Consider the following 112,912-nt stretch of genomic DNA (forward strand, 5'->3'; position numbering starts at 1 on the left):
CCGAGGTCGCACATCTGCGCCGAGGACGCACGTGCGCATGTGCGTCCTCGGTGCGGATGTGCGACCTCGCGGGCTGGGTCGGCGCGGCGCGGGGCCGGGCCGCGCCGGGGGCCCTGCCCGGGAGACGCGGGCGAGCTGGGGGCGAGAAGGGGGTGAGGGGGCGCGGTGAGGAGGCGGCGGCGAGAGGGCAGACGGCGGTCAGGGGTGGGTCATGGCGACGACGCGGGCGATGACCTGGTCGTCCTCCGCGGGGTCGAGGGAGCCGACCATGGCGTTGAGGTACAGGCCGTCCCCGACCAGCTGCACCAGGCGGGCGAGCACCGGGTCCGGGACGCACTCCTCGACGGCTGACCGGTACGCGGCCAGCACCCGCGCGACGGTCGCGGCGGCATCGACCTCGGGGGTCCCGATCAGGACCAGAGCACTGAGGAACGTGCGGGTGAAGTGGTCGTCCGTCACCGAGGAGACCCGCAAGAAGGTCTCGACCCCGTGGTCCGCCGAGGCACGCATGCGCTCGACCTCACCGGCCGTGGCCTCCTCGAGGCGGGCGAGGAACCCCGCGTACAGGGCCTCCTTGCTGCCGAAGTGGTAGAGCAGCCCACCCTTGGACACCTCCGCCCGGGCGGCCACCGCCTCGAGGGTCGCCCCGGCCGGGCCCACCTCGGGGAGAAGGGCCCCGAGGGCGTCGAGGATGCGGTCGCGCGTCTCAGCCATGACACCCACCCTAGCGATGCTGTACCGTCCAGCCGGTACAGTAGTCCGGTCGACGCAGCCCGGTCGGTCCGATCATCACCAGGAGAAGCACCATGCCCGCCCGCCGCGCCCCCGTCACCACCGCCCCGACCGCCCCGGCGCGCGCCGGTCGCCGGGAGTGGATGGCCCTGGGCGTCCTCATGCTCCCCGTGCTGCTCGTCAGCATCGACAACACGGTGCTCTCCTTCGCGATCCCGCAGATCGCCGCGGCCCTGAGCCCCACCGCCGCCCAGCAGCTCTGGTTCGTCGACATCTACACCCTGGTCCTGGCGAGCCTGCTGGTGACGATGGGCACCTTGGGCGACCGCGTCGGCCGCCGTCGCCTGCTCCTCCTCGGTGCCGCCGGGTTCGGCCTCGCGAGCCTCTTCGCCGCGTTCGCGTCGACCCCCGAGGAGCTCATCGCCGCCCGCGCCCTCAAGGGCCTGTTCGGCGCGACCCTGATGCCCTCGACCCTGTCCCTGCTGCGCAACGTCTTCCTCGACCACGGTCAGCGGCGGCTCGCCATCGCGATCTGGGCCTCGGCCTTCTCGGCCGGCACGGCGCTGGGCCCGATGGTCGGCGGGCTCATGCTCGAGCACTTCTGGTGGGGGTCGGTCTTCCTGCTGAACGTGCCGCTGCTCGCGGTGCTGCTCGTCGTCGGGCCCCGTCTGCTGCCCGAGTCACGGCGCGCAGGTGCCGGGCGCATCGACCTGCTGAGCGTCGTGCTGTCGGTCGGCGCGATGCTGCCCTTCGTCTACGGCATCAAGGGGCTCACCACGGGGGGCGTCTCGGTCGCGGCCGTGGGTGCCCTCGCGCTCGGGGCCGTCGTCGGCGCCGTGTTCGTGCACCGCCAGTTGCGCGCGACCGACCCGCTCCTCGACGTCCGCCTGTTCACGGTGCGGGTGTTCAGCGCCTCGGTGGTCGCCAACCTCATGAGCGTGTTCGCGCTGTCCGGGCTGCTGTTCCTCGTGTCGCAGCACCTGCAGCTCGTCGTCGGGCTCGACCCGATCGCCGCCGGGCTGCGCCTCATGCCGGGGGCCCTCGCCGCCGTCGTCATGGGGCTGATCGCCGTGGCCCTCGCCCGCGTCGCGCCGATCCGGCTGCTCATCCCCGCCGGCCTGGCCCTCTCGACGGCGGGCTACCTGGTGGGCACGACCCTCACCGCGAGCGACGGCGGGGGTGTGGTGGTCGCCGCCTTCGTCCTCGTCGGCGCCGGCGTGGGATTGGCCGAGACCCTGACGAACGACGCGATCCTCGCCTCGGTGCCCCCCGAGCGCGCCGGGGCCGCCTCGGGCATCTCCGAGACCGCCTACGAGCTCGGGGCCACGCTGGGGGTCGCGACCCTGGGCGGCGTGCTCTCCGGGGTGTACCGCGCCGGCGTCGACGTGCCGTCGCAGGTGCCCGACGCCGCCGCCGCGAGCGCCGGGGAGACCCTCGGTGGAGCGGTCGCCGCCGCCGCCGAGCTCCCCGCGCGGTACGCCGACCTGCTGCTCGAGTCCGCGCGCGAGGCCTTCACGACGGCGGCGGTCGGGACCGCGTGGATCGGCGCGACCGTGACCTTCGCGGCGGCCGTCGTCGTCGCGATCGCCCTGCGCTCGCACCGGGAGGAGCCCGACGACGGCGCTGCAGCTCAGACCGCTCCGGACCTGGTCACGGCCCCGCGGGCCTGAGCGATCCGCGGCCCCCACACGGCGTGCAGGGCCGCGAACCGCGCGTCCCAGGACACCCCCGCCGGCCGGTCGGGATCGACCGCCGAGGACGCCGCGACCGGCAGGTCGCGGTCCAGCTGCTCGAGGTAGGCCTGCCAGCCGGCGCCATACCCGGCGTCGGCGAGGTCGGTGTGCCGCAGGGTCAGCACGGCCCCCTCGGGGTGCTCGGTGACCGTCACCTCGACCGTGCTGGGGCTCTCGCCCGCGTACTCCCACGTGGTCGTGTAGCGGCGCGGAGGCTCGCACTCGGTGACCGTGCCGACGCAGTCCACGCCGCCGTCCTCGCCGGGCCACTGCCAGCGGCCGCCGAGCCGGAGGTCTCCGACGAACGGGGCCATCCAGCGGGCGAGCCGGTCGGGCTCGGTCACCGCGCTCCACACGTCCTCGACCGTGGTCGAGTAGACCCGCTCGAAGTCCAGGTCGAACCGGTCACCGCGGCGGGTGACCTCACCGAAGGTCGTCGTCATCTCGTTGCTCCTTGTGCTCGGCCGCGCGGCGGTCACGCGCGCCGCGGGCGATCTCGGTGTCGAGGGCGTCCAGGCGCTGGGCCCACAGCGAGCGGTACCGGTCGACGACGTGCTGCAGCTCGTCGATCACGGCACCGTCCAGCCCGTAGATGCGACGGGCACCCTCGGACCGCCGCGTCACCACCCCGGCCTCGCGCAGCACCCGCAGGTGACGGGCGACGGCAGGCTGGCTGATGCCGAACTCCTGCTCGACCGCGGCCGAGACCGCGCCGGCGGGCTTGTCTCCCGCGGCGAGGAGCTCGAGCACACGCCGACGGACCGGGTCTCCGAGGACGTCGAGTGCGCTCATGGAGCGAGCGTATAACCCTAACGTTATATGCGTCTAGGGCGCACGACATCCCACCGCCGACCCGGGACTGGGGAGCAGCTCAGGCCGGAGGCGCGACCTCGACGTCGTCGGCCGCGCCGACGATCTTGCGCAGGTAGGCGTAGGTGAGGTCGCCCGCGGTCTGGTCGTGCTGGTGGGTGTAGCCGTGCTTCTCGTAGAGGGCCACGTTGTGGACCGAGTCCCGGCCGGTGAAGACCCACAGCTCGGAGGTGTCCTCCGACAGGTGGGGCGGGACGGCGAGGAGCAGCTGGGTGCCGATGCCCTGGCCCTGGAGGTCGGGGGCGACGGCGAGCCGCCCGAGGGTCGCCTTGCCCGGCTCGAGGAGCACACGCACCGAGCCGACCAGGCGGTGGCCGGCCCAGGCGCCGAGCGTGACGACGCCCTCGGCGGCGATGTCCGCGCGGAGCTCGTCGAGGGTCTGGGTCAGCGGCGGGATGTTCGGGTCCCCGTACACCTGGGCCTCGCTCACGAAGGCCGCGCGTCGCAGCGTCAGGAGCTCGCCCGCGTCCTGCTCGGACACGCTGCGGATGGTCACCTCGAGGCTCATGGCCCCATCGTGTCACCCCCGCCCGCGCAGCCGCGACCGCGCCCCCACAGGTCGAGACGCCGTCCCGGGTCGGCCGGACGGGGGCGCACCCCCGGGCCACCCCGCGCCCCGGTGCGCGGACCGGCTAGCCTCGGGGCTCGTGAGCCACATCCGTACCGTCGCGACCCCCGGCACGAGCGCCGCCACCCGTGAGCACGGGGAGACGACCCACTGGGTGCTCAGCCTCTCCTGCCCCGACCGGCCGGGCATCGTCCACGCCGTGGCCGGCCTCCTGGCCGAGCTCGGCGGCAACATCACCGAGTCCCAGCAGTTCGGCGACCCGCTCAGCGGCCTGTTCTTCATGCGCGTGCAGGTCGAGGCGGCGACCTCGCGCGAGCTGCTCGACGAGGCCCTGGCCGTGCTGGCCGAGGAGTTCTCGATGACGTGGACCCTCGACGTCGCCGGCAGGCGCATGCGCACCGTGCTCATGGTCTCGACGGCCGCGCACTGCCTGCACGACCTCCTCTTCCGGCAGCAGTCCGAGGGCCTGCCGGTCGACATCGTCGCTGTCGTGTCCAACCACACCGCCCTCGCGGACGTCGCCGCCTTCTACGGGATCCCCTTCCACCACGTGCCCGTGACGCGGGACACCAAGGCGGAGGCCGAAGCCCGCCTGCTCGAGCTCGTCGAGGAGCTCGACGCCGAGCTCGTGGTGCTGGCCCGCTACATGCAGATCCTGTCGGACGACCTGTGCCGCACCCTGGCCGGGCGGATCATCAACATCCACCACTCGTTCCTGCCCAGCTTCAAGGGGGCCCGCCCGTACGCGCAGGCCCACGACCGCGGGGTCAAGCTGATCGGCGCCACCGCGCACTACGTGACCGGCGACCTCGACGAGGGCCCGATCATCGAGCAGGACGTCGAGCGGGTGGACCACTCCAAGAAGGTCGAGGACCTGGTCGCCCTCGGGCAGGACGTCGAACGTCGCGCCCTGGCCCGGGCCGTCCGCTGGCACGCCGAGCACCGGGTGCTGCTGGACGGCCACCGCACCATCGTCTTCCGCTGACGCCCTCGGCCCCTGACGCGCCGCCGGGGCGAGCCGTTCAGCGCTCGACGTCGGGCGCACCCACCTCGCCGGGCCGCGAGACCGCACCGCCGGCGGGCTCGAGGGCCCGCACGACGAACGCGGCCCCGATCAGGGCTGCCCCGATCGAGTAGGCGAGGGTCGTCGTCGTCGAGATCGCGTGCGCCACCTCGACGAGGATCGACTGCAGCCCGTCCGCCGCGACGCCGTTCGCGAGCCGCCACAGGATCCGGGTCGCGACGAAGGCCGCGAGCATCAGCCCGGCCCCCCACCAGAACAACGCGCGGGCACTGAGCCTGGGGGGCATGGCTTCTCCTCGGGACGACGGCGCGGCTCTCTGCCGAGCAGGGCCCTAGGCAACACGACTGTTACACCTCGACACAACCCGTTCACCGCTCCGCGCCGCTGCCGGAAACATGTACCCGGTTCTGTATACAGCCATGGGTACAACGACGGATGCAGCCCCGGACTCGGCTCCGGACCCTGGTGCTGCACGGCTCCCTCGCCGCGAGAAGGTGTACGAGGCGCTCCGCGAGGAGCTCATGGGTGGACGGTTCTCCCCGTGGGAACGCCTGGGCGAGGAGCGCCTGGCCGAGCACTTCGGCGTCTCCCGGACCCCGGTCCGCGAGGCCCTGGCCCGGCTGCACGCCGACGGGCTGCTCGAGAAGCGCGCCGGCGGGCTGTACCTGTACATGCCGACCTTCGAGGACCTGACCGACCTCTACGAGCTGCGGATCACCCTCGAGCTCCAGGGCATCCGCCGCGCGATCGACGACCCGACGGTCCACCACGACGCGGTCCGACTCACCACCGAGCTCGAGTCCTGGCAGCGCATGTCCGACGACGAGCCGGCCCCCAGCGCCGGGTTCGTCACCGTCGACGAGGGCTTCCACACCGCGCTCCTGGCCGCCTCGGGGAACCGTGCCCTGTCCGCCTCGCTGGCACAGGTGAACCAGCGCATCCGCGCCGTGCGGATGTACGACTACCTGACCGCCGACCGCATGCGGGCCACGATCGACGAGCACATCGAGATCGCCGAGCTCGTGCTCGGCGGCCGACTGCCCACGGCCCTCGAGGCCCTCGCCGACCACGTCGGGGCCTCCAAGGACGTCGTCGTCGAGCGAGCCGCCAACGCGCTGGCCATGGCCCGCGGCCAGGTCGGGGGCCAGCGATGACCACGACCGCACCCCGGCCCCTGACCAGCGAGCCCACCACCGTCGCGTCCCCGACCCCCACCCCGACCGAGCGCGTCCGCGCGGCCTACCGTCGCATCGCCGGGGTCGACCGCCCCGAGGTGTGGATCACCCTGCGTCCCGAGGCCGAGGCCCTGGCGGACGCCGCCCTCGTCGAGGCTCGCACCGCCCGGGGGGAGCAGCTGGCCCTGGCCGGCACGGTCCTGGCCGTCAAGGACAACGTCGACGTCGAGGGCCTGCCCACGACCGCCGCCCACCCCGCCTTCGCCACCGGCCCGGCCACCCGCACCGCGACGGCGGTCCAGCGGTTGCTCGACGCCGGGACGGTGCTGCTCGGCAAGACCAACCTCGACCAGCTCGCGACCGGCCTCACCGGGTCACGCACCCCGTACGGTCCGGTGCGCAGCGCGATCGACCCCGAGCGGGTGTCGGGCGGCTCGAGCGCAGGCTCGGGGGCCGCCGTCGGGCTGGGCATCGTCGACCTGGCGGTCGCGACCGACACCGCAGGATCGGGCCGGGTGCCCGCGGCCTTCAACGAGGTCGTCGGCATCAAGGCGACCGTCGGGCTGGTGCCCAAGGACGGCGTCGTCCCGGCCTGCGACTCGTGGGACTGCGTGACGGTCCTGGCCCCGACCCTCGAGCTCGCCACCCTCGGCACCAGGCTCATGGCAGGACCGAGCGCGCTGGACCCGATGTCCCGCACCTGGCCCGCGGACGTTCGCCTCGCCGCCCCCGCGGCCCCCCGGGTCGCCGTGCCCCGCACCGAGGACCTCACCCTGCTCGGCCCCGAGGCCCTCGCCCTGCTCACCCGAGCCCGCACCCGGCTCGAGGAGCGCGGCGCGACCACGACGGCGATCGACCTGCGGCCCTTCCTCGAGGCGGCCCGGCTGCTGTACGACGGCGCCCTGGTGGCCGAGAGGTACGCGGCCTACGGCGACTTCCTCGCGGCGCACCCCGAGGGGGCCGACCCCTCGGTCGCGCACATCGCCCGCGGGGCGGGCACGGTCACCGGACCCCAGCTCGCCCGGGACACCACCCGCCTGCGCGAGCTGCGGGCCGTCGCCCTGGCCTCCCTCGCGGGGGTGGACGCGCTGCTCCTGCCCACCGCCCCCGAGCACCCGACCCTCGCCGAGGTGGCCGCCGACCCCCTCGGCGTCAACGCGCGGCTCGGGACGTTCACGAACTTCGTCAACCTCTTCGACCTCGCAGCCGTCGCGGTGCCCGCGGGCCGCACCACGGCGGGGGCCTTCGGGGTGAGCCTCGTGACCCGGGCCTTCGAGGACCAGGTCGCGATCGACCTGGCCCGGCTCCTGGTCGAGGGCGGCCCGTGGGACGGGGCAGCCTCGGAGAACCCTGCGAGCGCCCATGCCCCCGCACCGCTCCCAGGGACGGGCATCCCGCTCGTCGTCGTCGGCGCGCACCTGCGCGGCGAGCCCCGCAGCGCCCAGCTCGAGGCCCTCGGTGCGCGCTTCCACCGCGAGGTCCGCACCGCCCCGGCGTACCGCATGCACCTGACTGCCGGCGGGGACCGTCCCGTGGTCACCCGCACCGGTCCGGCAGGGACCGAGGGGACCGCCGCCCCGGCCGGCGCGAGCCTCCCCGGCGAGGAGTGGCTGCTCTCCCCCGCCGCCCTGGGCGCCCTGCTCACCACGGTGGCCCCGCCCCTGGCCCTGGGGCAGGTCGAGCTCGAGGACGGCAGCAGCGTCCTGGGGTTCACCGGCTGGCTCACCGGCGCCGAGACCGACATCACCGACCACGGCGGGTGGCGCGCGTACCGCCGCTCGACCGGCTGACCCCGTCCACGGCCCGACCCGGGCCCCGACCCCCGACCGACCTGCCCGCCCGACCCCCGCCCCAGACGCACCGGATCCTGGAGACCCCCACATGAACCGTCACACCCGCACCGTCGGCGCCGCCGCAGCGGCCCTCGCCCTGACCGCCACCGTCGCCGGCTGCAGCACAGGGAGCGCCGGGGACGGCGACGGCGGCGAGACGACCACCGTCACCGTCGGCACCCTCAAGGGCCAGCCGCACCTCTTCCACCCGTTCTTCTACGAGGAGCTCGCGGCCGAGGGGGTCGAGTTCGACGTCATCCAGTTCGACACCTCCCCCGACATCAAGAACGCCGTGGTCAGCGGCAGCGTCGACTTCGGCGTCACCGGGGTGCCTGCGGCCCTGTCCGGTGTGGCGGTCGGCGAGGACGTCAAGGTCGTGGCCTCGGCCGCGGACGGTGGGACCGGCATCGTCGGCCTCCCGGAGATCGACGGGGTCGAGGACCTCGCCGGGCGGACCGTCGGCTACCCGCAGGGCGCCTCGCAGGAGATCCTGCTCCGCCTGACCCTCGAGGCCCACGGGATCGAGATCGACGACCTCGAGCTGGTGAACCTGCCCTTCTCCGACATGGCCAACGCGCTGGCCTCGGGTCAGATCGACGCGTTCTCGAGCGCGGAGCTCGGCCCCTCGATCGCCAAGCAGGACGGCGCGGTGGACGTCGTCGACCCGTACGAGACCCCCGTGGGCCGGGTCAACATCGGCCTGATCACCACCCAGCGCATGATCGACGAGGACCCCGAGACCGTGCAGGCCGTGGTCGACACCCACGTCGCCGCGACCGAGCACATGGTCGACAACCCCGAGGAGTGGGCCGACGGCGTGGTCGAGCAGTTCGGCCTCGACGCCGCCGTGGTCGAGACCGCGCTGGGCAACATCTGGCCGCGCTGGGAGCTGGACGCCGAGTACCGCGACCAGGTGACCGCCCTGACCGAGGAGATGCACGCCCTCGGCTACCTCGACGCCGCGCCGTCGGCCGAGGACGTCTTCGACACCACCTTCGTCGACGCGACCTCCTGACCCCCACGGTGCCCGGGTGGTCGCACCACCCGGGCACCGGCTCAGCGAAGGGACCCGCCATGAGCACCACGACCTCCGACACCCCGACCACCTCCGGCACGGGCACACCCCGCCGCCCCGAGGACGCCTCGACGGCCGGCCCGTCGACCCCGGGCGCCGTGCAGCCCCCCGCCGGGCGACGGCTGGCCACCGGCCTCCGTTCGCGCCTGCCCTCCGCCGCCGGCTGGCGTGGGACCGCGAGCACCCTGGCCCTGGCCCTGCCGGTGCCGGTCCTCGGCATCCTGCTCTGGCACGTCGGGGTCCAGCAGGGCTGGACCCTGCCCTTCGGCATCCAGATGGCCTTCCTGCCGACCCCCGCCGCGGTGCTGACCCGCATGATCGACATCAGCGTGGGTGGGCAGATCGACGACGCGTTCAGCGGCACCCTGATCGAGCACCTGACCGCCAGCACCGGCCGGGTGCTCACGGGCTTCGGCATCGCCGCGGCGACGGCCATCCCGCTCGGGGTGCTCATGGGCCGCTTCACGGTGGTGTTCCGGCTGCTCGACCCGGTGATCAACCTGGTCCGGCCCATCCCGGTGACCGCCTGGGCACCGCTCGCGCTGCTCATCATCGGGTTCGGTGACCGCTCGACGATCTTCCTGGTGTTCCTCGCGGCCTTCTTCCCGATCCTGCTCAACACGATCGCCGGCGTGCGCCGGGTGCCGGTCCGGCTGCTCGAGGCCGCCGCGATGCTCGGCACCAAGCAGGCCCAGGTGCTCTACAAGGTGGTGCTGCCCTCGGCGATGCACTCGATCGTCGGCGGCCTGAGGATCGCCCTCGGCCTGGCCTGGGTGATCCTCGTGGTCGGCGAGACCGTCGGCATCAGCACCGGGCTCGGCTCGATGATCACCCAGGCCCGGGACATGTCCAAGACCGACCTCATCGTCGCCGGGATGGTCGTCATCGGCCTCGCCGGGTTCCTCGCCGACCGCCTCCTCGTCCTCCTCGTCAAGGTCGCCACCCGCGGGCGCCCGACCCTCTCCTAGGAGCCCCCATGCCTCGCATCGGCAACGACCGCGCCCCTCAGCCCGCCACCATCCGCGCCGTGGACCTCGGCAAGCGCTACGGCTCCCCCGGGGCCGGCGGCGTCCAGGCCATGGCCGGCGTCGACCTCGACGTCGCCGCCGGGGAGTTCGTCACCGTGGTGGGGGCGAGCGGCTGCGGCAAGAGCACCCTGCTGCGGATCATCGCGGGCTTCGAGCCCGCGACCGACGGCACCATCACGGTGGCCGACGAGCAGATCACCGGGCCCGGACCGGACCGCGGCGTCGTGTTCCAGGACTACGGGCTGTTCCCCTGGCTCACCGTCTCGGAGAACATCGCCTACGGCCCACGGCAGAAGCGCTACCCCTCAGCCGTGGTCGGCGAGAAGACCACGCGCGTCCTCGAGGCCGTGGGCCTGACCCGCTTCGCACGCTCCTACCCGGGCCAGCTCAGCGGCGGGATGCAGCAGCGTGTCGCGATCGCCCGGGTGTTGGCCAACGACCCGGCCGTGATGCTCATGGACGAGCCCTTCGGCGCCCTGGACGCCCTGACCCGCAGCGCCATGCAGGCCGAGCTCTCCCGCATCCACCGCGAGACCGGCACCACGGTGCTCTTCGTGACCCACAGCATCGAGGAGGCCGTCGTCCTGGCCGACCGCGTGGTGGTCATGGCGGGCGGGGCCTCGCACGGCGTGCCCGGGCACATCCGCGAGATCGTCCCCGTGCCGCTGGCCCGCGAGCGCGACGCGACGAGCCCCGAGTTCAACGAGCTCAAGCGCCACATCGCGGCCCTGGTCCACGAGGGGGTCGAGGCTGCTGCCTGACCGCGGCGACCCGGGGGCGGCGTGCGAGACGCTCAGCGCCGGGTGCCGCCCCCCGCCTCGCTGCGGCGGCGCGAGACCGCGTCGATCGTGACGGCCAGGGCCAGCACCACCCCGGTCACGACGTACCGCACCGAGGAGTCGACGTTGAGCAGGGTGAGCCCGCTCGAGATCGCCTGGATGACGAGCACGCCGAGCACCGCGGACCACGCGCTGCCCCGCCCGCCGAAGAGGCTCGTGCCCCCGATGACCGCCGCGGCGATCGCGGTGAGGTTGAGGTCCGAACCGCCCGTCCCCTGGTTGGCGGCGGCGAGCCGTCCGGCCGAGAGCACCCCGCCCAGGGCCGCGAGCGCGGTGCAGGCCATGAAGCAGGTGACGTAGACCCGGCGCACGGCGATCCCGGCGCGGCGGGCGGAGTCGACGTTGGAGCCCACGGCCCGGACCGAGCGCCCCCACGCGGTGCGGCGCAGCAGCAGGTCCGCCACCGCGACGAGACCCACGAACAGCGCGACCATCGCGCCGACCCCGCGGTCGGTGTTGAGGTACCAGGTGGGCACCAGGAGCACCACGGCGAGGACCGCGGCGCGCCCCGCGACCGTCGCGAGGGAGGCGGCCGAGAGCTCGGCCTCGACCCGACGTCGACGCTCGAGCAGCCGCGACCCCACGTACGTGCCGAGCACCAGGGCGACCACCGCGTAGGAGGCCACCGGGTGCAGGAAGGTCTGCTGGGCGAAGCGCACCAGCCACGACTCGTAGGGCAGGTTGACCGACCCCGTCGAGCCCAGCACCCGCACCTGCATCCCGACCGCGACCAGGAGCCCCGCGAGGGTCACCACGAAGCTGGGCAGCCCGAGGCGGGTGGTCAGCAGCCCGTAGACCCCGCCGATCCCCGCCCCCAGCAGGACGGCGGCGAGCACCGCGACCCACAACGGCCAGCCCTGCTGCACGAACCCGACGGCCACGACCGCCGCGGCGAGTCCGCTCACGGCCCCGACCGAGAGGTCGATCTGCCCGACCAGGAGGACGAGCACCACCCCGAGGGTGATGATCCCCAGGCTGGCCGACTGCAGCGTCAGGTTGACGAGGTTGTCCGCCGAGAGGAAGTTGCCGTTGATCGCCTGGAACACCAGCGACAGGACCACCAGTGCGCCGATCACGGGCCACGGGCCCGGTTCGCCGCGCCACCGCCCCCACGGCGCACCCCCGTGACGCCAGGAGAGGTCCAGGGAGGTGCCGCTCATGCGTCCTCCCCCGGTGCCCGACGGCGGCGCGGAGGGCTGACCCCGGTGATCGCCGCGATGATGTCCTCGTAGCTGGCCCGCTCGGCGTCGAAGTCACCGTTGAGCCGGCCCCGCCGCAGCACCACCACGCGGTCCGCGACGGCCTGCACGTCGGCCATGTTGTGGCTGACCAGGACCACCCCGTGGCCGCTGTCCCGGACCCGTTCGATCGTGGTGAGCACCTCGGCGGTCTGGGTCACGCCCAGGGCTGCGGTGGGCTCGTCGAGCACGAGCACGCGGGGGACGCCGAGCAGGGCCCGCGCGATGGCCACGGTCTGGCGCTGGCCGCCCGAGAGGGTCGCGACCGGGGCACGGACCGAGGGCACCCGGGCACCGAGCCGGGACATCACCCGCCACGCCTCGCGCTCCATGGCGACCTCGTCGAGCACCCCGCCGCGCCGCAGCTCCTGGCCGAGGTAGAGGTTCTCGACCACGTCGAGGTCGTCGCACAGGGCGAGGTCCTGGAAGACGGTCGCGATGCCGAGCTGGCGGGCCAGCCCGGGCGAGGTGAGCCCGAGCTCCTGGCCGTCGACGACGAGCTCCCCGGCGTCGGGCACGATCGTCCCGGCCATGACCCCCACCAGGGTCGACTTGCCCGCGCCGTTGTCCCCGACCACGGCGACGACCTCGCGCGGGTGCACGTCGAGGTCGACGTCGACCAGGGCGCGGACCGCGCCGAAGCTGTGCGAGACGCCGCGCAACGACAGCACCGTGGTGCTGGGCGGGGACGACGGACCGAGGCCGTGATCGGTCTCCGCGGTCACCCGGCCTCCTCCCCGATCAGCTCGAGCCCGCGGCACGCGGCGGCGTACGCCTCGGTGCAGATCTGGTCCACGGTGAAGACCCCACCTCTCACGATCACACGATCGACGTTCTGCCTGGTCACGCCCACCGGGGCGAGCAGGACGGCCGGGACCCCCTCGACCTCGGCGGTCGCGGTCGGCTCCTCGCCGCGCAGCACCCGGACCGAGAGCTCGGCCGCGGTGCGGGCCTGCTGGCTGATGGCCTTGTAGACGGTCATGTGCTGGTCACCGGCGACGATCCGCTGGATCGCGGCCAGCTCGGCGTCCTGCCCCGTCACGGGCGGGACCGGGTCCAGACCGGCCGCGCGGAGGGCCGAGATCGCTCCCCCCGCGGTGCCGTCGTTGCCGGCGTAGACCCCCACGACGCGGCCCGCGTACTGGGTGAGCTGACCCTGCACCCACTCCTGGGCCTTGTCGGGGCTCCAGTCCGGGGTGTCGTACTCGGCGAGGACCTCGAGCCCTGAGTCCGCGAGGGCGCGCGCGAGCCCGGCCTTGTGCCCGGCCACGTTCGGGTCGGTCGGCGAGCCGTGCACCAGGAGCACGCCCTCGCCCTCCTCGGTCTCCCCGACGGCCTCGACCAGGGCCTGGCCCTGCACCTGGCCCACGCGGGCGGCGTCGTAGGCCACGAAGTAGTCGAGGGGGACGTCGGCCACGAACCTGTCGTAGGCGATGACCGCGACCCCGCGCTCGGCCGCCGTGGTCACGATGCTCTGCGCGGCGGCGGCGTCCACCGCCCCGAGCACGAGCACCTCGGCCCCCTGGGTCAGGGCGGACTCGGCCTGCTGCTGCTGCCGGGCGGCGTCCTGCTGGGCGTTGGCGTAGAGGACCGTGCACTCGGCGCAGCGCTGCGCCACGACCTGCTCGAAGACCGGCCTGTCGATCCCCTCGTACCGCGCGGTCTTGGACTCGGGGAGCAGCAGCGCGATCGTGCGCCCGTCCCCCTCGACGGCCCCCGGGTGCCCCGCCGGCGGGCCGGCCGGGTCATGGGTCACGCAGCCCGCGAGGGCAAGACCGAGCACGGCCGTCGCCACCACGGTGCGCAGCGCCACGGCGCGGTCACGGCCCGGGGAGCGCATGCTGACGGGCCCGCGCCTCACGTGCCGACCCCGACGGTCAGCGCCTGGCCCTGGTAGCTGTCCAGGGCCAGCGCCAGGGCGCCGCGCACCTCGGCCTGGTCACCGAGCAGCGAGGGCAGGACGGCGACCGGCCCGGCGGTGCTGGGCAGGGTGCGTCCTGCGATCGTGGTGCTCAGCGTCTCGAGGAACACGTCCCCCGCGCGCACGAGCTCGCCACCCACGACGACGACGTCGGGGTCGAGCAGGGTGCACACGGTCGCGATCGCGCGGCCCAGGTGGACGGCGGCCGCCGCGATCACCTCACGGCAGACCTCGTCCCCGTCGAGGGCCTTGCCGACGGCGTCGCGCAGAGCCAGGTGCCCGTGGGTGGGCTGCAGGCGTGCGAGCAGGGAGGCGGACCCGACGAGGGTCTCGAGGCAGCCCCGGTTCCCGCAGCGGCAGGGCGGGCCGTCGTCGTCGAGCACCAGGTGGCCGAGCTCGCCGGCACCGCCGCTGCGGCCGTGGTGCACGGCGCCACCGAGGACCAGCCCCAGGCCGACGCCGTGGGAGACCCGGAGATAGGCCACGTCCCGCAGCCCCTTGGCCGCTCCGAGCCGGGCCTCGGCCAGGGCCCCGAGGTTGGCGTCGTTGTCCACGTGCACCGGGACCCCGAGGCGACGCCCCAGCACGGCGGGCACGTCGGTACCGTCCCAGCCGCGCAGCAGCCCCTCGGCCGAGACCTCCCCCGCTCGCACGTCGACCGGGGCCGGGATGCCGACCCCCATCGCCAGCACCTCGCCGAGGGAGGCCCCCACCGAGTCGACCATCTCCTCGACCAGCATCGCGGCGCGGTCCAGGCCGTCGTCGGCGCGGTGCTCGGGGGGCAGGGGCAGGCGCTGCTCGGCGACGACGCGGTGGCTCACGTCCGCCAGGGCGACCCGCATCGACCGCTCCCCGAAGTGCACCCCGGCCACCAGGCCCAGGTTCCGGGCGAGGGAGACCTCCTGCGCGCGCCGACCGCTGCGGGAGGTGGGGGTGGTGGTCAGGACCCCCGCTCCGGTGAGCTCCTTGACGATGTTGGAGATGGTCGCGGCGGACAGCCCCGTGACGCCCGCGAGCTCGACCTGGGTGATCGAGCCGCGCTGCTGGACCACGCCGACGATGCGTGCCCGGTTGGCCTCGCGCAGGGAGGTCTGGGATCCAGGGGTCACCCGGTCCTTGGCCACGCTCGAAGGGTACCGGTCACCTGTTCGCCCATCACCCTTGACAGCGGCCAGGCTCCCCTCTTGGATGACGCGGTACCGCCGGGTGGGGCCTGCTGGCGCCCCCGTGCCATGCTCGTGCGCACACCGACGGAGGCCACGGATGCCCGCAAGGACGCGCTGCGCACCTCGCGCACCCCGTCGTCGTGCCCGCGGGCAGCACGGCCGTCCTGCTCGCCGGACCGTTCGCCGCACCGCCCCGGTCCTCGCGGCGACCCTGGTCGGCGCCCTGCTCGCCGCCTGCTCCCCCGGGGGCGACGCGACCCCCAGCGCGCCCGTCGAGCCGCACGTCGAGGTGTTCACGTGGTGGGCCTCGGGCTCGGAGAAGCTGGCCCTCGACGCGCTGTCCAGCACCTTCGCCGAGCAGCACCCCGGGGTCCGCTTCGACGACGCGGGGGTCGCCGGGGGAGCCGGGTCGGCCGCCAAGGACGTGCTCGACTCCCGCATGGCTGCCGGGGACCCGCCCGACACCTTCCAGGTGCACGGCGGGGCCGAGCTCGCCGACCACGTCGCCGCCCACGACCTGCGGCCGCTCGACGACGTCGTCGCCGACCTGGACCTGGCCTCCGTCGTGCCCGAGACCGTGCTCGCCGCGACCCAGGTGGACGGGGTGACCTACGCGATCCCCTCGAACGTGCACCGCGCGAACGTGGTGTGGGCCAACACCTCGGTGCTCACGGCAGCGGGGCTCCCGCCGACCACGGCCTTCGCGAGCCTCGACGAGTGGTTCGCGGCCCTCGAGACCGTCGAGGAGTCCGGGGTGACCCCCCTGGCCCTCGGCGCCGACTGGACCCAGGTGCACCTGCTCGAGACGGTGCTCCTGGCCCACCTGGGGGCCGAGGCGTACAGCGGGCTGTGGGACGGCAGCACCGACCCGAGGTCCGCCGAGATGACCGCAGCCCTGGGGTCCTTCTCCCGCCTGGTGGGCTACGCGGACCAGGAGCGCGCGAGCCTGGACTGGGAGGACATGACCTTCCGGGTGGCCGAGGGCGAGGCAGCCTTCATGATCATGGGCGACTGGGCGCTGCCTGCCTTCCGCGCGGCGGACATCCCGATCGGCAACGACGTGCTCTGGGCTCCGGCCCCCGGCACCTCGGGCAGCTTCGGCCTCGTGGTCGACGCCTTCGCGATCCCCGGCTCGGCCACCAACGTCGACGAGGCCATGAGCTGGGTCTCGACGATCGGCTCGGCCGAGGCGCAGACGGCCCTGAGCAGCGTCAAGGGGTCCATCCCGGCCCGGACCGACGTGAGCGTGCAGGCCCTGCACCCCTACCAGCTGCACTCGACCGCCGCCCTCGAGCGCGACGAGCTCGTGCCCTCCCTCGCGCACGGCACCGCGGTGGACGGGGCCACCCTGCAGGAGGTCACCCGGGCCGTGGGCGCCTTCACCGAGGGCCGGGCGAGCGTCGCGCAGCTGCAGCGCGCGCTCGCCTCGGCCCTCGACGAGGGCTGAGCTCCCGGAGCGACGACGAGGGCTGGGCCCCGGTCGTCGGCACCGGGCCTCAGGGCCGCAGCAGCCCCAGCAACCAGCGGAGCCACTCGGCGATCCGGTCGAGCAGGTCCCGGAACCAGCCTGACCCGCCGTCGCCCCCGCCGTCGCCCGGGTCCTCGCCGCCGTCCCCGCCCTGCGTGTCGACCAGCACCGTCGCGGTGCGGGCCGGCACGGTCACCTCGCCGGTCTGCGGTGCCCAGGCGGTCCCCCGCACCACGGGGTCCGCACCCTCGACGAGGACCGGGGAGAGCGCGTACTCGGCGCCCACCAGCTCGGGGATCTCGACGGTGACCTCCTCGTCCGAGGCGTTGATCACCACGAGCAGGCCGTCGAGTGCGGGGTCGACGTCCTCCCCCGCGGTGTCGTCCACGTGCATGGTGACCACCCCGGGCAGGGCCTCGGGCCCGCTGGCGGGGAAGGTGACCTTCTCCTGGATGAGCTCGGCGTCCCCGAGGCGGAACAGCTCGCTCGAGAACCGCAGCCGCAGCAGGTCCTGGCTCATCGCCGCCGAGGCCTCGATGTGCTCGGGCTCCGGGACCAGGGCCGGGTCGGCCAGGAGCGGTCGCATGAACGGCCACTTGGCCTCGTTGTGGCTGGCCGGCGGCAGGCCGCGGCCGAAGCCGTTGTCCTGACGGCTGAGGTCGAGCACGTTGAACCAGTCGCCCGAGTTGTAGCTGTCCCGGTCCAGGGACTTGCTGCGCAGCAGGTCCGTGCCCGCGTGCCAGAAGGAGGGCGTCTGGGCCAGGGCCGTCGTGGCGAGGGAGACCGTGTTCATCCGCACCCGGTCCTCCATGGAGGTGTCCTGCGGGAGCTTGTACGCCAACGAGTCGAAGAGGGTCTCGTTGTCGTGCGCGTCGACGTAGGTCACGACCTCCTCCGGGGAGGTGGCGTAGCCAGCCGGCTGCCCGTTGTAGTCGAGCTCGGTGCCCGCCCGGACCTCGCCGTCGCTCGCGAGCAGCTCGTAGTCGCGCAGGTTCCCGGCCATGCCCAGACGGACGAGGTCCGCCTGGTGCTGGGCCCTGGCGAGCTGCTCCGCCTCGGAGCCGTTGATCTCGGCGCCGTTGGGGTCGGTGGCCGCACCGCTGCCGAAGCCCTGCAGCCGCGGGTCGTCGTCGAAGGGCCCACCCCCGCGCACGGCGTCGCGCAGCCGGTCGCTGAAGGTCCCGATGCCGGTGCCGTCGAGCTGGCCCTGGGTGGCCTGGGTGAAGAGCCGGTTGTCAGCCACCTCCCCGAAGTTCCAGCCCTCGCCGTAGAGGTACACGGCCGAGCCGTCGACGCCGTCGCGCCGCGTGGTCAGCTCGTCGAGGGCCTCGCGGACGGCGAGCATGGTGTCCCGCGAGTGGTGACCCATGAGGTCGAAGCGGAAGCCGTCGACCTTGTAGTCCCGCGCCCAGGTGACCACCGAGTCGACCATGAGCTTCTCGGCCATCGCGTGCTCGGTCGCGACGTTCTCGCAGCAGGTCGAGGTCTCGACCTGACCGCTGGCGTCGAGCCGGTGGTAGTACCCGGGCACGACCCGGTCGAGGACTGACGCCTCGGCCTGGCCGCTGGCGTTGGTGTGGTTGAACACCTGGTCCAGGACCACCTGGAGGCCGTCGGCGTGCAGGGCACCGACCATGGTGCGGAACTCGGCGACCCGCGCCCCACCGTGCGGGTCGGTCGCGTACGAGCCCTCGGGGGCGGTGAAGTGCAGCGGGTCGTACCCCCAGTTGAAGCCGTCCAGGTCCCGGATCGGCTCGATGCAGGCCTGCTGCTCCTCGGAGTCGGGGGCGAAGGACGCGAGGTCGCAGTCGGGCACGACCTGCGCGCTGCGGTCCTCCTCGATGGTCGCGATGTCGAAGGTGGGCAGCAGGTGCACGGTGGTCAGCCCGGCGTCGGCGAGCTCGCGCAGGTGGGCACGACCGTCGCTGCCCTCCTCGGCGAAGGCCAGGTAGGTCCCGCGCACCTCCTCGGGCACGGTCTCGTCGTGGATCGAGAAGTCCCTGACGTGCAGCTCGTAGATCGTCTGGTCGACGGGACGCACCACGGGCTGCTCGGTGCGCTCCCACTGCCGGGGGCGGTGGTCGCGGTCGTCGAGGTCGACCAGCACCGACCGCTCGGAGTTCACGGTCAGGGCGACCGAGTACGGATCGGTGACCAGGTTGGTCTCGACCTGTCCCGTGGTCGGTGCGTAGACGGTCACCTCGTAGAGGTACTCGGCTCCCTCCCACTGCGGCCGGCCCCGGACCGTCCAGGTGCCGTCGGCCTGCCGGGTCATCGCGACCCGCTGCGGGTCCTGGCCCGCCCCGCGCCCGCGGCCCGCGCCCCACACCAGCACGTCGACCTGGTGGGCGGTCGGTGCCCACAGCGCCAGGGAGGGCCGCCGACCCTGCCACGTGGCACCGAGCTCGCGGTCCTGCGCGGCCCCGTACAGGTCGTCCAGGACCCCCGGGACCTGCACGCCGGTCGCCACCGTGAGGCCCGCTTCCGCCTCGCCGGTCACGAAGGTCTGGCCCCGGAGGGCCTCGGCCACCTGCGGCTCGGACGGCGCCTCACCGGCCTCGGTCCGTACCCGCAGCACCGCGTACCCCGCGAGGTGCGGGAAGCGGGCGGCGAGGTCCTCGTCGAGGCCGGCGTCGTCACGCTCGAGGGCCCAGGAGGTCGCCCCCTCGGGGAGGCCGAGGGAGCCGTCGGCCAGGGTGATCCCGCCCTCACGAGAGTGGTGGAGGGCGTAGGTCGCCCCCTCGGCGAGCAGGTCGGCCGGGAGGACGAGCACGTCGCGGGCGAGCCACTGCGCGGCGTCCTCCCCCTCCCCGCCCAGCCCCGGGGCCTGGTCGCCGATCGTCAGCACGTGGGTCTCGGGGTCGTAGCTGAACGTGATCACCTGGCCCTCGGTCACCGCGAAGGCGATGTTCTGGCCCCCGGGCACGCCGTCGGCCCCGTAGTTCTCGTCCCAGCTCATGCCGTGGGCGACCTTGGTCTCGTAGTCCCCGGCCGGGAGGGCGTCGGTCGTGAAGGTGAAGACCCCGTCCCCGTCGAGGTCCGTGAGCAGGGTGACCAGGCAGTCGGGCTGCCAGTCCCCGGGGCAGCCCAGCTCCTCCTGGTGGCTGCCGGGCAGGCTCATCACCGGGTGCGTCGCGGTGGTGAAGAAGTAGTTCGTCCTGGGGTCGAAGTAGAACTGCAGCGGGCCGCCCTCGTGGGTGTACGTCACGTTGGCGCCGCCGGGCACGCCGCCGGCACCGACGTTGACGTCCCAGCTCTCGTTCACCGCGATCTTGAACTCGTAGGTGCCCGCGGGCAGGTCGAAGCCGCCGGCCCACACGCCGTCGGCGCGGAGCTCGAGCTGGGCCTCGGCGCAGGCCGGCTGCCAGTCTGCGGCGCACCCCATCTCGCTGTTGTGGTTGCCGGGCACCGAGACGGCGTCGTAGGTCGGCGCAGGCTCCTCGCCGTCGTCCGGGACGGTGGTGACCGCGTTGCCGACCGAGGCGTAGGTCGAGGCCGCCGTGCGGGTGCCCGCGGCGTCGACGGTGACCGCCCGGTACTCGACCAGGGTGCCTGCGGACAGGCCGGCGCGGCCCAGGTCGTGGAAGACGCGAGGCTGGTCCGTCTCGGCAGTGCCGAGGGGGGTCCAGGCCTGGTCCCCGACCACGCGGTAGGCGAAGGAGGTCTCCTGGTAGCGGTCCTCGGTGACCGCGGCGCGCACCGGGACCATGCCTCGCAGGCCTGCGCCGGCGGCCGGAGCAGAGACACCACTGATGCCGTCCGAGGCCGCGACCTCACGGTCGGCCACCAGGACGATGGCCGACCGAGCCGGAACCTCCACCGCGAGGGCCCCGGCGTCGTCGGCCGCGGCCGTCGTCCCACCACCGAACAGGGCCGTGTACTGCGCCCCGGGGGTGAGGGTGGTCAGCTCGGCGGTCGCCGCGGCGTTGCCGTTGTTCGTGACCACCAGGTGCTCGACCTGCTCGTCGCGGTCCACCCGGGAGAAGGCGTACAGGCCACCGTCCGCCAGCAGCTCGACCTGGGCCCCCTGGGACAGGGCCGGGTGGGACGCGCGCAGGTCGGCCAGGGCCGCGATGTGCTCGTAGAGCGGGGCACCGGTGTCGAACCGGTCCACGGACCCGGCCTGCTCTCCGGTGAGGAGCGCCTGCTCGGCGTACTCCGCGACCTGGGTCGCGAAGAGGCTCTGGCGCGCATCCTTGTCGCTGCCGCCCAGGTCGCCGTCACCGATGAACCCCTGCTCGTCGCCGTAGTAGACCACCGGCTGGCCCCGCGTCAGGTACATCAGCGAGTGGGCGAGCATCGACCGCTCGAGGGGCTGCTCGCCGGTCCGCACGAAGTAGCCGATCCGCCCCATGTCGTGGTTGCCCAGGAAGGTCGGCAGGGCCGAGGCCGAGGTCGCAGGGGTGGTGTAGAGGTCGTCGCCGGCGAAGAGCCGCTGCAGGGTGCCCGCCTGGGAGCCCGAGACGTAGGCGCTCGTCGCCGACTGGTAGGTGAAGTCCAGCACGGAGCTCATGTCGGTGTTGCGCACGTACGGGGAGAGCAGGGCGGGATCGGCGTCGTAGACCTCGCCGAACATGAAGAAGTCCTCGTTGCCCTGGGCGTGGGCGTAGTCGAGGACCTCGGTGGTCCACTCGTCCCAGAACTCGGGGTTGACGTGCTTGACCGTGTCGATGCGGAAGCCGTCGATGCCGAGGTCGACCCAGTCCTGGTAGACCTCGACGAACCCCTGGACCACGGTCGGGTGCTCGGTCATGAGGTCGTCCAGCCCGATGAAGTCGCCGAAGGTCACCGACTCCCCGCTCCAGGTCGAGTCCCCCCGGTTGTGGTACAGGGTGACGTCGTTGAGCCACTCGGGCACCAACGTCCCGGCGTCCTCCTCGGCGACCACCGGGGTGTACGGGAAGGAGGTCGCGGGGTCCATCTCGGGGAACTCCCCGGTGCCCGCGTAGTCACCCGGGTCGAAGGCGTTGCCCGCGGCATCCAGGTAGGGGCGGGTGGCCTGGTCGATGTAGGTGTACTCGCCCTCGGCGTAGTCGATGATGTCGGCCGTGTGGTTGGTGATGATGTCGAAGTAGACCTTGATGCCGCGGTCGTGGGCGTCGGCGATGAGCTGCTCGAGCTCGGCGTTGGTGCCCAGGTGCGGGTCGATCTGCGTGAAGTCGGTGATCCAGTACCCGTGGTACCCGGCCGAGGCGTCCCCACCCTCACCCTGGACCGGTCGGTTCTTGAAGGACGGGGTCAGCCAGATCGCCGAGGTGCCCAGCCCCTCGATGTAGTCCAGGTTCTCGATCAGGCCCGCCAGGTCACCACCGTGGTAGAAGCCCTTGTCGGTCGGGTCCAGGCCGTGGTCGAGTCGGTCCCCGTCGATGCCCGCCGTGTCGTTGGACTCGTCCCCGTTGGCGAAGCGGTCGGTCAGGACGAAGTAGAAGCGCTCGTCGCTCCCCGGCTGGCGGACGGGGGCCGCGACCAGGTCGGCGTCCTGCTCGGTGTAGCCCTCCGCGAGGTCGAGCGGGGCCAGGCCGAGCCGCTTGGTGGTGTCGTCGAAGGTGAAGCGCAGGGTGGTCTCCCCTGCGATGGTGAGCGGGATGTTGTCGGGGCCGCCGTCCAGGCCGTACGCCTCGTCCCAGCTGCCGTCGATCGCCGCCTTGTACTCGTACGTCCCGGCGGGCAGCGTCAGGTCGGCTGCGTAGAGCCCCTCGGTGCTGGTGGGCTCGAGCTGGGTCTCGGCGCAGTCGGGGGCCCAGTCCGCGGGGCAGCCCAGCTCGTCCTGGAGGTCACCGACCAGGGTGACCGTGCGGTCGGCCGCCTGGGCCGGGCTCGCGAGCGGGCCCGTCACGGTGACGGCTCCGGTGAGCGCGACGGCCAGCGTGGCCAGGGTTGCGGTGGCTGCGCGCGTGCGCGTCAGTCTCGACATCAGGGACTCCCTCGTCACCGATCTTCACCCGGGTGAAAGCCGCGGGCCGTCACGGACTGTAACGGCTTGCAGCAACTCTCAGCAATGGGATGACTTGGTGAGCGTGAACATCCCGGACACAGCAGCGACGACGACAGGGCGCGTCGACGGGGCGTGTCGACGGGGCGTGTCCACGGGGCGCCGTCTACGACGAGGACGTCCGCAGCTCCCCGGCGCGACGGTCGAGGTCCTCGGGGGGCAGGTCGAGCTCGAGGAGCTTCTCCCGGCTCGTGGCACCCCGCAGCAGCCGCACCTGGCGAGGACGCAGCCCGAAGGCCTCCGCGACCGCCACGAGGACCGCCTCGGTCGCGGCGCCGTCGACCGCCCGGGCCGTGACCGCCGCCGTCAGCGTGCCCCCGCGGGCCCCGCCCACCCGTGTGCGCGAGGCACCGGGGCGGACACGGACGACGAGCCGGGAGGGGTCAGGCACGGCCCGTGTGACGGGGCCGCAGGGCGAGGGTCGTGGCCGCGACACTCCCCACGGCGAGGAGGACGACGGCCAGCCCGACCATCCCCTGCCCCGGGGCGCTCGCACCGCTGACCATCGCGGCGTCGGCCACGGACATCGCCATCGACCACTGGGCGGCCGTGACCGCCACGAGCAGGACCGCGAGGCCACCCAGACCGATCGCGGCCGCACCGAGCACCCGACGGCCGCTCGCGGGCACCGCCCGGGCCGCCGCGAGGGCGAGCAGCAGGCATCCCAGGGCGAGGATCAGGCCGAGGGCCATGCCCAGCAGCTGAGCGCCGACGCCCGGAGCCGCAGGGCCGCCCAGCTGCTCCTCCACGGCGGCGTCCCCCGCCATGAGCGAGGTGCCGAAGAGGGCCGCCGTCGCGAGCACCCAGCACGCGACCGCCCCGACGGTGGGCCACAGGGCCGAGGGCCCCTTCGGGCTCGACGCCTTCGTGGGTGCCGAGGAGGTCGGGCGGTCGGATCCGGGGGCGGGGGGCTGCGGCGTGGGCATGGCGTCATCATCCTCCCGAGCGCACGTTTCCCGCTCGGCGAACCGCACCCGGCACCCCGGACACGCCGACGGCGCCGTACCCGTGAGGGGACGGCGCCGTCGACGGTGCTGCGAGCTCAGATCAGGCCGAGCCCCTGGACCGCGTCGCGCTCCTCGACGAGCTCGGCGACCGAGGCGTCGATCCGCTGGCGCGAGAAGTCGTTGACCTCGAGCCCCTGGACGATCTCCCACCGGCCCCCGGTCGAGGTGACCGGGAAGGAGGAGATGAGCCCCTCGGGGACGCCGTAGGAGCCGTCCGAGACGATCGCCGCCGAGGTCCAGGCGCCCTGCGGGGTGCCCAGGACCCAGTCGTGCACGTGGTCCACGGCAGCGTTGGCCGCCGAGGCCGCCGAGGACGCACCCCGGGCCTCGATGATCGCCGCGCCGCGCTTGGCGACCGTCGGGATGAACGTGTCCGAGAGCCACGCCTCGTCGACCAGCTCGGTGACGGGCTTGCCCGCGACCGAGGCGTGGAAGACGTCGGGGTACTGGGTGGCCGAGTGGTTGCCCCAGATCGTGAGCTTCTCGATGTCCTTGACGCTCGCCCCGGTCTTGCTGGCGAGCTGGGACAGCGCTCGGTTGTGGTCCAGGCGCGTCATCGCCGTGAAGCGCTCGGTGGGGACGTCCGGGGCGTGCGAGGCGGCGATGAGCGCGTTGGTGTTGGCAGGGTTGCCCACCACCAGCACGCGGATGTCCTGCGCGGCGACCGCGTTGATCGCCTCGCCCTGGGGCTTGAAGATGCCCCCGTTGGCCTCGAGCAGGTCGCCCCGCTCCATGCCCTTGGTGCGGGGACGGGCCCCGACGAGCAGGGCGACGTTCGCGCCCTCGAAGCCGACGCGCGGGTCGTCGGCGATGTCGATCGACTCGAGCAGCGGGAAGGCGCAGTCGTCGAGCTCCATCGCGGTGCCCTCGGCGGCCTTGACCCCCTGGGGGATCTCGAGGAGCCGCAGCCGCACGGGGGTGTCGGCCCCGAGCATCTGGCCCGAGGCGATGCGGAAGAGCAGGGCGTAGCCGATCTGGCCGGCAGCCCCGGTGACGGTGACGGTGACGGGAGCGTTCTGGGACATCGGTGTCTCCTTGGGTCGGAACCGGCTCAGGCCAGGCGCGCGGCGAGGTTCTCGTCGAGGGCCGCGAGGAACTCCTCGGTGGTCAGGTACGGCTGGTCGGGGCCGACGAGCATGGCGAGGTCCTTGGTCATCTTGCCGCTCTCGACCGTCGTGATGACGACGTCCTCGAGGGTGGTGGCGAACTCGGTGACCTCGGGGGTGCCGTCGAGCTTGCCGCGGTGGGCCAGGCCCCGCGTCCAGGCGAAGATCGACGCGATCGGGTTGGTCGAGGTCGGCTTGCCGGCCTGGTGCTGGCGGTAGTGGCGGGTGACGGTGCCGTGGGCGGCCTCGGCCTCGACGGTCTTGCCGTCGGGGGTCATGAGGACGCTGGTCATCAGGCCGAGCGAGCCGAACCCCTGGGCGACCGTGTCGGACTGGACGTCGCCGTCGTAGTTCTTGCAGGCCCAGACGTAGCCGCCCTCCCACTTCATCGCCGCGGCGACCATGTCGTCGATCAGGCGGTGCTCGTAGGTGAGGCCCTTCTCGGCGAAGGCGGCGGCGAACTCGGCGTCGAACACCTCCTGGAAGATGTCCTTGAAGGCGCCGTCGTAGGCCTTGAGGATCGTGTTCTTCGTCGAGAGGTACACGGGGTAGTCGCGCTGCAGCCCGTACGCGAAGGAGGCCCGGGCGAAGTCACGGATCGACTCGTTGAAGTTGTACATGCCCATCGCGACGCCCCCGGCCTCGGGGTAGGTCACGATCTCCTGGTGGATGGGCTCGGAGCCGTCCGCCGGGGTGTAGGTCATGGTCAGCGTGCCGGCGCCGGGGACCTTGAAGTTGGTCGCCTTGTACTGGTCGCCGTGCGCGTGGCGGCCGATGATGATCGGCTTGTTCCAGCCCGGCACCAGGCGCGGGATGTTGCTGATGATGATGGGCTCGCGGAAGACCACGCCACCGAGGATGTTGCGGATGGTCCCGTTGGGCGAGACCCACATCTTCTTGAGGCCGAACTCCTCGACGCGGGCCTCGTCGGGGGTGATGGTGGCGCACTTGACGCCCACGCCGTGCTCCTTGATGGCGTGCGCTGCGTCGATCGTGACCTGGTCGTCGGTCGCGTCGCGGTGCTCGATGCCGAGGTCGTAGTAGCGCAGGTCGATGTCGAGGTACGGGTGGATCAGGCGGTCCTTGATGAACTGCCAGATGATCCGGGTCATCTCGTCGCCGTCCAGCTCGACGACCGGGTTGACGACCTTGATCTTGCCCATGCGGAACTCCCGTTGCTCGGTGACTCGTGATCTCGTGCGGTGGCTCGGCGACCTCGGCGGTGATCTGCTGCGCCCGGTGCTCGTGCGGTGCTCTGCTCGTGCTCGGCACGTGCTCGGAACACAGGCGCCTGCGGCCACCCGCCCGGGGCCGCGCGCGACGCCGACGGCGGTCCGCGCGGCGCTGCGATGCTGCGTCGCCAGATTACTCGACATCGAGAGATCTCACCGCATACCTCGGCTGCGAGATCTCGACGCTGCGCTGTCGGGCAGGTGGGCCCGGAGTGCGAGCCCGGGAGGACCCGGTCGGTCAGACCCCGGGGGCGAAGACCAGCACACCCATCGCCACGGCGAGGCCGCCCAGGGTGACGGCGTCCTGCCAGGTCGAGCGCACCGCGACGCCCTCCGGGTGACGCCCGCGGCCCACGAGCCGCGCGACCGCAGCGGCGACGAGGGTGCCGATGATGACGGCGACCCCGACCTGGGCGTCGACCACCTCGGCCGCGACGCAGGCCAGGGCGATCGCCGTCGTCACCAGCCAGAGGGCAGGGGCACGGTGCCGCTCGTGCGCCTCGGCCTGCGGTTCGCTCACGCGGGGAGACTACCGTGAGGCCGTGCTCACCCCTGGTCCCGTCCCCCGGTCCGTCGTCGTCGTCGGGGCCGGGCTGGCCGGCAGCCAGACGGTCGCAGCCCTCCGTGCCCAGGGGTTCGACGGGCATGTCACCGTCCTCGGCGCCGAGGGCCTCGCCCCGTACGACCGCCCGCCGTTGTCCAAGGAGCTCCTCACCCGCAGCGAGCCCGCATGGCTGCGCGACGAGCTCGGTACCGACCTCGACCTCGCCGACGACGTCCGTCTCGACGAGCCCGCCACCGCCCTCGACCACGACGCCGACGGGGTCACCGTCCAGACCTCCCCGGGCGGCTCGGGAGACCCGCGCGAGGTGCGCGGGGACGTCGTCGTGCTGGCCACCGGCTCCGGGGCGTCCCGGCCGTGGCCCGAGGCGCTGACCCTGCACGCCGCGGCCGACGCGGCACGGCTGCGTGAGTCCCTGGTGCCCGGGGCGCGCCTGGTCGTCGTGGGGGCGGGGTGGATCGGGGCCGAGGTCGCGGGCGTGGCGGCCGCCGCAGGGGTCGAGGTCACCGTGGTCGAGGGCGCCCTGGCCCCCCTGTCCACCGCGCTGGGTGCCGAGGTCGGGGCCCTCACCGCAGCCTGGTACGAGCCCGCCGGGGTGCGCCTGCTCACCTCCTCGACGGTCGCCGCGGTCCAGGCCGACCACGTGGACCTGGCCGACGGGACACGGCTCGAGGCCGACGTCGTGCTGGCTGCGGTGGGCGCCCGGCCGCGGTCGGGCTGGATCGGCGCGGCCCTGCCCCTCGAGGCCGACGGCTCCCTCGCGGTGGACGACCGCTACCGGGTGCTCGCCCCGCAGGGCCCCCTCGACCGTGTGCTCGCCGTGGGTGACCTCGCCCGACGACGGTCCGCACGGCACGGCTGGGTGCCGGGCGGCCACTGGGACGGGGCCCTGCGCGGTCCGGCCGTCGCGGTCCGCGCGCTGCTCGAGCCCGAGGCCCCGGTCGAGGACCTGGCGCCGTACGTGTTCTCGACCCAGCTGGGCCACGAGCTGGCCTGCTACGGCCTGCCGGGGGCCGCCGACGAGGTCGTGCTGCGCGGCGCCCCCGCCGGGGCCGGGGACGGGTTCACCGCCCTGTGGTTCGCCCCGGGGACCGACCGGCTGACCGCGGTCCTCGCGGTCGACCGCCCTCGCGACGTCGCCGCAGCCCGCAAGCTGTTCGCCGGTCCCACCCTGCCCACGGTGGACCGTCCCCGCGCCGCGGACCCCGCCACCCCCCTGCGCACCGCCCTCCTCCCCTGACCCCCACTCTCGTGTCAGAACCAGGGATACCCCTGGCATCCCCAGGTTCTGACACGAGATCCGCCTGAGCTCGTGTCAGAACCTCAGGTACCCCTGGGTACCTGAGGTTCTGACACGAGGTGGGGTGGGGCGGGGGTCAGTGGGCGAAGTGGCGGGTGCCGGTGAGGTAGAGGGTCACGCCGGCGGCCTGCGCCGCGGCGACGACCTCCTCGTCACGCACCGAGCCGCCGGGCTGGACGACCGCCCGCACCCCCGCGTCGAGCAGCACCTGCAGGCCGTCCGCGAAGGGGAAGAAGGCGTCCGAGGCGGCGACCGCTCCCCGGGCCCGCTCGGACTCCCCCGCGTTGGCCCGCTCGACCGCGAGACGGCAGGAGTCCACCCTGTTGACCTGCCCCATGCCCACCCCCACCGAGGCGCCGTCGGCCGCGAGCAGGATCGCGTTGGACTTGACCGCGCGCACCGCCCGCCAGGCGAAGGCGAGGTCGGCCAGGGTCGCCTCGTCGGCCGCCGGGCCCGTCGCGAGGGTCCACGTCGACGGGTCGTCCCCACCGCCGTCGACCACGGCGTCGACGCGGTCCGCGCCCTGCATGAGCAGCCCGCCGCTGATCGGCCGCAGCTCGACCGGGGCCGTGTTCGCCGGTCCGGGCACCCGCAGCAGCCGGATGTTCTTCTTCTGCGTCAGCACCGCGACCGCGTCCGCGTCGAAGTCCGGGGCCAGCACCACCTCGGTGAACACGGGGGCCACCTGCTCGGCCATGGCCCGGGTCACCGTGCGGTTGGCGGCGATCACCCCGCCGAAGGCCGAGAGCGGGTCGCAGGCGTGGGCGCGGGCGTGGGCCTGGGCGACGTCGGCCCCGACGGCGATCCCGCACGGGTTGGCGTGCTTGATGATCGCCACGGCCGGCTCGGCGTGGTCGTGCGCGGCCCGCCAGGCGGCGTCGGCGTCGACGTAGTTGTTGTAGCTCATCTCCTTGCCGTGCAGCTGCTCGGCCTGGGCCAGCCCGGTGGCCGCCCCCGGCACGGTGGGGTGGACGAACAGGGCCGCGCGCTGGTGCGGGTTCTCGCCGTAGCGCAGCACCGACTGGCGCTCCCAGGTGGCCGCGGCGAAGGCCGGGAAGCCCGAGGCCTCGGCCTCGGCGTCGGGGGTGTAGGAGGAGGCGAACCACGAGGCGACGGCGACGTCGTAGGCCGCGGTGTGGGCGAAGGCCGCACCGGCCAGGGCCCGACGCTCGGCCAGGGTGAAGCCCTCGGCGGCGGCCGCGGCGACGTCGTCGTACCGGGCCGGGTCGACGACGACGGCGACGCTCGGGTGGTTCTTGGCGGCCGCCCGGACCATCGAGGGCCCACCGATGTCGATCTGCTCGACGACGTCGTCGGGGGCGGCCCCCGAGGCGACCGTCGCGGCGAAGGGGTAGAGGTTGACCACGACCAGGTCGAAGGCCTCGACGCCCAGCTCGGCCAGCTGCTCGACGTGCTCGGGCCGGCGCGTGTCCGCCAGGATCCCGGCGTGCACCCGTGGGTGCAGGGTCTTGACCCGACCGTCGAGGCACTCGGGGAACCCCGTGAGCTCCTCGACCCGGGTGACCGGAACCCCGGCCTCGGCGATCCGACCGGCCGTCGAGCCGGTCGAGACGATCTCGACCCCCGCGGCGTGCAGAGCGGTGGCGAGCTCGGCCAGGCCCGTCTTGTCGTAGACGCTCACCAGGGCACGGCGCAGCGGGCGCCGGGTCTGCGGGGCGCTCGGGTCGGTCACGGTGGGAAGGGTGGGCAGGTCGTGCGGCACGGGACCTCCTGGGTCGGCGCTGCCGGAGGACGCGCGACGGTGGTCACGCGGCTGCCGGCTCGGGCAGGGACCCAGGCACCCAGGCGGACGGTGCGCTGCAGGGGAACTCGGCCGCTCCCTGGTGGTCGGTTCCACCTCGGACGCCAGTCACGGCCGTGGCCGAGTCTAGCCCGCAGGCTCCAGGAGCTGGGCCCGGCGCCCGTCCAGGTGGATCCCGTGCCGCGCGGCCCGTCCGACCACGTCGACCAGCAGAGCACGCTCGACCACCTTGATCCGCTCGTGCAGGGTGGCCTCGTCGTCCTCGGGCAGCACCTCGACCGCCTGCTGGGCGATGATCGGACCGGTGTCGACCCCGGCGTCGACCAGGTGGACCGTGCACCCCGTGACCGTGACCCCGTAGGCGAGGGCGTCACGCACCCCGTGCGCCCCCGGGAAGGCGGGCAGCAGGGCCGGGTGGGTGTTGATGACCCGCTCGAAGCGCTCCAGGACCGGGGCCCCGAGGATGCGCATGAACCCCGCGCTGACCACCAGGCCCGGGTCGAAGACCCCGACGGCCTCGGCCATCCCCCGGTCCCAGGAGGGGCGGTCGTCGAAGTCCTTCGGCGACACGACGGCGGTGGGGATCCCGGCCGCGCGGGCGATCTCGAGCCCACCGGCCTCGACCCGGTCGCTCACCACGCCGACCACACGCGCCCCGTAGCCGGGGTCGCGATGGGCCTCGAGCAGGGCGGCCAGGTTGGAGCCGCCGCCCGAGACGAGGACGACGACGCGGTCCTGCGAGGGCACGACCGGGGAGTCGGGAGAGCTGGGCACGGGCCGACCCTATCCGCCGGTGCGTGCTCACGGCCCTGGGTGGGACACTGGGGTCGGCCCGACCACGCCGAGGAGCACCCGTGAGCAACCCGTACGCCCCGCCCAGCGGCGGTCCGCGCACGCGCCCGGAGGCCCCGACGGCGCCCCCCGGCCCCGAGGACGGCACGGCACCCGCTCCCGGTGGACCAGACGAGCAGGGACCCGCTCAGCACGGCCAGCCAGGGCACGGGCACCGCACCCCCGCGCCGCGCCCCCCGGTGGACCCCGAGGCCGCCCGCGAGGCGAGCCGGCAGGTCATGCACTTCGGGCTGATGATGCTCGCGACGATCATCGCGGTCTCCCTGCCGCTGCCGTGGCAGGCCGCCGCCCTGGCCTTCGCCCTCGGCGCGGTGGTGCTGGGCATCCGCGCGCTGAGGGCGGTCTGGCGCAGCGGGCTGCGGGGGGCCCTGGTCGCGATCCTCGGGTTCGGCCTCGGCCTCGCGGCGCTCCTCACCCTCTCCCTGGTGACGATGCTCGCGCTGTGGCCGGTGCAGATGGAGCGGCAGTCCTGCCTGCGCGACGCGTTGACCATCTCGGCGACCACGGCGTGCGAGGACCAGTTCCAGCAGCGCCTCGACGAGACCCTCGAGCGGGTCCCCGGGGTCGGCTCGGGCTCCTAGCGCCGATCCCCTCGCCCACCGGGCTGGTCCGCCGGCTCACCGGGCTGGTCCCCCGGGTCAGCGGTCGGGCTCCCCCGGGTCCCTCGATCGGTCGCCGCAGCGGGGTCGACGACGCCACGCCCGCGCACGCGGTCCCAGGTCCGCCGCGCACCTCGAGCCGAGGCCCTGCGCAGCACCGGGTCGGCAGGCAGCGCGACCAGGGCCGCGCCGAGGAGCCCCAGACCTGCCACGGTCGCACCGACCAGCAGGGCAGGGCCGCCCACCACCTCGAGGCGCCCGGGGCCTGCAGCGCCCCCGGCCAGCAGGGTCGCCGCCCCGGTGAGGGTCCCCGCCGCGAGGGCGAGCACGACCAGGGCGAGGGGGGTCTCCCGACGTCGACTCGCCACGAGACGGCCGTGCAGCCACCAGCCGGCGACGGCCCCCGACAGCACCACGACCACGGGCACCCACGTCACGAGCCCGCCGCCGGACCCCGGGGTCGGCAGGGCGCCCAGGAGGGGCAGCGCGGGCAGCGGTCCACTCACCACCTCGTTCGGCGCGTAGGACGTCCCGGCGCCGACCGAGAAGCCAGGGCCCGCGAGCCAGGCGAGCACCCACAGCACGAGGTTCGGCGCCACGGCGAGCTGGCCGACGGCCAGCACCAGGCCCCCGAAGGTGTCCACCCCGAGACCCTCGATGACATCGCCTGCGGCGGCCCGACCCGAGATCACCCAGCCGCTCGCGACCAGCCCCGCGACCCCCACGACCACGGCCGACAGGAGCAGCCCTCCCGCGGTGCCGGTGCGCACCAGCGCAGGGATACGGCTCCAGGCGGGGCGGGTCAGCTCCCGGAGCCGTCCGCGCCGGAGCATCCCCGCGCCGAGTCCCACCGCGGCGACCGCCGTGCTGCCGAGCGCGAGCCGCAGGACGGCCAGGGGTCCGGCGCCGAAGGGGCCCGCCTCCCCGAGCAGGGCGGCGACCACGAGGACGGCCACCACGTGGGCGACCGTCGCCGCGACCCAGGAGGAGAGCGCGGGGTGGGCCGAGCGGCGGGCCGAGGCGTAGGCGGTGAAGACCGCGAGGGCCGTGATGCCCAGCGGCACGAGCGTGATCGTCACCCCGTCAGCCGTGAGGGGTCCGCCGTGCCCGAGCAGCCACAGCGAGGACCCGACGGCGACCGAGCGCGGCCAGCCGATCTCGGCGTTGGACGGGTCGGCCGAGGTGACGACGTAGGCCGCGAGGGCGGGCATCACGACCACGAGGAGGGAGAGCAGCGCGCCCTGGACCCCGGCGAGGGCCCCGGACACCCATCGGGGAGCGCCGTCGAGGCCCGTGGCGGCCGAGGGGCCCACGGGCGCCGCCGGCGTCGCGGGAGTGCTGGTCCGACGCGCGCGGCTCGGACCTGCGGCGGCTGCCCCGGGACCGCGGGCCGCGCGCCCCGCGCGGGGAGCCCGCGGGGGGTGCAGGGTGGGCGGGCGCGTCATCCGACCATGGTCCCTGCTCCCCCTCGCGGGGGCCGTTCATCAGATGGTGTGTCGCCGATCAGGACAGGATGTGACGCATCAGCTCGGCGGTCGCGCTCGGCGTCTTGCCGACCTTGACCCCCGCGGCCTCGAGGGCCTCCTGCTTGGCCTGGGCGGTGCCCGAGGAGCCGGAGACGATCGCTCCGGCGTGGCCCATGGTCTTGCCCTCGGGGGCGGTGAAGCCCGCGACGTAGCCGACGACCGGCTTGGTGACGTTCGCCTTGATGAAGGCCGCGGCCCGCTCCTCGGCGTCCCCGCCGATCTCGCCGATCATGACGATCGCATCCGTGTCGGGGTCGGCCTCGAAGGCGGCCAGCGCGTCGATGTGCGTGGTACCGATGATGGGGTCACCACCGATGCCGATCGCCGTCGAGAACCCGAAGTCCCGCAGCTCGTACATCATCTGGTAGGTGAGGGTGCCCGACTTGGAGACCAGGCCGATGCGCCCCGGTCCCGTGATGTCCGACGGGATGATGCCCACGTTGGACTTGCCGGGGCTGATGATGCCGGGGCAGTTCGGCCCGATCAGCCGGACGCCCTTGGCCTCGGCCGCCGTGTAGAACTCGGCGGTGTCCGCGACGGGGATGCCCTCGGTGATGATGACCACGAGCGGCATGCCCGCGTCGATCGCCTCGAGCACCGCGGCCTTGGTGTGGGCCGGGGGGACGAAGATGACCGACACGTCGGCGCCGGTCTCGGTCATGGCCTCGGCCACGGAGCCGAAGACGGGGATGTCGACGGTGCCCTCCCCCTGGGGGAAGGTGACGGCGGTGCCCGCCTTGCGGGGGTTCACCCCGCCGACGACGGTCGTGCCCGAGGCGAGCATGCGGGTCGTGTGCTTCTGACCCTCGGAGCCCGTCATGCCCTGGACGATGACCTTGGATGACTCGGTCAGGAAGATCGCCATGTCTGTGAGTTCTCTCGTCTCTCGAAGTCGGGCTCAGGCGGCCGTGTCGGCGGCGTGGGCGAGGGAGGCGGCCGTGTCGGCGCCGCCGTCCATGGTGTCGGCGAGGGTCACCAGCGGGTGGCCGGCCTCGCGCAGGATCGCGCGGCCCTCGGCCACGTTGTTGCCGTCGAGACGTACGACGAGCGGCTTGGTGGCGTGGTCCCCGAGCATCTCGAGGGCCTTGACGATGCCGTTCGCGACCGCGTCGCAGGCCGTGATGCCGCCGAAGACGTTGACGAAGACCGCCTTGACCTGCGGGTCACCGAGGATCACGTCGAGCCCCGCCGCCATCACCTCGGCCGAGGCGCCGCCGCCGATGTCGAGGAAGTTGGCGGGCTTGACGCCGCCGTGGGCCTCGCCGGCGTAGGCGACGACGTCGAGGGTGCTCATCACGAGCCCGGCGCCGTTGCCGATGATGCCGACCGAGCCGTCGAGCTTGACGTAGTTGAGGTCGTGCTCCTTGGCCTTGGCCTCGAGGGGGTCGGCAGCCTCGGCGTCCTCGAGCTCGGCGTGGTCGGGGTGGCGGAAGTCCGCGTTCGCGTCGAGGGTCACCTTGCCGTCGAGCGCGATCACCGCACCGTCCTCGGTGCGGACGAGGGGGTTGACCTCGACGAGGGTCGCGTCCTCCTCGGCGTAGACCGTCCACAGCTTCTGGATGACGTCGGCGACCTGGCCCGCGACGTCCTCGGCGAAGCCCGCCTCGGCGACGATCTCTGCGGCCTTGGCCGCGTCGATCCCGACCTGGGGGTCGACGGCGACCTTGGCGAGGGCCTCGGGACGCTCGACCGCGAGCTGCTCGATCTCGACACCACCCTCGACACTGGCCATGGCCAGGTAGCGGCGCTCCGACCGGTCGAGCAGCACGGAGAAGTAGTACTCCTCGGCGATCTTGGCGCCCTCGGCGATCATGACGCGGTGGACGGTGTGCCCCTTGATGTCCATCCCGAGGATCTCCCCGGCGCGCTCGGCGGCCTCCTCGGGCGAGTGCGCGAGCTTGACGCCGCCCGCCTTGCCGCGCCCCCCGGTCTTGACCTGGGCCTTGACGACCACCGTCCCGCCACCGAGACGCTCGGCGGCCGCGCGGGCCTCCTCGGCCGTGGTGGCGACGATGCCGCCCAGCACGGGCACGCCGTGCTTCTCGAAGACATCCCGTGCCTGGTACTCGAACAGGTCCACCCTGCGCCCGCTTTCGTCGTGTCCGTCGCTCCGGCCGCGCCCGTGTGGCCGCGTCGCCCTCAGCGATGGTAGCCGCGAGGGCAGGGTCTCTTCACATCGAGAGATCGGCGCGACCGTCAGAGCTTGGTGACGGGCGAGTACCGCAGCAGCAGACGCTTGGTGCCGTCGGCCCCGAAGTCGATCTTGGCGACGGCGTTGGCTCCACCGCCCTCGACCGCGACGACGGTGCCGACCCCGTACGCGTCGTGGGTCACCTTGTCGCCCACCTCGAGGCTCGGGACCTCCCCCGCCGGCCGAGGGGTCGCCGACCCGAAGGTCGCACCCCCCGTGGCGGGCGCCGTCGTCGAACGCTTGACGGGCCCGGACCGCGGACCGGTGCTGCGGGAGCCACCACCACGGCCACCCCACGCCGAGGCGCCCCCGCCCCAGCCGCTGCCCGAGCCCCGCAGGGTGTCCATGCTCGACTCACGTCGCCGCCAGTCCACGAGCTCCTCGGGGACGTCGTCGAGGAAGCGGCTCGCCGGGAACTCGTTCGGCACTCCCCAGGCCGTCCGGACGGCCGCGCGCGAGATGTAGAGCCGTTGCCGCGCCCGGGTGAGGCCCACGTAGGCCAGACGACGCTCCTCGGCGAGCTGGTCGGGATCCGCCAGCGAGCGCATGTGCGGGAAGGTGCCGTCCTCCCAGCCGGTCACGAAGACGACCGGGAACTCCAGGCCCTTGGCCGTGTGCAGCGTCATCAGCGTCACGACCCCCTGGTCGGCCCGGGCCTGGGCCTCCTCGGCCCCGTCCTCGGTGGGGATCTGGTCGGAGTCCGCCACGAGGGAGACCCGCTCGAGGAAGTCGGCGAGGTCCCCCTCGGGCTCGGCCTGCTCGAACTCGGTGGCCACGGCGTGCAGCTCGGCGAGGTTGTCGACCCTCGAGGCGTCCTGCGGGTCCTCGCTCGCGCGCAGCTCGGCCAGGTAGCCCGTGCGGTCGAGCACCGCACCGAGCACCTCGGCCGGGCCCGCCCCCGAGTCGGCGAGCTCGCGCAGCCCGGACATCAGCTCGCCGAAGGCCCGCAGGCCGGTGAGCGCCCGGCTGCCGAGGCCCGGGGCCTCGTCCGCGCGGTCCAGGGCCGCCCCGAAGGAGATGCGCTCGCGCTCGGCGAAGCCCGCGACCATGGCCTCGGAGCGGTCCCCGAGACCGCGCTTGGGCACGTTGAGCACACGGCGCAGGTTCACGTCGTCGTCAGGGTTGGCGATGGCCCGCAGGTAGGCGACCGCGTCCTTGACCTCGCGCCGCTCGTAGAAGCGCGTCCCGCCGACGACCTTGTAGGGCAGCCCGACGCGGATCAGCACCTCCTCGAGGGCGCGGGACTGGGCGTTGGTCCGGTAGAAGACCGCGACGTCACCGGGCCGTACGCCGTCGGAGTCGCCCAGGCGGTCGATCTCCTCGGCGACGAAGCGGGCCTCCTCGTGCTCGTTGTCCGCGACGAAGCCCACGATTTGCGGCCCGGCGCCCGAGTCGGTCCACAGCCGCTTGGGCCGACGGTCAGGGTTCCGCGAGATCATCGCGTTGGCCGCCGAGAGGATCGTCTGGGTCGAGCGGTAGTTCTGCTCGAGCAGGATCGTGCGGGCCTGCGGGTAGTCGGCCTCGAACTCGAGGATGTTGCGGATGGTCGCGCCCCGGAAGGCGTAGATCGACTGGTCCGCGTCGCCCACCACCGTGAGCTCGGCGGGCGGGAGGGCACGACCGTCGCTGCCCTGCTCCTCGCCGTGCCAGCCGGCGAGCTCACGGACCAGGACGTACTGCGCGTGGTTCGTGTCCTGGTACTCGTCCACGAGGATCTGGCGGAAGCGTCGTCGGTAGTGCTCGGCCACCGCGGGGAAGGCCTGCAGCAGGTTGACCGTCGTCATGATGAGGTCGTCGAAGTCCAGGGCGTGGGCCTGGCGCAGCCGCGCCTGGTAGCGCGTGTAGACGGCGGCGAGGGTCTCGTCGAACTCGTTGGCGGCTCCCGAGGCGGCCCCCGAGGTCGAGGCGTAGGTCTCGGCGTCGACCAGCTCGTCCTTGAGGTTGGAGATCTTCGACGAGAGCGCCTTGGCGGGGTACTTCTTCGGGTCCAGGTTCAGCTCGCGCGCCACGAGGGTCAGCAGGCGCTGGGAGTCCGCGGAGTCGTAGATCGAGAAGGAGGAGCGCAGGCCCAGGGTCGAGGCCTCGCGCCGCAGGATGCGCACGCAGGCCGAGTGGAACGTCGAGACCCACATCGCACGGGCCGCCGGGCCGACCAGGGCCTCGACCCGCTCGCGCATCTCGGCGGCGGCCTTGTTCGTGAAGGTGATCGCCAGGACTTCTGGGGGCCGAACCCGGTGGGCCGCGAGCTGGTGGGCGATCCGGTGGGTGAGCACCCTGGTCTTGCCCGACCCCGCGCCCGCGACGATCAGCAGCGGCGAGCCCTCGTGGAGCACGGCCTCGCGCTGCTCGGTGTTGAGGCCGTCCAGCAGGGCAGTGGTGCGCTCCTCGGCCGGGGGCTCGCGATCCCCCGCAGGCTCGACGACGCTCCCCCGCTCACGGGGCGGGCCGGCGGCAGGCAGCCGCGCGGCGGCCGAGGGGCTGAGTCCGGGCAGGGGCAGGTCGGAGAAGAGCGTGTCCATGTCCCTCACAGCGTAGGCGCACCCACCCACATCCCGACCTGGCCACGACGCAGGGCAGGGCCCGGCCCGGACGCGGACGTGCCGTCACCCCAGCAGGGCTCAGGCGCGTCCGCGCCGCCTCACCGGCAGCGACCTCGACCCCGTCCGCGAACGGATCTGCTCGGCGGACCGTCGGTCCCGGTGCCGCGGGTCCGAGCGCCGGCCGTCCCGGGCGGCGGCCAGCGGGAGCCGCTCTCCGGTCACCGTGCGCGGGCCGGGCACGGGCCGGACGACCGCGAGGGCTCCGAGCAGGCCTGCGATCACCCGGAGCCACAGGAGCAGGGCCGCCGGGCCGCGCACCTCGAGGACGGTGGGGGGCCCGGCGGTCGAAGCCGTCGTGACTCGTGTCTCGATCTGATCTTGCACATGCGGACCATAACGGGCGAATCGGACACCCGGCTATGACCTTGGTCACAGAAGGGCCGGTCGACCTCAGTCGACGACCGCGGCTCGCAGCCGGCCCGCGGTCTGCGCCAGCTCACGCGCTGCCGCACGGATGTCGTCGATCTCCCCGGTGGTCCGACGCGTGGACTCACCCACGCCCTCGAGCGTCAGGCTGATCGCCCGGCCGCCGTCGGCCACCTGCGCGATGCTCTGAGCCATCGCCGAGGTGGTCGCCGTCTGCTCCTCGACGGCCCCGGCGATCGTGGCCTGGTAGTCGTTGATCCGGCCGACGATCTCGCTGATCAGCGCGATCTCCTCGGCCGAGCGCAGCACCGCGGCCTGGATCGACTCGACCTGCGAGGAGATGTCCCCCGTGGCCCGGGCCGTCTCCTGGGCGAGGTCCTTGACCTCCCCGGCCACGACCGCGAAGCCCTTGCCGGCGTCCCCGGCCCGGGCGGCCTCGATCGTGGCGTTGAGGGCGAGCAGGTTGGTCTGCTCGGCGATCGAGGTGATGACCTTGACGACGCTGCCGATCTCGGCGGAGGACTCCCCCAGCGCGCCGACCGTGCGGTTCGTGGCCTCGGCCGCGGCGACGGCCTCGGCGGCGATCTTCGCGACCGCGTTGGCGTTCTGGGCGATCTCCCCGATCGAGGCCCCCATCTGGTGGGTGCCCGCCGCGACGGTGTCGATGCCGGTGCTGACCTCGGCGGCGGTCCCCGCCACCGAGGTCGTCTGCTCGGCGGTCCCGTGGGCCGCCGCGGCGATCTGGTCGCTGCTCTCGACCAGCCGCGAGGCCGACCGGTCCAGCTCGGCCACCGCGCTCGCGACGTCGGCCGCGACGTCCGCCGACCGGTCCAGCGTCCCGTTGAGGGTCACCGCGAGCCGCTCGAGCTCGGTGCGTCCCGTCCCCTCGGGCAGGCGGGTCGCGACGTCGCCGCTCGCGAGCAGGTCGGTCGCCTGCCCCAGGGGCACCACGATGCTCCGGCCGACCACGTAGCTCAGCCCTCCGACGAGGACCAGGATGCCCAGGCCGCTCAGCGCCACCTGGAGCACGTCCCCCATGGCCACGCCGACGACGTCGTCCACGTAGATGCCCGAGCCGAGCACCCAGCCCCACGGCTCGTACCCCGCGACGTAGGAGATCTTCGGCTGCGGGGCGTCAGCCCCGGGCTTGGGCCACTGGTAGGCCACGAAGCCCGAGCCCTCGGTCTCGACGACCTCGACGAACTCCATGAACAGCAGCGTGCCGTCCGGGTCGGCGTTGGTGGAGAGGTCCTCACCGTCGAGCTCAGGCTTGGTCGGGTGCATGATCATGGTCGGGCCCATGTCGTTGATCCAGAAGTACTCCTCGCCCGAGTACCGCATGCCGTTGACCGCGGCCATCGCGGCCTGCTGCGCCTGCGCCTGGGTCATGCGGCCGGCCTGCTCCTCCGCGCCGAAGTACGTGATCACGCCCAGCGCGGTCTCGACCACCTGCCGCGTCGCGTCCTGCCGCTCCGCCATGATCCGGTCGTAGACCTGCGTCGAGGCGATCACCACCAGGCCGACGAGGCCGACGGCGAACACCGCGACGATCGCGACGAGTCGATGGGCGATGGAGAAGGACGAGATGCGACGCATGCGGACTCCGGGGGTGAGTACGGGACGAAGGTCCTAGACGCCTTCGTCACAGCCCCCTTCGGCCACGGGGCACCGCTGCTGAGTGGTCGGTGGGGATGATCTTCACGTCCACCCCCGCACCCACGGCCCCGCCGGCGGCCCCGGGTCAGAGCAGACGACGCGCGGCGGCCCACCGGGTCAGCTCGTGCCGCGAGGACAGCTGGAGCTTGCGGAGCACGGCCGAGACGTGCGTCTCGACCGTCTTGATCGAGATGAACAGCTCACCCGCGACCTCCCGGTAGCTGTACCCCCGGGCGATCAGCCGCATGACCTCGCGCTCGCGGGCCGAGAGGCGGTCGAGCTCGTCGTCCCCCGTGGCGACGTCCCCGGCCGCCGCGCCGAAGGCGTCGAGCACGAACCCTGCGAGGCGCGGGGAGAACACAGCGTCCCCTCCCGCGACCCGCCGGACGGCGTCCGACAGGTCCGGGCCCGTGATCGCCTTGGTCACGTAGCCGCGGGCCCCCGCACGGATCACCGCGACGACGTCCTCGGCCGAGTCGGAGACGGACAGCGCGAGGAAGCGCGTCGTGGTCAGGAGGTCCGCGCAGGCCGTGATGACCTCGGCCCCGCCACCACCGGCCCCCCCGGGCAGGTGGACGTCCAGGACGACGACGGGCGGCTGCAGGGCACGCACCAGGGTGATCGCGGCATCCACGTCGTCGGCCTCACCGACGACGTGGATCGAGCCGTCGAGGGAGGCTCGCACCCCCGCCCGGAACATGAGGTGGTCGTCGACCAGGACGACGTCCACGCGGTCCTCGCTCATCGTTGCTCTCCCTCGTCCAGGTCGGTCGGCAGGCACAGGTGCACCTCGGTGCCCCGGTCCGGTCGGCTGGTCACGCTCGCCGTCCCACCACGACGGCGGACCCGACCGATGATCGACTCACGGACGCCGAACCTGTCGACCGGGACGTCCGTCAGGTCGAAGCCGTCCCCATGGTCTCGCACGAAGACCTCGACCTGCCCGTCCCCCACCTCGAGGTAGAGCGAGACCGGGGGGCGCCCGTGCACGACGGCGTTGAGCAGGGCCTCCCGGGTGGCCTGGAGCAGGGCGGCGGTGCCCGCGTCCGGGACGAGGTCCCCGACCACCACGGTCTCGACCGGGACCGCCCGGGAGTCCTCGACCTCACCGACGAGCTCGCGCAGGTCGGCCGCGAGCGAGGTGCCCGGCACGGTCCGGTCGTCGTAGAGCCAGGAGCGCAGCTCACGCTCCTGGGCGCGGGCCAGCCGGGCGACGTCGTCGGGGTCGGTCGCGCGGGCCCGGATCAGGGCGAGGGTCTGCAGCACCGAGTCGTGCAGGTGGGCCGCGATGTCCGCCCGCTCGGACTCGCGTGCGCGAGCAGCCCGCTCGGCCCCGAGCTCCCGGACCAGACGCAGCCACCACGGCGCGAGCACCAGGGCCGCCCCCGCGAGGACCGCGACCGCGGCGACGGCCGAGCGGGCGAGGGCGTCCAGCGGCTCGTCCTGACCCACCAGGAGGAGCACGCCCAGCCCCGCGAGGACCGTGCCGCCCGTGAGCCGCAGGGTGCTCACCGGCGTCCGCCCCCCGGCATGAGAGAGGAACCGACCGCGCTGGACGGCGTCGAGCTGGCTCCACGCCAGGGCCGTGCCGGCGAGCAGCACGAGGGCTGGCACCACCCAGGAGTAGTCGATCGGCACCCCGGCCCGGACGGCGACCAGCAGGCCCGCCGCGAGCAGGAGCAGCAGCCCCAGGCCGATGTCCGTCAGCGGGACGCGACGGCTCGGGTCACGCAGCCTTGGGGCGAGGCGGCTCAGTGCTGCGGGCCGCTCCTCGGCCGCGGCCCGGACGGGGTCCCCCACGGGCACCGTGACCCAGAACCACACGTAGAGCAGCAGCCCTGCGCCGCCGAAGGGCACGAGCAGCCCCATGACGAGCCGCACGGTCGCCACCGGCATCCGCAGGTGAGCACCGAGCCCCACGCACACGCCGCCGACCCAGCGCCCCTGGGCCGGGCGGCGCAGGGGGAGCCGCACGGTGGTCCGATCGGTCGTCACCCGTGCATCGTCACACGTCACCGACGCGCACCGGGGCGTCCTGGGCCCCGTGCGGCACGGACCAGGGTCGATCTCGGGGCTCGGCTCAGGGGACCGGCCCCCAGGCTCAGGGTGGGATCAGGGGACCACCGGATACCGCGGCGCGGCCACCCGCGGCAGGCTCGAGCCATGAACTCGACCACACCCCCACCCCCGGGCCCCGGGCCGGCAGGTCCCGGCCCCGCAGGTCCCGGCCCCGCAGCCGGCGCCGCACCGGGCCCCACGCCGCAGCCCGAGCAGGCCCGTCCGAGCGGGGTCGACAGCTTCTTCGACAGCCTGCGCCGGTCGGGGCTGGTCCGCGCCCAGGACCGCTGGGTGGGCGGCGTCGCGAGCGGGGTCGCCCTGCGGCTCGGCGTCGACGCCCTGGTCGTCCGCGGCATCCTGGCCGTGTCGGTGCTCCTCGGTGGCCTCGGGCTGGTCCTCTACGGCATCGCCTGGGCCCTGCTGCCCGAGCAGCACGACGGGCGCATCCACCTCCAGCAGCTCTTCCGCGGCGACTTCGACATCGCCGTGCTCGGTGCCTTCGCGGTCTTCATCGCGGGCCTGTCCTTCCCCGACCGCTGGTACCCCGGGCTCTGGTGGTGGGGCGACGGCGGATGGGGTGGCCTGCTGTGGCTGCTCGCCGTGGCCGTCGTCGTGGTGCTGGTCGTCTCCTCCTACCGCGACCGTCAGAGCGGCGGGCCTCGTCCGTCCGGCCCGACCACCTCCTTGCCCCGCACCCCGGTGCCCCCGCCCCCCGCACCTCAAGGACCCACCATGCCGTCGACCGCCCCCACCAGCGCCTACGCCGCCCCGAGCAGCACCGGTCCGGCCAGCGGCTCGAGCGGTCCCACGGGCAGCTACGGCGGTGCACCCGCCGGCCCCCCGCCGGTACCGCCCGCACCGCCTGCCGCCTACCGGCCGGCCGCGCCCCCTCCCGGGCCGCGGACCCCGCTGCCTCGGACCGGACCGCGCGGCCCCGGAGCCGGGGCCGTCGGGGCCGTCGTCGCCCTCGGGCTGATCGGCCTCGCGGTGCTCATGTACGCCGAGCGGGTCGGCGACTACACGGGGCCCGTCCTGCTCACGGCGGGGGCCGGGACCGTCGTCCTGGCCGGGCTCGCGATCATCGTCTCAGGGCTGCGCGGCCGGACCAGCGGGTCGCTGGGCGCGCTCGCCGTCCTCGGGATCCTGGTGCTGCTCCCCCTGAGCGCCGTCCAGCGCTCGTCGTGGTCCTGGGACAGCTCGAGCACCGCGTTCGGCGACCTCGTCCACACCCCCCGCACGGTGGCCGAGGCCGAGGCCGGCTACTCCCTCGGGGCGGGCCAGGCCCGGATCGACCTCACCGAGCTCCCCTCCTCGCGCGACCCGATCGAGGTCGCCGTCGACGTCGGCGCGGGGGAGGTCACCGTCGTCGTCCCCGAGGGCGGGGACGTCCTCGGGGAGGTCCAGGTCTTCGCCGGCGAGGTCGACTGGCTGGGGCAGTCGACCACCCGGGTCGGCGGCGGCACCACCTCGACCTACGAGTCCGACTCGGTCGCGGAGGGCGCCGAGCCCGAGCTGGTGCTCGAGATCTCGGTCGGCGCCGGGAGCGTCCGTGTCATCGAGGGCTGAGGCCCCGGTGCGCCCGGTGCGCCCGCCACGCACCCTCCGCGTCCCACCGTCCCAGCCCGCCCCACCCGTAGCCATCGCCCCGCACGACCCGACAGCCCTGGAGGACCCCATGGACACCACCCCCCGCACCGCGGACGACAGCGCCGCCCGGGACACCGACACCGAGACCATCCCCGCCGACCCCGCGACGACCGAGGAGGTCGATGCGGCCGGGGCCACGACCGAGTACCCGACCACCCCCGGGGTCAGCACCGCAGGGGCCACCGAGCCGGCCTCCCCCGGCGCCTCGGCCCCCGCGTCGCCCCCCTCCCCCGAGCCCGACCGTCCCACGCTGCGCGTCGGCACGGTCGTGTGGGGCCTGGTGCTGGCCGCGATCGGCGTCGGCCTGCTCGCCATCGCGGCCGGGGCGGTCTTCGACGTCGAGCTCGCCGTGATCAGCCTGGTCGCCGTCGCCGGGGTCGGGCTGCTGGTGGGCTCGGTGGTGACCGGACGCCGACGTCGCGCCCGCTGAGCCAGGACGACCGCCCCGACCGCCCGTGCCGCATCACCCCGGAGCACGGTGCGCGCCCCGGACGACGAACGGCGGCCTCCGCGGCAGAGTTCTGCTGCGGAGGCCGCCGGGTGCGTCGCTGCGGTGGGGTGGGCGGTGCAGCGACGCAGCTCAGGGGTGCCGGTCAGACGGCCTGGACCGGGGTGTTGGCGGTGGTGACGGGGGCGGTGTCGACCAGCTTGCGCAGGGCCCATCCGACGAGGATGAACAGGATGCCCATGCCGGCGGCGAAGGCTGCGATGCCGAAGGCGATGATCGAGGTGAACAGCGAGGCCCGCAGGAAGGAGCCGTTCATGACGGTCGCGCGGATGGGGTCCTCGCGGTCGAGCTCGGCGTAGGTCTGGCCGCCGGCCATCTCCCGGGCGTGCATGTCGATGACCTCGGCCTGGAGGTAGGCGTCGATCGGGCCGTCGACGACGTTGCCCTGGAACATCGCGGCGTCCTCGCCGAGGGTGATGTTCTCGGCGACGAGCTGGTCGCGGACGACCAGGGCGGTGGCGGCGCCGGCGATGATCAGGACGGCGCCGGCGATCATGGCGATGAGGCCGATGATCTTGACGGGCTTGGCGTTCGAGACGGTGGCGTTCATGGTGGACCTCTCCCAGGACTGGCTTCCGGTGCGGACCGGTGCTGCCGGTCCGGTGAGCCCGTTCGCGTGAGCTCGTGGTGCCAGCCTCGCAGGCCCGGTCGGCCGGCTGGTGGGCCGATGGTCCCTGGGTCGGCGCGGACCCGTGGACGGGTCAGGCCGGGCCCGCCCGGAGCGCCGTGGCCCGCGCGTACTCGCGCTCGGCGGCCTCCTGGGCGTGCTGCCAGTCGAAGACCGGGCGCTCGGCCCGGGCCCGCGAGCGCAGCTCCTCGAGCAGCCGCGGCCGGGTCGCGAGGGCCACGAGCGCCCGGGACAGCCCGGCGTCGTCGTCCACCACGAGCCCGTCGTGGCCGTCGGTGACGAACTCCTCGATGCCGGTCCCGCGCCGCGCCACCACCACCAGGCCTGCGGCGCGGGCCTCGAGAGCCGCGATGCCGAAGGCCTCGAGCTCGGCGGGGGCCAGGAAGACGTCCGTCGAGCGGTACGCCTCACGCACGTCCTCCCGGGGGAGCCGACCACGCAGCCGGACGACGGCGCCCAGGCCGCGCCGGGCGACCCGTCGGGAGATCGACGCGCGCTCGGGCCCGTCGCCCACGAGGTCCAGGGTGAGGCTCCCCGGCGCGAGCTGCGTCATGGCGTCCGCGACCGCGTCCACCAGCGCCACGCCACGCTTGCGCGGGGCCAGGCGCATCGTCGCCACGCACCGCAGCGGGCCGGGCTCGTGGAGCGGGCCGGGCGTCCAGCGGTCGAGGTCCATGCCGTTGGGCACCACGGCGACGCGGGCCTCGAAGACCTCGCCGACCCGTCCTGCGGCCGCCGAGCTGACCGCGCTGAGCGCTGCCGGGGCGTGCGACCACCGAGAACGACGGACCACCGAGCGCAGGGCAGGCGTCACGCCGTCGAGCATGCAGTGCCAGGTGATCGCGAGGGGGACGCCGTGCCCGAGGGCGACCCGGGCGCCGTCGAAGGCGAAGGGGGAGACCACCCCCGCGTGCACGTGGACGACGTCGGGGCTCAGCTCGGTGAGCAGGGACCGCACCCGGGGCGGGGCGCCCGGGTTGACCGGCAGGCCCAGGGCGGCACGCGTCGCGAGGCGGTGCACCTGCACGCCGTCGTCGACCTGCACGGTCCCGGCCCGCTCCCCCGCGGGCCCGACGGTCGCGGTCAGGACGTGGACCTGGTGCCCTGCCCGCACCTGTGCCCGCGCCAGGTCGCGCACCTGGGACTCGATCCCCCCGGTGCGCGGCGCGTAGCAGTCCGAGACGTGGAAGATCCGCACCGGCTCAGGCTAGACCTACGTCCGGGGACGGCGGACGCGCCCGGGGAGGGCGCGCAGCGGATGAGAACGGTGCGAACCACTCGCACAACGCCCGTGTCTGACGATGAGGTGGTCGTGACGCGTGCCCCCCGTCCGGCCCCGCCGGAGCAGACGCGGCCGGCCGTCGGGCCGTCCGTCCCCCGGGCGACCTCGAGGCCCCAGGTCCACCGAGGTTTCGTGCTCGTCACGGCGCTCTTCCTCGTGGCCTTCCTCGCGCTCGAGGGTGCTGCACGGGACCTCGCCACGACGCTCACCTGCCTGCTGCCGACAGCGGCCGTCACGGTACGGCTGCGGCGCGCAGCCCCGGCTGACCGCCCACCCTGGTTCCTCGTCCTCGCCGGGCTGGTGGTCCTCTGCGTCTACAGCGCCGGGTGGATGGTCGAGCACCACCTCCTGGGCGCCGAGCCACCCACGAGCCCGCTCGCGACGCTGGGCCTCCCGGTCGGCTACCTCCTCCTGGTCGCCGGCATGGCGCTGCTCGTGCGCAGACCGGTGCAGCGCGACGGAGGCACGGTGGTCGACGCCACGATCATCGCCCTGAGCCTCGCCCTGCTGCTGTGGGTGCTGGTCGTCGAGCCGCACCTCGACCCCGAGATCCCGACCTTCGTCCGCGTGCGGACCATGGCGGTCCTGGTGGCGGTCAGCGCTGTCGCCGGCGCCGTGGCCCGGGCGGCGTACCTCGCCCGCTCGCGACGCCCCTTCCTCGTGTACGCCCTCGTCGTGGTCGCCGCGATCCTGCTCGGGACCCTCACCCGCGACCTCACGATGACCGCCGACGCCCCCACCGGGAGCACCTGGGCGGGCGCGTTCTGGATCGTCGCCTACGGGGCGGGGGCGGCCGGGGTGCTGCATCCCGCTGCCGCCACCCTGAGCCCGGACGAGAGCCGACCCGGCCGCCTGACCGTGGCGCGCCTCCTGGCGCTGGGGGCCGCCCTCGCCGTCAGCCCGGTCCTGCTGGGGATCGAGGAGGTGCGGCAGCTCGGGACGGACCCTCGGCTCATCATCGCCGCCAACCTGGTGCTCGTCCCCCTGGTCGTGGCCCGTCTCGCCCAGCTCGCCCGGTGGCACGCCGAGGCCGAGGACCAGCTCGCCCACCTCGCGACGCACGACGAGCTCACCGGTCTGCCGAACCGCCGCGTGATCGACGCCCGGGTGCAGGAGGCGCTGGCCCGGGCTGCAGCAGGGACGACCCGGGGCACCGTGGTCGCCTTCCTCGACCTGGACGACTTCAAGGAGGTCAACGACACCCTCGGGCACCGGGCGGGGGACGACCTCCTGGTCGTGGTCGCCGACCGTCTCCGCGACGCCCTGCGCCCGGAGGACCTGCTCGGCAGGTTCGGCGGGGACGAGTTCGTCGTCGTCATGGAGGGCGAGCCCGAGGTCCTCGTCGAGACCGTCCTGCCCCGCCTGGCCTCGGCCCTCGACGACCCCGTGCTCCTCGGGGACCACGTCGTGCACGGCGCGGCGAGCGTGGGGGCGGTGCAGGTGGCCCCGGGGGCCGGGACCACCGCCGAGGAGGCCCTGTCCGCGGCCGACGCGACGATGTACGAGCGCAAGGCGGCCCGACGGCGGTTGCGCACAGCCACGACCCTCGACAGGCCGTCCACAGGCTGACCGGTCCGCCCGGCCCCGGGCCGACCGGTGGGACAGAATCCCTTGCTGATGACCTCGACGCGCCGATGGGAGACCTGTGCAGCACCGTGGCTCGACAGGTGTGAACCTGGGCTTCGTCCTGCTCGCCGGGAGCCTGTGCCTGGCCTACGTGCTGACCGACGGCGTCCCCCGACGGGCCACCGTCGTGCTGTCCTCAGCCCTGGCCGCGGGGGTGCTGACCGTCGGGCTGCTGCGGCGCCGGGTCGTCCGCCCCGGTCCCTGGTGGTTCGTCGTGGCAGCGCTCGTCGCCCTCACGGCGCACAACCTGCAGTCCCTCGTCCAGATGGGCATCGAGGGCAAGCCGGCTGCGACCGGCCTGGGTCCGCTGCTCACCCTGCCGCTCGGCTACCTGGGCCTGCTCGTGGCGAGCGTCCTCATCGCCTTCCCGTACGCGCGCCGCGACGTCGGCGGGATTATCGACGCGGTGATCATCGCCCTCGGCGCGGCGAGCCTGATCTGGGCCTTCCTGCTGCACCCGGCCCTCACCGCCCAGGACGCAGCCACCGGCGAACGCCTCTACCGACTCATGATCATCCTGCTGATCAGCGGGATCGCCGGGGCCGTCGTGCGGGCGACCGCGACGACCCGCCGGGCCAAGCCCGCCCTGGTCTACCTCCTCCTCGCCGTGACCCTCACCCTCGCCGGGAACGCAGCTGGGGTGGTCACCGAGGACCCCGTCACCGGCGCCGGGGCCTGGTGGATCGGTCTGCTGTGGATCCTGGCCTACCTCGCCCTGGGCGCCTCGGCCGCGCACCCGGCGCACGCCCACCTGGCCGACCCGCCGGTGCACTCGCGCTCCGGACGACTGACCACCCGGCGGCTGGTGTTCCTCGGGGTCGTGCTCGCCCTCAACCCGCTGCTCGCCGGCGGCACCGAGGCCTGGGGCCACCCCGTGGACTGGGTCCTGCTCACGACCGCGAGCGTGGCCCTCGTCCCGCTGGTCATCCTGCGGATCGGGCAGCTCGCCCGGCTGCACGCCGAGGCCGAGCACAAGCTCGCCCATCTCGCGACCCACGACCAGCTCACGGGGCTGCCCAACCGCCGCGGCCTCGACGAGCACCTCGAGCTCGCCCTCGGCCGGGTCCGGGCCGGGACCAGCGCCGGTCTGGTGGTCCTCTTCTGCGACCTCGACGGGTTCAAGGCCGTCAACGACGAGCACGGCCACCACGTCGGCGACGGCCTGCTCGCGATCGCGAGCAGCCGGCTCCGTGGGGCCCTGCGTGCGCGTGACCTGGTCGCCCGGTTCGGCGGGGACGAGTTCGTCGTGGTCGTCGAGGGCGACCCGGACCTGACCGAGGGCGAGGCGCGCGACCGCATCCGGCGGGCCCTCGCCGACCCGATCCACACCCACGGCATCCTGTCCTCGGTGCGCGCCAGCGTGGGCAGCGCCTCGGTGCGCCGCGGGGAGGACGTGAGCGCGAGCCAGCTCCTCTCGACGGCCGACGGACACATGTACGCCGCCAAGCGCGCCCTGCGCACCTCGACGCCCGGACCGACCCCCGGCTGACCCCCCGCGGCAGCCGGGCAGGCCGCCCGGCGGACGGAGGGTCAGCCCGGGGCTACTCCCACTCGATCGTGCCCGGCGGCTTGCTCGTGACGTCGAGGGCGACCCTGTTGACCTCGGGGACCTCGTTGGTGATGCGGGTCGAGATGGTGGCGAGCACCTCGTACGGCACCCTCGACCAGTCCGCCGTCATGGCGTCCTCCGAGCTGACCGGGCGCAGCACCACCGGGTGGCCGTAGGTGCGGCCGTCCCCCTGGACGCCCACCGAGCGGACGTCGGCGAGCAGCACGACCGGGCACTGCCAGATCTGCCGGTCCAGGCCGGCCCGCGTCAGCTCCTCACGGGCGATCGCGTCGGCGGCCCGCAGCACCTCGAGACGCTCGGCGGTCACCTCGCCGATGATCCGGATGCCCAGCCCCGGGCCGGGGAAGGGTTGGCGCCACACGATCGCGTCGGGCAGGCCGAGCTCGAGGCCCACCGCGCGGACCTCGTCCTTGAACAGGGTGCGCAGGGGCTCGACGAGCTCGAACTGCAGGTCGTCGGGGAGCCCGCCGACGTTGTGGTGGGACTTGATGTTCGCGGCCCCCTCGCCGCCGCCGGACTCCACGACGTCGGGGTACAGGGTGCCCTGGACCAGGAACCGGACCTCCTCGCCGTGGTCACCACCCTCGGCGACCACCTCGCGGGCCGCCGCCTCGAAGGTGCGGATGAACTCGCGCCCGATGATCTTCCGCTTGGTCTCGGGGTCGGTCACGCCTGCGAGCGCGACGAGGAACTGCTCGCGCGCGTCGACGACCTTGAGCTGCACGCCCGTGGCCGCCACGAAGTCCGTCTCGACCTGCTCGGCCTCCCCCGCGCGCAGCAGGCCGTGGTCCACGAAGACGCAGGTCAGCTGGTCGCCGACGGCCCGCTGGACCAGGGCCGCGGCCACGGCCGAGTCCACCCCGCCGGACAGCCCGCAGATCACCCGGGCGTCGCCGACCTGCTGACGGACCCGCTCGACCTGCTCGGCCACGACGTTGCCCGCGGTCCAGTCGGCCGTGAGGCCCGCGCCGCGGTACAGGAAGTTCTCGAGCGCGTGCTGGCCCAGCGGCGAGTGCTTGACCTCGGGGTGCCACTGCATCCCGTAGAGCCGGCGCGAGCGGTTCTCGAAGGCCGCGACCGGGGAACCCGTCGAGGTCGCGAGGACGTCGAAGCCCTCGGGGGCCGCGTGCACGGCGTCCCCGTGGCTCATCCACACCGACTGCTCGGTGGGCGAGCCGGTGAGCAGCTGTCCCGCGTCGGGCACGTCGACGTGGGTGCCGCCGTACTCGCGGGAGCCGGTGTGCGCGACCGTCCCGCCCAGGGCCTGAGCCATGGCCTGGAAGCCGTAGCAGATGCCGAGCACGGGCACCTCGGCCTCGAACAGGGCCGGGTCGACCGAGGGCGCGCCCTCGGCGTAGACGCTCGAGGGCCCTCCCGAGAGAATGATCGCCGCGGGGTCCTTGGCGAGCATCTGCTCGACCGAGGCCGTGTGCGGGACGATCTCCGAGTACACGTGGGCCTCGCGCACCCGCCGCGCGATGAGCTGGGCGTACTGGGCCCCGAAGTCGACGACGAGCACAGGTCGGTGCTCGGTCTGGCCCGTGGGCCCTGCCTGGTCGGGCCCCGCCTGGTCGGGCCCTGACGGGTCGGGCTGTGCGGCGTCCGGCTGCGCTGGGGTGTCGGTCACGCCGTGGAGTCTAGTGAGAGGACGCGCCGGGCCCGCCATCCGCCGAGCAGGACGGCGAGCACCCCGGTGAGGGCGAGCTCGAGGGCCAGGAGGGCGCCGGCCCCCGGCCCCGGCGTCACGCCGTAGCGCGCGACGACGAGGGCGTCGACCGCCGCGGTCACGAGCACGACCGGCAGACCGACCACGAGCCAGGTCCACCAGCGCGCCCGACCGGCCAGCTCCGTGCGGGCGGCCCACAGCAGGACCGCGACCGCCACCCCGACCGCCCCCGCAAGGATCCCGGCGGTCACCTGCACCACCTGGACGACCACCAGCTGGTAGGGCCCGTCCATCGCCCCCGAGAGGGCGAGCAGCGCGACCCCGAGGCTCAGGAGGACCCCGCTCACCAGGGCCGCGACCGAGCCCCCGGCCCAGACGAGCAGCAGGCGCCCGGTGCTCACCCGCCGGTCCGGGACCTGTCGACGCCCTGCACCGGCACCGGGCGCTGCGCCGGACGCCCGACGACGACCTGGGCCATCCCCTCGGCGTGCACGCGCCGCTCCACGACGAAGGACATCACGGGCACGACCCCGCCCAGGACCATCGCCGCGAGGCGGCCGAAGCCCCACCGCATCGTCGACCACAGGTCGACCACCGTCACGAGGTACACCACGTAGATCCAGCCGTGCGCGAAGGGGATCCACTCGATCCACTGCAGGACCTCGGGCCCGGCCCGGAGCACGTACTTGATCAGCATCTCGACGACGAGGATGAGCAGCATCACCCCGGTGACCCACGCCATGACGCGGTAGCGGCGCAGGGCGCCCTCCGCCTTGGTGACCCAGCTCTTGCCCGCCACGTCGAGCCCTCCTGTGCTGCCTCGGGCGCTGTCGCGCTCCACCACCGTCCGGTCCATCCTGCCCCACCGAAAAGGCGTCGCCCGACGTCGGTGGGCGGGCCTACCGTTGTCCCTCGTGCGCTCCCTCCCTCTGCCCGACCCGGGCACACCTCCGCTGACCTCGGCTGCCGCCTACCTGTGGTGGGTCGCCCGTCGTCAGGGCAGCCTGCTGCTCGGGAGCGCGCTCGTGGGCATCGCCTCGGCGGTCTCCCTCGCGGCCCTGCCCCTGGTGCTCGGCATGCTGGTCGACGACGGGCTCGACCAGGGGCTGTCCCGCGAGCTGTGGTCGGGGGTCGGGCTGCTGCTCGGCGTCGGGCTGGTGCAGGTGGTCGCGAACGTCGTCGGGCACCGCCTGGACGTCGAGAACTGGCTGCGGGCCGCGTTCCGGACCTCCCAGCTGGTGGGCCACCACGTGAGCCGGACCGGGGACGCCGTGACGGCCGAGCTGCCGACGGGCGAGGTCGTCGCGACCGTCGCCTCGGACTCGCTGCGCGTGGGCGAGCTGTACTTCATCACGGCGCGGTTCGTGGGCGGGGTCGTGGCCTACGTCGCCGTGGCCTTCGTCCTGCTGTCGAGCTCGGTGACCCTGGGGGTCGCGGTGCTGGTCGGCCTGCCGACGGTCGCCGCCGTGCTCGCCCTGGTGGTCCGGCCACTGCAGCGGCGCCAGGCCGCCCAGCGCGAGGCCTCGGGCCGCCTCACGACCCTCGGGGCGGACACCGTCTCGGGGCTGCGGATCCTGCGCGGGATCGGCGGCGAGGAGGTCTTCGCGGGGCGTTACCACGAGCAGTCGCAGAAGGTCCGCCGCGCCGGGGTCCGCGTCGCGCAGACCCAGTCGCTGCTCGACGCGATGCAGGCCCTGCTGCCCGGGCTCTTCCTCGCCGCGGTCGTGTGGTTCGGCGCGCGCCTGGCGATCACGGGCGAGATCACCCCGGGCCAGCTCGTGACCTTCTACGGCTACGCGGCCTTCCTCACCGAGCCCCTGACCGCCGCGACGCAGTTCGTGCAGAGCATGACGAGGGCCCGGGTCGGCGTCCGCAAGATCCTGCGGGTCCTGCGGGTGCCCGTCACCGGTGCCGACCTCGTGCCCGGCTCCGGCTCGGGCTCCCCGGCCGCCGAGGGCACGGGCGGCACCTCGATGACCGACCTGGCCAGCGGCTTCACCGCACCGGCCGACCGCGTGACGGCCCTGGTGAGCGCCGACCCGGACGAGACCGCGACGATCGCGACCCGGCTCGGGCTGCTCGGGGCCGAGCACGCGGGGGCCGCCGGCCAGGTGCTCCTCGACGGACACCCGCTGAGCGCGCTGGGGCTCGCCGCCGTCCGCCGCCGCGTGGTGGTCGCCGAGTCCACCCCGCACCTGTTCACCGGCCTGCTCCGCGAGGAGCTCGACGTGCGGGGCACGGGGCTCGAGCGAGAGCTCCTCGACGCCCTCGAGGTGGCCGACGCCGACGACGTCCTCACCTCGCTGCCCGGGGGCCTGGACGGCGAGGTCGCCGAGAAGGGCCGGTCCCTGTCCGGGGGGCAGCGTCAGCGCCTCGCCCTGGCCCGTGCCCTGCTGACCGACCCCGAGGTGCTCGTGCTCGTCGAGCCGACCAGCGCGGTCGACGCCCACACCGAGGCGAGGATCGCGACGCGGCTCGCCCAGGCACGGGCCGGCCGCACGACCGTCGTCGTCACCGCGAGCCCGCTGGTCCTGGACCAGGTCGACCAGGTCGTGCTCGTCGAGCAGGGCCGGGTGGTCGCCGAGGGCACCCACCGCGGCCTGCTCGCCCACCCCGACCCGACGGTCGCGGCCCGGTACCGCGCCGTCGTGAGCCGGGCGGCGGCGGACACCGACCAGGCCTCCGACGAGGCCCACGCCCACCAGACCGAGAAGGAGGCCCGCCATGCAGCTGCCGGTCGCTGACAGCGGTGCGCTGCGCGCGCACACCGGCGCCCTCCTGCGGCGCCACCGCCGGGGTCTCGCCCAGGTCCTGACCCTGCACGTCCTCGCGGCCACCGCGGGACTCGCGGGTCCCTGGCTGCTGGGACGCATGGTCGACGCCGTCGCCCAGGGCACCACGACCGGGTACGTGGACCAGGCGGTCGGGATCCTCGTGCTCGCCGTGCTGACCCAGACGGTCCTGATCCGCTACGCCCAGCGCGGGGCGATGGTGCTGGGCGAGACCGTCTTCGCCGATCTCCGGGAGCAGTTCCTGGGGACGGTCACCAGGCTCCCCCTGTCGACGGTCGAGCAGGCGGGGACCGGGGACCTCGTCGCGCGCACCACGAACGACATCGACCGTGTGCAGCACACGGTCCGCTTCGGTGTCCCGCGGGTCCTGGTGACCTCGGCGACGATCGCGCTGACCCTGGTGGCGGCGGTCGTGGTCAGCTGGCAGGTCGCCCTGGCCATGCTGGTCGGGCTCCCGCTGCTCCTCGCGACGACCCGCTGGTACCTGCGTCGCGCGGCGCAGGGCTACCTGCGGGAGTCGGCGGCCTACGCGACCCTCAACGGGACCATCACCGAGACGGTCGAGGGGGCGCGGACCATCGACGCCCTGCGGCTCGGCGCCCGGCGCCGCGCCCGCGTCGACGAGGACCTGCGCACGGCCTTCCGGGCCGAGCGCTACACGCTGTGGCTCCGGACCGTGCTGTTCCCCGGGGTCGACCTGTCGTTCATCCTGCCCGTCGCCGCGGTCGTGGTCTGGGGCACCTACCTGGTCTCGACCGGGTCGGTCTCGGTCGGGGCGGTCACGACCATCGCGCTCTACGCGCTGCAGATCATGCACCCCATCGGCGAGCTGATCTTCTGGCTCGACGAGATCCAGGTCGGCGCGACCTCCCTCGCCCGGATCATCGGGGTCGACGCCGTACGTCCCGACCGCACCGTCCGTGAGGACGCCCGGCCCGACGGCGAGCACGTCGTAGCCCACGGGGTGCGCTACGCCTACCGGCCGGGGCAGGACGTCCTGCACGGGATCGACCTCGACCTCGGGGTGGGAGAGCGGCTCGCCGTCGTCGGGCCCTCCGGGGCAGGCAAGTCGACCCTCGGCCGGATGCTCGCGGGCATCCACCCGCCCACCGGCGGCCAGGTGACGGTGGGCGGCGCCCGCCTCGTCGACCTCCCCCTCGAGGAGCTGCGCGGCCACGTCGCCCTGGTGACCCAGGAGCACCACGTCTTCGTCGGGACGGTCGAGCAGAACCTGCGGCTGGCCCGCCCCGAGGCCGCCGACGACGAGCTGCGTCGCGCCCTCGAGGCCGTCGACGCGTGGGAGTGGGTCGACGCCCTGCCCGCCGGTCTCTCGACCGAGGTCGGGTCGGGCGGCACGACCCTGAGCCCGGCCCAGGCGCAGCAGGTCGCCCTGGCCCGCCTGGTGCTGCTGGACCCGCACACCCTCGTGCTCGACGAGGCGACCTCCCTCCTCGACCCCCGCGCCGCTCGACACCTCGAGCGCTCGCTGTCGGCCGTGCTCACCGGGCGCACGGTGGTGGCGATCGCCCACCGCCTGCACACGGCGCACGACGCCGACCGCGTCGCGGTGGTCGACGGCGGCCGGATCACCGAGATCGGTTCGCACGACGAGCTGGTCGCCGCCGGCGGGGACTACGCGCGCCTGTGGCAGTCCTGGCAGCAGGACTGACGATGGCCCTCGGTCCGCTCCACCTGCGCGGCGGTCTCGTCGTCGACGCCCGCGAGCTCCGCTGGCGGTTCTCGCGGGCGAGCGGGCCCGGCGGGCAGGGGGTCAACACCACCGACTCGCGGGTCGAGCTGAGCTGGGACGCCGGGGCCAGCCCCGCCCTCGACGAGCAGCAGCGCGACCGGCTCCTCACGCGGCTCGGGGCCCGGGCCGTCGAGGGGGTGGTCACGGTCGTCGCGGTCGAGCACCGCTCCCAGCTGCGCAACCGCGAGGCCGCCCTCGCCCGCCTCACCGCCCTCCTCGACGACGCCCTGCGTCCCCCGGACCAGCCACGCCGGGCCACCCGCCCGAGCCGCTCCTCCCGCGCCCGGCGCAGCGCAGCCGAGCGGCAGCGGCGGGACGTCAAGGCCCTGCGCCGTCGTCCACCCCGGTCCGGGGGCGAGTAGCCGACCCTCCGAGGACGTGCAGCCGGTCTGCCCGGCTACGCCAGGAGGTCGGTGGGCCCGCCGAGGACCAGCGCCTGCGGGTCCCCGACCTCGAGCCGTCGCAGCCCCAGCCGCCGGTAGAAGGCCTGGGCCGCGGTGTTGGTGGGCGAGACCCCCAGGTGGAACCCGGTCGCCCCGCCCTCGCGCACGGCGCCGAGGAAGGTCGCCACGAGGCCCCGTCCGAGCCCGCGCCCCTGGTGGCTCGGCAGCAGGTCGACGTGCAGGTGGGCCGGGTAGGCCCCGAGCTCGGCGTGCACCGTGCGCTCGGGGTGGTGGAGGGTGTCGACGAGGCGGTCCTCGCGGGTGCGGAGCACCGTCGGCAGCGGGTACCGCGGCGCGACCTGCGGCAGCCAGCGACGGCGGTGCTCGACGGCCCACCGCGCGGTGTCCGCGGTGCCGAGCACGTAGCCGACCACGGCACCGGTGCCGTCCTCCTCGACGACGAAGGCGAGACCGGGCTCGAGCTCGAGGTAGGGCCCCGCGTAGACGTCGGGCATGAGGTCGTCGCTGCTGAACAGGCCTCGCGCGTCGCCGCCGTCCTCCGCGGTCCGGACGCACACCGCGTAGACCGCGGCGCGGTCAGCCGGCCGGTACGGCCTGATGCTCGCCATGGTGCTCCCGTCGGGCCGGCTGGTCGTCAGGGTCCGCCCCGCGCTGGTCGGGACCCCCGGGCTGGTCGGGACCCTCGGGCTCGTCCGGACCGTCGGGCTCGTCGGGCTCGTCGGGCTGGACCGCGTCACGGGCACGGTCGCGCACCACCCGCAGCCACAGCACGAGGGCAAAACCGCCGAAGATCCACCACTGCACGGCATACGCCAGGTTCTGCAGGTCGAGCCCTCCACCGCTGATCGTCGGCGGGGGCAGCAGGACCGGCACCGCGTCGGTCGGCGGATCGGTCTCGGCGAGCACCAGGTACCCCGAGTAGATGGGCCCCGACCAGAGGTTGACGAGCTCAGCGGGGGACACCGCGTCGATCTGGCCCGCCGGCAGGCCGGTCTCCCCCCGGGACTCCCCCGCCTGGAGGTAGCCGACCACCTCGAGCTCGCCCGTCGGGGCCGGGAACGCCGCGGCCTCGTGCGGCTCGGCGACCCAACCCCGCACCACCGGCAGCACCGGCTCCGGGCCCTCGCCCCCCGTCACCCGGAAGGGGGTGAGGAGGAGGTACCCGGTCCGCCCGTCGACCGAGCGTCCTGCGACGAGCAGCTCGTGGTCCTCGAAGGTGCCGCTGACCTCGGCCTTGGTCCCGATGAGCTCGCCGCGGAAGCCGGCGCCGGGGTCGATCAGCTCGGCCAGCCGGGTCGGCGGGGCCGCCGCCTGCTCGGCGGCCAGCTCCTCGGCCGAGCCCTCCCCGCGGACCTCCGCGCGGTCGAGCTGCCACACGCCCAGCCGCACGCACACCACGGCGGCGCCGATCAGGAGGACCAGCAGCACGAGCATCCGCGACGAGAGCGCGGTGCGCAGGTAGGGCGGCGCGACGGGCTGCACCGGGGAGTCCACCTGTCCACGGTACCCGGAGCGTCCCGCGCCCCGGCCCTCGCGGTTCACGCGGTGTTCTCGTCGGCACCTGCTGCGCCCGCGGCCGTCCTGTGGTGCCATGGCACCCACGGGGCAGGTCCGTGCGGCCCAAACGTCCCATGTCTGGGACTGCCGGTGGTGCAGGCTGGTCCTGGCACAAGCAGCAGAGCAGAGCGTCGCGCAGAGCGCAGCGGTGTCCCCGCTGCCCGGCACCAGGAGGCACGCATGACCTCGACCCTCGACCGTCCCTCGAGCTGGATCACCCGTGAGGTGGAACCGCTCGACGACGGGACCCTCGCCCGCGTCGACGCCTGGTGGCGTGCGGCCAACTACCTCTCGGTCGGGCAGATCTACCTGCTCGACAACCCCTTGCTCGCCGAGCCGCTGCACCGCGACCACGTCAAGCCGCGCCTGCTCGGTCACTGGGGCACCACCCCGGGCCTCAACTTCCTCTACGCCCACCTCAACCGGGTGATCCAGGAGCGCAGCCAGTCGGCCCTGTACGTCACGGGGCCGGGGCACGGCGGTCCGGGGCTGGTGGCCAACGCCTACCTCGAGGGCACGTACTCCGAGGTCTACACGGACATCACCACCGACACCGAGGGCATGCGCAAGCTCTTCCGCCAGTTCTCCTTCCCCGGCGGGATCCCGAGCCACGTGGCCCCCGAGACCCCGGGCTCGATCCACGAGGGCGGCGAGCTCGGGTACGCGCTCTCCCACGCCTACGGTGCGGCCTTCGACAACCCCGACCTGCTCGTCGCGGCCGTCGTGGGCGACGGCGAGGCCGAGACCGGCCCCCTCGCGACGAGCTGGCACTCGAACAAGTTCGTCGACCCGGTGGCCGACGGGGTCGTCCTGCCGATCCTGCACCTCAACGGTTACAAGATCGCCAACCCGACGGTCCTGGCCCGCATCCCCGAGTCCGAGCTCCTCGAGCTCATGCGGGGCTACGGCCACACGCCGTACGTGGTCTCGGGCGGGTTCGACGGCGAGGACCCGACGACGGTCCACCAGCGGATGGCCGAGGTGCTCGACCAGGCCCTCAACCAGATCGCCGAGATCAAGGCCTCCGCCCGCGCGGGGACGCTCACCGAGCGACCCCGCTGGCCCATGATCATCCTGCGCACCCCGAAGGGCTGGACCTGCCCCCCGGTGATCGACGGCAAGCAGGTCGAGGACTCGTGGCGTTCGCACCAGGTGCCGCTCGCGAGCGCCCGGGACACCGACGCCCACCTGCAGGTCCTCGACGGCTGGCTGCGGTCCTACCGGCCCGAGGAGCTCTTCGACGCGACCGGTGCCCTCGTCGCAGAGGTCGCGTCCCTGGCCCCGGCGGGCGAGCTGCGGATGAGCGCGACCCCGCACGCCAACGGGGGGCAGCTGCTGCGCGACCTGCGCCTGCCCGACTTCCGCGACTTCGCGGTCGAGACCGCCTCCCCCGGGGCCACGATCGCCGAGGCGACCAAGGTGCTCGGGCAGTGGCTCTCCGCCGTGGTCGAGGCCAACCCCGAGAACTTCCGTCTCTTCGGGCCCGACGAGACGGCCTCCAACCGCCTGCAGGCCGTCTTCGACGTGACCGACAAGGCCTGGGCCGCCGAGATCCTGCCCGCCGACGACAACCTCGCCCGCGCGGGCCGCGTCATGGAGATGCTCTCGGAGCACCAGTGCCAGGGCTGGCTCGAGGGCTACCTGCTGACCGGGCGCCACGGCGTCTTCAGCTGCTACGAGGCCTTCATCCACATCATCGACTCGATGGTGAACCAGCACGCCAAGTGGCTCAAGGTGACCCAGGAGATCCCCTGGCGCCAGCCGCTGGCCTCGCTCAACTACCTGCTGACCTCGCACGTGTGGCGCCAGGACCACAACGGCTTCTCCCACCAGGACCCCGGCTTCATCGACCACGTGGTCAACAAGAAGGCCGAGATCGTCCGGGTGTACCTGCCGCCGGACGCCAACACCCTCCTGTCGACCTACGACCACGTGCTGCGCAGCCGCGACTACATCAACGTCGTCGTGGCGGGGAAGCAGCCGGCCCCCACCTTCCTGTCGATGGACGACGCGATCGCGCACTGCGCCCGCGGCCTCGGCATCTGGGAGTGGGCCGGGACCGAGGAGCGCGGGGACTCCCCCGACGTCGTGCTGGGCTGCGCGGGGGACGTGCCCACCCTGGAGACCCTGGCGGCCGCGGACCTGCTGCGCCAGAACCTCCCGGACCTCAAGGTCCGCGTGGTCAACGTCGTGGACCTGATGCGGCTGCAGGACGAGCGCGAGCACCCGCACGGCCTGTCCGACCGCGACTTCGACACCCTGTTCACGCGGGACAAGCCGGTGATCTTCGCGTACCACGGCTACCCGTGGCTCATCCACCGGCTGACCTACCGCCGGGCCGGGCACAGCAACATCCACGTGCGCGGCTACAAGGAGGAGGGCACGACCACCACGCCCTTCGACATGGTCATGCTCAACGACCTCGACCGGTTCCACCTGGTGATCGACGTGATCGACCGGGTCCCCGGCCTGGGCACCCGCGCGGCCGGGCTGCGACAGCAGATGGTCGACGCACGGCTGCGGGCCCGGGACTACACCCGCCAGCACGGCGAGGACATCCCCGAGGTGCGGGACTGGGTGTGGCCCGACGTAGGGGAGACTGGGGCTGCGGACGGTGGACCGGCCCGCGACCAGATCTCCGCGCACGCCGCGACCGGCGGGGACAACGAGTAGGCCGTCCACGTCCCAGCCCCGCGACCGCACGACGACTGGACAGCACGTGGCACGCAGCATCTACATCACCTCGGCCGAGGGCGACACCGGCAAGTCGACCGTCGCCCTCGGCGTCCTGGACCTCCTGACCCGCAGCGTCCAGCGGGTCGGGGTGTTCCGGCCCGTGGCCCGCTCGACCGACCAGCCCGACTACGTGCTCGAGCTGCTGCTCGCCCACGACGGTGTGGAGCTGGACTACGACGAGTGCGTCGGGGTGACCTACGAGGACCTGCACGCCGACCCCGAGGCCGCGCTGTCGAAGATCGTGTCCCGGTACCACGAGGTCGAGCGGCGCTGCGACGTCGTCGTCATCGTCGGCACCGACTACACCGACGTGGCCGGGCCCACCGAGCTGGCCTACAACGCCCGGATCGCGGTCAACCTCGGCGCCCCCGTCCTGCTGGTGGTCCGAGGGGCCGAGCGGCGCCCCGAGGAGATCCGCCAGGTCGTCGACGTCTGCGTCGGCGAGCTGCGCACCCACCACGCCCAGGTGGTCGGCGTGGTCGCCAACCGCTGCGCCCCCGAGGGGCTCGTCCAGGTCCGCAAGGCCCTGGGCACCGAGCTGCCCGCCTGGGCGCTGCCCGAGGACCAGCTGCTCAGCGCCCCCACCGTCGGGGCCCTCATGGAGGCCGTCGGCGGGACGCTGGCCGCCGGGGACGAGGAGCTCCTCTCCCGCGAGGCCCTCGACCTGCTGGTGGGCGCGATGTCCATCGAGCACCTCCTCGAGAAGCTCACCGACGGTGCGGTGATCATGACCCCCGGGGACCGCTCAGACATCCTCCTGGGCCTGCTCACGGCCCACGCGGCCGACGGCTTCCCCTCCCTGGCCGGCATCATCCTCAACGGCGGCTTCTACCCGCCCACGGTGGTCGCCCGCCTGGTCAACGGCCTGGGCCAGCGTCTGCCGATCATCCGGACCGACCTGGGGACCTTCCGGACCGCGAGCGCGGCGGCCGCGACCCGAGGGCGCCTCACCGCCGACTCCCAGCGCAAGGTCGACACTGCCCTGGCCCTGTTCGAGAAGCACGTGGACGCGCCCACCCTGCTGGCGAGCCTGGACGTGAGCCGCCCGACGGTCGTGACCCCCCTCATGTTCGAGTACACCCTGCTCGACCGGGCCCGCGCCGACCGCCAGCACATCGTGCTGCCCGAGGGGAACGACGACCGCATCCTGCGGGCGGCGAGCACCCTGCTGCAGCGTGAGGTCGCCGACCTGACCATCCTCGGCTCCGAGGGCTCGATCCGGGCCCGCGCGACCGAGCTCGGCCTGGACATCACCGCCGCCACCGTGATCGACCCGCGCGACGGCGAGCTCCACGACCGGTTCGCCCACGAGTACACCGAGCTGCGCAAGCACAAGGGCATGACCGTCGACCGGGCCCGGGAGATCGTGGGCTCGGTCTCCTACTTCGGCACCCTCATGGTCCAGCTCGGCCTGGCCGACGGGATGGTCTCGGGGGCCGTCCACACGACGGCCCACACGATCAAGCCGGCCTTCGAGATCATCAAGACGATGCCCGACGTCTCGGTGGTCTCGAGCGTCTTCCTCATGTGCCTCGAGGACCGCGTCCTGGTCTACGGCGACGCGGCGGTGAACCCCGACCCGACGGCCGAGCAGCTCGCCGACATCGCGATCTCCTCCGCGGCGACCGCCGCCCAGTTCGGCATCGAGCCCCGGATCGCGATGCTCTCGTACTCCACCGGAGAGTCCGGCACCGGCCCGGACGTCGAGAAGGTCCGCGCCGCGACCGCCCTGGTGCGCGAGCGACGCCCGGACCTCGACGTCGAGGGGCCCATCCAGTACGACGCCGCCGTCGACGCCTCGGTGGCCAAGACCAAGATGCCCGACTCCACCGTGGCCGGCCGCGCGACCGTGTTCATCTTCCCGGACCTCAACACCGGCAACAACACCTACAAGGCCGTCCAGCGCTCGGCCGGGGCCGTCGCGATCGGCCCCGTCCTGCAGGGCCTGCGCAAGCCCGTGAACGACCTCTCTCGCGGGGCTCTGGTCGGCGACATCGTGAACACCGTCGCGATCACGGCGATCCAGGCCCAGGGCCTGAGCGACGCCTCCTGACCCGCCGGCCCAGTCGGTAACCTCGTCCCACCTCCCCGCACCACCCGCAGCAGCAAGGAGCACGCAGTGAGCGAGCACGTCCTGGTCGTCAACTCGGGGTCGTCCTCGATCAAGTACCAGCTGGTCGACGTCGGCACCGGGGAGTCCGTGGCCGGGGGCCTGGTCGAGCGCATCGGCGAGGGGGGCGACGGCACGCTGCGCCACGACGGCCCGTCCGGCAGGACGGACCGCACCCAGCCCGTCCCCGACCACGACGCCGGGGTCCGTGCCGTGCTGGACCTCTTCGCCGAGGTCGGGCCCTCGCTCACCGAGGTCGGCCTGGTGGCCGTCGGGCACCGCGTGGTGCAGGGTGGGGACCGCTTCACCGAGCCCGTCCTGGTCGACGACGCGGTCGAGGCCGCGATCGAGGAGCTCTCGCCCCTGGCCCCGCTGCACAACCCGCCCAACCTGGCCGGGATCCGCGCCGCCCGGCACGCCTTCCCCGAGCTGCCGCACGTCGCCGTCTTCGACACCGCCTTCCACCACACCCTGCCCGCGGCCGCGCGCACCTACGCGATCGACCGCGACGTCGCCCGCGAGCACGGCATCCGGCGCTACGGCTTCCACGGCACCTCCCACGCCTACGTCTCGCGGCGTACCGCGGAGCTGCTGGGCAAGGCGACCGACGAGGTCAACCTCATCGTCGCGCACCTGGGCAACGGCGCGTCGATCACCGCGGTGCGCGGTGGGGAGTCGGTCGAGACCTCGATGGGCCTCACCCCCCTCGAGGGCCTGGTCATGGGCACCCGCTCGGGGGATGTCGACCCCGCCGTGATCTTCCACCTGCAGCGCGTCGCGGGCATGAGCACCGACGAGATCGACACGCTGCTCAACCGCCGCTCGGGCATGATCGGCATGGCCGGGGTCAACGACATGCGCGACGTGCACGACGCCGTCGCGGCGGGGGACGCCGATGCGCGTCTCGCCCTCGACGTCTACTGCCACCGCCTCAAGCACTACGTGGGTGCGTACTACGCCCAGCTCGGCCACGTGGACGCCGTCGTCTTCACCGCGGGTGTCGGCGAGAACGACGACATCGTCCGCGAGCTGGCCCTCGCCGGCCTGGAGCGGCTCGGCATCGTGGTCGACCCGGAGCGCAACGCGGGGCGCAAGAAGACCGAGACCGTCATCTCCCCCGACGGGGCCGAGGTGACCGTCCTGGTGGTCCCCACCAACGAGGAGCTCGAGATCGCGCAGCAGGCCGTCGCCCTGGTGGGGTGACCCTGCGCCGGAGCGACCTCAGCGCGTCCGACAGCTCCCCGCGCGAGGTCTTCACATCGGCTCGGTTCCTGCCGATGATCGGGGTATGAGCCACGCCGAGCGGTCCCCGGGCGCCGTGCCCCCGGGGTCCGGGGTGGAGGTGCTCGACCTCGACCTGCCTGCGCTCGTGGCCCTGGTCGAGGCTCGGTCGAACTCGCACCCGACCGCCTGCGTCGAGATCGGCGAGCAGGCCGTCGAGCGCGCCCAGGCCGTCGGGGACCCCCTCTCGGAGATGAAGATCCAGTACTTCCTGGGCTTCTCCCGGCACCTCCTCTCCCACGACCACGCCGCCCTCGCCGCCATGGAACGCGCCCTCGCCCTGGCCGAGGAGCTCGGCGACCGGCACTGGCAGGCACGGATCCGGGGGGGCCTGGGCGCGGCGCACAGCGGCTTCGGGGACAACGCGAGCGCGATCGAGCTGCTCGAGCAGTCCCTCGCGCTGCGACGCGAGCTCGGTGACACCTTCGGCATCGCGGCCGCGCTGAACAACCTCGGGGTGACCTTCGAGGAGATGGGCCTCTTCCCCGACCGTGCCCGTGAGCTGCTGACCGAGGCCTTCACGCTCTTCGACGAGCTGGGCAACGACCACGGCCGGTGCGCCAGCCTGACCCACCTGGCCTCCCTCGACACCACGGCCAGCGAGGCCCTGGCGGAGACGGACCCGGTCGCGTCCGCGGGCCTGGCCACCCACGCCCTGCGGACGGCTCGCAGGGCCGTGGCGCATGCCCGGGCGCTCGCGGACAACAACCGACTGCTCGGCGAGTGCCTCATCCGGCAGGCTCGCGCGCACCTGGCCTGCGAGGAGGTCGAGGCCGCCCAGGTGGTCCTGGACGAGGCCGAGGCCCTGACCTCCCTGGTGGACACGACGCACTTCCTCCTGCGCCTCGCCTCGACCCGGGGCCGGCTGCACCGCACCCGGGGGGACCTGCGCGCGGCGACCGAGGAGATCGAGCGCGGCCTCGAGATCAGCGACGGCGTGCTGCGCAGCTTCGAGCGGGTCGAGCTGCTCACCGAGCTCGTCGCCATCCACGAGGAGCGGGGGGCCTACGCGGACGCCCTCGCGGCGCACCGGCAGCTTCTCACCGCGACCCTCCAGCAGCGGCAGGACGCGGCCGAGCGTCGTGCCCGCGTCATCAACGCCCAGCTGGACGTCGAGCGCTCCCGGGTCGAGGCCGAGGTCGAGCGGCTCCGCGCGGCCCAGCTCGAGGTCGCCAACCGCGAGCTGGCCTACGACGCGACCCACGACTCCCTGACCGGGCTGCTCAACCGGCGCGGCTTCGACGCCGCCCTCGCCGCCCGCACCCACCACGACGGCGAGGCCGTGACCGTCCTGGTCGGGGACCTCGACAACTTCAAGGTGGTCAACGACAGCTGGTCCCACGCGATCGGCGACCGGGTGCTGCGCGAGGTCGCGCTCCTGGCAGGGGGCGCCGTCCGGGGCACCGACCAGGTCGCCCGGGTGGGTGGCGAGGAGATCGCCGTCATCCTCGCCGAGGGGTCCACCGAGGTGCGCGCGGTCTGCGAGCGCATCCGCGGCGCGGTCGAGGGGTTCGACTGGGGGTCGATCGCCCCCGGCATCACCGTCACGATCAGCATCGGCGCGGCGACGCGGCGCCCGGGCGAGAGCGTCGCCACCCTCCTGGACCGGGCGGACGGGCTGCTCTACGAGGCCAAGCAGGCGGGTCGCAACCTCGTCCGGACCGACGGCGTGGGCTGAACCCTGGCCCGAGGTCTGGCCCGCCCGTCACCACCGCGAGCACCGTCACCCCCGGGGTGCCGTCAGAGGGCGAGCACCTCGCGGACCTCAGGGTCGACCAGGGCCAGCGCGGCAGCCCTCGCCTCGGCTGCGGTGCGCCCGTCCCGCGCTGCCTCGGCGATCTCGACGCAACGAGCGCGGGTGTGCCGGGCCAGCGCGAAGCGGGCCGCGGGGACTGCCGCGGGGGACATCGACAGGCTGGTCACCCCGAGCCCGGTCAGCACGAGGGCCATCACCGGGTCCGCCGCGGACTCGCCGCACACGCCGGCAGGCTTGCCGAGCTCGGCGCCGGCCTGGGCGGTGAGGGCCACGAGGTCCAGCACCGCAGGCTGCCAGGGGTCGAGCAGGTCGACGAGCTCCCCCAGCAGGCGATCGGTGGCCATCGCGTACTGGGCGAGGTCGTTGGTGCCCAGGGAGACGAAGTCCACCTCGGCGAGCACGTCGCGGGCCCGGAGCGCCGCCGAGGGCACCTCGACCATGACCCCGACGGTCGCGACGCCGGACTCGCGGGCGATCGCGGCGAACTGGGCGGCCTCCTCGACCGTCGCGACCATCGGCGCCATGACCCAGGGCTGCTCGCCCGTCTCGCGGGCCGCGCGGCCGATCGCAGCGAGCTGGGTGCGCAGGAGGTCCTCGGCGGTCCGCACCAGTCGGAAGCCGCGGACGCCGAGGGCCGGGTTCTCCTCCCCCTGCCGCGTGACGAAGGCCAGAGGCTTGTCTGCCCCGGCGTCGAGGGTGCGGATGACGACCTTGCGTCCGGCCAGGGCCCGGAGCACGCGCGTGTAGACCACGGCCTGCTCGTCCTCGGTGGGTGCCGTCGTCCGACCGAGGAAGAGCACCTCGGTACGGAACAGGCCGACCCCCTGCACGGCGGCGTCGGTCAGCCGCTCGGCGTCCTCCGCGGTGCCGATGTTGGCGAGCAGCGCGACCTCGTGGCCGTCGGCGGTCTGTCCGGGTCCGCTGGCCTCGGCGAGGGTCGCCAGCGCCACCCGGCGCGTCTCGACGTTCGCGCGGACCGTCTCGTCGGGATCGACGAGCACGGTGCCGGCCGCGGCGTCGACCGCGACCTCGGTGCCGTCCTGCAGCGCGGCGGCGCCGCGCACCCGCACGACGCACGGGATGCCCAGCTGACCGGCGATGATCGCGGTGTGCCCGGTGGGGCCGCCCTGCTCGATGACGATGCCGAGGACCTTGTCGAGCTCGAGGGCGGCGGTGTCCGCCGGGGAGAGGTCCTCGGCGACGACCACGGAGGGACGCGCGAGAGCGGGGACGCCCGGCTCAGGCAGGCCCTCCAGGCGCGCGACGACGCGGTCGCGCACGCTGCGCAGGTCGGTGACCCGCTCGGCGAGGTACCCGCCCGCCGCGGCGAAGAGGTCCATGAACTCGGCCGTGGCGCGGTCGACCGCGACGGCGGCGGCCGCCCCCGCGTCGATCCTCGTGCGCGTCTGGTCGACGAGCTCGGGGTCCTGGGCCATCAGGGCCGTGGCCCCGAGGACCTCGCCGATGGTGCCGCCGGCCTGCTCGGCGCGCTGCTCGAGGGACGCCGCGACGGCGGCGAAGGCCTCGGTCACGGCGCGCTTGGCGGCCTCGCGGTCCTCGGGCCCGGGCTGGTCCTGCTGGACCCGCGGGGCCGGGTGCGCACGCGCGACGGGTCCGACGACGGCGCCGCGCCCGACCCCCGAGCCGTGCAGGACCTGCGAGGCCACGGCGGTCATGCGGGCTTCACCGCGTCGAGGTCGGTCGCGAGCAGCTCGGCCAGGCCGTCCAGGGCCTCGTCGGCCCCGTCGCCCTCGGCGCTGATCGTGACCTCCTCACCGTGCTTGACCCCGAGGGCCATCACCCGCAGGATGCTCGCCGCGTCGACGGGGGGGCCGTCGCCCTTCGCGATCGTGACCCCCAGGCCGGTGGCCGCGGCCGCCTGCGTGAAGAGCTTCGCCGGACGCGCGTGCAGACCGACCCCGGACGCCACGACCACTGTTCGCTGTGCCATGCCCACTCCTCCGCCACCGCGGTGGCTCGTTCGTCGTGGTGCCGATCGTCGTCGACCCGTCGCACCTATCCAACACCCAACCGTCCGGGGACGTCGGGCCCTCGGCCCGACGTCCCTGCCTGCACCTCAGGGCTCGATCGTGACCTTGATGGCCTCGCCCCGCTGCACGATCCCGATGCCCTCGAGCACCTGGTCGAGGGGCAGCAGGTGCGTGATCAGGTCCTTGACCGGGACCTTGCCGTCGGCGATCAGCTGGAGCGCCCGCTTGTTGTGCTCGGGGCTCGAGCCGTTGGCACCCACGATCGTGAGCTCGCTGTAGTGCACGAGGTTCGAGTCGAGGGTGATCGTCGGGTTGTCCTTGGGCAGCCCGCCGAAGAAGCTGATCCGGCCACCGCGGGCGAGCATCGGCAGGGCCTGCTCCTGCGCCGCGCCCGAGGCCGCCGCGGTGATCGCGACGTCCACGCCGCGTCCGTCGGTCAGCTCGAGGATCCGCGCGAGCGCGTCCTCGTCCTCGCTGCAGATCGCCGCGTCGGGGTTGACCAGGTCGGCGGCCATGTCCAGCCGCTCACGGCTCAGCTCGACCAGGAAGACGCGCGCAGCACCGAAGGACCGCGCCAGGCGGACGTGCAGGCAGCCGATCGGCCCCGACCCGACGACGACGACGTCGTCTCCCGGGTTGATCCGGACGAGCTCCTGGGCGTTGAGCGCGCAGGCCAGCGGCTCGGCGACGCTCGCCTCGGCGAAGCTCAGCCCCTCGGGGATCCGGTTGAGCCCGTCGACCTTGAGCACGTTCTCCGGGACGACCATGTACTCGGCGAAGCCGCCGTCGAAGTGGTACCCCATCGAGACCTGGTTCGGGCAGATGTTCATCTGGTCCTTGGCGCAGAAGGCGCACTCCCCGCACGGGATGGCGGCGATGACCTGCACGCGGTCCCCGACCGCCCAGCCGCTGACCTCACCACCGGTCTCGACGACCTCCCCGGCGATCTCGTGACCCATGACCCGTGGGGGGTGGATGTGGTGGTGCCCGAACCGGGAGATCTTGACGTCGGTGCCGCAGGTGGAGCAGGCACGGACGCGGATCTTGACCTCCCGGGGACCGGCCGACGGCTCGGGAGCCTCCTCCAGACGGACGTCACCGGGGGCGTGGAAGCGTGCGACTCTCATCGTTCTCCTTCTCGGGTGGGCTCCGGGGTGTCCTCCGGAGCAGGGGTGAGCATGGCGAGCACCGTCTCGACGGACTCCGCAGCCCGCAGGGCCTCGGCGCGCTCGGGGTCGAGCAGGATCTGCGCCAGCTCGGCAAGGATCTCGACGTGACCGTCGCCCTGGGCAGCGATCCCGATGCAGACGGTGACCTGTGCCCCGTCCCAGTCCACCCCGGCTGGGAAGCGCACGAAGCACAGGGCGTCCCGCAGGACGGCCTCCTTGCCGGCGAGGGTCGCGTGCGGGATCGCCACGCCCTCACCGATGTAGGTCGAGACCGACTCCTCGCGCTCGAGCATGGCCGGCACGTACGAGGCCTCGACGGCCCCGCAGTCCACCAACGCCTGCCCGCACAGCCGGATGGCCTCGGTCTTGTCGGCCGCCTGCTCGGCCAGGCGGATCGCGCCTGGCGCGAGCAGGGCGGCCGGGTCGACGTCAGACATCGATCGTCTGACCCTTCTGGATCGCGGTGACCACCTTGGTCACCGCGGGGTCGCCGAGGAAGAGGTTGAACGGCACCACCGGCGTGCTGCCGGCGACCCCCCGGGCGCGGTCGGCGAGCCCGGCGTGGGTCAGCACGACGTCGGCGTCCCCCGGGATCTCCTGGACCGAGGTGTGCTCGACGGTCACCCCGTTCTTGGCGAGCTGCTTGCGAACCGTGCTGGCCAGCATGACGCTGCTGCCCATCCCGGCGTCGCAGGCGACGACCAGCTTGCGTACCGCACTGCCGTCGATGGTGGTCATGGGGTCCTCCTCGGTGAGGTGTGGATCGTGCTGACGGTCCTGCGGGCGAGATGCCCGCAGGTCAGGCAGTGGCCGGCGGGGCGCTCTCTGAGGTCGCGACCCCGGCCTTGGAGGCAGCCTTGCGGTCGGCCACCTGGGCGCGGGCGGCGTCGAGGTCCTCCGAGCTCGACGGCGTCCCGTCCTCGTCCTCCTTGGGCTCCTTGCGACCGAAGCCCAGCAGCACGGCCGCGACGACGAAGCTGACGACAGCGGCCACGGCGATGCCCAGCAGCACCGCGAGGTGACCGCCTCGTGGAGTGACGGCCATGTAAGCGATGATCGAGCCCGGTGCCGGAGAGGCCACGAGACCGGCACCGGTCATGATGTTGGTGAGGATCCCGGCCGCCCCGCCGAGGATGGCCGCGGCGATGAGCTGGGGCTTCATCAGGATGTAGGGGAAGTAGATCTCGTGGATGCCGCCGAAGAAGTGGATGACGACGGCCGCCGGGGTCGAGGGACGCAGCAGGCGCGGCCCGAAGAACATGAACGCGAGCAGGATGCCCAGGCCAGGACCGGGGTTCGTCTCGAGCATGAACAGGATCGACTTGCCGGCATCCTCGGACTGCGCGGCGCCGAGGGGGGTGAGAACCCCGTGGTTGATCGCGTTGTTGAGGAAGAGCACCTTGCCGGGCTCGATGATGAGCGCCGCCAGCGGCAACAGGCTGTTGTCGACCAGGAAGCCCACGGCACCCTCGGCCCAGCCCATGATCGTGTCGACGATCGGGCCGATGGCGAGCAGGCCCGCGATGGCCATGGCCGCACCGACGATGCCGGCGGTGAAGTTGTCCACGAGCATCTCGAAGCCGGCCTTGGTGCGGTGCTGCACGGCCTCGTCGATCTTCTTGATGATCCAGGCGGCGAGCGGCCCCATGGCCATCGCGCCGAGGAACATGGGCGAGCCGGTGCCCACGATCACGCCGACGGTGGCGATCGCACCGACCACCCCGCCGCGGTTCCCGTGCACCATGCGGCCCCCGGTGAAGCCGATCAGCAGCGGGAGCAGGTAGGTGATCATCGGGCCGACGAGGCCGGTCCACGCCTCGCCGTCGGCGTTCTCGCCGAACCCGCCGATCTGCGCGACCGGGAACCAGCCGACCTCGATGAAGATGGCCGTGATGAGGCCCCACGCGATGAACGCGCCGATGTTGGGCATCACCATGCCGGCCAGGTAGCCACCGAAGCGTTGGACGGTCGCCTTGGCCCCCGTCCCGGTGACCGTGGGTGTGTACTCGCTCATCTCTGGAACTCCTTCGTCGCCAGTCGAACCTGCGGGGATGGTGCGGTGCTGCGGGGCGGGGTCACCCCGTCGCGGCGAGGGGCTCGGCGAGCCGCTCGTCGCTGAGGACGTCAGGGAGCAGGCGTACCGCTCCGTGATCGATGTCGTGCGGGCCGGGCATCTGGCTGCCGGGCAGGGTCACCGCGGCCGCCCCCCAGGCCAGGGCCTGGGCGAGGGCTGCGCGGGCAGGGGCACCGGTGGCCTCGGCAGCGAGGAAGCCGGCGAGGAAGGCATCCCCGGCGCCGACGGTGCTGCGCGGCGCGGCCACGTGGGACTCCCCCGCGACGACGCCCTCGTCGGCCACCAGGAGGGCGCCGTCGCCGCCGAGGCTCACCAGGACTCGTGCCGCTCCGAGCTGACGGAGCCGTTGCGCGGCCTCGACGACGTCGGCTCGCGAGGCGAGGGTCATCCCGGCGGCCTCGGCGAGCTCCTCGGCGTTCGGCTTGATCAGGTCCGGTCCGGCCGCGAGAGCCTCGACGAGAGCCGGACCGCTGGTGTCGAGGGCCACGCGGGCGCCGGCCTGGTGGGCCCGCCGCGTCATGGCCGCGTAGTGGTCGGTCGCCACCCCGGGTGGCAGGCTTCCGCACAGGACCACCCAGCCGTGCGGCTCGACGGCCGCCAGGGCCCCGTCGAGGAGCCGGTCGAGGTCCGCGGTGTCCAGCGCGGGGCCGGGCTCGTTGAGCTTCGTGACCGTGCCGTCCGCCTCGGCGATCGTGACGTTGGAGCGGGTCCGCCCCGCCACGGGCACCGTGGCGACGTCGACGGCCTCGGCCACGAGCAGCCCCACGAGCTGGTCGCCCTCGGCGCCCGCGACCGGCAGGACGGCGCGGCTCGCGACGCCGTTGGCCAGCAGGGCACGGGTGACGTTGACCCCCTTGCCGCCGGGGTGCAGGTGCACCCCACGGGCACGGAGCACCTCTCCCCGCACGAGGTCGTCGACCTCGACGGTGCGGTCGAGGCTCGGGTTGAGGGTGACGGTGATGATCATGCCCGCACCACCGTCGGCCCGGCGGCCTCGATCTCGTCGGCGAGCTCGGCGTCGAGGTCGCTGTCGGAGATCACCGTGTCGATCGCGGCGAGCGGGGCGACCTGGGCGAAGTCGGCTCGGCCGACCTTGGTGTGGTCGGCCAGGACGATGCTGCGCTGGGCGGCGCCGACGAGTGCCCGCTTGACGCCGGCCTCGGCGAGGTCCGGCGTGGTCAGGCCCCGTTCGACCGTGAGGCCGTTGGTCCCGAGGAACGCGACGTCGGCGTAGACGTCGGCCATGCACCGCTCGGCCCACGCTCCGACCGCGGCGAGCGTACGTCCACGCACCGTCCCACCCAGCAGGTGCAGGGTGATGTTGGGCCTGGTCGCGAGCACCATCGCCACGGGGAGGGCGTGAGTGACCACCGTGAGCTCGCGCTCGGTGGGCAGCAGCTCGGCGAGCCGGACCGTCGTCGTGCCGGCATCCAGGATGATCGACCCACCCTCGGGAACCTCGTCGAGGGCGGCCTTGGCGATCCGCTCCTTCTGGCCGGCCATGCGGCCTTCACGGTCCGCCACGGCGGGCTCGATGCCGAGCCGCTCGACCGGGATCGCACCGCCGTGCACCCTGCGGAGCAACCCTCGTCGCTCGAGCACCGTCAGATCCCGTCGGACCGTCTCGGGGGTGACGTCGAGGGTCTCGGCGAGGTCCTTGACCTCGACCCGGCCATCGGCACGGGCGGTGCTGATGATCTGCTGCTGACGCTCCGTCGCGTACACGCCTGCTCCCCGATCTCAGCCGGTCATCGATGACCCGCGCGGATGTTGATACCCCTTTGTTTAGTTCCGTTTGTGTCCGGTGTCAACCCTGAGAACGGACATCGGACCGCAAAGGCCGCTGCGGTCTCGCGCTCTGGCGCCCGACCCGGTCGCGATCGGGCCCTTGGTCCCGGGCGGGCGGACCGCCGAGGCGCCGGCCGCACGGCCACGGCCTCCGTGCGGCAGGGCCACGGTCGCACCGCACTCCGGACGCCGACGCAGACGACAGGACCCCGCGGCCCAGAGGGCTCGCGGGGTCCTGTCGTGCGGGTGGGTGCGGTCAGTGCGGCTGGTAGGGCGAGACGACGACCTCGACCCGCTGGAACTCCTTGAGGTCGGAGTAGCCCGTGGTCGCCATGGCCCGCCGCAGCGCACCCACGAGGTTGAGCGTGCCGTCGGCCTGCTGACCGGGACCGAAGAGGATCTGCTCGAGGGTGCCCGCGGTGCCGACCTCGACCCGCTCCCCCCGGGGCAGCTCGGGGTGATGGGCCTCGGGGCCCCAGTGCCACCCCTGCCCGGGGGCCTCGGCCGCCCGCGCCAGGGCGGCGCCGAGCATCACCGCGTCGGCCCCGCAGGCCACGGCCTTGACCAGGTCCCCGGAGCGGCCCACCCCGCCGTCGGCGATCACGTGGACGTAGCGGCCACCCGACTCGTCGAGGTAGTCGCGTCGCGCAGCGGCGACGTCGGCCACCGCGGTCGCGAGGGGGGCGTGGATGCCCAACGACACGCGGGTGGTGTGCGCGGCCCCGCCGCCGAAGCCCACCAGCACCCCGGCCGCGCCGGTACGCATGAGGTGCAGAGCGGCGGTGTAGGTCGCTGCGCCGCCGACGATCACGGGCACGTCGAGCTCGTAGATGAACCGCTTGAGGTTGAGCGGCTCGGAGCGGCCCGAGACGTGCTCGGCCGAGACCGTCGTGCCGCGGATGACGAAGAGGTCGACCCCGGCGTCGACCACGTGCTTCCAGTACTGCTGGGTGCGCTGGGGCGACAGGGCACCGGCGACGGTCACGCCGCTGCGCCGCACCTCCTGCAGACGCTGGGTGATCAGCTCGGGGATGATCGGCGCGGAGTAGATCTCCTGCATCCGGGCGGTCGCCTGCTCGGGGGACAGCTCGGCGATCTCGGCCAGCAGGGCCGTCGGGTCCTCGTACCGGGTCCACAGACCCTCGAGGTCGAGCACCCCGAGCCCGCCGTGCCTGCCCAGGGCGACCGCGGTCTCGGGGCTCATCACCGAGTCCATCGGGGCCGCGACGACCGGCAGGTCGAAGTGGTAGGCGTCGATCTGCCAGCCGACCGAGACCTCCTCCGGGTCCCGTGTGCGGCGCGAGGGCACCACGGCGACGTCGTCGAAGGAGTAGGCCCGGCGGCCGCGCTTGCCGCGTCCGATCTCGATCTCGTTGCTCACGCGGACCAGGCTACCGGCGACCGGCCACCCCAGGACGCCGGGCGCGGCCCGGCGGACGGGTCCCGGGCGCGGGCCCGGGACCCGGACGCCGCTACCCCAGCGTGCCGAGGGCCTCGCGGACGAAGGCGGGCAGGTCGTCAGGGGTCCGCGAGGTCACGAGCGGGAAGCGCTCGTGGCACACGACGACCTCGGCGTCCTGCCACGTTCCGCCCGCGTTGCGGATGTCGGTCTGCAGGCTCGGGTACGAGGTCAGCGTCTTGCCCGCCAGGAGGTCGGCCTCGACGAGGGCCCAGGGACCGTGGCAGACGGCGGCGATCGGCTTGCCGGCCTCGGCGACCGCGCGCACGAGGGCCACGGCCTCCTTCTCGAGGCGCAGGCTGTCGGCGTTGACCGTCCCGCCGGGCAGCACGAGCAGGTCGAGGTCCTCGGCACCGACCTCGCCCAGCACCCTGTCCACCGGGTAGGTCCCCGCCGGATCGAGATCCCCGACCACCGCCTTGACCTCACCGGCCTCGGGGGCCACCAGCAGCGGCGTGCCGCCGTGCTCCAGGACGGCCTTCCAGGGCTCGACCAGCTCAGGTTCCTCGATGCCGCGCATGGCGGTCACGAAGACCACGGTCCTGCCGTCCAGGTGGCTCATCACGCTCTCCTCCTCTGTCGGGTACTTCCGTCTCCGAGCCTGCGCCAGCAGGCCACGCCCCGCATCTCGGGCGGTGCCCCGGCGTGGCCCGACGACGGTGTCGGTGCCGACTGGCAGGCTGCTGCGCAGTCGTCAGGGAGGTCGTCATGGCATGGATCGAGGGTCCGGTGGTCGGGTTCGACACCGAGACGACCGGCGTCGACGTCGGTCAGGACCGGATCGTCACCGCCGCGGTGGTGCGGCGCGACGGCGACGAGACCTCGGTCACCTCGTGGCTGATCGACCCGGGGGTCGAGATCCCCGAGGGGGCCGCGGCCATCCATGGCATCACCACCGAGCACGCCCGTCGCTTCGGCCACGCCCCGGCCGGAGCCCTCGAGGAGATCGCGACCACGCTGAGCCGGGCCCTGATGAGGGGGGAGCCCGTGGTCGCCTACAACGCCTCCTTCGACCTGTCCCTGCTCGACGCCGAGCTCAGGCGGTACGGCCTGGCCACCGTGCCCGAGCGCATCGAGCGCGAGGTCCGCGTCGTGGTCGACCCGTTGGTCCTGGACCGGAGCCTGGACCGGTTCCGCCGCGGCAAGCGCAAGCTCGGGGACCTGTGCGCGTTCTACGGGGTGCAGAGCACCGCGGACCTCCACACGGCCGACGTCGACGTCCTGGCCACCCTCGACGTCCTCGCGGCGATCGCGCGTCGCTACCCCGAGGTCGCCGAGACCACCCTGGACACCCTCCACGACCGCCAGATCCAGGCCCACCGCGACTGGGCCGAGGGGTTCAACGCGTGGCGGTCACGCCAGGGGCTGACCGGCCCAGGGGCTGAGCTCACCTGGCCGGTGCGGCTCCAGGAACCCGCCCTGGTGTGAGCAGCGGGGCTCCTCAGCGGTCCAGGCAGAGAGGCCGGCGCACCCGGTCGTAGACCTCGGGGTCGGCAGCGGCGATCAGGCCGTCCTCGGGATGTCCCGGCCGGTAGTCGGCGGCGTCGAGCCGACGGCTCACCCCACCGACCTCACGGACCAGCACCGCCCCCGGCACGTGGTCCCAGGGCCAGGTGCGCCAGTACACCAGGGCGTCCCGCTCGCCCAGAGCGAGGCGGGAGTACTCGTACCCCGACCACAGGCGGCCGCTCGTGACGAAGCCCTCCTCGAGCCCACCGAACCTGGCGTCCACCGCCGCGCGGACCTCATCGGGCAGGTAGCCGGCGATCCCGACGCGCAGCGGTCCGCCCGAGGGCGTGACCGACCGGGTCAGACGCTCGCCGTTGCACCACGCCCCAGCACCCCGCTGCGCCACGAAGGTCTGCCCGTGCTGCGGCAGGCAGATCCAGCCGGCCACCGCCTCGCCGTGCTCGACCAGGCCCACCATGACCGCATGGTCGGGCGAGCCCTCGACGAAGGCCTGGGTGCCGTCGAGCGGGTCCACCACGAGGACCCGCGGCTCCCCGAGCAGGGCCAGACGTCCGAGGTCGGCCGAGGTCGCCTCCTCCCCGACGACCGGCACCCCCGGAAGGATCTCGGCCAGCCCGGCGGTCAGAGCCGCTTCGGCGGCGGTGTCCACGACGGTCACCAGGTCACCCGGGGACTTCTCGGACACCTCCCCGGCGGTGAGCTCGCGGAACCGCGGCGAGACCACCGTCGCAGCCACGTGCTCGACCAGGGCGGTCACCGCGTCGACGTCCACCTCCGGTCCCGGAACGCGCGCCCCGCTCATCGGGACGAGGAGTAGTTCGGGGCCTCGGAGATCATCTGCACGTCGTGCGGGTGCGACTCCTTGAGCCCGGCCGAGGTGATCCGCACGAACCGCCCGCGCTGCTGCAGCTCGGGGATCGTGCGGGCCCCCACGTAGAACATCGACTGGTGCAGGCCGCCCACGAGCTGGTGGGCGACCGCGCCGAGCGGACCCCGGTACGGGACCTGCCCCTCGATGCCCTCGGTGATGATCTCGTCGTCGGACAGGTCGCCCTGGAAGTAGCGGTCCTTGGAGTAGGAGCGACGGTCGCCCCGGGACTGCATCGCGCCGAGCGAGGCCATGCCGCGGTAGCGCTTGAACTGCTTGCCGTTGACGAAGACCAGGTCCCCCGGGCTCTCGTCGCACCCGGCGAGCAGCCCGCCGAGCATCACGGTGTCGGCCCCGGCCACGAGGGCCTTGGCGATGTCCCCCGAGTACTGCAGACCGCCGTCGCCGATCACGGGGACCCCTGCGGGCTTGCACGCCTTGGCGGCCTCGTGGATCGCGGTCACCTGCGGCACGCCGACCCCGGCGACCACGCGGGTGGTGCAGATCGAGCCGGGTCCGACGCCGACCTTGACGGCGTCGACGCCGGCGTCGACCAGGGCCTGGGCCCCCTCACGGGTCGCGATGTTCCCGCCGATCACCTGGACGTGGCGGGTCGCGGGGTCGGACTTGATCCGGCGCACCATGTCGAGCATCAGGCGTGCGTGCCCGTTGGCGGTGTCGACCACGAGGACGTCGACCCCCGCCTCGACGAGGGCCAGCACCCGGTCCCACGCGTCCCCGAAGAACCCGACGGCCGCGGCGACGACCAGGCGGCCCTCGGAGTCCTTGGTCGCCGAGGGGTACTGCTCGGTCTTGACGAAGTCCTTGACCGTGATGAGGCCCTGCAGCACGCCGGCCTCGTCGACGATGGGCAGCTTCTCGACCTTGTGGCGGGCGAGCAGCGCGGCGGCGTCCTCACGGGCGATACCCACCGGGGCGGTGATGAGGGGCTGCGAGGTCATGACCTCGTCCACACGGAGCCGCGCGAAGTCCTCCCCCGGCACGAAGCGCAGGTCACGGTTGGTGATGATGCCGAGGAGCCGTCGCTGCTCGTCGACCACGGGGAGCCCGGAGACGCGGTACTTGCCGCACAGCGCGTCGAGCTCGGCCAGGGTCGCCTCCGGGCTGACGGTCACCGGGTCGGTGACCATGCCCGACTCCGACCGCTTGACCAGGTCGACCTGGTGCGCCTGGTCGGCGATCGAGAGGTTGCGGTGCAGGACGCCGACGCCACCCTGACGGGCCATCGCGATCGCCATGCGTGCCTCGGTCACCGTGTCCATGGCCGCCGAGACCAGCGGAACCGCGACGGAGATCCCTCGGGTCAGGCGCGAGGTCGTGTCGACCTCGCTGGGCACGACGTCGGTCTCCCCGGGGAGGAGCAGGACGTCGTCGTAGGTCAGGCCGATCATCCCGAAGGGGCCGTCGGCGGTGGGCTCGGCTGCGGATGGGCTGGGCTCGGACGCGCTCACCCCGCGATAGTACGCACCGGGAGGCACCCCCCGGCACGCACCCTCAGCGGATGAGGCCGGTGCGGAGCCCGATGGCGACGGCCTGGGCCCGGTCCGCGGCACCGACCTTGCGGAACAGCCGGCGCGCGTGGGTCTTGACCGTGTCCTCGCTGAGGAAGAGGTCGGCCCCGATCTGGGCGTTGGAACGGCCGTTGCTCATGCCGGTGAGCACCTCGAGCTCGCGCTTGGTCAGCTCGAGGCCGTTCGGGGCGGTGGTGCGCAGCGGCAGGACGGGCGCGAGGCCCTCCGCACGCGGCCCCTCGGCCGACCCGGTGGGCGCGGCCACGGGCCCGCCCTGTCGGGGCACGACGGTCCCCGAGAGGCTGTGTGCGGCGACGGCCGCGAGCTCGGAACGATCGACGTCGGGGGCGAGGTAGCCCCGGGCGCCGAGGGCGATCGCCCGGTCGAGGGTGATCTCGTCACCGGGCACGGCGAGCATGATGACGACTGCCGAGGCCCCGAGGGTCCTCAGGCGACGCAGGGCCTCGATCGGGCCGGCGCCGGGCAGGTGGGAGTCGAGCAGCACGAGGGCCGGAGCGCTCTTGCGGGCGAGGGCGAGGAGCTCCTCGGCCGTCGCGGCGCCCCGGGCGGGACCGAGGGTGGGTACGCCGTGCGCGGCGGCGACGATCCGCTCACGGACGGCGGAGGACCCATGGCATACGACGACCCCTGCCATGATCTCCCTCTCTGTCGGTCCGGCGGGGCGAGGGCTGCGCCGCGACAGGGTCGCGGGCGGCCACGGGCCCCGGGCACGGAAGAACTCCGTGCCCCAGAGTCATCGGCTCGGGAGCCCCGGAACGTTAGCCCCTGTGACGGGTGAACCCCGTCAGCAGGGCACGGCCGCCGCCCGGCAGTCCGTCGCACCACCACCGAGGGGTCAGCGGACGACGGCGAGGATCTCGTGGAGGGCGCCGGTGAGGGTCCGGACCCGGTGCACGTCGGCCCCCGCGGGGAGGGCGATCCGTCCCGCACCCTCGAGGTGCACGAAGACCGGCATCTCGGACCGCGAGCCGGTCCGCGTGGCGAGACCGGCCCCGGCCTCGACCGCCGCGCTCACCGCCTCGACGCTCGGTCCGGCGGTGGTCCCGTCCTCGTCGGCGTGGATGTGCAGCAGGACGGCCTCGGGCCGCACCTGCGCGATCGCCTCGGTGACGGCCTCGGGGCGGCCCACCGACAGCACGCGGGCGCGGACGCCGTGCTCCTGCAGGGCCGTGGCCAGCACATGGACGAGGAGCTCGGCACCGGGGACGCACCCGACGGCCAGGATCGTCGGCCCGGCGGCGTCGGCGCCGAGCGGGGTCCGGGAGGCCGTGACGGCCGCCCGGCTGCGCAGCTCGGCGTAGGCGGCCGAGGTGAGCGCCGGCCCCGCACTCTCCCCGGGGCCCGCGACGGCGACCTCGTCCTCGAGGGCGTCGAGGGCCGGCTGGACGAGCTGGGTCCACCACGCGACGACGTCGCCGGGGTGCACGCGGGCGAGCATCCAGCGCACCGCCGCGTTGTCGAAGTGCACGGCTGCCGCGACCAGGCCCGGAGGGTCCGGGGCCATCGGGCCCGCGTCGGCGAAGGCGTCCACGACTGCCGCCGCCCGGGGCTCCCCGGACGCCCCGGGTGCGCCGTCGACGCCGGTCGGCTGCGACTCGAGCGCCGTCCGTGCCGCATCCGACGGGGCCACACCCTCGAGGGTGAGCCGACGCATCACCAGGAGCCGCGACACGTCGGAGGAGGAGTACCGACGGTGCGACCCGGCGAGGTGCTGCGACGGGCCGAGGCCGTAGCGCCGGTCCCAGGTGCGCAGGGTGGCGGGGGCGACGCCCAGGCGCCGGGCGACCGCCGCGACCGTGAGCGAGGGACCTGGGGCTGAGGAGTCCGTGGCCGTTCCCTTCGTGGGGAGGGTGGGGGTGGCGGGCCGGGGTCCGCCCGGGCCACCCGAGGGTTCGTGACGTCCTGCTGCAGCGGCCATGAAGCGATTGTGCCCAGCACCTGACGCGCTCCGCCACTCAGCCTCGGGGAACCACCCGGCCAGGCACGCCGATGAACCACATCGCTGGTGTTCGACGACCAAGCAACCGCGTCAGGTCGAAGAACTACGAGCAAGGGGCTTGACCAACTTCTGAAGCGGTTCTAAGTTAGTCGTACTGCACGGCCCGCCGGCCCACGCCGAGCGATCCGCCGATCCACAGAATGACCCTGGAGGAACCATGACGGAGATCTCGCGCCTGCCCGGACCGGTGATGGACCTGTGGGAGTGGCAGTACGAGGGCAAGTGCCGCGACGCCGACCCCACCCTGTTCTTCCACCCCGAGGGCGAGCGAGGCTCGGCGCGTCGTCGCCGCGCCGAGTCGGCCAAGGCGATCTGCGCGACCTGCCCCGTGCTCAACGAGTGCCGTGAGCAGTCGCTCACGGTCCGCGAGCCGTACGGCGTCTGGGGCGGCCTCTCCGAGGAGGAGCGCGCCGCCGTCCTCTCCGAGCGTCTCCGCAAGGCCGGCTGACCACCGGCCTCTCAGCCCTTCCGCAGGGCGATCACGTCGGACTCCCCGACGACCAGGCCCCGTCCGATCCCGGACGGGGCCTCGTCGTGCGTCGGCCGAGACCCCTCCCCGGACGTGGATCGGGCCGCCACGCCATGGGACGATTCTGTCCGCCAACGGGCGGACGACGGGAGCACACGTGACGAACGACGACCTGGCGGTCCTGGAGGGGCGCGGGTTGCCGCGCTGGCGCCTCGCCCTGGCCGGGCACGTCGAGTCGAGCCGCGTGCAGCGCTTCGTGGTCGCCGTGATCCTGGTGAACGCCGTCCTGCTCGGCCTCGAGACCGACGCGAGGGTCATGGCCTCGGTCGGCGGAGCCGTCCGCCTGCTCGACACGCTCTGCCTCGCGGTGTTCGTGGTCGAGCTCGTCCTGAAGATGCTCGCCTACGGGACGTCCTTCTGGCGCAGCGGGTGGCGGGTCTTCGACTTCGTCGTCGTCGGGATCGCCCTGGTCCCGGGGGCGGGCCCCTGGGCGGTCCTGCGATCCCTGCGCGTGCTGCGGGTGCTGCGCCTGCTGACCGTCGTGCCGTCCTTGCGCAAGGTCGTCGCGGCCTTCCTGCACGCGATCCCCGGGCTGCTCGGCGTCACGGCCGTCATGGCGATCTTCTTCTACACGGCGTCCGTCCTGGCCACGCAGCTCTTCGGGGAGACCTTCCCGCAGTGGTTCGGCGGGATCGGCGCGAGCCTCTACTCGCTGTTCCAGATCATGACCCTCGAGAGCTGGTCGATGGGCATCGTCCGGCCCGTGATGGAGGTGCACCCCTACGCGTGGGCCTTCTTCGTCCCGTTCATCATGATCGCGACCTTCACCATCCTCAACCTGTTCATCGGCATCATCGTCTCGACGATGCAGGAGCTCGCGACGGGGCCGGAGCCAGTCCCCGAGCACGGGCCTGGCACAGAGACCGCTGCGGCGACGGTGTCGCCCGCGGCACCAGCCGTCCCAGCGACCCTGCCCGCCCTCCCGCGGCCTGCTGCCACGCAGGACGACGCGGCCGCGGAGACCCTCGCCCTCATCACCAGGCTCGAGGACGACCTCCGCCTGCTCCGTGCGCGGGTCGAGCCGACGGCGGCCCCCGCCACCGGCCCGACCGTGCGCACCGACCACGCGGCCCCCGGGAACGACGAAGCCCCGGCCCCCGGCGTGAACCGGTGACCGGGGCTCCCAGGCTCCCGAGGGGACCTCAGGCGGTGACGACCGCCAGGATGTCGCGGGCCGAGAGGATGAGGTACTCCTCGCCGGCGTACTTGACCTCGGTGCCGCCGTACTTGCTGTAGATGACCTTGTCACCCACGGTGACGTCGAGCGGCACACGGTTGCCGTTGTCGTCGACGCGACCGGGACCGACAGCCAGGACCTCGCCCTCCTGGGGCTTCTCCTTGGCTGTGTCCGGGATGACCAGACCGGATGCCGTCGTCTGCTCTGCCTCGAGCGTACGGACGACGACCCGGTCCTCGAGCGGCTTGATGGAGACCGACACAGCGGACCTCCCCTTCGCAATCGTGGTGACGGATGGTGGACGTGCGCCGGTCACAGGGCCTGGACCGCCCGTCGTCGCGGGTGCCGGCCAGCCCGACCGTGTGACCGGTCAGTGCTGGCACCCTCCGAGGAGGAGTGCCAGCACTGAATCTAGGCTGCCGTTAGCACTCGGTCAACACGAGTGCCAGCGATCGGCCGCGATCCCCCGCCACGTGCGAGGATCGACCGCGTGGATGCCGCCGGTCTGACCCAGCTCCTGAGCCCTGACGGCTGGGCTCTGCTCGGCGCGCTGCCGCCCTACGACGAGTCCCGGGCGATGGTCCTCTCCGACCGGCTGCGCCGCGACGGGGTGAACCCGGACCTCGTCTCGGCCGCCCTGACCCAGTCCCGCCTGCGCGCGAAGGCGAAGGACAAGTTCGACGACTTCGCGGACGGCATGCTCTTCACCCAGGCGGGCCTCGAGCAGTCCACCCGCCTGGTCGTCGGCGCCCGGCACGCGCGCCGCTACGCCGCCGCCGGCTGCACCCGGGTCGCCGACCTCACCTGCGGGATCGGCGGGGACGCCATGGCGATGTCGGCCCTGGGCCTGCCCGTGCTGGCGGTCGAGGTCGACGAGATGACGGCAGCGATCGCCACGGTCAACCTGCGCCACTTCCCCGAGGCCGTCGTCCGCCACGGGGACGGCCTCGCCCTCGACCTCGCCGCCGAGGGGATCGACGGCGTCTTCTCCGACCCCGCCCGCCGCAGCGCGAGCGGGCGCCGGCGCCACGACCCCGCCGCCTACACCCCGTCCCTCGACACCGTGCTCGCCCTGCGCGAGACCACTCCCGCCCTGGGCGTCAAGGTCGGCCCGGCCATCCCCCACGCGGCCGTCCCCGAGGACGCCGAGGCCCAGTGGGTCAGCGTCGACGGAGAGGTGGTCGAGGCCGGACTGTGGTTCGGCCCCCTCGCCCCCGACGGACCGGGGCGCAGCGCCCTGGTGCTGCGCGGAGCCGCAGCCACGATGCTGCGCGCCCCCGAGGGTGAGCTCCCGGTGGCCGAGGTGGGTCCGGTGGGCGCCTACCTGCACGAGCCTGACGGCGCGGTCATCCGGTCCGGGCTCGTCTCACTGGTCGCCCAGGAGGTGCAGGGCCGGCTGCTGGACCGCACGATTGCCTACGTGACCTCGGACACCCTCGCCACGAGCGACCTCGCCACGAGCTACCGCGTGCTGGACGTGATGCCCTTCGGGCTCAAGCGGTTGCGCACGGCCCTGCGCGAGCGGGGCGTCGGGCGGCTGACGATCAAGAAGCGGGGCACCGCCGTCGTGCCCGAGCAGCTGCGCAAGCAGCTCGACCTGCGGGGGGACGCCGAGGCGACCGTGGTGCTGACCCGGATCGCCGGGAGCCAGCAGGTCCTCGTGGTGGAGCCGGTCTGATGGAGATCCCCTTCGCCCGCTCGGAGCGCTCCACGATCGGGATCGAGTGGGAGCTCGCCCTCGTGGACAGCGACTCGGGGGACCTGCGTCAGGTCGCCCAGACCGTGCTCGACGCCGTGGCCCCCCCGCAGGGCGGCGAGCACCCGACGATCCGCCAGGAGCTGCTGCTCAACACTGTCGAGATCGTCACGGGGGTGTGCCGCACCGTCGGCGAGGCCACCGCGGACCTCCAGCGCAGCATCGACGAGCTGCGGGCCGTGACGGACCCGCTCCGGGTCGAGCTCATGTGCGCCGGCACCCACCCCTTCGCCCGCTGGACCCAGCAGAAGGTCACCGACAAGGCTCGGTACGCGACGCTCATCGACCGCACCCAGTGGTGGGGCCGTCAGATGCTCATCTACGGCGTGCACGTGCACGTCGGCATCGAGGACAAGGCCAAGGTGCTGCCGATCCTGCGGGCCGTGCTCACCTGCTTCCCGCAGCTCCAGTCCCTCTCGGCCTCCTCACCCTTCTGGGGTGGCAAGGACACCGGCTACGCCTCGAACCGCGCCCTGATGTTCCAGCAGCTCCCGACGGCGGGGCTGCCCTTCCAGTTCGACACCTGGGAGCAGCTCGAGTCCTACACGGCGGACATGATCCACACCGGCGTGATCGACCAGTTCGACGAGATCCGCTGGGACCTGCGCCCCTCCCCCCGCTTCGGCACCCTCGAGATGAGGATCTGCGACGGCGCGTCCAACATGGCCGAGGTCGCTGCCTTCGCGGCCCTCATCCACTGCCTGGTCGAGCACTTCTCGACGATGATCGACGAGGGCGAGCCGCTGCCCGCCCTGCAGCCGTGGTTCGCCCAGGAGAACAAGTGGCGCTCGGCCCGCTACGGCATGGACGCGATCGTCATCCTCGACGCGGCGGGGCGCGAGGAGCTCGTGACCGACTCGGTCGAGCGGCTGCTCACCGACCTCGCTCCGACCGCCGCCAGGCTCGGGTGCACCGCCGAGCTCGACGGGGTGCGCACGATCCTGCGCCGCGGCGCCTCCTACCAGCGCCAGCGAGCCGTAGCCCGACGCAACGGGGGCGAGCTCGACGCCGTCGTCGCCTCCTTGGTCGCCGAGATGCGCGCCGGCAGGCCTCTCTAGCTCCCGGTCCCTCGTGGCGGTGCGGGTGGACCAGGCGCCGGTAGTTGGCAATGCCGAGTACCGGGTATAGCCTCGATCCATGGCCCGGGATCCGCAGCTGCTCAAGGGCGTGCTGCCCATGCTGGTGCTGCGGATCCTCGCCCGTCAGGAGTCCTACGGCTACGAGCTCGTGACCCGGCTCCAGGCCGCAGGCCTCCAGGACATCGCCGCCGGCACCGTCTACCCGATCCTGTCCCGGCTCGAGCGCGAAGGGCTCATCACCTCACGCCTCGTGCCCTCGACGAGCGGCCCCGCCCGGAAGTACTACCTGCTCACCGCCGCGGGCGAGGACCACCTCGAGAACGCCGTCGCCGGGTGGCACACCCTGAGCGCCACGGTCACGCAGGTGCTCGAGCGGCCACCGACCGCGGCCCGGGTGACCGCAGCCCCTCCGACCGACACGACCAGGGACCAGCCATGACCACACCCCTCGAGCGACGCCAGGACCGTGTGCGGCGCGAGTGGTACCTCCTGCGCTTCGACATGGCCATGCAGGGGTACCCCTCGGCCGCGCGCAAGGCGCTCCATGACGAGCTGCGCGCCGAGATCGAGGCAGCCACCGCCGACGTCGGGCCCAGCCGCGCCCTGCCCCAGCTCGGCTCACCCCGCGGCCTGGCCGACGCCTACTACGCCGAGCTCGGCCGCCCCTGCCCGCGCCCTCTCGACGGCGCCGTGGTCGCGGCGCTGGTCGGGTTCGCCATCGCGTTGTCGTGGCTCAGCTACGCCCTGGGCTCGATCGACACCCTCGGCGTCCAGGGCGGCGGGACGGCCGAGCTCAGCTTCCTCGCCGTCGAGCTCACCACCCGCGGCGGGCCGGGCGGCATGGGCCTCGAGAGCAGCTTCTCCTGGCCGAGCCTGATGCTCCTCATGACCGTCCTCGCCGGCGCCTTCGCCCTCGGCTCGCGATCGTGGCGAGCCCTCCCGACCTTCCACCCGCGACCCCACGAGGAGCACCCATGACGACGAGTCCGACCGCCCCGGCCCCGGCCCCCAAGCCGCGCCGCGCCTCAGCCTGACCGACCGCGCCCGACGCGAGGCCTACCTGACACGGGTCAGCTGGGCCATGCAGGACTACCCGAGCAAGGCCTTCACGGGCATCAAGCGCGAGCTGCGCGCCGAGCTCACCGCGGCCGCGGCCGACGTGGGGATGCGGCAGGCCACCGCCGACCTGGGGCACCCCCGGGTGCTCGCCGAGGGGTACACGGCCGAGCTCGGCCGTCGGCTGCCCCGCTACGCCACCGGGGCCGCAGCCGCCGTCCTGGCCCTCGGCGCCCTGGTGTACCTCGCGGGTGCCTACGCCATGGGAACCCTCGACGCGATCGAGGCCATGGGCGGCGGGACCCTCACCACGCACCCGCTCGGAGCCGTGACGACCTTCACGCACACCGCGACCGAGCTCTCGGTCCAGACCTCCATGAGCTGGCAGGGGGCACTGCTGCACGGGGCGACCGCAGCCGTGGCCTTCGTGCTCGGCTCGCGCCTGTGGCGCCTGCTCGGCTGAGGTGCCCGGGGCGCGCCGACGACCCGGTGCGGGCCCCGTGGGTCAGACCGTGACCTGGGTGAGCGGCATCGAGGAGTCGACCGCGAGATCGAGGGGGGAGGCCGGCAGCCCTCGCCGGACCACCGCCGCCCCGAGCGCGGCGATCATCGCGCCGTTGTCCGTGCAGTAGCGGATCGGGGGGATGCGGACCGTGATCCCCGCCTCGGCGCAGCGTCGGGTCGCCAGCTCCCGGAGCTGGGAGTTGGCCGAGAACCCACCACCGATCACCAGGGTGTCGACCTCGTGGCGGCGGCAGGCCGCGATGGTCTTGGCGGTGAGCACGTCGGCCACGGCCGCCGCGAACGAGGCGGCGACGTCGTGGAGCGGGATCTCCTGCCCAGCGTCCTGACGGGCCTCGACCCAGCGCGCGACCGCCGTCTTGAGCCCCGAGAAGGAGAAGTCGTCCGCGTGCCGGGCCTGGTCCTTGGCGGCCGTGAGGCCCCGCGGGAAGCGGATCGCCCCGGGGTCACCCTCCCGCGCGAGGCGATCGATGTGCGGTCCGCCCGGGTAGGGCAGACCCAGCAGCCGGCCCACCTTGTCGAAGGCCTCCCCCGCGGCGTCGTCGAGGGTGTGGCCGAGCTCGGTCACGTCGGTCGCGACGTCGTCCACGAGCAGCAACGAGGAGTGCCCTCCCGAGACGACCAGCGCCATGACCCGCTCGGGGAAGAGGCCGTGGACCATCTCGTCCACCGCGGCGTGACCGATCACGTGGTTCACCCCGTGCAGGGGGACCCCCAGGCCGACCGCGAGCGCCTTCGCCGCCGCGGCCCCGACGGTGAGCGGCCCCACGAGGCCGGGCCCTGCCGTGACGGCGACGGCCCCGACCTGCCCCAGGTCGACGTCGGCCTCGCCCAGGGCGCGCTGGATGGTGGGCACCATGGCCTCGAGGTGGGCCCGCGAGGCGATCTCGGGGATGATCCCGCCGAACCGGGCGTGCTCGTCGACCGAGCTCGCGACGGCGTCGACCAGCAGCTCGGTGCGGTCGTCGTGGATGCGGGCCAGGGCGACCCCGGTCTCGTCGCACGAGGTCTCGATCCCCAGGACCAGGGAGGCGTCAGGCATGGGACCAGCCTATTCGCCAGGCCCGGGGGTCGATGACCCCTCGACCACGCCGCGCCACGGGACCGGCGGCTGCTCAGGCTCGGCCTGCAGCGCGAGCTCCATCGTGAGGGCGTCGACGTCCTCGGGCTGGTAGTAGCGCCGACGGCGACCGATCGTGCGGAAGCCGGCCCGCTCGTACAGGCCGATCGCCGGGGCGTTGTCGACCCGGACCTCGAGCAGCACCGCCCGGGCACCGAGCTCCCGGGCCCGGTCGAGGAGGGCGTCCAGCAGGAGGCGACCCAGGCCACGCCCCTGCTGGGCCGGGGCGACGCCGATGGTCATCACCTGACCCACCTCGCCGTCGAACCAGAGCCCGGCATAGGCCGCGAGGGCCGGTGAGGGCCGGGCCCCGACAGGCCCTGGCGCCCCGGGACCCTCCGCGTCGAGGCCCACGTACCAGCGCCCCGGACCGTCGAGCTCCTCCCGCACCATGGCCGCCGACCAGGCCGAGGGGCCGAACAGCTCGCGCTCGAGACGCACCACCTCGGCGACGTCCGCCGGGAGCAGCAGGCGCAGCGCCGGGGCGGGGGGGCGCTGCGTCATCCGCTGACCCGCTTGCGCCCGGCCGAGGGCGTGACGTCGGGGCGACGCAGGTACAAGGGCTCGGTGGGCATCGACTCGCCACGCTCGGCGCGACGCAGCGCCAGGACCGCCAGCACGGCCGGGTCCACGACGACCTCGGGGTCGCCCGCGAGGTGCTCGGGGTGCAGGGCCGCCCCCGCCCCGACGACCGTCGCGCCCTGGGCCGCGCCGCGCTCCTGGAGGGCCACCGCGGAGTCGACCAGCGGCCCGTCGAGGGCCACGACCTCGGGCAGCTCACCACGGGGCGTGGCCGGGTCGCGACGCCGGTACCGGGCCGCGTAGAGCTCGCGCCGTCGCGCGTCGGTCACCACGAGCACCTCGGCGGCCGCGTCCAGGTCGGTCAGGGCCTGGGCCGCGACCGCCTCGAGGCTGCACACCCCGTGCACGGGCACGCCGAGGGCGAGGGCGAGGGTCCGCGCGGTCACCAGCCCCGCGCGCAGCCCCGTGAAGGGGGCGGGACCGGTGCCGACCACCACGGCGGTGAGGTCGCGCCGGTCGACCTCCGCCTCGCCCAGCACCTCCTCGATCATCGGCGCGAGGAGCTCGGCGTGCCGACGCTGCTCGACGACCCGACGTGAGGCGAGGGTCCCGAGGGTCGAGGCGAGCCACGGGCCGGGCCGCGGGTCGGCGACCAGGCTCACGCAGATGTCGGCCGAGGTGTCCAGGGCGAGCAGCGGCACGGTCTCATCCTCCCGTCGGGAGCTCGACGTCGGCCCACCGGGGGCCGACGGCACGGACACGGACCCGGCGGGTGCCGGCGTCAGCGGTCGCGAGGTCCTCCTCGGAGAGCCCGGCGCCACCGTGGGGCCGGTCGATGACCAGCTCGAGCCGGTCCTCGGCGAGCACCTCGGCCAGCCCTTCCCCCCACTCGACGACGGTCACCGAGTCCTCGAGGCTGGTGTCGAGGTCGAGGGCGTCGAGCTCCTCGAGGGAGCCCAGCCGGTAGGCGTCGACGTGGACGAGGGCGGGGCCGCCGACCTGCGAGGGGTGCACGCGCGCGATGACGAAGGTCGGCGAGGCCACCTGCCCGCGCACCTCGAGCCCTTCCCCGATCCCCTGGGTCAGGGTCGTCTTCCCCGCCCCCAGGGGTCCGGTCAGCACCACCAGGTCACCCGCGGCCAGGACGGTCGCCAGGCTCCGACCCCAGGCCCGGGCCGAGGCGGCGTCGGGCAGCTCGACCTCGTGCACGGCGCTCACCCTGCCACCCCTGCCGAGCCGACATGGACCCGGGGCAGGCGGGTGCCGACCCGGGTGACCACCTCGTAGGAGATCGTGCCCACCACCTCGGCCCAGTCCTGCGCGGTCGGGCCGCCGTCGGCCCCGGTGCCGAAGAGCTCGACGGTCTGCCCCGCCTGCTCGGTGGCGCCGGGCCCCAGGTCGAGGACGAACTGGTCCATGCACACCCGGCCGGCGATCCCGAGACGCCGCCCCGAGACCTGCACGGGCGCCCCTCGGCGTTCGGCCGTGCCCGAGGCGTGCCGAGGGATGCCGTCGGCGTACCCGATCGGCACGAGCCCGAGGGTCGTGGGCCCGCTCGTCACGTGCTCGTGGCCGTAGGAGACCCCGTGCCCGGCAGGCACCTGCTTCACCAGGGCGAGCTCGGCCTCGAGCCGCATCGCCGGGGTCAGCCCGTAGTCGGCGGAGGTACCGAGCTCAGGCACCGGGGAGAGGCCGAAGACCGCCAGCCCCGGGCGGACGAGGTCGTAGTGCACGGACGGGTTGGTCAGGGTCGCTGCCGAGTTGGCGAGGTGGCGCACCTCGAGCTGCGCGCCCCGGCGCTCGGCGAGGGCCACCGCCTCGGCGAAGACCTCCGCCTGCGCGAGGACGGTCGGGTGGTCCGGGGCGTCGGCCCAGGCGAAGTGCGACCAGATCCCGACCACCGCGCACGCTCCCTCGGCCTGAGCCCGCAGGGCCGTGCCGAGCAGGGCGTCGAGCTCGTCGGGCATGACGCCGTTGCGGCCCAGCCCGGTGTCGACCTTGATGTGCACGCGAGCGGTGCGGCCGGTGCTGCGTACCGCGGCGAGCAGCTCGTCGAGGGCCCACGCGGCCGAGACCGAGACGTCGATCCCCGCCAGGAGAGCCTGGTCGAGGGCAGCCCCGGGGGCGTAGAGCCAGGTCAGGAGCGGCGCCCCGATCCCCGCAGCCCGCAGGGCGAGGGCCTCGTCGACCTGGGCCGCGCCGAGCCAGGTCGCGCCACCGGCCAGGGCCGCCCGGGCGCTCGGCACCAGCCCGTGCCCGTAGGCGTCGGCCTTGACCACGGCCATCACCGCGGCCGGACCGGCACGGTCCGCGAGGGCGGTCACGTTGGAGCTGATCGCGTCGAGGTCGACGACGGCGCGGGCGGGGTAGGTCACGGCGCCCAGTCTTCCATCCCGCGGCGCCCTCCCGGGTGCCACCCCACGGTCACGGGACCAGGACGTGACGGGTCGCGCGCCCGCGGCCCCGGGAGATCAGCTCGGCGTTCGGCTCGTCGGTCCCGAGCACCCAGGCGAGGGCCGCCTCGGGGCTGCGGCCGTGGGCGACGTGCCGGGCCACGAGGCGCTCGCGGCGCGTGGCGGGGTCCAGGTCGAGGTACCAGCACTCGTCGAGCAGCGGGGCGACGCGAGCCCACGCCCCCTCGTCCTGCAGCAGGTAGTTGCCCTCGACGACCACGAGCGGCACCTCCGCCTCGACCGCGATCGCCCCCGCGACGGGCTCCTCGCGGTGCCTGTCGAAGCGCGGGGCGTAGACCGTCTCCCCCGTCGCACCGAGCCCGGGCCGCTGGTCGGCCAGGCGCCCCAGGAGGGCCACGAACCCCGGGGCGTCGAAGGTGTCCGGGGCACCCTTGCGCCCGGCCCGACCGAGCCGTTCGAGCTCGGCCTGGGCCAGGTGGAAGCCGTCCATGGGCACGAGGGCCGCCAGCCCGTCGAGGTCGGCCACGAGCTGCGCCGCCAGGGTCGACTTGCCCACCCCGGGCGGGCCGGCGAGCCCGAGCAGCCGACGGCGTCCCGGGACCGCGAGCCCCGCCGCGAGCGCCAGGAGATCAGCGGCCACCGAGGACCGCCGCCACGGTCGCGGGCAGGGCCTCGGCCACGGCACCTGCGGTCACCGGCCCGCCCCCGCTCGCCCGCTCCGCAGCCCTGCCGTGGACGAGGGCCGCGGCAGCCGCGCACCGGGCGACCAGCGCGGGCTCGTCCACCAGGTCCGCGGCCCGCCCGGCGAGCAGCGCACCGAGGGTCCCGGCGAGGACGTCACCGGCTCCCGCTGTCGCGAGCCAGGCCGGGGCCTCGGCCTGGCTCAGGACCCCCGAGGCACCGACGACGACGGTGGTCGCGCCCTTGAGGAGCACCGTCGCCCCGGTGCGGCGATGGACCTCGGCGGCCCACCGGACCGGCTCGGCCTCGACCTGCTCCCTGGCGACTGCGACCCCGCGCGCCACCAGGAGGGCTGCGAGCTCGCCGGCGTGCGGGGTCAGCACCACGAGCGGATCGAGCTGCTCGGGCAGCAGGGAGAGCCCTCCGGCGTCGACCACCACCGGGAGCCGCTGCACCAGGGCCTGGGCCAGGGCGACCCGGGCCCGCCCCGACTGCTCGTCCTCGGCGGACAGCCCGGGGCCCAGCACCCAGGCCTGGACGTGGACCTCGGCCGTCGAGGAGGCGACGACCTCAGGATGGGCCGCCACCACGGCCGTGGTCACTGCCTCGGGCCCCACGTGGCGCACCATCCCGCAGCCCGCGCCCTGGGCTCCGGCCACCGTGAGGACAGCGGCCCCCGGGTAGGCCGAGGTGCCGGCGACCACACCGACCACGCCGCGGCTGTACTTGTGGTCCGACCCCCGCGGCACGGGCCAGAGCCGGCGCACGTCCCCGACCTCGAGCCGCTGGACCGGACCACGGCTCACCTGGTCCGCGAGCACGGGCTCCAGGCCGAGGTCGACCACCTCGAGCCGACCGACCAGGGCGGTGGCCGGGGGCAGCAGCAACCCGGCCTTGACGGCCCCGAAGCACACGGTCCGGTCAGCCCGCAGCACGGGTCCCGGCAGACCGCCGTCCTCGACGCCGATGCCGCTCGGGACGTCGACCGCGATGACCCTGGGCCGGCCGGCGTCGGTGCCCGGGCCCTGGCCCTGCGGGTCGACGTCGCGGCAGAGCTCGTCGAGCCCCCCCACCAGCTCGGCGGCCGCACCCCGCAGCCCGCCCCGGCCCCCGATGCCGAGCAGGCCGTCCAGGACGACGTCGGCCGCGAAGGCCTGGGCCAGGGCCTCACCGGCCCAGGTGCGGTCGCCCGGGGCCCCGGGGTCCAGGGTCAGGAGCCGACCGCCGGCCGCGCGGACCGCGGCCAGCCCGGCCTCGTGGACCGAGGCCGAGGTCAGGACGGCCGTGACGCCCACCCCCCGGGCCGCGAGCAGGGCCAGGGCGTGCAGGGTGTCCCCGCCGTTGTTGCCCGGACCCACGAGACCGACCACGGTCGCGCCGACCACGGTGCCGCTGCCGGTGCCGTCCTGCCCCCGGGGCCGCCCGGCTCTGAGGGGGCGGACGGGGCGCCTCGCCCGCAGGGTGCGCAGCTCCTGGACCGCGGCCAGGGCGAGGGCCGTCGCGGCGCGGTGCATCAGCCCTCCGGCGAAGCCGCGCTCGACGGCGAGCAGGGGGGCCTCGGCGGCGCGGACCTGGTCAGCGGTGAAGGCCTCGATCACCACCCCATCCTGCCCCGTCCCGCGCCGTCCTGCGCCGTGCTGGGCCGTGCTCGGCCGTCCGGGGCCGTGCTGGGCAGTCCTGGGCGCCGCTGACCCCGTGCCGCCCTGCGGCGGGCAGCGCCGGCCGGTAGCGTGCGGGCATGCGCTTCGGACTCTTCATCCCGCAGGGCTGGCGGATGGACCTCGTCGGCATCGACCCCGCCCAGCAGTGGGCCACCATGCACGGCCTCGCCGAGCACGCCGACGCCGGCACCGCGTGGGAGTCGATCTGGGTCTACGACCACTTCCACACCGTGCCCGAGCCGACCCTCGAGGCCACCCACGAGGCGTGGACCCTCATGGCGGCCTTCGCGGCCTCGACCTCGCGGGTGCGCCTCGGCCAGATGTGCACGTGCATGGCCTACCGCAACCCCGCCTACCTCGCCAAGGTCGCGGCGACCGTCGACCTGGTGAGCGGTGGGCGCACCGAGATGGGCATCGGCGCCGGCTGGTACGAGCACGAGTGGCTCGCCTACGGCTACGGCTTCCCGAGCGCGGGGGACCGACTCCGCGCCCTCGAGGAAGGCGTGGAGATCATGAAGCAGGCCTGGGAGAAGGGTGAGGCGACCCTGGACGGCCGGTACTACCAGGTGGACGGCGCCCGCGTGCACCCGCAGCCCCTTCAGCCGGGTGGGATCCCCTTCTGGATCGCGGGGGGCGGGGAGCGCAAGACCCTGCGGATCGCCGCGCAGTACGCCCGGTACACCAACTTCGACGGCACCCCCGAAGGATTCGCCCACAAGTCCTCGGTCCTCGAGGGCCACTGCCGCGACCTGGGTCGCGACATGGACGAGATCACGCGCTCGGCCAACTACAACGTCGTGATCGGCCGCGACCAGGCCGAGGTCGACGAGCGTCTGGCCTGGATCGGCGAGCACTACCGCCGTTCGGTCCCGGCCAAGGCCGACGAGACCCTCGAGCAGTTCCGCACGGGTCCGCTGGTCGGCACCCCGGAGCAGATCGTCGAGAAGCTCACCGAGCTGCGCGGCCTGGGCATGACCTACGCGATCACGTACTTCGCCGAGGCCGCCTACGACCGCTCGGGCATCGAGCTCTTCGAGCGCGAGGTGGTCCCGGCCCTGCAGGGCTGAGGCCGACGGCTCAGGCGGGGTCCCGCTCAGCCACCACGACCGCCGAGGCGATCCCGGCGTCGTGGGACAGCGAGATGTGGAACCGGTCGATGCCGAGGTCCGCAGCACGTCGAGCGACCGTGCCACGGATCTCGACCACGGGCGGTCCGCCGACCACCCGCAGCACGGTCGCGTCGTGCCAGCTCATGGTGCCGGGCGCCCCGAGGGCCTTGGCCATCGCCTCCTTCGCGGCGAACCGCGCCGCGAGGGAGGTCGGCGGGACGTCCCGCTCTGCCGGGGTGAAGAGCTTCTCGATCATCCGGGGCGCCCTGTCGAGGGTCGCGAGGAAGCGCGCGACGTCGACCACGTCGATGCCGACCCCGACGATCACCGGCTCACTCGACCGTGACGGACTTCGCCAGGTTCCGCGGCTGGTCGACGTCGAGCCCCTTGGCCGTCGCGAGCTCGCAGGCGAAGATCTGCAGGGGCACCACCGAGACCAGCGGGGCGAGCAGCACCGGGGTCTGCGGGACGAAGAAGACCTCGTCCGCGAAGGGCAGCACGGCCTCGTCCCCCTCCTCGGCGATGACGAGGGTGCGGGCACCGCGGGCACGGATCTCCTGGATGTTGGAGATCACCTTGCTGTGCAGCGAGTGCCTACCCCGGGGGGAGGGCACGACGACGAAGACCGGCTGGCCCTCCTCGATGAGCGCGATGGGCCCGTGCTTGAGCTCCCCCGCCGCGAACCCCTCGGCGTGGATGTAGGCGAGCTCCTTGAGCTTGAGTGCGCCCTCCATCGCCACCGGGAAGCCGACGTGACGACCGAGGAAGAGCACCGAGGTCGCCTCGGCCATCGAGCGGGCGGTCTCCCGGACCTGCTCGGCTGCGTCGAGGACCTGCTGGATCTTCTCCGGGATGGCGCGCAGCGCGGCGAAGGACTCGGCGATCTCGTCGGGGAACTTGGTGCCGCGGAGCTGGGCGAGGTACAGGCCCAGCAGGTAGCTCGCGGTGATCTGCGCGAGGAACGCCTTGGTCGAGGCGACCGCGACCTCCGGCCCCGCGTGGGTGTACAGCACCGCGTCGGACTCGCGCGGGATCGTCGACCCGTGGGTGTTCACGATCGCCAGGACGGTCGCCCCCTGCTCGCGCGCGTGCCGCACGGCCATGAGGGTGTCCATGGTCTCCCCGGACTGCGAGACCGCGACGACGAGGGTCTTGGCGTCGACGACCGGGTCCCGGTAGCGGAACTCGTGGGCGAGCTCGACCTCGACCGGGATCCGGCACCAGTGCTCGATCGCGTACTTCGCGACCTGGCCCGCGTAGGCGGCCGTCCCGCAGGCGACCACGATGATCTTGTCGACCTGGCGCAGCACGGCCTCGTCGACGCGAAGGTCGTCCAGGACCAGGCGACCCTCGAGGTCCGTGCGCCCCAGGAGGGTGTCCGCGACCGCTTGGGGCTGGTCGTGGATCTCCTTGTCCATGAAGGAGGCGAAGCCACCCTTCTCGGCGGCGGCGGCATCCCAGTCGACCGTGAACCGACGAGGCTCGACCACGACGCCGTCGAAGCCGATCACGCTCACGCTGCCGGGCGTGAGGGTCACGACCTGGTCCTGGCCGAGCTCCATCGCCTCGCGGGTGTGGGCGATGAAGGCGGCGACGTCCGAACCGAGGAAGTTCTCCCCCTCCCCCAGGCCGACGACGAGGGGGGAGTCGTGCCGGGCCCCGACGACGGTGTCCGGCACGTCGGCGTGCACCGCCAGGAGGGTGAAGGTGCCCTCGAGCCGCTGGGCCACGGTGCGCAGCGACTCGGTGAGGTCGCCGGTGGCGCGGTACGCCGCGCCGACCAGGTGGGCGACCACCTCGGTGTCGGTCTCCGAGACCAGGACGACCCCAGCGCCCTCGAGCTCGGCGCGGAGCTGGACGAAGTTCTCGACGATCCCGTTGTGGATGACAGCGAGACGGCCGTCCTCCGACAGGTGCGGGTGGGCGTTGACGTCGTTCGGGGCACCGTGGGTGGCCCACCGGGTGTGACCGATCGAGGCGGTCCCCTCCGGCAGGGGCTCCGCCTCGAGGAGGGCTGTGAGGTTGGCCAGCTTGCCGGCCTTCTTGGCCGTCGCGAGGTCAGCACCTCCCAACGTGACGACCGCGACCCCCGCCGAGTCGTAGCCCCGGTACTCGAGCCGGGCGAGCCCGCCCATGGCCACCTCGAGCGGACGTCCGCTCGGCTGCTGGGCACCGACGTACCCCACGATTCCGCACATGGGCGGGAGTCTAGTGCGCCCCGGGGCAGGTCCGTGGCCAGCTGCGCCAGGTTCGCGGAGGGGGCGTCCCAGGCGGCAGACTGCTCGGGTGGCCCCAGACATCGCCCCGTCGACCCCGTACGTGGACCTCGACCGTGCGGCCTGGAGCCGGCTGTCCTCCTCGACCCCGCTGCCCCTGACCGGGGCGGACGTCGCTCGCCTGCGCGGCCTCGGCGACCCGATCGACCTGGCCGAGGTCGACGCCGTCTACCGTCCCCTGTCGCGGCTGCTCAACCTGTACGCCAACGCCACGGGCGCCCTGCACACGGCCTCCTCGACCTTCCTCGGCGAGGCCGCGGCGCGGACCCCGTACGTCATCGGGGTCGCGGGGTCGGTCGCCGTGGGCAAGTCGACCACGGCCCGGGTGCTGCGCGAGCTGCTGGCTCGCTGGCCCGAGACCCCTCGGGTCGCCCTGATCACCACCGACGGGTTCCTGCACCCCAACGCCGAGCTGGTCCGCCGCGGGATCATGCACCGCAAGGGGTTCCCCGAGTCCTACGACCGGAGGGGTCTGCTGCGCTTCCTCGCCGCGGTGAAGGCCGGGCGCTCTGAGGTCCGTGCCCCGGTCTACTCGCACCTGACCTACGACATCGTGCCCGACGAGCAGGTCGTGATCCGCAGGCCCGACGTCCTGATCGTCGAGGGGCTCAACGTGCTCCAGCCCGCCCGTCCCACCGCGGTCGGCGGCTCGAGCCTCGCGGTGAGCGACTTCTTCGACTTCTCGATCTACGTCGACGCCCGGACCTCTGACGCGCGCCAGTGGTACGTCGACCGGTTCCTCTCCCTGCGGGCGACGGCCTTCGCCCAGCCCGAGTCCTACTTCCACCGCTTCGCGGAGCTGGACGACCACCAGGCCATCGACCGAGCCGAGGAGATCTGGGACTCGATCAACGCCCCCAACCTCGAGCAGAACATCCTGCCGACCCGGGGCCGCGCGACCCTGGTCCTGCGCAAGGGGGCCGACCACGCCGTCGAGCGGGTGCGGCTGCGCAAGCTCTAGGCCCGTCCGCGGGCCTGTCCGCCCCGGTGTGTCCGCGCCGGCCCGTCCGCGCGGACCCGTCCGCCGCCCCCGTGAGACGGGCCCTCTAGACGCGGCTGGACTCGTGGAGCGGGCGCGGCGGCGTCCCGGGGACGGCGTCGGCCGCGGTGCGTGGCCCCCGGCCTCGCACCAGACGCCGCAGCAGCGCATCGAGCACCAGCCCGAGCAGCAGGCCACCCAGCACGCCGACCACCACCGCAAGCACCGGGTGGTCCGCGAACCAGACCCCTGCGCCCACGCCCAGCAGCACCGAGTACACCGACCACGAGATCCCCGCGAGGGCGGCCAGCCCCGTGAACCGCCGCCGCGGGTAGCCGACCGAGCCGGCGGTCAGGTTGACCGCCACCCGGCCCACCGGGACGTACCGGGCCGCGAGGATGAACGCGGCACCTCGGTGCGCCAGGGCGCGCTCGGCCCGGTCGACCATGCGCTGGGCGCGGGGCGAGGCGAGCAGCCGCATGCGTCGCACCGGGATGTGCCTGCCGATCGAGAACGCCAGCAGGTCCCCGGAGAAGGCCCCGGCCGCCGCGACGGCAGCGACGAGCCAGAGCGCGGGCTCCCCCGTGCTGACCGCGAGCGCCGCGAGGGCGATCACCGCCGACTCGCTCGGGACGGGCGGGAAGATCCCGTCGACGACGGTGAGGAGGTAGAGCACGACGAGGGCCCAGGGCGCCCCGGCCAGGGCCACGAGCCAGTCCTCGAGCACGGTCACGCACCTCCCGGGTGTCGACGCCTGGCCATGCTGGCAGGCCCAGATGTCCACGCTAGGACCAGAAGGTGACAGTTCGGTATGGGTTATCCCCCCGAGTCGACCCTGAGTCCGGGCCCGCCGACCTCAGGCGAGCGGGAAGCCGAGCTCCTGGGCGGCGCGCTCAGGGGTCGGGTCGGCCCAGCGCAGCGCATGGTCCGGCCCGGTCAGGGAGCGCATCTCGGCCTGGTCGACGTAGAGCCGGCCGCCGAGGTGGTCGGTCTCGTGCTGCACGATCCGCGCGGGCCACCCGTGCACCAGCTCGTCCAGGGGGTGGCCGTGCTCGTCGCTGCCGGTCAGGTGGACCGTGCGCCAGCGCGAGGTCACGGCCTGCCACCCGTGCACGCTCAGGCAGCCCTCGTAGAAGGCGACCCTCTCGGTGCCGTGCGGGGTGTAGGCCGGGTTGACCAGCACACGGAACGGCAGCGGCTCGCGCTCCCGGGCCCGGGCGTGCTCGTCGTCGACCGGCCAGCCGTCCTCGAGCACGGCGACGGCGAGGCTCAGCCCCACCTGCGGGGCGGCGAGGCCGACGCCGGGCGCCTCGCGCATCGTGCGCCGCATGGCGGCGAGGAGGAAGGACAGCCGCGCGTCGTCGAGCTGGCCGTCGTACCGGGCGGCCGGACGCCGCAGGACGGGATCCCCCGCCTGGACGATCGGGAGCGGACCGTCGACCTCGAGCAGGGCGTCCACCTGGTCCAGCAGGGCGCGGTGCGCGCTCACAGGGCGAGGCGGGCCTGGACGACCTCGGCGAGCCGCCCGGCCATGCGGTCGGCGACCTCCTGCTCGGCGGCCTCGACCATGACCCGCACGACCGGCTCGGTGCCCGACGGGCGGAGCAGCACACGCCCCTCGCGGCCGAGCTCGGCCTCGGCGGCGGCAACAGCCGCGAGGACCCCCTCGTCCGCGCCGGCACGCGTCCGGTCCACCCCGGAGACGTTCACGAGCACCTGGGGCAGGCGCGGCACCTGGGCGGCGAGGTCGGCGAGGGAACGTCCCGTCGCAGCCACCCGAGAGGCGAGCTGCAGGGCCGTGAGGGTCCCGTCACCCGTGGTCGAGTGACGCGCGAGGATGAGGTGACCGGACTGCTCGCCGCCCAGGGTGAAGCCTCCCGAGCGCATCTCCTCGAGCACGTACCGGTCCCCGACCCCGGTCTGCACGGTCCGCACCCCCGCGTCCGCCATCGCGAGCTGGAGGCCCAGGTTGCTCATCACCGTGGTCACCAGCGTGTCGTGGGCGAGCTCTCCCCGCTCACGCAGCGCGACCGCGAGGATGCCCATGATCTGGTCGCCGTCGACGAGGTGGCCCTCCCCGTCGACCGCGAGGCAGCGGTCTGCGTCCCCGTCCAGCGCGACACCGAGGTGGGCCTGGGCGGCGACCACCGCCGCCTGGAGCTGCTCGGGGTGGGTCGAGCCGCACTTCTCGTTGATGTTGCGCCCGTCGGGCGAGGCGTTGATCACCACGACGTCCGCACCGGCGGCGCGCAGGGCCGCCGGGGCGACCTCGCTCGCGGCACCGTTGGCGGCGTCGATGACGATCCGCAGCGCGTCGAGGCCGGCCGGGATCGTCGAGACGAGGTGCTCGACGTACTGCTCGCCCGCCGCGCCCACGTCCTGGGTGATGCGGCCGACGGCGGCCCCCGTCGGCCGCTCCCAGGGCTCGCGCATGCGGGCCTCGATCGCGTCCTCGACGTCGTCGGGGAGCTTGTGGCCACCTCGGGCGAAGAACTTGATGCCGTTGTCGGGCATGGGGTTGTGCGAGGCCGAGAGCATGACGCCCAGGTCGACCTCGCGCGTGCCGGTCAGGTGGGCGACCCCTGGGGTCGGGATGACCCCCAGGTTGACCACGTCGACCCCGGCGCTCGCCAGCCCTGCCGCCACGGCGGCCGACAGGAACTCCCCCGAGGCGCGGGGGTCACGGCCGATCACCGCTCGCGGCCGGTGCCCCGCGAAGGCCCCCGAGGCTGCCAGCACGTGAGCAGCCGCGACCGAGAGGTCGAGCGCGAGCTCGGCCGTCACGTCGCGGTTCGCGACCCCGCGCACCCCGTCGGTTCCGAACAACCGCCCCATCGCCAACCTCCTCGTCGTGCCCGGCCCTACACCTGCACCGCCCCCTGGCGGGCGCACAGATGCCGACGGCCCCGATGGTGTCCATCGGGGCCGTCGGCGCGCTGGATCAGCGCTTGGAGTACTGGGGCGCCTTGCGCGCCTTCTTGAGCCCGGCCTTCTTGCGCTCGACGACCCGGGGGTCGCGGGTCAGGAAGCCGGCCTTCTTGAGCGCCGGGCGGTTGTGCTCGGCGTCGATCTCGTTGAGGGCCCGGGCGATGCCGAGACGCAGCGCGCCGGCCTGGCCGGAGGCGCCGCCGCCGTGGATCCGGGCGATGACGTCGAAGCGTCCCTCGACGTCGACCAGCTTGAGCGGGTCGTTGACGAGCTGCTGGTGGACCTTGTTCGGGAAGTAGTCCTCGAGCGTGCGCCCGTTGACCTTCCACTGCCCGGTGCCCGGGATCAGACGGACCCGGGCCACGGCCTCCTTGCGGCGGCCGAGGGCCTGGGCCGGAGCGGTCAGGCTCTGGCCCTGCCCCGTGGGGGCACTGGTCTCGGAGGTGTAACTGGAGGGCGTGTCGTCGCCCTCAACGTCGATGTCGACGGTGGTCTCGGCCACTGGTGGTGTCCTCGCGTCCTGTATGGATGGTGGCAGCGGGCCGGGGCCTACTGCGCGACCTGGGTGATCTCGAAGGGCTTCGGCTGCTGAGCCGAGTGCGGGTGCTCGCTCCCGGCGTAGACCTTGAGCTTGCCCATCTGCGTGCGGGCGAGCGAGGTCTTGGGGAGCATGCCGCGCACGGCCTTCTCGACGGCCCGGTCGGGCTTGGAGGCGAGCAGCTCGCTGTAGGGGATGGCACGCAGACCACCCGGGTAGCCCGAGTGGCGGTAGGCGAGCTTCTGCTCGCGCTTGTTGCCGGTCAGGGCGACCTTGTCGGCGTTGATGACGATGACGAAGTCACCGGCGTCGACGTGCGGGGCGAAGGTCGCCTTGTGCTTGCCGCGCAGGAGGACAGCGACCTGCGAGGCCAGGCGACCCAGGACGACGTCGGTCGCGTCGATGACGTGCCAGGTCCGCTCGACGTCGCCGGGCTTCGGGGTGTACGTGCGCACGGTCGTAGCCTTCGTTTCGTGTAGCTGATGAGTGGCATCAGGCCTCGGGGCACGCCGTGCGGAGCACGCGCAGGTCCCCTCGTCTCCCGATGAGGTCGTCCGTCGTCGTCCTCCGCGGATCTCGGCGAGTGGGAGCGCACGAGAGATGCTGGGACGCACAACGACACGCCAGAGTACCCGCCCAGGGGCCAGGGGGTCAAAAGCGCCCGCGGCGCCCGGCCGGAGGACGAGGGTCGCTCACCGTCCGCACCCCCTCGGGCCTCTGGTCCGGGCGCTCACCGCGCACGCTCGACCCGGGCGACCTCCCAGACCGCCTCGTCGCGCTCGAGCACCTCGCCGTCCTCCCCGAAGACCAGGAAGCGGTCGAAGCCCCGGGCGAACCAGCGGTCGTGGGTCACCGCGACGACCGTCCCCTCGAAGCTCGCGAGCCCACGCTCGAGGGCCTCGGCCGAGTGCAGGTCGAGGTTGTCGGTGGGCTCGTCGAGGAGCAGCAGGGTCGCCCCCGAGAGCTCGAGCAGCAGGATCTGGAACCGGGCCTGCTGACCGCCCGAGAGGGTGTCGTACGTCTGCTCGGCGGCCGCGACCAGCTCGTAGCGGTCCAGGGCCTTGCTCGCCGGCTCGCGGCCGAGGCCGCTGCGGTCCCCCTCCCCCCGGTGGAGGATGTCCAGCAGCGTGCGACCGGCGAGCTCGGGGTGCGTGTCGTTCTGGGCGAACCAGCCCGGGCGGACCCGCGAGCCGAGCACCGCGCGACCGGTGTGCTGCACGGCCTGGTGCCCGCGGCGGTGGGCCTCGTCCAGGACCGGCGCGTGGTCCCGGCCCGGGTCGCTGCCGCCGGCCGCCAGGAGCCGCAGGAAGTGCGACTTGCCCGAGCCGTTCGCTCCGAGCACCGCGACCCGCTCGCCGAACCACAGCTCGGCGTCGAACGGGCGCATCAGCCCGGTGAGCTCGAGCGCCTCGACCACCACGGCCCGCTTGGCGGTGCGCCCGCCGACCAGACGCACCCGGACGTCCTGCTCCTTCGCCATGACCTGGGGCGGCCCGGCCTCCTCGAACTTGCGCAGACGGGTCTGGGCCGCCTGGTAGCGCGAGGCGAGCCCGTCGTTGAAGGCCGCCTTGTTCTTCAGGGCGCTCACCAGGTCCCGCAGTGCGGTGTGCTGCTCCTCCCACCGCCGGGTCATCTCCTCGAGACGGGCCTGGCGGTCCGCGCGGGCCTGGCCGAACGTCGAGAACCCTCCCCCGTGCACCCACAGGGTCGAGCCGGCCGGGGTCGGCTCGAGGCTCGCGACGTGCGTGGCGGTCCGGGCGAGGAGCTCGCGGTCGTGGCTGACGAACAGCACGGTCTTGCCCGAGTCCACCAGGGCCCGCTCGAGCCACCGCTTGGCGGGGACGTCCAGGTAGTTGTCGGGCTCGTCGAGCAGCAGCACCTCGTCCGGTCCGCGCAGCAGCGCCTCGAGGACCAGCCGCTTCTGCTCGCCGCCCGAGAGCGTGCGCACCTCGCGGTGCTGAGCACGCTCGAAGGGCAGCGAGAGCACGGCATCGGTCACGCGGTCCCAGCCGAGCTCGGCGTCGTACCCGCCGACGTCGGCCCAGTCCGCGAGGGCCTGGGCGTAGCGCATCTGCGCCGGGGTGTCGTCGACCTCCATGATCGCCAGCTCGGCCGCCGCGAGCTCGACGGCTGCCTGCCGCACAGCCTCAGGGGACAACGAGGCCAGCAGGTCACGCACCGAGCGGTCGTCGTCGATGCGGCCCACGAACTGCCGCATGACGCCCATGCTCCCGGTCCGCGCGACGGCTCCCTGGTGGGGCTGCTCGTCGCCCGCGACCATGCGCACGAGGGTCGTCTTGCCCGCCCCGTTGGGCCCGACCAGGGCCACACGACTGCCCTGGCCCACGCGCAGGTCGACCCCGGCGAGCAGCGGACGGCCGTCGGGCAGGACGTAGCCGACGCCGCTGATGTCGAGGTGTCCCATGCCCGGAGTCTCCTCTGCCCGCGCCCGTCCCGTCCACGCGATACCCCCGGATGCGGTCCCCGCACGGCGGTGCGACGGTGGAGCCATGAGCGAGAACTACGGCGACACCCCGGCCACCTCCCCCGACCCCGAGTCCGCCGCCGAGGGCGACACCGACCAGCTGCAGCAGGAGGACACCCTGCTCGACCGCGGGGTGGAGAACGTGCTCGACGAGGGCTACTCGCCGCCCGACCACCCGCCCAACCCCTACCGGCTCGAGACGGCCGAGGAGGAGCGCAAGGGAGACAGCCTGGACGACCGCCTCGACCAGGAGCAGCCCGAGGTGTGGGAGACGGTCGACGCGCCCGACGCCGGAGCGAGCGAGCCCGACCGGGCCGGGCGCCTCGCGGTGGACGAGAGCGAGCCCTCCGGAGCCTCGGCGGCGAGCCTCATGGCCCAGGACGTCGGGATCGACGGCGGGGCCGCGAGCGTCGAGGAGGCCGCCGTGCACGTGGTCGAGGACGAGTACCCCGTCTAGGGACCGCCCGACGCGGTGTCGACCGGGCTCCCCCGGGGCGGCTAGCCCTCCTCGACCAGTGCCCGGGCCACGACGCTCAACGGTGTCGAGGTCTCGCGCGAGCGGCGCCGCAGCTCGACGAACGCCTCGGCCACCGTGATGCCCTCGCGCTCCGCGAGCCGGCCCTTGGCCTGCTCGAGGACGATCCGCGAGTGCAGGGCGCCCTGGAGCTGGGTCGTGAGGCTCTCGGCGCGGTCGAGCACCCGGTGCTGGATGATGCCGACGGTCGCGACGTCAGCCATGGCCCGGGCGACGGCGACGTCCTCGGCAGCCAGGCCGTCGGTGCCGGTGCGGAAGAGGTTCAGGGCCCCCACCGTCTGCCCCTGCAGCCGCAGCGGGATGCCGTAGGCCTGCCGGACCCCGATGGCACGTGCCCCGGCCACCCACTGGGGCCACTCCTGCTCGACGGCGGCGAGGTCCTCCACCACGACGACGTCGTCCTGGTCCATCGCGGCCAGGCACGGCCCCTGCCCCGACTGGACCTGGACGAGCTCGAGGAGCTCAGCCTGGTGGGTGCTCGCGGCGAGCACCTTGGGGGTCGACCCCGGGTCGAGGAGGAGCAGACCGGCCGCCCAGACGTCCAGGAGGTCCACGGCGCGGTCGACCAGTCGCTGGGCGAGGTCGGAGACCTCGTACGGCCCGACGAGGGTCGAGGCGAGCTCGACGAAGACCCCGGCCAGGGTCACCCGGTCGGCGCTGCGGCGGACGTCGGTCATGTCATCTCCTGACTGGCCCCGGTCCTCGGTGCCCGGGCCTCCTCGGTACGGCGGGCCCGCGTCGTCGTCGCACGTGACGCGAGCCCTGAGTCCGGAGGGTACTCGACCCCCTCGAGGGTCAGACCGGCCGCCGGGGCGACGAGCACCCCGCGGCGACCGTTCGTCAGGAGCTCGGCGGGCCAGCCCTCGGAGCGACGCCCCTCACCCACGGCCAGCAGCGCCCCGACCAGGGAACGCACCATCGAGTGGCAGAAGGCGTCGGCCGTGACGCCCAGCACCACCAGGCCGGCGTCTGCCCCCGCGCGCGGCCGCCGGACCTCGAGCCCCTCGAGGGTCCGGATCGTCGTCGCCCCGGGGCGGGGGCGGCAGAAGGCCGCAAAGTCGTGCTGCCCGACCAGGGGCTGGGCGGCGCGGTCCATCGCCGCCTCGTCGAGCGGCAGCCGGTGCCTCAGGACGTGGTCACGGCGCAGCGGGTCCACCGCCCGCGGGTCGTCGGCCAGGCGGTACGCGTAGCGCCGGCGCAGGGCCGAGAACCTCGCGTCGAAACCTGCCGGGGCCCGGTCGGCGCGGTGCACCACGACGTCGGGAGGGAGCACCCCGGCGAGGCGCCGCGTGAGGGCGACCCCCGGCGGCGCGGTCTGGCGGCCGCGCACGGCGAACCAGGTCTCGGACTCGAGGTCCAGGTGCGCGACCTGGCCCCGGGCGTGCACCCCGGCGTCGGTGCGCCCGGCGACCGTGAGCCGCGGCTCGACGCACCGCAGCACGGTGCCCAGGGCCGCCTCGAGGGTGCCCTGGACCGTGCGCAGGGAGGGCTGGCTCGCCCACCCGGCGAAGCGGGTGCCGTCGTAGGAGAGGTCGAGGCGCACCCGCACCAGCCCGTCCTCGGGGACCGGTGGGGCCGCTGCGGTCGCTGTGCCCTCAGGTGCCGGGGTGGCCTGGACCGGGGCCGGCGGTGCTGGGTCTGCTGGGCTCACGGCGCGGTCCTCGTGGTCACGGGTCAACGCTACCCACCGTGCGGCACCCGTCGGGACGCCCCTGCCGCCCCGCAGGTCCGCACCGGCGTCGTACGCTCGGCCCATGACCGACCCGGCCCCGGCCACGCCGCGTACCCTCGCGGTCGACTGCGGGGGCGGCGGGATCAAGGCCTCGGTGCTCGACGCGGCCGGCACCCTGCACGTCCCCGCCGTGCGGGTGCCCACCCCGTACCCCCTGCCTCCCGAGCGCCTGGTCGAGACGGTGCTCGCGATCGCAGGGGACCTGCCCGCCGCACAACGGGCGACGATCGGCATGCCCGGGATGATCCGGCACGGCGTGGTCATCGCGACCCCGCACTACGTGACGCGGGCCGGTCCGCGCACCCGCGTCGACCCCGGGCTCGTGGACGCCTGGTCGGGGCACGACGTCGCGGCCGCGATGGGCTCCGCCCTCGGGCTGCCCACCCTGGTGCTCAACGACGCCGAGGTGCACGGTGCCGGCGTCGTCTCCGGCGCAGGGGTCGAGCTGGTCCTGACGCTGGGCACCGGTCTGGGATCCGCGCTGTTCGACGGCGGACGCCTCGCCCCGCACCTCGAGCTGTCCCACGCCCCGGTCCGCCGCGGCGTGACCTACGACGGCTACCTCGGCGAGCACGAACGACGTCGGCTCGGTGACGGGTCGTGGTCCCGGCGGGTGCGGCGTGCCGTCGAGGGCCTGCGCCCGGTGGTCCGCTGGGACCGCCTCTACCTGGGCGGGGGCAACGGGCGGCGGATCACCCCCACCGTGCTCGCAGCCCTCGGAGACGACGTGGTGGTGGTGCCCAACTCCGCGGGGATCGTCGGCGGGGTCCGCGCGTGGTCGCTGCCCGGCATCCGCACGGACGACGCCTCGGCCTAGGCGTGCCGGGCCTCGTGGCCCTCCCTGGCCCGCTCGAGCTCGTCGAGCTCGTCGAGGGCCTCGAGCAGGACGCGGGTGAAGCCCACGGGCCGGACGACGTTGACCAGGTGGGTGGCCCCCCGCACCGTGACCAGCCGCCCGTCCGGGCAGGAGTCGACCAGCCGTCGCTCCTGGGTACGGAAGTGGTCCCACCTGCCGTTCACGACCCAGACCGGGCACCGCGTGCGGGCGAGGTCCTCGAGGAGCCGGACCTCGCGGATGGTCCGCAGGAGGTCGACCATCACGTCGAGCGCGAAGCCGCCCTCAGCCAGCGCTGCGGCGCCCTCCTCGGGCAGCGCCCGCTCGACCAGGGTGCGGTTGAGCCACGCGCCGCGGTCCGGCAGGCGCGCGATCCCCCGGGCCAGCCGTAGCCAGGCGCCCGTCAGCCACGTGTCGGGGTCCGTGCTGCAGCCGGCGGCGACGAGCCCGGCGACCCGGTCACGGTGGCGGGCCGCGTAGGCGATGCCGAGGTAGCCCCCCAGGGAGAGCCCGACCAGCACCGCCCTGCCCCCCACCTGCTCGACGGCCTCGTCGATCGCGTCCAGACCGCGTCTGACGTCGAACCGTTCCTCGAGGCGACGGCCGTGACCCGGGAGGTCGATGGCCAGATGGGGCCGTCCGAGGCGGGTGAGGGCGTCGACCTGCGGGCGCCACATGGTCCGGGAGACCCGTGCCCCGTGGACGAGGACCACGGGCAGGGGGGATGAGGGCACTCCCGCACGCTACCGAAGCGCGGAGGACGCCGCAGGGCCCGGACCGTGACGGTCCGGGCCCTGCGGTGCCGGCGTGCCGGGGTGACCTGGGATCAGGCCTTGTCGGTCTCCGCAGCCTCGGTCGACTCCTCGGCCGGGGCCTCGGTGGTCTCCTCGGTGGCGGTCTCCTCGACGGGGGTCTCCTCAGCGGGAGTCTCCTCGGCCGTGGGCTCGTCCTCGACCGGCTCGGCGGTCTTCGCCGCGGACTTCTTGGTGGCCTTCTCGGCCTCGCGCACGGTCGCCTGCTTGGCGCTGACGGGCTCCATCACGAGCTCGATGACGGCCATGGGGGCGTTGTCGCCCTTGCGGTTCCCGACCTTCGTGATGCGCGTGTAGCCACCCTGACGCTCGGCCATGGCCGGGGCGATCTCGGTGAACAGCTCGTGCACGACCTCCTTGGAGCGCACGGTCGCGAGCACCCGGCGGCGCGAGGCGAGGTCGCCACGCTTGGCGAAGGTGATGAGGCGCTCGGCCAGCGGGCGCAGCCGCTTGGCCTTGGTCTCCGTGGTGGTGATGCGGCGGTGCTCGAACAGGCTCGTCGCCAGGTTGGCGAGGATGTGCCGCTCGTGCGCCGGGCCACCGCCGAGCCGCGGACCCTTGGTGGGCGTAGGCATGGTCTGTACTCCTCAGTTCTCGAAGATCTGCGGGCCGCTCGGTCTCACCGGACGGCCCTGCACGGGGTCAGGACGGCTCGTCCTCGGTGTACTCGCTGTCGTCGTAGTACGCCGCGGCGGTGGGGTCGAAGTCGATCGGGCTGTCCTTGAGGGACAGTCCGAGACCCTGGAGCTTCTCCTTGACCTCGGTGATCGACTTCGCACCGAAGTTGCGGATGTCCAGCAGGTCCGCCTCGCTGCGGGCCACGAGCTCGCCCACGGCGTGGATGCCCTCGCGCTTGAGGCAGTTGTACGAACGGATCGTGAGCTGGAGCTCCTCGATCGGCAGGGCCAGGTCGGCCGCGAGCGCGGCGTCCGTCGGCGACGGGCCGATCTCGATGCCCTCGGCCTCGACGTTGAGCTCACGGGCCAGGCCGAAGAGCTCGACGAGCGTCTTGCCGGCCGAGGCCAGCGCGTCGCGGGGCGAGATGGCCGACTTGGTCTCGACGTCGACGATCAGCTTGTCGAAGTCCGTGCGCTGCTCGACACGGGTCGCCTCGACCTTGTAGGTCACCTTGAGCACGGGCGAGTAGATCGAGTCGACCGGGATGCGGCCGATCTCGGAGTCGTAGGCCTTGTTCTGCGAGGCCGAGACGTAGCCGCGACCGCGCTCGACCGTGAGCTCGATCTCGAGCTTGCCCTTGCCGTTGAGGGTGGCGATGTGCAGGTTCGGGTTGTGGATCTCGACGCCGGTGGGCGGGGTGATGTCCGCGGCGGTGACCGTCCCGGGGCCCTGCTTGCGCAGGTACATCACGACGGGCTCGTCGTTCTCCGAGGAGACGACGAGCTCCTTGATGTTCAGGATGACCTCGGTGACGTCCTCCTTGGCACCGGTCACGGTGCTGAACTCGTGCAGCACGCCGTCGATGCGGATCGAGGTGACCGCGGCCCCCGGGATCGAGGACAGGAGGGTGCGGCGCAGGGAGTTGCCGAGGGTGTAGCCGAAGCCAGGCTCGAGCGGCTCGATGACGAACCGCGAACGGCTGTCGGTGAGGACCTCTTCGGTCAGGGTGGGGCGCTGTGCGATGAGCACGGTGGTGTTCCTCTCAGTGTGCGTCCGCCATATGACGCATCACGCTGTGCGGCCTGCTGGATCTCGGTCCACCCGGCAGGGTCGAGATGAGGGGTCTGCGGGAGCCGGGCTCACCAGCAGACCTGCTCAGGGCCGGACGAGGGGTGCCCTCGTCCGGCCCTGAGCCACGTCAGACGCGACGGCGCTTGGGCGGACGGCAGCCGTTGTGCGCCTGGGGCGTCACGTCCTGGATCGAGCCGACCTCGAGGCCGGCCGCGGTGAGCGAGCGGATCGCGGTCTCACGGCCCGAGCCGGGGCCCTTGACGAAGACGTCGACCTTCTTCATGCCGTGCTCCTGCGCGCGGCGCGCGGCGGCCTCGGCGGCGAGCTGGGCGGCGAAGGGCGTCGACTTGCGCGAGCCCTTGAAGCCGACCTGGCCCGAGGAGGCCCACGCGATCACGGCCCCGGCAGGGTCGGTGATCGAGACGATCGTGTTGTTGAACGTGCTCTTGATGTGGGCCTGGCCCACGGCGATGTTCTTCTTCTCCTTGCGACGCGGCTTGCGCGACGCGGTGCGGGTCTTGGGAGGCATAGCGGTTCTTCTCCTGGTCTGAGGTCGTCGGACCGTCCGGGTGCACGGCGAGCCGTGCTGTCCACGCAGACGGACTGCTACTACTTGCGGGCCTTCTTCTTGCCGGCCACGGTGCGCTTGGGGCCCTTGCGGGTACGCGCGTTGGTCTTGGTCCGCTGACCACGGACGGGCAGCCCGCGGCGGTGCCGGATGCCCTCGTAGCTGCCGATCTCGACCTTGCGGCGGATGTCCGCGGCGACCTCACGGCGGAGGTCACCCTCGAGCTTGAAGTTGCCCTCGAGGTGGTCGCGGAGGGCGACCAGCTCGGCGTCACCGAGGTCCTTGACGCGAAGGTCGGGGCTGATCCCCGTGGCGGCCAGCGTCTGCTGGGCGCGGGTACGGCCGACGCCGTAGATGTAGGTGAGCGCTACCTCGAGCCGCTTGTCGCGGGGGAGGTCGACGCCGACGAGACGTGCCATGTGCCAGGTGCTCCTGTACTACGTCGGAGGTCTTCCGCACGGTCTTCCCGCTGGTGCGGGCCCCGGCCTCCGACCGGGGGTTGCCTCACGCCTGAGGGCGATGAGCGCTGACCGTGCGCTGATGACTGCCCGCCGAGGCGGGCCGTCGGGTCGATCTGTCGACCTGGTGCACCCCGGGGTGAGCCGGGACGCCGGGGCTCAGCCCTGGCGCTGCTTGTGCCGCAGGTTGTCGCAGATGACCATCACGCGACCGTGCCGGCGGATCACCTTGCACTTGTCGCAGATCTTCTTGACGCTGGGCTTGACCTTCATTGCTCGTTCCTCCGCCGCCGCACGCGCACTAGCGTGCGACGGGCGACAGTGTCGTCGGGGCGCCCGGAGGGCGCCGGCGGACTACTTGTAGCGGTAGACGATCCGGCCACGGGACAGGTCGTACGGGCTCAGCTCAACAACCACCCGGTCCTCGGGGAGGATCCGGATGTAGTGCTGACGCATCTTGCCCGAGATGTGGGCGAGCACCCTGTGGCCGTTCGCCAGCTCCACGCGAAACATCGCGTTCGGCAGGGCCTCGACCACGCTGCCCTCGATCTCGATGACACCGTCCTTCTTCGCCATATCCTCCGCTAACTCTCTGGGACTCCTGCAGGACCGCGCCGCGGACGACCGGCCGGAGCCGTTCGACGAGACGTGGGGTGACGTGTGCTGCACCGGACGGACCGGACATGACCGAAGTCGCACACCCAACGGACCATCCTACGCCATCCTCAGCCTCATCGGAAACGGCCCCGGATCACCCCCGAGCGGGCCGTGAGGACCGCTCCGGCGGTCACGAGGAGCGCTGCCGTGAGGACGAGGCCGAGCATCCCGCCCGGCCCGGTCCAGGCCAGCCGACCGGCCGGGGCCGAGGCCTCGGTCTGCGCGCCGGCACCAGGGCGCTCGTCCCCGGAACCCGTCCCGCCGGGCACCTCCTCGTCCGTCCCGCCGCCGCCGTCGGGGGACCCGTCGCTGCCCGAGGTGTCGACGACGAAGCCGAAGTCCAGGGTCAGGTCCTCCTCTCCCCCGACGAGGGTCCGCGACCAGGCACGCCAGGTCGAGGAGTCGATCGCACGGTCGTCCCCCGCGTCGCTGCGCGTCGGGCTCAGGCCTGCGAGCGCCCGCGCCGAGGCCGCGGTGTCGATCGTGACGCGGTAGCGACCCGGCGGCAGCCCCTCGAACAGGTAGTCGCCGTTGGCGTCGGTGGTCCGGGGACCGACCAGCGCCCCCGTCACGTCGCGGACCTGCGTGCCGTCCGGGTTCCGCACGACCAGGACGACCCCGGCGATGCCGGGCTCACCCGGCCCCTGCAGGCCGTCGCCGTCGGTGTCGAACCAGACCCGGTCGCCGACCCGCACGGGCAGCTCGACCAGACCCGCGTCGCGCGTCGGGTCGAGGTGGTCCGCGGCGATCCCGTCCGACGGCGCCGCAGGACGCTGGAACGGGTTGGCCGCCCCGGGGCCGAGGTCGAAGACCGCGGTCCTGCTCACCCTGGGGGCCTCGGTCACGGCAGCGTCGGAGTCGGTGTGGCCGTCCGTCCCCTGCAGCGGCTGGGTGAAGCGGTAGCGCGCGGCCTGGTCCTCGTCGAGGACGAAGCCGATCGTCCAGCTCCCCGCGGGGACCGTGTCGAACAGGTACCGCCCGTCGGCACCGGTCGTCGTGACGGCCCAGGCCTCGGTCTCACCCTCGCGGAAGAGCAGGACCTGCACGCCCTCGACGCCGGGCTCCCCCGCGCCCTGCCGGCCGTCACGGTCGCGGTCGAGCCAGACCCTGTCGCCCACGGCGTAGGTCGGGGTCGCGTAGCGGATGCCGGCCTTGAGCGGCACCGAGGTCAGGGGCAGCGCACTGCCCTGGGGCTGGACGCGGAAGGCGAACGAGTTCCAGGCGTCGGTCCCGTTGGCCGCACCGCCCTCCGGGGCGAGCATGGACCACTCGACCCCCAGGCTCTGGCCCGTGAGCCAGAGGTTGCCGGGTGCCAGGTCGACGACGAACCGGAAGCCTGTCACCTGCGCGGCCGCAGCCGGAGCCAGGTCGGCCGTGACCTCGGTCCACGTCCCGGGGACGGGGTCGAAGGCGGTGGACCCGGTGGTCTGACCCGCGCGGTGCGGCTCGGTCGTCACCCACACCGTGAGCTCGGCACCGGGGTGCGCGGCCGACGTCGCGTCGAGCACCGGCAGCACGCCGTCCCACCGAGGGGTCCAGGCGCTCCCGCGCGATCCCGTCGTCAGCGGCGAGTAGTCGCCCGGGGTCGGCAGCATGTCGATGATCTCGAGGCGAGGCGTCGGTGCCGAGGCCAGGCTGGTGACCTCGACCTTCCAGTCGATCGTCCCGCCCGCGAGCACCTCGGCCGAGCACGGGAAGCGGAACCAGGTCGCGTCGGCCCCGGGGCCCCGGGGCGCGCAGGTGGCGGACGGGTCGACGGTGTGGACCGCTCCCCGACCCGTGCTCACCCACTTCTGCGAGACGAAGGTGTCCGCACCACCCAGCACGAGGGCGGCCGAGCTCCTGGTGCACGTCTCCGTGCCGGGGTCGTAGGTGGACGGCGCCGCGCACGAGGAGGCCGATCCCGGGTCGGACGAGTTCCCCGAGACGGGGCGGCCGGTCGCGGTCACGGACGCCTGGTTGACGACCTGGATGGTCGACAGCTGCTGCGAGAGCCGCAGGCTCAGGTCGATGGTGACGGTCTGCCCCGGCGCGAGGCGCGCGTCCTCGGGCCAGGTGAAGGTCACCGTCCGGGCCGTCGTGTCGTGCGTGACCACCGGCAGCCCGAGCTGGTCGGGGCCCGGGGAGACCGCGACCGCCCAGGTCGAGGAGTCGACGAAGTCGAGGGACTCGTCCGCGGGCAGGTGGTCGACGACCACCAGACCCAGGACGTCCGCCCCCGTGGCGACCGGGGCACCGTTGGCCACGGTGATCGTGTAGTCGACCATGTCCCCCGGGGCGTAGCCGCCCGAGGGAGCCGCCTGCTTGTCCATCGACAGCTGGGCGCGGCCGGCCCGGACCTCGAGGGTGTCGGTGTGCTCGGTCCGCGTCCCGGAGGTCACGCCCGTCCGGTAGGCCTGACCGGTGACCACGTTCGTCACGCGGCCCGTCACCGTCTCCCCCGGGTTGGTCGCGGACTCGTCGGCCCAGTCGGCCGGCGCACCCACGGCGCTCGGCAGTCCCCCGCTCAGCAGGGCAGGGCGCAGCCGGCCCGCGAGGACCACGACACCCAGGTCGGTGCCCGGGCTCAGGATCAGCTCGCCGTCGGTGTCGACCATCGTCACGCGCACCGCGATGACGTCGGACCAGGCTGCCCCGGCGGTGTCCTGCCCCAGGACGAGCTCCCCCGGACCGGACCGTACGTCCGCCTCGACCCAGTTCAGCGCCCCCGAGTACTCCCCGGCGGTCGTGACGGTGAGGCCCTCGTCCCGCAGGACGACCTCCAGACGCGCCTCCTCGGCCCCGCCCACCAGGGCGTCCAGCCGGGCGCCGGTCAGTCCCACCGCGTTGTAGAAGCGCGGATCGGCGTCGACCAGCTCGAGGCTCTCGGCGGCGCTGTTGCCGAAGCTCTGGACGTCGAGGCGCACCTCGAGGTCATGGTCGGCGTCACGGTGCACGGTCGCCCGGTCGATGCTCTTCGTCACGAAGGCCTTCACCTCGGCGTCGGCGATCGTCAGGGTGTCCTGCGCCGTCGCGGAGGCCGGGTCCATCGCGCAGTCCGGCGTGGCAGTCGTGCCGTCGTCGCCGTCGTTCTCGGCCACGCACACCCGCTGGTCACGCACCTCTGCTCGGACCTGGTTGTCGATGGCGAGCCCCGGCCCGGGCGCGACGCCGGTCACCCGGTGCTCCGCGCGGAGCTGCGTCACGAGCTCGAGACCCACCTGGGCCGTGAGCGACCGCGGGATGCGGCCCTCGTACTCGACCGTGATGCCGACGACGTCGGCGAGCTGCTCGGTCGACATCGCCAGGAGCTCGTCCCGGGTGACCTGGCGGCTCACGACGTCGTCGGTCGCGGGGACGTGCTCGTGCAGCTGCACCGTCAGCCCCGTCGCGCCGGGGACGTCGCCCACGGGGGTGAGTCCCACGACGTCGGTCACGTCGAACCAGCCGAACGGCGCGCCCTCGGAGACGAGGTCGTCCAGGTCGGTGAGGGCCGGCTCGTGCAGGGTCAGGAGGTCGACCGGCACGGGGCTCGCGTTGCGGCCCGTCACGGTGAGGGTCGCCGTCGGCCACACCGGCGCGTCGGCGTCGACGGGCAACGGCAGCTCGCGGACCTCGGAGTTGTCCGCCCCGCCCGCGGAGTTGTCCGCCGC

At 73.7% G+C, this 112,912-nt stretch carries 105 protein-coding genes and 1 riboswitch (1 of these 106 cut by a window edge); of the genes, 33 read left to right on the top strand and 72 right to left on the bottom strand.

Going from position 1 to position 112,912, the window contains the following annotated elements:
• Positions 1–198: 198 nt before the first annotated feature.
• A complete protein-coding gene (locus J4G33_RS10480) occupies positions 199–714 on the bottom strand; it encodes a TetR/AcrR family transcriptional regulator (RefSeq protein ID WP_208055922.1) in 516 nt (171 codons plus the stop codon).
• A gap of 92 nt (positions 715–806) precedes the next feature.
• On the opposite strand from J4G33_RS10480, the gene J4G33_RS10485 reads away from it, so the two are divergent.
• On the top strand, positions 807–2,402 hold the full coding sequence (locus J4G33_RS10485) for an MFS transporter (RefSeq protein ID WP_208055923.1): 1,596 nt from the start codon (positions 807–809) through the stop codon (positions 2,400–2,402).
• On the opposite strand, the gene J4G33_RS10490 is transcribed toward J4G33_RS10485, so the two are convergent.
• The 3 genes from J4G33_RS10490 to J4G33_RS10500 all read right to left on the bottom strand — a co-directional run bounded on the left by J4G33_RS10490 (position 2,363) and on the right by J4G33_RS10500 (position 3,843).
• A complete protein-coding gene (locus J4G33_RS10490; protein ID WP_208055924.1) occupies positions 2,363–2,908 on the bottom strand; it encodes an SRPBCC family protein in 546 nt (181 codons plus the stop codon). The two genes, J4G33_RS10485 and J4G33_RS10490, sit on opposite strands and share 40 nt — an antisense overlap.
• Entirely contained in the window at positions 2,889–3,257 is a 369-nt protein-coding gene (locus J4G33_RS10495; protein ID WP_208055925.1) for an ArsR/SmtB family transcription factor, read from the bottom strand. Before J4G33_RS10495 ends, J4G33_RS10490 begins: the two co-directional genes overlap by 20 nt.
• Positions 3,258–3,336: 79 nt before the next feature.
• Complete coding sequence (locus tag J4G33_RS10500) at positions 3,337–3,843, bottom strand: GNAT family N-acetyltransferase (protein WP_208055926.1); 507 nt, start codon at positions 3,841–3,843, stop codon at positions 3,337–3,339.
• 148 nt (positions 3,844–3,991) lie between these two features.
• Here J4G33_RS10500 and purU point away from each other — a divergent pair, with 148 nt between their 5' ends.
• Positions 3,992–4,888, top strand: a complete 897-nt coding sequence (purU, locus tag J4G33_RS10505) for a formyltetrahydrofolate deformylase (RefSeq protein WP_208056133.1) — start codon at positions 3,992–3,994, stop codon at positions 4,886–4,888.
• 37 nt (positions 4,889–4,925) lie between these two features.
• On the opposite strand, the gene J4G33_RS10510 is transcribed toward purU, so the two are convergent.
• The gene (locus J4G33_RS10510) at positions 4,926–5,213 is read right to left on the bottom strand and encodes a hypothetical protein (protein ID WP_208055927.1); all 288 of its coding nucleotides are present in this window, start codon (positions 5,211–5,213) and stop codon (positions 4,926–4,928) included.
• Between the two features lie 133 nt (positions 5,214–5,346).
• On the opposite strand from J4G33_RS10510, the gene J4G33_RS10515 reads away from it, so the two are divergent.
• From J4G33_RS10515 to J4G33_RS10535, 5 genes are all read left to right on the top strand, one after another.
• Positions 5,347–6,081: a GntR family transcriptional regulator gene (locus J4G33_RS10515; RefSeq protein ID WP_208055928.1), complete on the top strand. Its 735-nt coding sequence runs from the start codon at positions 5,347–5,349 to the stop codon at positions 6,079–6,081.
• The gene (gene atzF / locus J4G33_RS10520) at positions 6,078–7,892 is read left to right on the top strand and encodes an allophanate hydrolase (protein WP_208055929.1); all 1,815 of its coding nucleotides are present in this window, start codon (positions 6,078–6,080) and stop codon (positions 7,890–7,892) included. The genes J4G33_RS10515 and atzF overlap by 4 nt, the downstream gene beginning before the upstream one ends.
• 91 nt (positions 7,893–7,983) lie before the next feature.
• Positions 7,984–8,949 carry an ABC transporter substrate-binding protein gene (locus J4G33_RS10525; protein WP_208055930.1) on the top strand — a complete coding sequence of 322 codons (966 nt, stop codon included), beginning with the start codon at positions 7,984–7,986 and terminating at the stop codon, positions 8,947–8,949.
• Between the two features lie 59 nt (positions 8,950–9,008).
• On the top strand, positions 9,009–9,977 hold the full coding sequence (locus tag J4G33_RS10530) for an ABC transporter permease (protein WP_208055931.1): 969 nt from the start codon (positions 9,009–9,011) through the stop codon (positions 9,975–9,977).
• An 8-nt stretch (positions 9,978–9,985) separates the two neighbouring features.
• Positions 9,986–10,798 (top strand): ABC transporter ATP-binding protein, encoded by an 813-nt coding sequence (locus J4G33_RS10535; protein ID WP_208055932.1) that lies wholly within the window; start codon positions 9,986–9,988, stop codon positions 10,796–10,798.
• 32 nt (positions 10,799–10,830) lie between these two features.
• Here the strand turns inward: J4G33_RS10535 and J4G33_RS10540 are convergent, their stop codons facing one another.
• From J4G33_RS10540 to J4G33_RS10555, 4 genes are read right to left on the bottom strand one after another with little or no spacing between them, the layout of a single operon-like run.
• A complete protein-coding gene (locus J4G33_RS10540) occupies positions 10,831–12,036 on the bottom strand; it encodes a sugar ABC transporter permease (protein WP_208055933.1) in 1,206 nt (401 codons plus the stop codon).
• Positions 12,033–12,839 (bottom strand): ATP-binding cassette domain-containing protein, encoded by an 807-nt coding sequence (locus J4G33_RS10545; RefSeq protein ID WP_307793849.1) that lies wholly within the window; start codon positions 12,837–12,839, stop codon positions 12,033–12,035. The genes J4G33_RS10540 and J4G33_RS10545 overlap by 4 nt, the downstream gene beginning before the upstream one ends.
• The gene (locus J4G33_RS10550) at positions 12,836–13,954 is read right to left on the bottom strand and encodes a sugar ABC transporter substrate-binding protein (protein ID WP_208055934.1); all 1,119 of its coding nucleotides are present in this window, start codon (positions 13,952–13,954) and stop codon (positions 12,836–12,838) included. Before J4G33_RS10550 ends, J4G33_RS10545 begins: the two co-directional genes overlap by 4 nt.
• A gap of 17 nt (positions 13,955–13,971) precedes the next feature.
• Positions 13,972–15,159 (bottom strand): ROK family transcriptional regulator, encoded by a 1,188-nt coding sequence (locus J4G33_RS10555; protein WP_208055935.1) that lies wholly within the window; start codon positions 15,157–15,159, stop codon positions 13,972–13,974.
• 139 nt (positions 15,160–15,298) lie between these two features.
• On the opposite strand from J4G33_RS10555, the gene J4G33_RS10560 reads away from it, so the two are divergent.
• The gene (locus J4G33_RS10560; protein WP_208055936.1) at positions 15,299–16,648 is read left to right on the top strand and encodes an ABC transporter substrate-binding protein; all 1,350 of its coding nucleotides are present in this window, start codon (positions 15,299–15,301) and stop codon (positions 16,646–16,648) included.
• Between the two features lie 49 nt (positions 16,649–16,697).
• Here the strand turns inward: J4G33_RS10560 and pulA are convergent, their stop codons facing one another.
• From pulA to J4G33_RS10590, 6 genes are all read right to left on the bottom strand, one after another.
• Positions 16,698–22,583: a pullulanase-type alpha-1,6-glucosidase gene (gene pulA / locus J4G33_RS10565; RefSeq protein WP_208055937.1), complete on the bottom strand. Its 5,886-nt coding sequence runs from the start codon at positions 22,581–22,583 to the stop codon at positions 16,698–16,700.
• 184 nt (positions 22,584–22,767) lie between these two features.
• Positions 22,768–23,052 carry a DUF167 domain-containing protein gene (locus J4G33_RS10570; RefSeq protein ID WP_208055938.1) on the bottom strand — a complete coding sequence of 95 codons (285 nt, stop codon included), beginning with the start codon at positions 23,050–23,052 and terminating at the stop codon, positions 22,768–22,770.
• A complete protein-coding gene (locus tag J4G33_RS10575) occupies positions 23,045–23,587 on the bottom strand; it encodes a hypothetical protein (RefSeq protein WP_208055939.1) in 543 nt (180 codons plus the stop codon). Before J4G33_RS10575 ends, J4G33_RS10570 begins: the two co-directional genes overlap by 8 nt.
• A 116-nt stretch (positions 23,588–23,703) precedes the next feature.
• The gene (locus J4G33_RS10580) at positions 23,704–24,693 is read right to left on the bottom strand and encodes a malate dehydrogenase (RefSeq protein WP_208055940.1); all 990 of its coding nucleotides are present in this window, start codon (positions 24,691–24,693) and stop codon (positions 23,704–23,706) included.
• A gap of 26 nt (positions 24,694–24,719) precedes the next feature.
• A complete protein-coding gene (locus J4G33_RS10585) occupies positions 24,720–25,937 on the bottom strand; it encodes an NADP-dependent isocitrate dehydrogenase (RefSeq protein WP_208055941.1) in 1,218 nt (405 codons plus the stop codon).
• 307 nt (positions 25,938–26,244) lie between these two features.
• The gene (locus J4G33_RS10590; protein WP_307793850.1) at positions 26,245–26,526 is read right to left on the bottom strand and encodes a DUF3017 domain-containing protein; all 282 of its coding nucleotides are present in this window, start codon (positions 26,524–26,526) and stop codon (positions 26,245–26,247) included.
• Between the two features lie 22 nt (positions 26,527–26,548).
• Between J4G33_RS10590 and J4G33_RS10595 the strand changes: the two genes are divergently transcribed.
• Positions 26,549–27,808, top strand: a complete 1,260-nt coding sequence (locus tag J4G33_RS10595; RefSeq protein ID WP_307793851.1) for an NAD(P)/FAD-dependent oxidoreductase — start codon at positions 26,549–26,551, stop codon at positions 27,806–27,808.
• A gap of 136 nt (positions 27,809–27,944) precedes the next feature.
• Here the strand turns inward: J4G33_RS10595 and purH are convergent, their stop codons facing one another.
• A complete protein-coding gene (gene purH / locus J4G33_RS10600) occupies positions 27,945–29,591 on the bottom strand; it encodes a bifunctional phosphoribosylaminoimidazolecarboxamide formyltransferase/IMP cyclohydrolase (RefSeq protein ID WP_307793852.1) in 1,647 nt (548 codons plus the stop codon).
• 70 nt (positions 29,592–29,661) lie between these two features.
• Positions 29,662–29,752, bottom strand: a riboswitch (ZMP/ZTP riboswitch).
• 4 nt (positions 29,753–29,756) lie between these two features.
• A complete protein-coding gene (gene purN / locus J4G33_RS10605; RefSeq protein WP_208055944.1) occupies positions 29,757–30,404 on the bottom strand; it encodes a phosphoribosylglycinamide formyltransferase in 648 nt (215 codons plus the stop codon).
• An 80-nt stretch (positions 30,405–30,484) separates the two neighbouring features.
• Here purN and J4G33_RS10610 point away from each other — a divergent pair, with 80 nt between their 5' ends.
• Positions 30,485–31,063 (top strand): hypothetical protein, encoded by a 579-nt coding sequence (locus tag J4G33_RS10610; RefSeq protein ID WP_208055945.1) that lies wholly within the window; start codon positions 30,485–30,487, stop codon positions 31,061–31,063.
• On the opposite strand, the gene J4G33_RS10615 is transcribed toward J4G33_RS10610, so the two are convergent.
• The 8 genes from J4G33_RS10615 to J4G33_RS10650 all read right to left on the bottom strand — a co-directional run bounded on the left by J4G33_RS10615 (position 31,060) and on the right by J4G33_RS10650 (position 41,415).
• On the bottom strand, positions 31,060–32,526 hold the full coding sequence (locus tag J4G33_RS10615; RefSeq protein WP_208055946.1) for a cell division protein PerM: 1,467 nt from the start codon (positions 32,524–32,526) through the stop codon (positions 31,060–31,062). The genes J4G33_RS10610 and J4G33_RS10615 overlap by 4 nt on opposite strands.
• A 58-nt stretch (positions 32,527–32,584) precedes the next feature.
• Positions 32,585–33,472, bottom strand: a complete 888-nt coding sequence (sucD, locus tag J4G33_RS10620; RefSeq protein ID WP_208055947.1) for a succinate--CoA ligase subunit alpha — start codon at positions 33,470–33,472, stop codon at positions 32,585–32,587.
• Between the two features lie 33 nt (positions 33,473–33,505).
• Positions 33,506–34,687, bottom strand: coding sequence for an ADP-forming succinate--CoA ligase subunit beta (gene sucC / locus J4G33_RS10625; protein WP_208055948.1), 1,182 nt, complete (start codon positions 34,685–34,687; stop codon positions 33,506–33,508).
• A gap of 116 nt (positions 34,688–34,803) precedes the next feature.
• Positions 34,804–37,317, bottom strand: a complete 2,514-nt coding sequence (gene pcrA / locus J4G33_RS10630; RefSeq protein WP_208055949.1) for a DNA helicase PcrA — start codon at positions 37,315–37,317, stop codon at positions 34,804–34,806.
• Positions 37,318–37,416: 99 nt separating this feature from the next.
• Positions 37,417–37,722 (bottom strand): hypothetical protein, encoded by a 306-nt coding sequence (locus J4G33_RS10635; RefSeq protein ID WP_208055950.1) that lies wholly within the window; start codon positions 37,720–37,722, stop codon positions 37,417–37,419.
• Between the two features lie 66 nt (positions 37,723–37,788).
• The gene (locus tag J4G33_RS10640; RefSeq protein WP_208055951.1) at positions 37,789–39,360 is read right to left on the bottom strand and encodes a methyl-accepting chemotaxis protein; all 1,572 of its coding nucleotides are present in this window, start codon (positions 39,358–39,360) and stop codon (positions 37,789–37,791) included.
• A gap of 145 nt (positions 39,361–39,505) precedes the next feature.
• Positions 39,506–40,165: a LuxR C-terminal-related transcriptional regulator gene (locus J4G33_RS10645; RefSeq protein WP_208055952.1), complete on the bottom strand. Its 660-nt coding sequence runs from the start codon at positions 40,163–40,165 to the stop codon at positions 39,506–39,508.
• Complete coding sequence (locus J4G33_RS10650) at positions 40,162–41,415, bottom strand: ATP-binding protein (RefSeq protein ID WP_208055953.1); 1,254 nt, start codon at positions 41,413–41,415, stop codon at positions 40,162–40,164. The genes J4G33_RS10645 and J4G33_RS10650 overlap by 4 nt, the downstream gene beginning before the upstream one ends.
• A gap of 168 nt (positions 41,416–41,583) precedes the next feature.
• On the opposite strand from J4G33_RS10650, the gene J4G33_RS10655 reads away from it, so the two are divergent.
• Positions 41,584–43,044, top strand: a complete 1,461-nt coding sequence (locus J4G33_RS10655) for a PspC domain-containing protein (RefSeq protein ID WP_208055954.1) — start codon at positions 41,584–41,586, stop codon at positions 43,042–43,044.
• Positions 43,045–43,153: 109 nt separating this feature from the next.
• Positions 43,154–43,555 (top strand): hypothetical protein, encoded by a 402-nt coding sequence (locus tag J4G33_RS10660; protein ID WP_208055955.1) that lies wholly within the window; start codon positions 43,154–43,156, stop codon positions 43,553–43,555.
• A gap of 163 nt (positions 43,556–43,718) precedes the next feature.
• On the opposite strand, the gene J4G33_RS10665 is transcribed toward J4G33_RS10660, so the two are convergent.
• Together J4G33_RS10665 and J4G33_RS17820 are read right to left on the bottom strand one after the other, a co-directional pair.
• Positions 43,719–44,183, bottom strand: a complete 465-nt coding sequence (locus J4G33_RS10665) for an aromatic ring-opening dioxygenase LigA (protein WP_208055956.1) — start codon at positions 44,181–44,183, stop codon at positions 43,719–43,721.
• Positions 44,184–44,334: 151 nt separating this feature from the next.
• Positions 44,335–45,459 (bottom strand): glycosyltransferase family 4 protein, encoded by a 1,125-nt coding sequence (locus J4G33_RS17820; protein ID WP_208055957.1) that lies wholly within the window; start codon positions 45,457–45,459, stop codon positions 44,335–44,337.
• Positions 45,460–45,573: 114 nt separating this feature from the next.
• On the opposite strand from J4G33_RS17820, the gene J4G33_RS17825 reads away from it, so the two are divergent.
• Positions 45,574–47,112, top strand: coding sequence for a GGDEF domain-containing protein (locus tag J4G33_RS17825; RefSeq protein ID WP_208055958.1), 1,539 nt, complete (start codon positions 45,574–45,576; stop codon positions 47,110–47,112).
• A gap of 76 nt (positions 47,113–47,188) precedes the next feature.
• Positions 47,189–48,658, top strand: coding sequence for a GGDEF domain-containing protein (locus J4G33_RS10680; protein ID WP_208055959.1), 1,470 nt, complete (start codon positions 47,189–47,191; stop codon positions 48,656–48,658).
• A gap of 52 nt (positions 48,659–48,710) precedes the next feature.
• Here the strand turns inward: J4G33_RS10680 and guaA are convergent, their stop codons facing one another.
• From guaA to J4G33_RS10695, 3 genes are all read right to left on the bottom strand, one after another.
• A complete protein-coding gene (gene guaA / locus J4G33_RS10685; protein WP_307793865.1) occupies positions 48,711–50,258 on the bottom strand; it encodes a glutamine-hydrolyzing GMP synthase in 1,548 nt (515 codons plus the stop codon).
• Between the two features lie 104 nt (positions 50,259–50,362).
• Positions 50,363–50,806, bottom strand: a complete 444-nt coding sequence (locus J4G33_RS10690) for a hypothetical protein (RefSeq protein WP_208055961.1) — start codon at positions 50,804–50,806, stop codon at positions 50,363–50,365.
• A complete protein-coding gene (locus J4G33_RS10695) occupies positions 50,803–51,246 on the bottom strand; it encodes a DUF3817 domain-containing protein (protein WP_307793853.1) in 444 nt (147 codons plus the stop codon). The genes J4G33_RS10690 and J4G33_RS10695 overlap by 4 nt, the downstream gene beginning before the upstream one ends.
• 73 nt (positions 51,247–51,319) lie before the next feature.
• Here J4G33_RS10695 and J4G33_RS10700 point away from each other — a divergent pair, with 73 nt between their 5' ends.
• From J4G33_RS10700 to arfB, 3 genes are read left to right on the top strand one after another with little or no spacing between them, the layout of a single operon-like run.
• Positions 51,320–53,149, top strand: coding sequence for an ABC transporter transmembrane domain-containing protein (locus J4G33_RS10700; protein ID WP_208055963.1), 1,830 nt, complete (start codon positions 51,320–51,322; stop codon positions 53,147–53,149).
• On the top strand, positions 53,130–54,866 hold the full coding sequence (locus tag J4G33_RS10705; protein WP_208055964.1) for an ABC transporter ATP-binding protein: 1,737 nt from the start codon (positions 53,130–53,132) through the stop codon (positions 54,864–54,866). Before J4G33_RS10700 ends, J4G33_RS10705 begins: the two co-directional genes overlap by 20 nt.
• A 2-nt stretch (positions 54,867–54,868) precedes the next feature.
• The gene (gene arfB / locus J4G33_RS10710) at positions 54,869–55,309 is read left to right on the top strand and encodes an alternative ribosome rescue aminoacyl-tRNA hydrolase ArfB (protein WP_208055965.1); all 441 of its coding nucleotides are present in this window, start codon (positions 54,869–54,871) and stop codon (positions 55,307–55,309) included.
• Positions 55,310–55,344: 35 nt separating this feature from the next.
• Here the strand turns inward: arfB and J4G33_RS10715 are convergent, their stop codons facing one another.
• Together J4G33_RS10715 and J4G33_RS10720 are read right to left on the bottom strand one after the other, a co-directional pair.
• Positions 55,345–55,959, bottom strand: a complete 615-nt coding sequence (locus tag J4G33_RS10715) for a GNAT family N-acetyltransferase (protein ID WP_208055966.1) — start codon at positions 55,957–55,959, stop codon at positions 55,345–55,347.
• Complete coding sequence (locus J4G33_RS10720; protein ID WP_208055967.1) at positions 55,928–56,845, bottom strand: SURF1 family protein; 918 nt, start codon at positions 56,843–56,845, stop codon at positions 55,928–55,930. Before J4G33_RS10720 ends, J4G33_RS10715 begins: the two co-directional genes overlap by 32 nt.
• A gap of 243 nt (positions 56,846–57,088) precedes the next feature.
• On the opposite strand from J4G33_RS10720, the gene J4G33_RS10725 reads away from it, so the two are divergent.
• The 4 genes from J4G33_RS10725 (at position 57,089) to J4G33_RS10740 (ending at position 64,713) form a co-directional block, all read left to right on the top strand.
• Positions 57,089–59,581 carry a phosphoketolase family protein gene (locus J4G33_RS10725; protein ID WP_208055968.1) on the top strand — a complete coding sequence of 831 codons (2,493 nt, stop codon included), beginning with the start codon at positions 57,089–57,091 and terminating at the stop codon, positions 59,579–59,581.
• A gap of 46 nt (positions 59,582–59,627) precedes the next feature.
• The gene (gene pta / locus J4G33_RS10730; protein WP_208055969.1) at positions 59,628–61,697 is read left to right on the top strand and encodes a phosphate acetyltransferase; all 2,070 of its coding nucleotides are present in this window, start codon (positions 59,628–59,630) and stop codon (positions 61,695–61,697) included.
• A gap of 66 nt (positions 61,698–61,763) precedes the next feature.
• The gene (locus J4G33_RS10735) at positions 61,764–62,957 is read left to right on the top strand and encodes an acetate/propionate family kinase (protein ID WP_208055970.1); all 1,194 of its coding nucleotides are present in this window, start codon (positions 61,764–61,766) and stop codon (positions 62,955–62,957) included.
• Between the two features lie 85 nt (positions 62,958–63,042).
• Positions 63,043–64,713, top strand: a complete 1,671-nt coding sequence (locus J4G33_RS10740) for a tetratricopeptide repeat-containing diguanylate cyclase (protein WP_208055971.1) — start codon at positions 63,043–63,045, stop codon at positions 64,711–64,713.
• Positions 64,714–64,775: 62 nt separating this feature from the next.
• Here J4G33_RS10740 and ptsP read toward each other — a convergent pair whose 3' ends face one another.
• The 10 genes from ptsP to J4G33_RS10790 form a co-directional block, all read right to left on the bottom strand.
• The gene (gene ptsP / locus J4G33_RS10745) at positions 64,776–66,467 is read right to left on the bottom strand and encodes a phosphoenolpyruvate--protein phosphotransferase (RefSeq protein ID WP_208055972.1); all 1,692 of its coding nucleotides are present in this window, start codon (positions 66,465–66,467) and stop codon (positions 64,776–64,778) included.
• Positions 66,464–66,742 (bottom strand): HPr family phosphocarrier protein, encoded by a 279-nt coding sequence (locus tag J4G33_RS10750; protein ID WP_208055973.1) that lies wholly within the window; start codon positions 66,740–66,742, stop codon positions 66,464–66,466. The genes ptsP and J4G33_RS10750 overlap by 4 nt, the downstream gene beginning before the upstream one ends.
• Positions 66,743–66,868: 126 nt before the next feature.
• Positions 66,869–67,909 carry a zinc-dependent dehydrogenase gene (locus J4G33_RS10755; RefSeq protein ID WP_208055974.1) on the bottom strand — a complete coding sequence of 347 codons (1,041 nt, stop codon included), beginning with the start codon at positions 67,907–67,909 and terminating at the stop codon, positions 66,869–66,871.
• Positions 67,906–68,388, bottom strand: a complete 483-nt coding sequence (locus tag J4G33_RS10760; RefSeq protein WP_208055975.1) for a PTS mannitol transporter subunit IIA — start codon at positions 68,386–68,388, stop codon at positions 67,906–67,908. The genes J4G33_RS10755 and J4G33_RS10760 overlap by 4 nt, the downstream gene beginning before the upstream one ends.
• Positions 68,381–68,689: a PTS sugar transporter subunit IIBC family protein gene (locus J4G33_RS10765; protein WP_208055976.1), complete on the bottom strand. Its 309-nt coding sequence runs from the start codon at positions 68,687–68,689 to the stop codon at positions 68,381–68,383. Before J4G33_RS10765 ends, J4G33_RS10760 begins: the two co-directional genes overlap by 8 nt.
• Positions 68,690–68,750: 61 nt before the next feature.
• The gene (gene mtlA / locus J4G33_RS10770; protein ID WP_208055977.1) at positions 68,751–69,965 is read right to left on the bottom strand and encodes a mannitol-specific PTS transporter subunit IIC; all 1,215 of its coding nucleotides are present in this window, start codon (positions 69,963–69,965) and stop codon (positions 68,751–68,753) included.
• Between the two features lie 61 nt (positions 69,966–70,026).
• Positions 70,027–70,992, bottom strand: coding sequence for a 1-phosphofructokinase (gene pfkB, locus J4G33_RS10775; RefSeq protein WP_208055978.1), 966 nt, complete (start codon positions 70,990–70,992; stop codon positions 70,027–70,029).
• The gene (locus J4G33_RS10780) at positions 70,989–71,750 is read right to left on the bottom strand and encodes a DeoR/GlpR family DNA-binding transcription regulator (protein WP_208055979.1); all 762 of its coding nucleotides are present in this window, start codon (positions 71,748–71,750) and stop codon (positions 70,989–70,991) included. The genes pfkB and J4G33_RS10780 overlap by 4 nt, the downstream gene beginning before the upstream one ends.
• Before the next feature lie 319 nt (positions 71,751–72,069).
• Positions 72,070–73,194, bottom strand: a complete 1,125-nt coding sequence (locus J4G33_RS10785; protein ID WP_208055980.1) for a GuaB3 family IMP dehydrogenase-related protein — start codon at positions 73,192–73,194, stop codon at positions 72,070–72,072.
• 91 nt (positions 73,195–73,285) lie between these two features.
• A complete protein-coding gene (locus J4G33_RS10790) occupies positions 73,286–73,834 on the bottom strand; it encodes a type 1 glutamine amidotransferase domain-containing protein (protein WP_208055981.1) in 549 nt (182 codons plus the stop codon).
• A gap of 146 nt (positions 73,835–73,980) precedes the next feature.
• On the opposite strand from J4G33_RS10790, the gene J4G33_RS10795 reads away from it, so the two are divergent.
• Complete coding sequence (locus J4G33_RS10795) at positions 73,981–74,700, top strand: exonuclease domain-containing protein (RefSeq protein ID WP_208055982.1); 720 nt, start codon at positions 73,981–73,983, stop codon at positions 74,698–74,700.
• Between the two features lie 13 nt (positions 74,701–74,713).
• On the opposite strand, the gene J4G33_RS10800 is transcribed toward J4G33_RS10795, so the two are convergent.
• From J4G33_RS10800 to J4G33_RS10815, 4 genes are all read right to left on the bottom strand, one after another.
• Entirely contained in the window at positions 74,714–75,514 is an 801-nt protein-coding gene (locus J4G33_RS10800) for an inositol monophosphatase family protein (RefSeq protein WP_307793854.1), read from the bottom strand.
• A gap of 26 nt (positions 75,515–75,540) precedes the next feature.
• Positions 75,541–77,022, bottom strand: a complete 1,482-nt coding sequence (guaB, locus tag J4G33_RS10805; RefSeq protein WP_208056136.1) for an IMP dehydrogenase — start codon at positions 77,020–77,022, stop codon at positions 75,541–75,543.
• Positions 77,023–77,125: 103 nt separating this feature from the next.
• Positions 77,126–77,797: a LuxR C-terminal-related transcriptional regulator gene (locus tag J4G33_RS10810; RefSeq protein ID WP_208055984.1), complete on the bottom strand. Its 672-nt coding sequence runs from the start codon at positions 77,795–77,797 to the stop codon at positions 77,126–77,128.
• 201 nt (positions 77,798–77,998) lie between these two features.
• Positions 77,999–79,081 carry a MerR family transcriptional regulator gene (locus tag J4G33_RS10815; RefSeq protein ID WP_208055985.1) on the bottom strand — a complete coding sequence of 361 codons (1,083 nt, stop codon included), beginning with the start codon at positions 79,079–79,081 and terminating at the stop codon, positions 77,999–78,001.
• Between the two features lie 238 nt (positions 79,082–79,319).
• Between J4G33_RS10815 and J4G33_RS10820 the strand changes: the two genes are divergently transcribed.
• Entirely contained in the window at positions 79,320–79,610 is a 291-nt protein-coding gene (locus J4G33_RS10820; RefSeq protein WP_208055986.1) for a WhiB family transcriptional regulator, read from the top strand.
• 178 nt (positions 79,611–79,788) lie between these two features.
• Positions 79,789–80,805, top strand: a complete 1,017-nt coding sequence (locus J4G33_RS10825; RefSeq protein WP_208055987.1) for an ion transporter — start codon at positions 79,789–79,791, stop codon at positions 80,803–80,805.
• Between the two features lie 28 nt (positions 80,806–80,833).
• Here J4G33_RS10825 and groES read toward each other — a convergent pair whose 3' ends face one another.
• Complete coding sequence (gene groES / locus J4G33_RS10830) at positions 80,834–81,130, bottom strand: co-chaperone GroES (RefSeq protein WP_208055988.1); 297 nt, start codon at positions 81,128–81,130, stop codon at positions 80,834–80,836.
• A gap of 228 nt (positions 81,131–81,358) precedes the next feature.
• On the opposite strand from groES, the gene J4G33_RS10835 reads away from it, so the two are divergent.
• The 5 genes from J4G33_RS10835 to J4G33_RS10855 all read left to right on the top strand — a co-directional run bounded on the left by J4G33_RS10835 (position 81,359) and on the right by J4G33_RS10855 (position 85,222).
• Positions 81,359–82,546: a class I SAM-dependent methyltransferase gene (locus tag J4G33_RS10835; RefSeq protein ID WP_208055989.1), complete on the top strand. Its 1,188-nt coding sequence runs from the start codon at positions 81,359–81,361 to the stop codon at positions 82,544–82,546.
• The gene (locus J4G33_RS10840) at positions 82,546–83,682 is read left to right on the top strand and encodes a glutamate--cysteine ligase (protein ID WP_208055990.1); all 1,137 of its coding nucleotides are present in this window, start codon (positions 82,546–82,548) and stop codon (positions 83,680–83,682) included. Before J4G33_RS10835 ends, J4G33_RS10840 begins: the two co-directional genes overlap by 1 nt.
• Before the next feature lie 79 nt (positions 83,683–83,761).
• A complete protein-coding gene (locus J4G33_RS10845; RefSeq protein ID WP_208055991.1) occupies positions 83,762–84,142 on the top strand; it encodes a PadR family transcriptional regulator in 381 nt (126 codons plus the stop codon).
• Complete coding sequence (locus J4G33_RS10850; RefSeq protein ID WP_208055992.1) at positions 84,139–84,681, top strand: hypothetical protein; 543 nt, start codon at positions 84,139–84,141, stop codon at positions 84,679–84,681. The genes J4G33_RS10845 and J4G33_RS10850 overlap by 4 nt, the downstream gene beginning before the upstream one ends.
• A 103-nt stretch (positions 84,682–84,784) precedes the next feature.
• The gene (locus tag J4G33_RS10855; protein ID WP_208055993.1) at positions 84,785–85,222 is read left to right on the top strand and encodes a hypothetical protein; all 438 of its coding nucleotides are present in this window, start codon (positions 84,785–84,787) and stop codon (positions 85,220–85,222) included.
• A gap of 42 nt (positions 85,223–85,264) precedes the next feature.
• Here the strand turns inward: J4G33_RS10855 and tsaD are convergent, their stop codons facing one another.
• From tsaD to J4G33_RS10890, 7 genes are read right to left on the bottom strand one after another with little or no spacing between them, the layout of a single operon-like run.
• Complete coding sequence (gene tsaD, locus J4G33_RS10860; RefSeq protein ID WP_208055994.1) at positions 85,265–86,323, bottom strand: tRNA (adenosine(37)-N6)-threonylcarbamoyltransferase complex transferase subunit TsaD; 1,059 nt, start codon at positions 86,321–86,323, stop codon at positions 85,265–85,267.
• Between the two features lie 9 nt (positions 86,324–86,332).
• On the bottom strand, positions 86,333–86,905 hold the full coding sequence (gene rimI / locus J4G33_RS10865; protein WP_208055995.1) for a ribosomal protein S18-alanine N-acetyltransferase: 573 nt from the start codon (positions 86,903–86,905) through the stop codon (positions 86,333–86,335).
• Positions 86,902–87,624: a tRNA (adenosine(37)-N6)-threonylcarbamoyltransferase complex dimerization subunit type 1 TsaB gene (gene tsaB / locus J4G33_RS10870; protein ID WP_208055996.1), complete on the bottom strand. Its 723-nt coding sequence runs from the start codon at positions 87,622–87,624 to the stop codon at positions 86,902–86,904. Before tsaB ends, rimI begins: the two co-directional genes overlap by 4 nt.
• A 4-nt stretch (positions 87,625–87,628) precedes the next feature.
• Entirely contained in the window at positions 87,629–88,141 is a 513-nt protein-coding gene (tsaE, locus tag J4G33_RS10875; RefSeq protein WP_208055997.1) for a tRNA (adenosine(37)-N6)-threonylcarbamoyltransferase complex ATPase subunit type 1 TsaE, read from the bottom strand.
• Positions 88,138–89,298 carry an alanine racemase gene (gene alr / locus J4G33_RS10880; RefSeq protein WP_208055998.1) on the bottom strand — a complete coding sequence of 387 codons (1,161 nt, stop codon included), beginning with the start codon at positions 89,296–89,298 and terminating at the stop codon, positions 88,138–88,140. Before alr ends, tsaE begins: the two co-directional genes overlap by 4 nt.
• Before the next feature lie 49 nt (positions 89,299–89,347).
• Positions 89,348–89,977 (bottom strand): nucleoside/nucleotide kinase family protein, encoded by a 630-nt coding sequence (locus tag J4G33_RS10885; RefSeq protein WP_307793855.1) that lies wholly within the window; start codon positions 89,975–89,977, stop codon positions 89,348–89,350.
• Complete coding sequence (locus tag J4G33_RS10890) at positions 89,967–91,616, bottom strand: bifunctional ADP-dependent NAD(P)H-hydrate dehydratase/NAD(P)H-hydrate epimerase (RefSeq protein WP_208056000.1); 1,650 nt, start codon at positions 91,614–91,616, stop codon at positions 89,967–89,969. Before J4G33_RS10890 ends, J4G33_RS10885 begins: the two co-directional genes overlap by 11 nt.
• Positions 91,617–91,756: 140 nt before the next feature.
• On the opposite strand from J4G33_RS10890, the gene J4G33_RS10895 reads away from it, so the two are divergent.
• On the top strand, positions 91,757–92,746 hold the full coding sequence (locus tag J4G33_RS10895) for an LLM class F420-dependent oxidoreductase (RefSeq protein ID WP_208056001.1): 990 nt from the start codon (positions 91,757–91,759) through the stop codon (positions 92,744–92,746).
• A 10-nt stretch (positions 92,747–92,756) separates the two neighbouring features.
• Here the strand turns inward: J4G33_RS10895 and J4G33_RS10900 are convergent, their stop codons facing one another.
• Positions 92,757–93,116: a holo-ACP synthase gene (locus J4G33_RS10900; protein ID WP_208056002.1), complete on the bottom strand. Its 360-nt coding sequence runs from the start codon at positions 93,114–93,116 to the stop codon at positions 92,757–92,759.
• Positions 93,117–93,120: 4 nt separating this feature from the next.
• Positions 93,121–94,986 carry a glutamine--fructose-6-phosphate transaminase (isomerizing) gene (glmS, locus tag J4G33_RS10905; RefSeq protein WP_208056003.1) on the bottom strand — a complete coding sequence of 622 codons (1,866 nt, stop codon included), beginning with the start codon at positions 94,984–94,986 and terminating at the stop codon, positions 93,121–93,123.
• An 88-nt stretch (positions 94,987–95,074) separates the two neighbouring features.
• On the opposite strand from glmS, the gene coaA reads away from it, so the two are divergent.
• The gene (coaA, locus tag J4G33_RS10910; protein ID WP_307793856.1) at positions 95,075–96,025 is read left to right on the top strand and encodes a type I pantothenate kinase; all 951 of its coding nucleotides are present in this window, start codon (positions 95,075–95,077) and stop codon (positions 96,023–96,025) included.
• Between the two features lie 85 nt (positions 96,026–96,110).
• Here the strand turns inward: coaA and J4G33_RS10915 are convergent, their stop codons facing one another.
• The 6 genes from J4G33_RS10915 to J4G33_RS10940 form a co-directional block, all read right to left on the bottom strand.
• Complete coding sequence (locus J4G33_RS10915) at positions 96,111–96,776, bottom strand: DedA family protein (RefSeq protein ID WP_307793857.1); 666 nt, start codon at positions 96,774–96,776, stop codon at positions 96,111–96,113.
• A gap of 123 nt (positions 96,777–96,899) precedes the next feature.
• Entirely contained in the window at positions 96,900–97,532 is a 633-nt protein-coding gene (locus tag J4G33_RS10920; RefSeq protein WP_208056005.1) for a peptide deformylase, read from the bottom strand.
• Complete coding sequence (gene glmM, locus J4G33_RS10925) at positions 97,529–98,878, bottom strand: phosphoglucosamine mutase (RefSeq protein WP_208056006.1); 1,350 nt, start codon at positions 98,876–98,878, stop codon at positions 97,529–97,531. Before glmM ends, J4G33_RS10920 begins: the two co-directional genes overlap by 4 nt.
• 106 nt (positions 98,879–98,984) lie before the next feature.
• Positions 98,985–99,473: a 30S ribosomal protein S9 gene (gene rpsI / locus J4G33_RS10930; protein ID WP_208056007.1), complete on the bottom strand. Its 489-nt coding sequence runs from the start codon at positions 99,471–99,473 to the stop codon at positions 98,985–98,987.
• A gap of 47 nt (positions 99,474–99,520) precedes the next feature.
• On the bottom strand, positions 99,521–99,964 hold the full coding sequence (gene rplM / locus J4G33_RS10935) for a 50S ribosomal protein L13 (RefSeq protein WP_208056008.1): 444 nt from the start codon (positions 99,962–99,964) through the stop codon (positions 99,521–99,523).
• A gap of 275 nt (positions 99,965–100,239) precedes the next feature.
• Positions 100,240–101,934 carry an ATP-binding cassette domain-containing protein gene (locus J4G33_RS10940; protein ID WP_208056009.1) on the bottom strand — a complete coding sequence of 565 codons (1,695 nt, stop codon included), beginning with the start codon at positions 101,932–101,934 and terminating at the stop codon, positions 100,240–100,242.
• Between the two features lie 85 nt (positions 101,935–102,019).
• On the opposite strand from J4G33_RS10940, the gene J4G33_RS10945 reads away from it, so the two are divergent.
• On the top strand, positions 102,020–102,451 hold the full coding sequence (locus tag J4G33_RS10945) for a DUF5709 domain-containing protein (RefSeq protein ID WP_208056010.1): 432 nt from the start codon (positions 102,020–102,022) through the stop codon (positions 102,449–102,451).
• A 41-nt stretch (positions 102,452–102,492) separates the two neighbouring features.
• Here the strand turns inward: J4G33_RS10945 and J4G33_RS10950 are convergent, their stop codons facing one another.
• Together J4G33_RS10950 and truA are read right to left on the bottom strand one after the other, a co-directional pair.
• Entirely contained in the window at positions 102,493–103,206 is a 714-nt protein-coding gene (locus tag J4G33_RS10950; RefSeq protein WP_208056011.1) for a GAF and ANTAR domain-containing protein, read from the bottom strand.
• Positions 103,203–104,081: a tRNA pseudouridine(38-40) synthase TruA gene (gene truA, locus J4G33_RS10955; protein WP_243759002.1), complete on the bottom strand. Its 879-nt coding sequence runs from the start codon at positions 104,079–104,081 to the stop codon at positions 103,203–103,205. The genes J4G33_RS10950 and truA overlap by 4 nt, the downstream gene beginning before the upstream one ends.
• Before the next feature lie 202 nt (positions 104,082–104,283).
• Between truA and J4G33_RS10960 the strand changes: the two genes are divergently transcribed.
• Positions 104,284–105,078 (top strand): ROK family protein, encoded by a 795-nt coding sequence (locus J4G33_RS10960; protein ID WP_208056013.1) that lies wholly within the window; start codon positions 104,284–104,286, stop codon positions 105,076–105,078.
• On the opposite strand, the gene J4G33_RS10965 is transcribed toward J4G33_RS10960, so the two are convergent.
• The 8 genes from J4G33_RS10965 to J4G33_RS11000 all read right to left on the bottom strand — a co-directional run.
• Positions 105,075–105,830 (bottom strand): alpha/beta fold hydrolase, encoded by a 756-nt coding sequence (locus J4G33_RS10965; RefSeq protein ID WP_307793858.1) that lies wholly within the window; start codon positions 105,828–105,830, stop codon positions 105,075–105,077. The two genes, J4G33_RS10960 and J4G33_RS10965, sit on opposite strands and share 4 nt — an antisense overlap.
• A gap of 92 nt (positions 105,831–105,922) precedes the next feature.
• A complete protein-coding gene (gene rplQ, locus J4G33_RS10970; protein WP_208056014.1) occupies positions 105,923–106,483 on the bottom strand; it encodes a 50S ribosomal protein L17 in 561 nt (186 codons plus the stop codon).
• Between the two features lie 67 nt (positions 106,484–106,550).
• Entirely contained in the window at positions 106,551–107,555 is a 1,005-nt protein-coding gene (locus J4G33_RS10975; protein WP_208056015.1) for a DNA-directed RNA polymerase subunit alpha, read from the bottom strand.
• A 169-nt stretch (positions 107,556–107,724) separates the two neighbouring features.
• A complete protein-coding gene (rpsK, locus tag J4G33_RS10980; RefSeq protein ID WP_208056016.1) occupies positions 107,725–108,126 on the bottom strand; it encodes a 30S ribosomal protein S11 in 402 nt (133 codons plus the stop codon).
• Positions 108,127–108,206: 80 nt separating this feature from the next.
• On the bottom strand, positions 108,207–108,584 hold the full coding sequence (rpsM, locus tag J4G33_RS10985; RefSeq protein ID WP_208056017.1) for a 30S ribosomal protein S13: 378 nt from the start codon (positions 108,582–108,584) through the stop codon (positions 108,207–108,209).
• A 198-nt stretch (positions 108,585–108,782) separates the two neighbouring features.
• On the bottom strand, positions 108,783–108,896 hold the full coding sequence (rpmJ, locus tag J4G33_RS10990; protein WP_003956441.1) for a 50S ribosomal protein L36: 114 nt from the start codon (positions 108,894–108,896) through the stop codon (positions 108,783–108,785).
• Between the two features lie 81 nt (positions 108,897–108,977).
• The gene (gene infA / locus J4G33_RS10995; protein ID WP_024286981.1) at positions 108,978–109,199 is read right to left on the bottom strand and encodes a translation initiation factor IF-1; all 222 of its coding nucleotides are present in this window, start codon (positions 109,197–109,199) and stop codon (positions 108,978–108,980) included.
• 155 nt (positions 109,200–109,354) lie between these two features.
• A protein-coding gene (locus J4G33_RS11000) for an SdrD B-like domain-containing protein (protein WP_208056018.1) crosses the window boundary here: on the bottom strand, positions 109,355–112,912 show its 3' portion. 3,294 nt of this gene lie beyond the right edge of the window; the window shows 3,558 of its 6,852 coding nt (coding positions 3,295–6,852); the start codon falls outside the window, past its right edge; the stop codon is at positions 109,355–109,357.

The sequence above is a fragment of the Actinotalea soli genome, from assembly GCF_017565425.1.
GTDB classification, from domain to species: Bacteria; Actinomycetota; Actinomycetes; order Actinomycetales; family Cellulomonadaceae; genus Actinotalea; species Actinotalea soli.

What these genes read in the sequence shown, in the direction of transcription:
- J4G33_RS10480 (WP_208055922.1), bottom strand. Translation starts at nt 714, where the DNA reads ATGGCTGAGACGCGCGACCGCATCCTCGACGCCCTCGGGGCCCTTCTC.
- J4G33_RS10485 (WP_208055923.1), top strand. Translation starts at nt 807, where the DNA reads ATGCCCGCCCGCCGCGCCCCCGTCACCACCGCCCCGACCGCCCCGGCG.
- J4G33_RS10490 (WP_208055924.1), bottom strand. Translation starts at nt 2,908, where the DNA reads ATGACGACGACCTTCGGTGAGGTCACCCGCCGCGGTGACCGGTTCGAC.
- J4G33_RS10495 (WP_208055925.1), bottom strand. Translation starts at nt 3,257, where the DNA reads ATGAGCGCACTCGACGTCCTCGGAGACCCGGTCCGTCGGCGTGTGCTC.
- J4G33_RS10500 (WP_208055926.1), bottom strand. Translation starts at nt 3,843, where the DNA reads ATGAGCCTCGAGGTGACCATCCGCAGCGTGTCCGAGCAGGACGCGGGC.
- J4G33_RS10510 (WP_208055927.1), bottom strand. Translation starts at nt 5,213, where the DNA reads ATGCCCCCCAGGCTCAGTGCCCGCGCGTTGTTCTGGTGGGGGGCCGGG.
- J4G33_RS10515 (WP_208055928.1), top strand. Translation starts at nt 5,347, where the DNA reads ATGGGTACAACGACGGATGCAGCCCCGGACTCGGCTCCGGACCCTGGT.
- atzF (WP_208055929.1), top strand. Translation starts at nt 6,078, where the DNA reads ATGACCACGACCGCACCCCGGCCCCTGACCAGCGAGCCCACCACCGTC.
- J4G33_RS10525 (WP_208055930.1), top strand. Translation starts at nt 7,984, where the DNA reads ATGAACCGTCACACCCGCACCGTCGGCGCCGCCGCAGCGGCCCTCGCC.
- J4G33_RS10530 (WP_208055931.1), top strand. Translation starts at nt 9,009, where the DNA reads ATGAGCACCACGACCTCCGACACCCCGACCACCTCCGGCACGGGCACA.
- J4G33_RS10535 (WP_208055932.1), top strand. Translation starts at nt 9,986, where the DNA reads ATGCCTCGCATCGGCAACGACCGCGCCCCTCAGCCCGCCACCATCCGC.
- J4G33_RS10540 (WP_208055933.1), bottom strand. Translation starts at nt 12,036, where the DNA reads ATGAGCGGCACCTCCCTGGACCTCTCCTGGCGTCACGGGGGTGCGCCG.
- J4G33_RS10550 (WP_208055934.1), bottom strand. Translation starts at nt 13,954, where the DNA reads ATGCGCTCCCCGGGCCGTGACCGCGCCGTGGCGCTGCGCACCGTGGTG.
- J4G33_RS10560 (WP_208055936.1), top strand. Translation starts at nt 15,299, where the DNA reads ATGCCCGCAAGGACGCGCTGCGCACCTCGCGCACCCCGTCGTCGTGCC.
- pulA (WP_208055937.1), bottom strand. Translation starts at nt 22,583, where the DNA reads ATGTCGAGACTGACGCGCACGCGCGCAGCCACCGCAACCCTGGCCACG.
- J4G33_RS10575 (WP_208055939.1), bottom strand. Translation starts at nt 23,587, where the DNA reads ATGCCCACGCCGCAGCCCCCCGCCCCCGGATCCGACCGCCCGACCTCC.
- J4G33_RS10580 (WP_208055940.1), bottom strand. Translation starts at nt 24,693, where the DNA reads ATGTCCCAGAACGCTCCCGTCACCGTCACCGTCACCGGGGCTGCCGGC.
- J4G33_RS10585 (WP_208055941.1), bottom strand. Translation starts at nt 25,937, where the DNA reads ATGGGCAAGATCAAGGTCGTCAACCCGGTCGTCGAGCTGGACGGCGAC.
- J4G33_RS10615 (WP_208055946.1), bottom strand. Translation starts at nt 32,526, where the DNA reads ATGACGCGCCCGCCCACCCTGCACCCCCCGCGGGCTCCCCGCGCGGGG.
- sucD (WP_208055947.1), bottom strand. Translation starts at nt 33,472, where the DNA reads ATGGCGATCTTCCTGACCGAGTCATCCAAGGTCATCGTCCAGGGCATG.
- pcrA (WP_208055949.1), bottom strand. Translation starts at nt 37,317, where the DNA reads ATGGACACGCTCTTCTCCGACCTGCCCCTGCCCGGACTCAGCCCCTCG.
- J4G33_RS10640 (WP_208055951.1), bottom strand. Translation starts at nt 39,360, where the DNA reads ATGCGTCGCATCTCGTCCTTCTCCATCGCCCATCGACTCGTCGCGATC.
- J4G33_RS10645 (WP_208055952.1), bottom strand. Translation starts at nt 40,165, where the DNA reads ATGAGCGAGGACCGCGTGGACGTCGTCCTGGTCGACGACCACCTCATG.
- J4G33_RS10655 (WP_208055954.1), top strand. Translation starts at nt 41,584, where the DNA reads ATGAACTCGACCACACCCCCACCCCCGGGCCCCGGGCCGGCAGGTCCC.
- J4G33_RS10660 (WP_208055955.1), top strand. Translation starts at nt 43,154, where the DNA reads ATGGACACCACCCCCCGCACCGCGGACGACAGCGCCGCCCGGGACACC.
- J4G33_RS10665 (WP_208055956.1), bottom strand. Translation starts at nt 44,183, where the DNA reads ATGAACGCCACCGTCTCGAACGCCAAGCCCGTCAAGATCATCGGCCTC.
- J4G33_RS10705 (WP_208055964.1), top strand. Translation starts at nt 53,130, where the DNA reads ATGCAGCTGCCGGTCGCTGACAGCGGTGCGCTGCGCGCGCACACCGGC.
- arfB (WP_208055965.1), top strand. Translation starts at nt 54,869, where the DNA reads ATGGCCCTCGGTCCGCTCCACCTGCGCGGCGGTCTCGTCGTCGACGCC.
- J4G33_RS10715 (WP_208055966.1), bottom strand. Translation starts at nt 55,959, where the DNA reads ATGGCGAGCATCAGGCCGTACCGGCCGGCTGACCGCGCCGCGGTCTAC.
- J4G33_RS10725 (WP_208055968.1), top strand. Translation starts at nt 57,089, where the DNA reads ATGACCTCGACCCTCGACCGTCCCTCGAGCTGGATCACCCGTGAGGTG.
- J4G33_RS10740 (WP_208055971.1), top strand. Translation starts at nt 63,043, where the DNA reads ATGAGCCACGCCGAGCGGTCCCCGGGCGCCGTGCCCCCGGGGTCCGGG.
- ptsP (WP_208055972.1), bottom strand. Translation starts at nt 66,467, where the DNA reads ATGACCGCCGTGGCCTCGCAGGTCCTGCACGGCTCGGGGGTCGGGCGC.
- J4G33_RS10750 (WP_208055973.1), bottom strand. Translation starts at nt 66,742, where the DNA reads ATGGCACAGCGAACAGTGGTCGTGGCGTCCGGGGTCGGTCTGCACGCG.
- J4G33_RS10755 (WP_208055974.1), bottom strand. Translation starts at nt 67,909, where the DNA reads ATGAGAGTCGCACGCTTCCACGCCCCCGGTGACGTCCGTCTGGAGGAG.
- J4G33_RS10760 (WP_208055975.1), bottom strand. Translation starts at nt 68,388, where the DNA reads ATGTCTGACGTCGACCCGGCCGCCCTGCTCGCGCCAGGCGCGATCCGC.
- J4G33_RS10765 (WP_208055976.1), bottom strand. Translation starts at nt 68,689, where the DNA reads ATGACCACCATCGACGGCAGTGCGGTACGCAAGCTGGTCGTCGCCTGC.
- mtlA (WP_208055977.1), bottom strand. Translation starts at nt 69,965, where the DNA reads ATGAGCGAGTACACACCCACGGTCACCGGGACGGGGGCCAAGGCGACC.
- pfkB (WP_208055978.1), bottom strand. Translation starts at nt 70,992, where the DNA reads ATGATCATCACCGTCACCCTCAACCCGAGCCTCGACCGCACCGTCGAG.
- J4G33_RS10790 (WP_208055981.1), bottom strand. Translation starts at nt 73,834, where the DNA reads ATGAGCCACCTGGACGGCAGGACCGTGGTCTTCGTGACCGCCATGCGC.
- J4G33_RS10795 (WP_208055982.1), top strand. Translation starts at nt 73,981, where the DNA reads ATGGCATGGATCGAGGGTCCGGTGGTCGGGTTCGACACCGAGACGACC.
- guaB (WP_208056136.1), bottom strand. Translation starts at nt 77,022, where the DNA reads ATGATCGGCCTGACCTACGACGACGTCCTGCTCCTCCCCGGGGAGACC.
- J4G33_RS10810 (WP_208055984.1), bottom strand. Translation starts at nt 77,797, where the DNA reads ATGGCAGGGGTCGTCGTATGCCATGGGTCCTCCGCCGTCCGTGAGCGG.
- J4G33_RS10815 (WP_208055985.1), bottom strand. Translation starts at nt 79,081, where the DNA reads ATGGCCGCTGCAGCAGGACGTCACGAACCCTCGGGTGGCCCGGGCGGA.
- J4G33_RS10820 (WP_208055986.1), top strand. Translation starts at nt 79,320, where the DNA reads ATGACGGAGATCTCGCGCCTGCCCGGACCGGTGATGGACCTGTGGGAG.
- J4G33_RS10840 (WP_208055990.1), top strand. Translation starts at nt 82,546, where the DNA reads ATGGAGATCCCCTTCGCCCGCTCGGAGCGCTCCACGATCGGGATCGAG.
- J4G33_RS10845 (WP_208055991.1), top strand. Translation starts at nt 83,762, where the DNA reads ATGGCCCGGGATCCGCAGCTGCTCAAGGGCGTGCTGCCCATGCTGGTG.
- J4G33_RS10850 (WP_208055992.1), top strand. Translation starts at nt 84,139, where the DNA reads ATGACCACACCCCTCGAGCGACGCCAGGACCGTGTGCGGCGCGAGTGG.
- J4G33_RS10855 (WP_208055993.1), top strand. Translation starts at nt 84,785, where the DNA reads ATGCAGGACTACCCGAGCAAGGCCTTCACGGGCATCAAGCGCGAGCTG.
- tsaD (WP_208055994.1), bottom strand. Translation starts at nt 86,323, where the DNA reads ATGCCTGACGCCTCCCTGGTCCTGGGGATCGAGACCTCGTGCGACGAG.
- rimI (WP_208055995.1), bottom strand. Translation starts at nt 86,905, where the DNA reads ATGACGCAGCGCCCCCCCGCCCCGGCGCTGCGCCTGCTGCTCCCGGCG.
- J4G33_RS10895 (WP_208056001.1), top strand. Translation starts at nt 91,757, where the DNA reads ATGCGCTTCGGACTCTTCATCCCGCAGGGCTGGCGGATGGACCTCGTC.
- glmS (WP_208056003.1), bottom strand. Translation starts at nt 94,986, where the DNA reads ATGTGCGGAATCGTGGGGTACGTCGGTGCCCAGCAGCCGAGCGGACGT.
- glmM (WP_208056006.1), bottom strand. Translation starts at nt 98,878, where the DNA reads ATGGGGCGGTTGTTCGGAACCGACGGGGTGCGCGGGGTCGCGAACCGC.
- J4G33_RS10940 (WP_208056009.1), bottom strand. Translation starts at nt 101,934, where the DNA reads ATGGGACACCTCGACATCAGCGGCGTCGGCTACGTCCTGCCCGACGGC.
- J4G33_RS10945 (WP_208056010.1), top strand. Translation starts at nt 102,020, where the DNA reads ATGAGCGAGAACTACGGCGACACCCCGGCCACCTCCCCCGACCCCGAG.
- J4G33_RS10950 (WP_208056011.1), bottom strand. Translation starts at nt 103,206, where the DNA reads ATGACCGACGTCCGCCGCAGCGCCGACCGGGTGACCCTGGCCGGGGTC.
- J4G33_RS10960 (WP_208056013.1), top strand. Translation starts at nt 104,284, where the DNA reads ATGACCGACCCGGCCCCGGCCACGCCGCGTACCCTCGCGGTCGACTGC.
- rplQ (WP_208056014.1), bottom strand. Translation starts at nt 106,483, where the DNA reads ATGCCTACGCCCACCAAGGGTCCGCGGCTCGGCGGTGGCCCGGCGCAC.
- rpsK (WP_208056016.1), bottom strand. Translation starts at nt 108,126, where the DNA reads ATGCCTCCCAAGACCCGCACCGCGTCGCGCAAGCCGCGTCGCAAGGAG.
- rpsM (WP_208056017.1), bottom strand. Translation starts at nt 108,584, where the DNA reads ATGGCACGTCTCGTCGGCGTCGACCTCCCCCGCGACAAGCGGCTCGAG.
- rpmJ (WP_003956441.1), bottom strand. Translation starts at nt 108,896, where the DNA reads ATGAAGGTCAAGCCCAGCGTCAAGAAGATCTGCGACAAGTGCAAGGTG.
- infA (WP_024286981.1), bottom strand. Translation starts at nt 109,199, where the DNA reads ATGGCGAAGAAGGACGGTGTCATCGAGATCGAGGGCAGCGTGGTCGAG.